Raw genomic sequence first — 113730 nt, forward strand, 5'->3', positions numbered from 1 at the left:
GGTCGTAGTTCTCGATCATGTACGGGCCCGACGAGATCGGGTGGTTGGTGTAGTCGAGCTTGGTGTCCTTCGCCTCGGGCACCGGCGCGGAGTTCGAGCGCGAGGCCAGAGCGGGGAAGTCGGGGTACGGCTGCTTGAGGTGGAAGATGACGGTCTTGTCATCCGGCGTCTCGACCGCGGTCAGCTCCCCACCGGAGTACGGGCCCTTGTATGTGTCCGCGTCGAGCACGGCGTTGAGCTCCTGAGGGGCCTGGGTGTACACGTCGCGTGCGAAGGTGCGCTCGATGCCGTACTTGACGTCTGCCGCCACGATAGGGCTGCCGTCCTCGTACTTCAGGCCGTCCTTGAGCGTGTAGGTCCAGGTAAGACCGTCCTCCGAAACCTTCCCGAGGTCGGTCGCGAGGTCGGGGACGATCTCGGGCGGCTGGCCGGCGGTCTCCTTCGCCATCGTGAGGGTGCGGTAGTACAGCTGACCCACGTTCGCCGTCTGCACGTAGTTGCTGTTGCCCGGGTCGAGGGTCTGGAAGTCGCTCGACATGAGGACGTTGACGTTGCCGCCTGGCTCGTCGAAGCCGGCCTCGACGATGCGAGCGGCGTAGGGGTCGTTCGACGCCTGGGGTGTCGCGCCGTCGGTGGCGGCGGTGCTCGTGCAGCCGGTGACGACCAGGGCGATCGCCATGGTCGCAGCGGCGAGCAGGGGACTGCGGTGTCTCATTACTCGATCTCTTTCGGTGAGGGTGGGTGATGCGCGGAGGGGAAGGTCAGTGGCGCGACGCCTTGGGGTCGAGCGCATCGCGGACGGCGTCGCCGAGCAGGTTGAACGCGAGCACAGTGATGATCAGTGCGGTACCCGGCACGATGAGGAACCACGGGTCGCTCAGATACCAGTTGCCGGCCTGGGCGGCGTTGAGCATCTGTCCCCACGAGGGGGTGGGATCCTTGACGCCGACGCCGAGGAAGGACAGAGCCGCCTCTGCCGAGATGTTGGCAGGGATCATCATGGTTCCGTACACGAGCACGACGCCCAGCACGTTGGGGATGACCTGGCGGAAGATGATGGTGCGATGCGATGCGCCGTACGACTTCGCAGCCTCGATGTACTCCTGCTCGCGGATGCTGAGCACCTGTCCGCGCACGACTCGGGCGAGGTACGCCCAGCCGAAGAACCCGAGGATGAGCACCAGTGAGGCGATGGGCACGAAGCTGCCCTGACCGAGCGGAGTGTCCCGAAGCCGCGACTGCAGGATGGGCGTGAGCGAGAGCACGAGCAGCAGGTGCGGGAACGCGAGGAACAGGTCGATGATCCGGCTGATCACCATGTCGACCTTGCCGCCGAAGTAACCGGCCGCTGCGCCCAGCACCGTGCCCAGCACGACCGAGACGACGGTCGAGAGGAGCGCGATGAGAAGCGAGACCTGAGCGCCGTACGCGATGCGCGCGAAGATGTCGCGTCCGAGGCCCGGTTCGACTCCGAGCCAGTGCTCCTGGGAGGGGAACATGTACGCGGGCTGCGGCAGCCCCGGTGTCATGAAGTTGTCCAGCACTTCCGGTCCGGTGTTGGTCGTGTACGGGTCCTGTCCCTCGATCGCGACGAGCACCGGAGCGAGCAGCGCGAACAGGATGATCGCGATCACGACTCCGAACGAAGCCAGCGCGACCGGGCTGCGCTTGATGCGCAGCCATGCCGTGCCGAGCAGGGAGCGCCCGGTCGCGATAGGGGGCGTGGCTGCGACCGCCTCTGTCTTGGGCGGCAGCGTCTGTATGTCCGTCACGATCTTCCTCGATGGTTCGGGTCGGCGAATTCTCAGAAGTGTATACCAACTCCGAGATTTGGTGTACCGAAATTACATCTGGTCTACCAATTTCCCCTTCGAATAGACCGCCTTCGGTGAGAATCCCGCGTCTGTCCGGGGGTCGATGCGACCACCGGCACGTGACAGTGGTTGCCTTTGGCATCCGTGCTGGATAGGTTTTGGATACCAAATGTCCCCATCGAGATCTCGAGGCCGCCTTGCGCACATTGCTGACCGCTGACCACGTACTCGCCCACGACGGCTCATCGCACGTCGAGCTTCGCCGAGCCGCGGTCGTCGTCGAAGACGACGTGATCGTGTACGTCGGACCCGCCGACGAGGCGCCGTCGGATGCCGACGAGCACCTCGATCTCGGTGGGAGCCTGCTGATGCCCGGCCTCATCGATCTCGACGCTCTGACGGACATCGACCATCTGATCCTCGACTCGTGGGCGAGCGGAGAGCAGGCCCGACGCCTGCAGTGGTCGACCGGGTGGTTCGATCGCCGTGAGCACGTCTTCACGGCAGACGAGCGCGTCCGCATCCGGGAGATAGCCCTGGTGCAGCTCGCTCTGCACGGGATCACGAGCTACATGCCCATCGCCTCGGAGGTCCACTCGGAGTGGGCGGAGACCGCCGATGACTTCCGGGCGATGGCGGCCTTCTCGAGCAGGCTCGGTCTTCGCGGCTTCCTGGGGCCGTCGTACCGCTCCGGAGTCAACGTCGTCACCCATGAAGGGGAGCGTGACGTCCGCTTCGATGAAGCTGAAGGCGAGGCTGGTCTCGCAGAGGCGATCGCGTTCCACGACGAGATCGCCGCGCTCGACGACCCGCTCCTCGCGCCGGTGTTCCTGCCGTGCCGCATCGAGACTCTCACCCCGGCGCTTCTGGCTGCGACGGCGCGCGCTGCGGCCGAGCGCGGTGCGCTGGTTCGCCTGCACGCGCTGCAGGGCGACTTCGAGCGCGACTACATCCTCGACCGATACGACCGCACGCCTCTTGAGCTCATCGAATCACAGGGGCTGCTCACCGACCGGCTCATCATCCCGCATGGGGTGTTCCTCGACGTCAATCCCCGCGTGCACGGTGAAGACCGCGGTGACCTGGCCCGCCTCGTCGCTGCAGGCGTGTCGATCGTGCACTGCCCGCTGACGAATGCCCGCTACGGGTCGGAGCTCGAGACCTTCAAGACGTACAAGCAGGCCGGACTCAACATCTCGCTCGGCACCGACTCGTTCCCGCCGGATCTGATCCGGGGGATCGACACCGGGGTGTCGGTCGCGAAGGTGCAGAACGGCGACCACTCCGCGGGCGACCTCGCAGGATACATCGACGCCGTCACCCTCGGCGGTGCGAAGGCTCTGCACCGGCCGGACCTCGGCCGCATCCAGGTCGGCGCCCAGGCCGACCTCACGGCGTTCCGACTGGACGACGTGCGCTCGGGCGCCGTCGACGACCCACTGCGGACCCTCGTGCTGAACGGCACGGCTCGGGATGCCTGCCTTACGATGGTCGCAGGGCGGGTGGTGATGCGCGACGGTCGGATCGACGGCGTCGACCTCGAGGCGGTACGTGCCGACACGCAGGTTCTGTTCGCGAAGATGCGGGCCGCCTACCCGCGCCGCTCATACCGGCGGAGCACCCTCGAGGAGCTGTTCCCGCCGGTGTTCCCCGTGCGCGAGCGGGTGTGACGCCTCCGGAGGGGGCGACGAGTCGGAGCGGGCGGGAAGAGGAGACACGGGATGAGTCTGATGGCGACGAGCGCTGACGGATCTGCCGTTGCGGATCGTGTGTACCGCGATCTGCTTCGCACGATCATCCAGGGCGAGCTCAAGCCGGGTGAGTGGCTCAAGGAGCGAGAGCTCTCGGAGCGGTTCAGCGTGTCCCGTGTGCCGGTCAGACAGGCCCTGCAGCGGCTGGAGGGAGAGGGCTTCGTGCTCATGTCCCGCCACCGCGGGGCGACTCTCACCCCGATCACCCGCGGCGACGTGGAGGAGATCTTCGACGCGCGGCTCTGCATAGAGCCGTATGCGGCGCGCCGAGCGGCGCAGCGCGTCGGCGGCGGCCTCGACAGCGCCGACCGCCTGCGCGAGATCTTCGATGCGGTTCACCCGAGCGCGGGAGGCGTCAGCGAATCGAGCCTCGCCTTCCACCTCGAGATCGTCCGCCTCTCGGGCAACCGCATCCTCGAGCGCAGTCTGCGGCCGATGCTGGGTCGCATGGACTGGATCTTCCACGTCGCTCAGACGACCATGGCCTCGGAGCACGCCGAGGATCACCGGCAGATCCTGGCATCCATAGTCGCCGGGAGGGGAGAAGTCGCGGCCGCCCAGTCGTACGCGCACCTCGATCAGGCCAAGGACCAGATCCTCGACGCGCTCGCCGTCGAGCTGGCCTGGGACTGAGCCGGCGTCAGGCGGATGACGCGGTCGCTCCGATCAGTTCGGCGTGATGGATGGCGGCCACGTCGGGGTGCGCACGCAGGCGAGACTTGAGGGCGTTCTCGCCGTAGAGGCTGTGGATCGGGTTACCGGGATCCTGCGTGACGCCGCGCGCGTGCACGGCGAGCTCGGGGGGAAGCTCGATCAGCGGCAGCTGGGTGTCGAGCGCCGGGTTGAAGAAGAACGGGATCGACAGCCGGTCGTGCGGCGCGCGCGGAGACACCACTCGGTGGTTGGTCGCCTTGAGGTACCCGTTCGTCGCATACTCCAGCAGCTCGCCGATGTTCACCACGAAGGCGCCATCCACGGGCGGGGCGTCGACCCACTCGCCGTCGCGCTCGACCTGGAGTCCGCCGCGGCCAGGCTCCACCCAGAGCAGGGTGAGCACACCGCTGTCCTTGTGGGCTCCGACGCCCTGCTGGGGGAGCGGATCGTTCGTTCCCGGGTAGCGCACGATCTTGATCAGAGTGGAAGGCTCTCCGAAGTGGTCGTCGAAGTACGACTCCTCGGCTCCCAGCGCGAGTGCCCAGGCGCGCAGCAGCCGGCGTGAGATCCCTGACAGGGCGGAGTGCCACTCCGCGACGATCTCACGCAGTTCCGGCTGGGCCTCGGGCCACAGGTTGGGCCCGATGAGCCGGTTGAACGCGGGGCCACCCTCCACGGCGTCGCGCTCCGGTCCGATGTCGATCTGCTCCCGCCAGTCGACGGCCCCTTTGGTGCGCTCGCCGCCGATGCGCGTGTACCCGCGGAAGTGCGGGCTCTTGACGTTCTCGATCGCGAGCTTGTCCTCCTCGGGCAGGGCGAAGAAGTCGCGCGCTGCTCGGTGCAGCCGGTGCTCGAGTTCGCTCGGGATGCCTGTTCCCGTGAGGTAGAAGAAGCCGACGTCGCGGGTGGCGGCACGCAGGTCGGCGCGGAAGCGCGCTGCGGCTTCGTCTCCGGCATCCAGCTGGGACAGGTCGAGGACGGGAAGGTTCAGCTCGGTCATGGGACGACGGTAGAGCCCGCGGCCATGGTGACGCAGGAATGTTGCCTTGTCTTACCGGGCGGCAGCGGTCAGCGGCTGCGCCTCGACCCGGTCGGGTCGTTGCGGTGGTCGCCGCCGGTCGCCAGCTCGGCGTCGCGGAACATCCAGCGGGGGCGCGGCTCGATCAGGGGGCGGAAGAGCCGGCGTACCGGCTTCGACGACAGTGCGAAGGCGATGCCGACCGAGATGACGATGATGAGCGGCAGCCAGATCCACGTCGGGTCGAGACCACGCAGCACGCCCGATTCCCGGAACGGGTACAGCACGAAGGAATGCAGCAGATAGACGTACATCGTGTACTGGCCGAGCGTCGTCCAGCGCTGCTGACGGCGGGGCAGCAGTGCGAAGAAGCTTGCGCTGAGCACGATCGCGAGCGCGATCAGGCCGAGCCGGATGCCGCCTGCCCACCACTGCTCGCCGGCGAGATCAGCGTAGGAGTCGTCGTAGAAGAGCCAGTGTCGCAGGTCGATCGCCACCCAGACGTCGAGCCAGCGCCAGCAGGCGAAGCCCCAGGCGGCGAGCAGGATCGCGGCGACGGCTCGCACCCACCAGGGCCGGTTCTCGATGAGGTTCAGGCGCCGCACGACATCTCGTTCTCTGAGCCACCAGCCGAGGGTGAAGAAGAACATCAGCCCGAGCGTGCGCGAGAGGGAGAACGTGCTGTCGATGTTGGTGAGGTAGCCGACGCCGATCGAGATGGCCAGCGCCCAGGCGAGCGGCCAGCGCAGCAGGGCCAGATAGGGGAGGACGAGGCGGAAGATACCGAGCGCGATGAGGAACCACAGCGTCCATGACGGCTGAGTGAGGTTCGGGTCCGCCCGACCCTCCACCAACCACTTCGTCAGCGTCCAGAGTCCTTCGAAGATCACGTACGGAACGAGGATGTCGGTGATCACACGGGCCATCTGCCGCCTGGTGGGGCTGCCGGCCTTCGAGAAGTACCCGGAGATGATGGCGAACGCCGGCATGTGGAAGGCGTACACCCAGAGGTAGAACGCGTACGACACGTCGGAGTCGTAGATGAGTCGCTGCGTGCCGTGGCCGATCACGACCAGCACGATGCACGCGAAGCGGGCGTTGTCCCAGAAGGGCACCCGACGGCGGGGGCGGCCGATCGCGCCGGTGGAGGTCGTCACGGGCGGATGCTGATCGGCACTGCTCATGGGTCGAGGCTAGCGGCTGCGGATATGCGGGAATACTGTTGCGGCTCCGGCGTTTCACCAAGTACATTCAAATGAATAGAACGGAAGCCCCAGGGCATCCGGAGCGGAGAGAGAACAGTGAACGAGCAGACCGCCGTGCAGTTCGGCATCATGTCCGTCAGCGACATCACGCAGGACCCGACCACCGGCGTCACGCCGAGCGAGGCCGAGCGCATCAAGGCGACCGCGACGATCGCCAAGCACGCCGAAGAGGTCGGACTCGACGTCTTCGCCATCGGCGAGCACCACAACCCGCCGTTCTGGTCGTCGAGCCCGACGACCTTCCTCGCGCACGTCGCCGCCCAGACCGAGCGTCTCATCGTCTCGACCTCGACGACGCTGATCACGACGAACGACCCTGTGCGCATCGCCGAGGAGTACGCGATGCTGCAGCACGTCTCGGACGGACGCATGGACCTCATGCTCGGCCGCGGCAACACCGGCCCCGTCTACCCGTGGTTCGGCAAGGACATCCGCCAGGGGCTGCCGCTCGCCATCGAGAACTACGCCCTGCTGCGCAAGCTCTGGGACGAGGACGTCGTCGACTGGGAGGGGAAGTTCCGCACCTCGCTGCAGGGCTTCACCGCGACCCCGCGCCCGCTCGACGGCGTGGCGCCGTTCGTCTGGCACGGCTCCATCCGCACCCCCGAGATCGCCGAGCAGGCCGCCTACTACGGCGACGGCTTCTTCGCGAACAACATCTTCTGGCCCAAGGAGCACTACCAGCGCCTGATCGAGCTGTACCGTCAGCGCTTCGCGCACTACGGCCACGGCACGCCGGAGCAGGCCATCGTCGGAATCGGCGGACAGGTGTTCATGGCCGCCAACTCGCAGGACGCCGTGACGCAGTTCCGCCCGTACTTCGACAACGCGCCGGTCTACGGTCACGGACCGAGCATGGAGGACTTCGCCGAGATGACCCCGCTGACCGTCGGCTCGCCGCAGCAGGTCATCGACCGCTACGCGTCGATGCGCGACACCTTCGGCGACTTCCAGCGCCAGCTGTTCCTGATCGATCACGCGGGTCTTCCGCTGAAGACCGTGCTCGAGCAGCTCGACATCCTCGGCGGCGAGGTCGTTCCGGTGCTGCGACGGGAGCTGGCAAAGAACCGCCCTGAGACGGTTCCTGATGCCCCGACGCACGCCGCACGGGTGAAGGCGGTCTACGGCGATGGTCCGGCCCGGCAGGCCCGTCCGTCGGCGAACCGCGGCGACAACCTCACGGCCGGTTCCCCGTATCAGGACGCACCGGCCCCTGCCGGCGCGGCGTTCGGCCTGAGCCGGAAGGGAGCCTGACATGAGCGAGCGTCGCATCGCCGTCATCTCCGCCGGACTGTCGAACCCCTCGTCGACGCGCATGCTGGCCGACCGCCTCGCGGCGGAGACCGCTAAGGCGCTGCGCGAGCGCGACATCGACGTGAAGGTCGACGTGATCGAGCTGCGCGACCTGGCGCACGACATCACGAACAACCTGCTCACCGGGTTCGCGCCGGCGCCGCTCGAAGAGGCGATCAACCGTGTCGTCTCGGCGGACGCGGTGATCGCCGTCACGCCGATCTTCTCGACGAGCTATTCGGGTCTGTTCAAGTCGTTCATCGATGTGCTCGACCCGGACGCGCTCACCGGCAAGCCGGTCCTGATCGGGGCGAATGCCGGAACCGCCCGGCACTCCCTCGCCGTCGACTACGCGATCCGGCCGCTGTTCACGTACCTGCACGCTGAGCCCGTCTCGACCGGTGTGTTCGCGGCTTCCAGCGACTGGGGCGCCAGCGCGGATGAGGTCGCGCCCCTGAGCTCCCGCGTCGAGCGCGGCGCGAAGGAGCTGGCCGAGGCGATCGCACGCCGTGAGCCGACAGGCAGCACCGATCCGTTCGACCCGGCGAACTACCTGGGTGAGGGCCGCTCGTTCGGACACCTGCTCGGAGGCCTCGCCGGGGAGTGAACCCGCGTGGGCTGCGACGACGAAGGGCTGCGACATGACCGTCGCAGCCCTTCGTCGTGGGTGGGGAAGCCCCGCTCAGCCGCTCTTGCGGCGGAACTCGCGCTTCATCTGCGGCGCGTGCGTGGCGTGCACGGCGGAATCGCCGTTTAGGTGCGCCTCGCCGCCCCTGCTCTGCGCGTTCTTCTTGTCGAGCGCTTCCTTGAACTTGCGCTTCATCTCCTCAGAAGAGACTGCCTTGTCTTCGCTCATGCTCGTCAGCCTAGCCGTTGCGGCGGACCGAGCGGGAGGGCCGGCTCCGCAGCCTCGAGAGCGCATCGACCAGCATCCCGAGCCCCACCGCCACGGCGACCGAGACGACGATCGCCGGCACGGGGCCGCCCGGCACGATGCTGGCGACGATCGCGCCGACGACAGCCTGATAGACGGCCCAGCCCGTCGCGGCGATGCCGGCGAGGCAGAGATACCGTCCGGGTCTCACTCCGGATGCCCCGGCCACGACGTTCACCGCCAGTCGCGCGAACGGCACGAAGCGCGCCGTGAACAGGACGGTTGCCGTACCTTCCCGCAGTCTCCGCCTCGCCCAGGCGAACGCGGCCTGCACTCTGGCCGTTCGCATCCATGCCCAGCGGTCGGTGCCCACGAGCCGTCCGAGCGCGTAGCAGCAGGCGTCGCCGCACCATGCCGCCGCGGCCGCCACGGCGATCACCGTGCAGAGGGGGCCAGCGCCCTGCGCGGCAGCCGCCGCACCCAGCGCGGTCACGGCGACCTCGCCGGGCACCACGACGAGAAAAGCGTCGCCGAGCACGAGCAGCGCCATGGCCGCGAGGCCCCATGGCCCGGTCGTCATCGCGAGCAGCGCGTCGGATGTCACAGCCGGAGTCTCGCCGCCGACGGTGAACGGAGACCATCCGGCGGATGGCCGGTGACGGGCATCCGTGCATCGGGTGAACTCTTCCCGCAGATCCTTCGACACGTCCTTCGCGACCCGATCTGCACGTCATCCTGGCCTGGTGAGAGTCGCGATCGTGACCGAGTCCTTCCTCCCGCACATCAACGGCGTCACCGGATCGGTGCTGCAGATCCTGCGACACCTCGACCGCTCAGGGCATCAGGTGCATGTGATCGCGCCTGCGGCGCCCGACGCGCCCAGGCGCACAGGAGCAGCACGCGTCGAGACGGTCGCATCGGTGCCACTGCCCGGCTATCGCAACGTGCGGGTCGGTGTGGCGTCGACGCGGCAGGTGCGCGAGGGGCTGCGACGGTTCCGGCCCGACGTCGTGCACCTCGCCTCGCCCTTCGCGCTCGGATGGCGCGGTGCGCTCGCGGCGCGCAGCCTCGACCTTCCGGTCGTCGCGGCTTACCAGACCGATGTCGCAGCCTATGCCGCCCGGTACGGCGTCAGGATGACCACGGCGATCGCCGAGCAGCACCTCACCCGACTGCATCGTCGCGCGACGCTCACCCTCGTGCCTTCGAGGGAGTCCGAGGATCAGCTCGCGCGCCTCGGAATCGATCGGCTGCGTCGCTGGGGCAGGGGAGTGGACGCCGAGCTCTTCCACCCCGCCGCCCGCGACGAGAGCTGGGAGCACCGCCGCACCGGCGACGTGACGGTGGGGTACGTCGGCCGGCTCGCGCCCGAGAAGCAGGTCGAGGACCTGCGAGCGCTGAGCGGGATGCCGGGTGTGCGTCTCGTCATCGTGGGCGACGGGCCGTCCCGTCCGCGGCTGGAGGCGCTGCTGCCCGACGCGGTGTTCCTCGGGCACCTGTCGGGGGGCCAGCTCTCGAGGGCCGTGGCGTCGTTCGACATCTTCGTGCATCCGGGAGAGAGCGAGACCTTCGGGCAGACCCTGCAGGAGGCGCACGCGTGCGGTGTCCCGGTGGTCGCCACGGGACGGGGTGGACCCCTCGATCTGGTCCGCCCGGGCGTCGACGGCTGGCTCTACCGTCCGGGCGACCACGACGACCTGCGCCTGCGGGTGCGCGATCTTGCGGACGATGACCGCAGGCGGCAGGCATTCGGGCGGGCGGGAAGAGAGGCCGTCCAGGGGCGGTCCTGGTCAGCCGTGTGCGAGCAGCTGCTCGGTCACTACGGGGAATCGACCGCTCTTCACGCCCTCGATCGATTCCTGCGCGCCCCGCGGGCGCGGCGACCTGAGCTCGCGGAGCCGGTACGAGGGCGGCGCTGGGAGCGTTACGTCGCGCTGGGCGACTCGCTGACCGAAGGACTGTGCGATCCGGCGCCCGACGGCGGCGACCGGGGATGGGCTGATCGGCTCGCGCTCCTGCTGGCCGCCCGTGGCGGCATCGGCTATGCGAACCTCGCCGTGCGCTCCCGCCGCGTCGCGGATGTCTGCGGACCGCAGCTGCGTCGTGCGCTCGAGCTGCGGCCGGACCTCGTCTCGGTGTTCATCGGCTCGAACGACCTCGTGCTCGTCCGCGCCGACGTCGACGCGCTCGTCGCACAGCTCGAGGAAGCCGTCGTCCGGCTGCGCGAGAGCGGCGCCGATGTCGTGCTGCTCACTCCGTTCCTGCCCCGCCGGGCGGCATCCGCGGTGTACGCCCGCCGCTTCGCCGCCTTCGCCGCAGCGCTCGCCGCGGTGGCCGAGCGCACCGGGGCGATCCTCACCGACGCCGACCGGCATCCGGGGCTCGGGGCGAGGGAGAACTGGGCCGACGATCTCGTGCACCTGTCGAGCCGCGGGCATCGTCTGCTCGCCTACGTGGTCGGCGAGCAGCTCGGCGTGCCCCACGCCGAGACACTCAGCGGGCTGGATGCGGCTCTTCACGAACACGAGCGGATCACTCGCGGCCTGTGGTGGCGTCGCCATGCGCTGCCGTGGATCTGGCGTCGTCTGCGCGGGCGCACAGCGGGAGACGGACGCATGGCCAAGCACGACGACTACGTGGTGCTCGACCGCAACGGCGTGCCGGCGAGCACCGGCCAGGCTGTCCCGCGACACGCCGGCTGATAGGATCGGCTGTGGTGCAGTCTGCGCCGCACAACTGAACACGGTACGGAGCGGTCGGCTGAGAAGCTGGTCCCCTGTCGTGGATTCCTCGTCGCACACCGCGCCGGGTGATCTTCTACTGGTGGCCAGCGCTTGCGAGATTCGCGGGGATGCCCGCGCGCTTATATCTGCCCGCATCCGCTCCTTCGCGAGAACTCGCGCGCCACACGGGCGTGCGAGCCTAAACAAAGAAGGAGAGACCTCTTGGAAGGTCCTGAAATCACTGCCACCGAGGCCGTTCTCGACAACGGCCGCTTCGGCACCCGCACCGTCCGCTTCGAGACCGGACGCCTCGCCCAGCAGGCGCAGGGCTCGGTCGCGGCCTACCTCGACGACGAGACCATGCTCCTGTCGGCCACCAGCGCGGGCAAGCACCCGCGCGAGGGCTTCGACTTCTTCCCGCTGACGGTCGACGTCGAGGAGCGCTCGTACGCCGCCGGAAAGATCCCCGGCTCGTTCTTCCGCCGCGAGGGTCGCCCCTCGACCGAGGCGATCCTCGTCTGCCGTCTGATCGACCGCCCGCTGCGCCCGTCGTTCGTCGACGGTCTGCGCAACGAGGTCCAGATCGTCATCACCGTGCTGTCGATCGCCCCTGGCGAGTACTACGACGCTCTGGCGATCAACGCGGCGTCCGCCTCGACCCAGATCTCGGGTCTGCCGTTCTCCGGCCCGATCGCCGGCGTCCGCCTGGCCTTCATCCCCGGCCACGGCGAGCACGCCGACCAGTGGGTCGCGTTCCCGACCGCGGAGCAGGTCTCCGAGGCCGTGTTCGACCTGATCGTCGCCGGTCGCGTCGTGACCAAGGCCGACGGCACCGAGGATGTGGCGATCATGATGGTCGAGGCCGAGGCGACCGAGGGCAGCTGGAACCTCATCAAGGCCGGTGCCACCAAGCCGAACGAGGACGTCGTGGCCGAGGGCCTCGAGGCCTCGAAGCCGTTCATCGCGCAGCTCGTGAAGGCTCAGGCCGAGCTGGCCGCGACCGCCTCGAAGGAGCCGGGCGTCTACCCGGTCTTCCCGGCGTACAGCAGCGAGGTCTACGACTTCGTCGCCGGCCGCGCGTACGACGAGCTCGTCGGGGTGTACCAGATCGCCGACAAGCAGGAGCGCCAGAGCGCCGACGACGCGATCAAGGACCGCGTCAAGGCGGAGCTCATCGAGGCCACCGAGGCGGGCGACCTGCCCGCGGCGGCCCCGCTGGAGTTCTCGGCCGCCTACAAGTCGGTCACCAAGAAGATCGTGCGCGGACGCATCCTCACCGACGGTGTGCGCATCGACGGCCGCGGCCTGGCGGACATCCGCCCGCTCGACGCGGAGGTGCAGGTCATCCCGCGCGTGCACGGCTCGGCGATCTTCCAGCGCGGCGAGACCCAGATCATGGGCGTCACCACGCTGAACATGCTCAAGATGGAGCAGCAGATCGACTCGCTGTCGCCCACGACGAGCAAGCGCTACATGCACCACTACAACTTCCCGCCCTACTCGACCGGTGAGACCGGCCGCGTGGGCTCGCCGAAGCGACGCGAGATCGGGCACGGCTTCCTCGCCGAGCGCGCCCTCGTGCCGGTGCTGCCCAGCCGCGAGGAGTTCCCCTACGCGATCCGCCAGGTCTCCGAGGCGCTGAGCTCGAACGGCTCCACCTCGATGGGCTCCGTCTGCGCGTCGACCCTGTCGCTGCTGAACGCCGGTGTGCCGCTGCGCGCACCTGTCGCGGGCATCGCGATGGGCCTCGTGTCCGACGAGGTCGACGGTGAGACCCGCTACGCGGCACTCACCGACATCCTCGGTGCCGAGGACGCCCTCGGCGACATGGACTTCAAGGTCGCCGGCACCAGCGAGTTCGTCACGGCGATCCAGCTCGACACCAAGCTCGACGGCATCCCGTCGTCGGTGCTGGCCGGTGCGCTGACGCAGGCGCGCGACGCTCGTCTGACGATCCTCAACGTGCTGAACGCCGCGATCGACGCCCCCGACGAGATGGCGCCCACCGCGCCGCGCGTCATCAGCGTCCAGATCCCAGTCGACAAGATCGGCGAGCTGATCGGGCCCAAGGGCAAGACGATCAACGCGATCCAGGACGAGACCGGCGCGCAGATCTCCATCGAGGAGGACGGCACCGTCTACATCGGCGCGACCGACGGCCCCTCGGCCGAGGCCGCCCGTGCCCAGGTGAACGCGATCGCCAACCCCACCAACCCGGAGGTCGGCGAGCAGTTCCTCGGCACCGTCGTGAAGATCGCCACCTTCGGCGCCTTTGTGTCGCTGCTGCCCGGCAAGGACGGTCTGCTGCACGTCACCGAGGTGCGCAAGCTCGCCGGCGGCAAGCGCGTCGAGAACGTCGACGATGTGCTCTCGGTCGGCCAGAAGCTGCTCGTGCGCATCACGAAGATCGACGACCGCGGCAAGCTGTCGCTCGAGCCGGTCATCGACGACGCACCCTCCGAGGGTGCGGCGGAGACCGCCTCGGCGGAGACCGCTGAGGCGTGAGCCGATCGGATGCCGGTGACCGGCGTCCGTGACTGAGAGACCCGGGATCGTTCGCCCACGGCGGTGATCCCGGGTCTTTTCGTATCCGATGTGATCGAACCGTTACGAGAACTTCGCGGTCAACCTCCTGTCGTGACCGGAACGGCCCGCGTCCTCACCTAACCTCGAAGTACGCACCGGGGGGTGCGCCAGCCACAGCAGTCGCGGGGGTGGGGATGTGAAGCTCTTCGGCACAGGCACAGCCGACACACCGACGAGCACCGCGCCCGGGCTCGACTCGCATCCGTCCGCGCCGATCCCGGTGATCGGCCCTGGCGTGGGCGAGGGCATACGCGTGCCGCTCGGTGAGACGGGGCACTCGATCTTCCCCCTCATGCTGGGGGCCGCCGAGTTCGGCTGGAGCACCGATCAGCTCACGAGCGGCAGCATCCTTGACCGCTATGTCGAGTTCGGCGGCAACGCGGTGCACACCGCCGACGGCTTCTCGGGCGGGCGCAGCGAGCACATCATCGGCCAGTGGCTGCGTGCGCGGGGGATCCGCGATCAGATCACGCTCAGTGTGCGCATCGGCTCGCACGCCGACAACCCCGGGCTCGGTTCGGTCAACCTCGTGCGCGCGGTCGAGGGATCGCTGACGCGGCTCGACGTCGACTGCATAGACGTTCTCTACCTCGACGCCTCCCTCGACGGCACCACCGTACTGGAAGACACTCTCGCGACGGTGGAGTGGCTGCGCGATGCCGGGAAGATCCGGTCGGTCGGCGCCTTCCGGTTCGCGCCGGAGCGACTCGTCGAGGCACGCATCCTCGCCTCCGCGGGCTACCCCCGCATCGAGGTGGTCGATGAGCCGTACAACCTCGTTCGCCGTTCGGGGCTCGAAGGCGACCTGCGCCTGGTCGCGGCAGCGCAGAACCTTGCCGTCACCCCTTCGCACGCGCTCGAGCACGGCTTCCTCTCGGGCCGGCACCGGCGCAAGTCATCGGTCAGCGGCGTGCGAGGCGAGCAGATGAAGGGAAACCTCAACCGCCGGGGCATCAGGGTGCTCCGCGTGCTCGACAGGATCGCCGAGGAGCTCTCGGTGCCCGTGGCGGCGGTGTCGATCGCCTGGCTGCTGGCGCAGCGCACGGTCGTGGCGCCCATCGTGAACGCCTTCGCGCCGCAGCACGTCGAGGAGCTCATGCAGGGCGCAGGGGTGTCGCTCCTGCGATCGCACGTCGCGGAGCTCACCCGCGCGGGCGATTGAGCGCACGTTCTTTTCGGCATGCGTCGCGCATCCGCGTCTCGTCGGTGGCGTGACCTAAGCTGGAGTCGCCCCTCTGACACGACGGGCTGAAGCGAGCGAGCAGTGACGCACTACATATATCTGGTCAGACACGGTGAACACCAGGATGCCGAGCACGGCGTCGATGACGGACCCCTCTCGCCTCGCGGTCAGCGTCAGGCGGAGCTGATCGCAGACCGCCTGTCGGGGTTGCCGCTCGACGCGGTCTGGCACTCCCCGCTTCTGCGTGCGGCGGAGACCGCACGGACGATCGCGGCGCGCCTTCCCTCTGTCGACCCGGTGCCGTCGGCTCTGCTCTTCGACTGCGTGCCCAGTGGCATGAGCGAGGATGTGCCGTCGGTCTACGAGCCCTTCTTCGGCTCGGTGAGCGACGCCGAGATCGAGGCCGGATCAGCTCAGATGGCAGACGCCGTGGGCGAGTTCCTGCGTCGCCGCAACGGCGACGTGCATGAGGTGCTGATCACCCACAACTTCGTCATCTCATGGTTCGTGCGCGAGGTGCTGGGCGCGCCGGACTGGCGCTGGATGACCCTCAACCAGGCGCACTGCGGGCTGACAGTCATCGCGCAGAAGCAGGGGCGCCCGTGGACGCTGCTGAGTCACAACGATCTCGGTCATCTGCCGATGGAGCTGCGCACCGGCCTGCCCGAGGGCGCTCTGGTCTGAACCGGTCACGTCGGCCGGCCCGCATCGAGCGCGAATCTAGACTGGAGTCATGACGACACAGGTCGCCCTCGTCGGCGGTACAGGCTCACTCGGTCGCATCATCCACGGGGTGATCGACCAGCTCGACGGCTTCGACGTGCGCTCGGTGCTCGGATCCGCGAGCGATCTCGATGAGATCGACGGTGCGGACCTCGTCGTCGACGCCTCGACCCCTGCGGTCAGCATCGATGTGGTCCGGGCGGCGATCGAGCGGGGGATCAACGTGCTGGTGGGCACCTCGGGGTGGTCGCAGGAGCGCATCGCGCTGGTTCGCCCGCTCGTCGAATCGGCCGGCACCGGGGCGGTCTTCATCCCCAACTTCTCACTCGGCTCGGCGCTGGGTTCAGCCCTCGCCGCGGCAGCCGCACCGTTCTTCCCGTCCGCAGAGATCATCGAGGCGCACCACGACCGCAAGATCGATTCGCCCAGCGGCACCGCGGTGCGCACCGCCGAGCTGATGGTGACGGCGCGGGAGGCGCAGGGGCCGTTCCAGGCTCCCCACGTCGATCAGCGCGCTCGAGGACAGCAGGTCGCCGGCGTGCCCGTGCATTCACTGCGTCGTCCCGGCGTGATCGCCAAGCAGGAGGCGATCCTCTCCGGGCCGGGGGAGTCGCTCACCATCGTGCACGACACCATCGACTCGGCCACGGCGTACGCGCCCGGCATCCGTCTCGCCGTGCCGTTCGCCCGGGACGCGCGCGGTGTCGTCGTCGGCCTCGAGAACCTCGTCGACATCGGCATCCGGACCCGTTGATGAGCTCGCGCATCGGCGTCGTCGTCATGGGGGCCGCCCTGCTGCTCTACGTGGTGATCGCGGGCTGGCTGGCCGTGATGTTCCTGAGGGTCGCGACCCCGGTGTCGATAGGCATGGCGATCGCGTTGATCGTCATCGCACCGATCGGGGCGTGGGCGCTCGTGCGTGAACTGTCCTTCGGCTTCGCGGCTGATCGGCTCGGGCGCGTCCTGGATGCCGAAGGAGGGATGCCGGAGGCGCCGGAGCGGGTCACGCCGAGCGGACGCCTCCTGCGCGACGACGTGGATCCGTTCATCGCACGCTACAGCGCGGCGGCTGACGCCGAGCCGGGCGACTGGCGGGCGCGCTACCGTCTGGGCGTCGTTCAGGATGCCGCAGGACGGCGAAAGGACGCCAGGGCCAGCATCCGCGAGGCGATCAGACTCTCACGCATCCGGCCCTGACGTCCGCCGTGGTCAGGCGAGGCTGGCCTCGAGGGTGATGTCGATCCCGGCGAGAGCCTGCGAGACCGGGCATCCGGTCTTGGCGCCCTCGGCGATCTCCTGGAACTTCTCGGGGGTGAGACCGGGAACGGTCGCATTGACGTTCAGGTGGCTGCCCGTGATGCCGACGCCCGGCTTGAAGGTGACGGAGGCGGAGGTGTTCACGCGCTCCGGCGGAGTGCCGTTCTCGGCCAGGGCGTGCGAGAGAGCCATGCTGAAGCAGGAGGCGTGAGCCGCGGCGATCAGCTCCTCGGGCGTGGTGGTCGAATCGGATCCCTCGCTGCGCGCCTTCCAGTCGATGGGGAAGGTGCCGAGGTTCGAGCTCGAGAAGGCGACCGTGCCCGAGCCCTCCATCAGGGATCCGGTCCAGGTGGTGGCGGCTTCACTGGTGACGGTCATGGTTCCTCCGAGAATCGCTCGTCGCATCGCGCCGCGGGTTCGCGCCGCCTGGCCAGCCTATCCAGAGCCGGGCCGCGTCGGAACAGCGATCAGGCGGCCGTTCCGCGGCGTCCGAGCACGCCTGCGCGCTGCAGCAGCAGATACATCTGGCAGCCGAGGCAGAAGCCGAAGGCGGCGTTGAGGAAGGCTGCCATGAACGCGGCCGCCGTGGCGATCGGAAGGGCCAGGGGAACACCGGCGAGGTGCAGCACCAGGCCCAGGCCGACCACGACCAGACCGACGCCCTGGGCGAAGCGCGGCGGGCGCGGGTCCTCGAGCTCAGCCGGCGGTGCGAGGCGAGGGCGCACGACCGTGCGGAAGAGCACCGCCCACGGCGACGTGGCGGGGGACACCACTCCCCAGACGAACAGCGCGGCGACGATCGACGCCACGATGAAGCCGGGGTCTGCCGCACGCTCGCCGATGGGCGCCGACATGATGGCCCAGCCGCCGGAGAACGAGGACGAGGCGAGAAGCTGGTATGCGAACCATCCGAAAGTGGCACTCGAGCTCGTCACGGCGATGCCGGTGAGTGCCAGGATCGTCGCGGCCAGCAGCAGCGCCGATGTGATCCACGCGGCGAACCGCGGGCCTCTGGGGTCGATTCCGTCCGGAGCGGTCATGGGGTCTCCTGCAATGCGGGCAGCTCGTCCAGAGCGGCGATGACGTCGTCGCGGCGGGGTACGCCGACGAAGCGGGCGACGACCCGCGCGTCGGGGCCGACGAGCAGAGTCGTGGGGGTGGTCAGCACGCGGTTGTCGGATGCCAGGTCTGGGCGATGGGTGAGATCGACCTCGTGCACGTCGACGGCCCCTCGCTCGGAGGCCAGTGCGTGCAGCATCCGGCGCACCTGCGGACAGCGCGCGCAGGTCTCGGTGCTGAAGAGCACGAGTGCGGCGCGCCCCCGGAGCAGACCCAGCCGATCGAGGTCGAGGACGCCCGTCGCGCGGCGGCGGCCGTCCCTGAGCCGCCATAGCATCCCGGCGGCCACCGTGACCGCCAGCAGGACGCCGACGGTGAGAAGGGCGGTCGAGAGGGGCATGCGTCGAGGCTACGCCGAACGACGTCGACTCCGCCGAGTGTGACATCGGGTGACGTATCGTTGCAGGCATGAGTGCAGTCGTGCCCACGCCCTATGAAGACCTGCTCCGCGACGTGCTGGAATCCGGCACTCATAAGGACGACCGCACCGGCACGGGCACCACGAGCGTCTTCGGGCGGCAGATCCGATTCGACCTCTCGAAGGGCTTCCCGCTCATCACGACCAAGCGGGTGCACTTCAAATCGATCGCGTACGAGCTGCTGTGGTTCCTGCGCGGTGACTCGAACGTGCGGTGGCTGCAGGAGAACGGCGTCACGATCTGGGACGAGTGGGCGGACGCCGAAGGCGACCTCGGGCCCGTCTACGGGGTGCAGTGGCGGTCGTGGCCCACGCCCGACGGCGGTCACATCGACCAGCTGTCGGAGGTCATCGAGCAGATCAAGGCGACCCCCGACTCGCGTCGGCTGATCGTGTCAGCCTGGAACCCCGCCGACATCCCCGACATGGCGCTCGCCCCCTGCCACGCGATGTTCCAGTTCTATGTAGCCGACGGCCGGCTCTCGTGCCAGCTGTATCAGCGCAGCGCCGATCTCTTCCTCGGCGTCCCCTTCAACATCGCCTCCTATGCACTGCTGACCCTGATGGTCGCGCAGCAGACGGGGCTCAAGCCCGGCGACTTCGTCTGGACAGGTGGCGACTGCCACATCTACGACAACCACGTCGAGCAGGTGCGAGAGCAGCTCACCCGCGAGCCGTACCCGTACCCCTCGCTGTCGATCGCCCGCACGCCCGCGTCGATCCTCGATTACCGCTACGACGACTTCGTCGTCGAGGGGTACCAGCACCACCCGGCCATCCGCGCGGCGGTGGCCGTATGACCTGGGCAGGCCTGATCTGGGCTCAATCGAAGAACGGCGTGATCGGCGCCGGAGGCGGGATGCCCTGGCACGTGCCGGAGGACCTCGCGCACTTCAAGGAGGTCACGCTCGGAGCCCCAGTGATCATGGGCCGGCGCACCTGGGACTCGCTGCCCGAGCGCTTCCGGCCGCTGCCCGATCGCGAGAACATCGTCATCACGCGCAGTCAGGGCTGGCACGCGGACGGTGCGCGACGCGCGTCGGGCGTCGAGGACGCGGTTCGCGGCCTGGAGCGAGTCTGGATCATCGGCGGAGCGGAGATCTTCCGCCAGGTGATCGGCGACGCCGACCGCCTCGAGATCACCGAACTGGACCTCGAGGTCGACGGTGATGCGTTCGCGCCGCCGATCGACGGCTGGCGTCTCGTCGACGAGGGGGAGTGGCAGACGTCCCGTACAGGCATCCGGTACCGCTTCCTCGGATACGAGCGCTGATGCCCACCGCACTCATCACGGGAGCCAGCGCCGGACTCGGCGCGGAGTTCGCACGTCAGCTCGCAGCCCGTCAGGCGGACCTGGTGCTCGTCGCCCGCAGCGCTGACGCTCTCGAGTCCCTTGCGCAGCGGCTGCGCGACGAGCATGGCGTTCACGTCGAGGTCATCACCGCCGATCTCGCCGTCGAGGCGGAGGTGCAGCGCATCGCCGATCGGCTCGCCGATCCCGCAGCTCCCGTCGATCTGCTGGTGAACAACGCGGGCTTCGGCCTGCCACTGCACTTCGCCGACAACGACGTCGATGACGAGGTGCGCCACCTGCGTGTGCACGTCGAGGCGTCGATGCGCCTCATGCACGCCGCGCTCCGCAGCATGCGCGGCCGGGGAGGGCGGATCATCAACGTCGCCTCGGTCGCCGGTTTCATCTCCCGGTCGACGTACTCCGCCTGCAAGTCCTGGCTCATCGGGTTCAGCCGCTGGGCCAACGCGGAGTACGGCAGGGACGGCGTCAGCGTCACGGCGCTCTGCCCCGGATTCACGCATACGAGCTTCCACGAGCGCATGGGCCTGGCGCCAGGCCAGGAGGGCGTGCCTGCGGCGCTGTGGCTCGACGCGTCCCGCGTCGTCCGCGTCGGGCTCCGAGACGCCTCGCTCGGCCGAGCCGTCTCGATTCCGTCGACCAGGTACAAGCTCATCGTCGCGCTCGCCCGCGTGCTGCCGAGCGGGCTCACGTCGGGTGTCGCCCGCCGCGGTCGCGTGTGACGCACCGTCCCGATCCGTGGCCCCGAAACGCTACGCTGAGAGGATGACGCACGCGGAAAATCCCTTCGGGCAGGTACTCGTCGCACTCGTGACGCCGATGACCGCCGACGGCGAGGTCGACTGGCCCGCAACCGAGCGGCACATGGACCGCGTCATCACCGATGGAGCAGACGGCATCGTCGTCACGGGCACCACGGGTGAGACCTCCACCCTCACCGACGACGAGAAGATCCGTCTGGTCGAGGTCGGCAAGGACGTCTCGGCCGGCCGCGCCAAGATCATCACCGGCGGCGGATCCAACGAGACCGCGCACGCCATCGAGCTGTACAAGGCGAGTGAGAAGGCCGGCGCAGACGGCATCATGATCGTCACGCCGTACTACAACAAGCCCACGCAGGCGGGCATCCTCACCCACTTCCGGCTCGTGGCGGATGCCACGGACCTGCCTGTCATCCTCTACGACATCCCCGGCCGCACCGGTGTGCCGATCAAGTACGAGACGATCCTGCGTCTCGCCAAGCATCCGAACATCCTCGCCGTCAAAGATGCCAAGGGCGACTTCAGCGAGGTCAGCCGCGTGCTGAACCAGACCGACCTGATGTACTTCTCGGGCGATGACTCGAACGTGCTCCCGCACCTGTCGATCGGCGCCACGGGGCTGATCGGCGTGACCGCGAACATCACCTCAGCCCCGTACCGCACGATCGTCGACGCGGTGAACCGCGGCGACCTCGCCACCGCCACGGCCGAGCACAAGCGTCTCGAGCCGCTCGTGCGCGCGGCGATGACGCACGTGCCTGGCACGGTCGCGGCCAAGTACATCCTGCACGGACTGGGCCGCATCACCAGCCCCCGCGTGCGCCTGCCGCTTGTCGGCCCCGAGGAGTGGGAGGCGGCCCTCATCGAGGACGAGCTCGCGCTCGTCAAGGACGTCGCGGGAGCAGACTTCTCGAACTTCCGCCCCGACCGCAATGCGGCCGCAGGCGGAGCACTGCCCAAGGTGCACGGCACCACACGATGAGCGCGTCTTCGCGCTGACAACGACATGACCGGGCACCGCGTGCCCGCCTGAGGAGACTGAATGTCCTTCCCCCTCGCCGAACCCGAGCCGCTCGCACCCGGAACGCTGCGGGTCACCCCGCTGGGCGGTCTGGGCGAGGTCGGTCGCAACATGACCGTCTTCGAGTACGAGGGCAAGATCCTCATCGTCGACTGCGGTGTGCTCTTCCCCGAAGAGCACCAGCCGGGCGTCGACCTGATCCTGCCCGACTTCGAGCCCATCAAGCATCGCCTCGACGACGTGGTCGGCGTCGTGCTCACCCACGGGCACGAAGACCACATCGGCGCCGTGCCGTACCTCCTGCGGTTGAAGCAGGACATCCCCCTGATCGGCTCGGGCCTCACGCTCGCGCTCGTGGAGGCGAAGCTCAAGGAACATCGCATCAAGCCCTTCACCCTGACGGTGAAGGAGGGTCAGGAGGAGAAGGTCGGACCGTTCGATCTCGAGTTCGTCGCGGTCAACCACTCGATCCCGGATGCCCTGGCCGTCGCCATCCGCACCCCTGCCGGGCTCGCGCTGGCCACCGGCGACTTCAAGATGGACCAGCTGCCGCTCGACGGCCGCATCACCGATCTGCGTGCCTTCGCCCGCCTGGGTGAGGAGGGCGTCGACCTGTTCCTCGTCGACTCCACCAATGCCGACGTCCCGGGCTTCACGCCCACCGAGCGCTCGATCGGACCGGTGCTCGAGCAGGTCATCGGCAAGGCGCGTCGCCGCGTGATCGTGGCCAGCTTCTCGAGCCACGTGCACCGCGTGCAGCAGGTCATCGACGCCGCGCATGCGCACGGTCGTCGTGTCGCCTTCCTCGGCCGCAGCATGGTGCGCAACATGACCATCGCCGAGCAGCTGGGCTACCTGAAGGTGCCGGCGAACGTGCTGATCGACTACAAGAAGGCCCGTGACCTGCCCGACGACAAGATCGTGTACATGTCGACGGGCTCGCAGGGCGAGCCGATGGCCGTGCTCAGCCGGATGGCGAACCTCGACCACGCGATCGAGCCGGGCGAGGGCGACACCGTCATCCTCGCCTCGAGCCTGATCCCCGGAAACGAGAACGCCGTCTACCGCGTGATCGACGGGCTCACCAAGCTCGGCGCCGACGTCGTGCACAAGGCCAACGCCCAGGTGCACGTCTCCGGACACGCAGCCGCCGGTGAGCTGATCTACTGCTACAACATCCTCAAGCCGAAGAACGTCCTTCCCGTGCACGGCGAGTACCGCCACCTCATCGCGAATGCGAAGCTGGCGCAGGCGACGGGCATCCCCGAGGAGCGCACGATCGTCGGCGGCAACGGCACCATCATCGACCTGCGCGACGGCGAGGCCCGCGTCGCGGGACAGCTCGACATCGGATTCGTGTACGTCGACGGCTCGACCGTCGGCGGCATCACCGACGCCGACCTCAAGGATCGGCGGATCCTCGGCGAAGAGGGCTTCGTGTCGATCATCGTCGTCGTCGACTCGTCGACCGGTCGCATCGTCTCGGGCCCCGAGATCCACGCGCGCGGCGTCGCAGAGGACGACAGGGTCTTCGACGACATCACGCCGAAGATCGTCGCGGCGCTGGAAGAGGCGGCCCGCAACGGCGTGCGCGACAACCACGCGCTGTCGCAGATCATCCGCCGCACGATCGGCCGCTGGGTCAACCAGAAGCTGCGTCGTCGCCCGATGATCGTGCCGCTCGTCATCGAGGCCTGATCCCCGGCAAACCCGCGTCATTGCGGGCCGATGTCGGTCATCGGACGTACCGTGTAAGACATGGCCAGGAGCACCACCAAGTCCGAGCGCGCGTCCGAGAGCGCGACCTCGTCGCGCCCGAAGCGGCAGACGACCGCTCGATCGAGCGCGAAAGCCGCTCCGGCACCGAAGAAGTACATCGATGAGGCCGAGCGCGAGCCGCTGGGCGTGCGCATCTGGCTGGGTCTGGCTCACGGTGTGGGCGGCCTGTTCCGCGCATTCGGACCGGAGAACCTCGAGAAAGACCAGCGTCGCGATGGGTTCCCGCTGCTGCTCGTGCTGTTCGCGATCATCGGCGGCGTCGTCGAGTGGTTCTTCATCGGCAACGAGGTCGCGCAGAACATCAGCGCGTTCACGTGGGGCCTGCTGGTCGGCCGCGTGGCGTTCGTCCTGCCCGTGCTCCTCCTGCTGCTGGCCGGCTGGCTCTTCCGGCATCCGTCATCGGTGCACGACAACGGTCGCATCGGCATCGGCTTCGGGCTCTTCGTGCTCTCGATCGCGGGCATCCTGCACGTGGCTTCGGGCAGTACGGGTGCGACGGGCGCGGTCATCCGCCCGCAGCCCCGCGACGGGATGCCCGAGCTCAGCGCCGCCGGCGGTCTCTTCGGCTGGATGCTCGGCGAGCCTCTCGCATTCCTCACCTCGGCGGTCGCGTTCGTCATCCTCGGGCTCCTGGCCGGGCTGAGCATCCTGATCCTCACCAAGACCCCGCCCAACCGGATCGGCGAGCGACTGGGTGACCTCTATGCCTGGATGTTCGGTGCCGAGCGCCCGATGCGCCAGGGCGATGCCGATGCCGCCGCCGAGACCGACGACGAAGACGGCGACGCGCTGCCCTGGTGGCGTCGCAACAAGAGCGGGCGCGAGGAGACTCCCGACGACGGGGTCGACTCGCAGGCGATCACCGCGCTGTTCGACGAGCCGGCCCAGAAGACCGCGTACGACCAGGCCGTCATCGTCGACGACGAGCCGGCCGCGCACGGCGGGGCCGACGCGGCGACCGAGGTGCTCTCGGACGTCAGCGCGCTCACCGACCTGCTCGGCGAGCAGAACACCACGGCTCTGCTCGACGACGCCGGTTCGACGGGTGAGCTGCCCGGCCTCGACGGCTTCGGCACCGAGGGTCCGGGGGAGAAGGGCATGCAGGCGCCGGCCGCGCCGTACGTCCTCCCCTCGACGGCCGTGCTCAAATCCGGACCGCCCCCGGTGGTGCGCTCGGATGCCACGGATCGCACGATCGAGCAGATCACCAGTGTGCTGGAGCAGTTCAAGGTCGACGCGAAGGTCACCGGCTTCTCGCGCGGACCGACGGTCACGCAGTACGAGGTCGAGGTCGGCCACGGCGTCAAGGTCGAGAAGATCCTGCAGCTGAGCAACAACTTCGCCTATGCAGTGGCGTCCAACGACGTGCGCATCCTCTCGCCCATTCCGGGCAAGAGCGCCATCGGGATCGAGATCCCCAACGTCGACAAGGAGACGGTGGCGCTCGGAGATGTGCTGCGCTCGACCGCGGCGCAGAAGAGCACGCACCCGCTCACCATCGGCGTCGGCAAGGACGTGGGCGGCAACATCGTCGTCGCCAACCTCGCGAAGATGCCGCACCTGCTGGTCGCCGGATCCACGGGCTCCGGTAAGTCCAGCTTCGTGAACTCGATGATCACGAGTCTGCTCATGCGTGCGCGCCCTGCCGATGTGCGCATGGTGCTGATCGACCCCAAGCGCGTGGAGCTCACCAGCTATGCCGGCGTGCCGCACCTGATCACTCCCATCATCACGAACCCGAAGAAGGCAGCCGAGGCGCTGCAGTGGGTCGTGAAGGAGATGGACATGCGGTACGACGATCTCGCGTCGTTCGGGTACCGCCACATCGACGACTTCAACAAGGCGGTCCGAGCCGGCGAGGTGCAGGTGCCGCCCGGCAGCGAACGCGTGCTCAAGCCGTACCCTTACCTGCTGGTCGTGGTCGACGAGCTCGCGGACCTGATGATGGTGGCCCCGCGAGACGTCGAGGACTCGATCGTCCGCATCACGCAGCTGGCCCGCGCCTCCGGCATCCACCTCGTCCTCGCCACCCAGCGTCCGAGCGTCGATGTCGTGACCGGCCTGATCAAGGCCAACGTGCCCTCGCGACTCGCGTTCGCCGTGACGAGTGTCACCGACAGCCGCGTGATCCTCGATGCCCCCGGTGCTGACAAGCTGATCGGCCAGGGTGACGCGCTCTTCTCTCCGATGGGCTCGTCGAAGCCGTTCCGCCTGCAGGGCGCCTGGGTCGACGAAGCCGAGATCTCCGCAGTCGTCAAGCACGTCACGCAGCAGGCGCGGCCCGAATACCGACCGGATGTGCAGGAGTCGGCGGAAGCGCGCAAGAAGGAGGTCGACGAGGACATCGGCGACGACCTCGAACTGCTGCTCGCGGCCGCAGAGCTGATCGTCTCGTCGCAGTTCGGGTCGACCTCGATGCTGCAGCGCAAGCTGCGCGTCGGCTTCGCCAAGGCCGGACGCCTCATGGACCTGCTCGAATCTCGCGAGATCGTCGGGCCCTCCGAGGGCTCGAAGGCCCGAGACGTGCTCGTGACCTCGGAGCAGCTGCCCGGAGTGCTCGCCAAACTGCGCGGAGAGGACGCACCCGCTCCCGCGTCCGCCTCGAGCGCGCCCGCGCCGGCACCCGCAGACCCGTACGGGGGAGACCCCGTTGCCCAGCAGTTCCAGGGGATGCCCGTCGTCGAGAGCGATGACGACGGCGACGAGGACGCCTGGGGCCTCACGGGGCGTGACTGATGGCCATCCCGCGGCAGCTGCCCAACGCGATCACCGTCGCCCGCATCCCGCTGGCGGTCGTCTTCTTCGTGCTCCTGCTCCTGGCAGGAACCTTCGGCGCCGACGACATCGTGATGCGCTGGGTGGCGGCCGGTCTGTTCGTGCTCGCGATCTCGACGGACTGGGTCGACGGGTACCTGGCGCGCCGGTACGACATCGTCAGCGACTTCGGCAAGCTGTGGGACCCGATCGCCGACAAGCTGCTCACCGGCGCGGGCTTCCTCGGGCTCGCGATCCTCGGCGAGGTGCCGTGGTGGATCATCATCGTGATCCTGGTCAGGGAGTGGGCGATCACCATCCACCGCTTCACGCTGGTCCACGAGCACGTGGTGGCCGCGGCCTGGATGGGCAAGGTGAAGACGCTGGTGCAGGGTGTGGCACTGAGCTGGGCCCTGATGCCGCTGCAGGGGCTCATCGGGCACACGTCATGGGTCGTCGTCACACAGGTGCTGATGATCCTGGCACTCGTGCTCACGGTCGCCAGTGGCATCGACTACGTCGTGGCCCAGGTCCGCGGCCGCCGGAACGCCACATGAGCCGCGCCGCGCAGTTGATCGATGCTCTGCGCGAGCGCGGCTGGACGCTGGGAGTGGCCGAGTCCCTCACCGGCGGTGCCATCGCATCTGAAGTGGTCTCCGTGCCCGGGGCCTCGGCGGCGCTGCTCGGTGGGGTGGTCGCCTACGCGACCCCCGTCAAGCACACGCTGCTCGGCGTCGACAGCCGCCTGCTCGCAGAGCACGGCCCGGTGCATCCCGACGTCGCGTCGCAGATGGCGGAAGGCGTGCGGCGGGCCGTGGCGGTCGACGGACGCGCGGCAGACGTCGGCATCTCGACCACAGGCATCGCTGGACCCGAATCGCCCGACGGTCAGCCGGTGGGCACCGTGCACGTCGGAATCGCCACTCCGTCCGGCGTGCAGAGCATTCCGCACCTGTTCGCGGGAACGCGCGCGGAGATCCGTCAGCAGGCGGTGGAGGCAGCCATCGCCGCGGCGCTCGATGCCGTCCGGGAATAGCTCCCTCGGGGGCGATGTTCTCTTGAATGTGACAAGTCGCTCACTCACAACTCAAGCACAGCGAAGAACAGTAGATTCAACGACACTCAATCGGGTTAGACTGGCGATCCCCTCGGAGCAGGCTCCGGGTGGCGCGAGGGAAAGGAGGTTCCGATGATCCTCGTCAGACAGGAGATCGGCGATGTGCTGCGGGACTTCCGCCTGCAGAAGGGGCGCACCCTGCGTCAGGTGGCGAGCAAGGCCTCTGTGGCTCTCGGCTACCTGAGCGAGGTCGAGCGCGGCCAGAAAGAGGCATCCAGTGAGATCCTCGCATCTGTCGCCGAGGCACTCGACGTGCCCATCTCGACGATCATGCGCGAGGTCGGCGACCGCATCTCGGTGCTCGAGGGTCTGAGCCCCTTCCCGGATGTCGTTCCCGACGACCTCGTCGCCGCGGTCGAGCCCGAGCTGTCGCTGCGCTGAGCGCGCAGCAGCGCTCTCCTCATGCGACGCAGTGAATTCCTCCGCGCGGTCGACGACGAGTTCGGCGGCCGCGCGGACTCTCTCACGCGCGACCTGATCCTCGGTCGACTCGGCCGAACGGCGCTCGAAGCCCTCGACGCGGGCGTGCCGCCCCGCGAGATCTGGCTCGCACTGTGCGACGAGACAGACGTGCCCGCCGCTCGTCGCTATGGAGTCGGCAGACTCGATCCGCGCGAACGCTGATCGAAAGTCGCGCAGTTCTCGTCGGCGTGTCGTCGAAAGTGTGTTCGATGTGCGCGTAGTGTTCTGCACAAGTGGTCTTGACGTCATCTTCTCCACATCTGACGCCGTCGCCGAGCTAATGTCGGTGGCTGCTTCTACCGTGAGGGATGTGGCACAGAGCCATACGCCTTGTCGCAGAGTCACTCCAGCCGGAACGGCCGCGACAGCCTACAGGCGGCAGAACTTCGATCACAGAGGAGCACGTCATGCCATCCACCGACGACCGCGAGAAGGCACTGGATTCCGCACTCGCGCACATCGAGCGTCAGTTCGGCAAGGGTTCGATCATGCGACTGGGCAGCGACGAGCGCGCTCCCGTCGAGGTCATCCAGACCGGATCGATCGCGCTCGACGTCGCCCTCGGCATCGGAGGACTGCCGCGCGGACGCATCATCGAGATCTATGGTCCCGAGTCGTCCGGTAAGACCACGCTGACCCTGCACGCCATCGCGAACGCGCAGCGCGCTGGCGGCATCGCCGCCTTCATCGATGCAGAGCACGCCCTCGACCCCGAGTACGCGCGCAAGCTCGGCGTCGACATCGACCAGCTGCTCGTGTCGCAGCCCGACACCGGCGAGCAGGCTCTCGAGATCGCCGACATGCTGATCCGCTCCGGTGCGATCGACCTGGTCGTGATCGACTCCGTCGCGGCTCTTGTGCCCGAGGCCGAGATCAAGGGCGAGATGGGCGACTCCCACGTCGGTCTGCAGGCGCGACTGATGTCGCAGGCGCTGCGAAAGCTGACCGGTGGTCTGAACCAGACCAAGACGACGGCCATCTTCATCAACCAGCTGCGCGAGAAGATCGGCGTGTTCTTCGGCTCGCCCGAGACCACGGCCGGCGGTAAGGCGCTGAAGTTCTACGCATCGGTGCGCCTCGACATCCGTCGCATCGAGACCCTGAAGGACGGTACCGAGGCTGTCGGAAACCGCACCCGCGTGAAGGTCGTCAAGAACAAGATGGCCCCGCCCTTCAAGCAGGCCGAGTTCGACATCCTGTATGGCGTCGGCATCTCGCGAGAGGGCAGCCTGATCGACTTCGGTGTCGAGCATGGCATCGTCAAGAAGTCCGGCTCCTGGTACACCTACGACGGTGACCAGCTCGGGCAGGGCAAGGAGAACGCCCGTAACTTCCTGATCAAGAACGACGACATCGCGATGGCGATCGAGACGCAGATCAAGCAGAAGCTGGGCGTCGGCGTCAAGGCGGACGCAACCGTCGACGAGCTCGCCGAGCGTCGCCCGGCCTGATGTCGTCCGACGTGTGCCGACGTCGCTCGACAACCGTGTTTCGACGTCGCTCAACAACCGTGTTTCGACGTCGCTCAACAACCGTGTTTCGACGTCGCTCAACAACCGGGGTGAGCTATGCGATCCGCTGACGATGACGAGCTCGCCCCGGTGATCCCGCTGTTCGGCGGAGGCCGCGTCGCCGACTCCACGGTTCCCGTGGGGTCGGCGCGGCCGGGCGCCGGAGCGCGGTTCAGGGATGCGAGCGACGACGATGACCTGGTTCAGGCTGAGCCTGATGCCGACGAGGTGCGTCGACAGGCCGAGGAAGCGCTGGTGCGCAAGCTGCGCGCCAAGCAGCTGTCGGTGTCGGAGGCCAGGTCTGTGCTGCGCGAGAACGATCTCGACCGCGACGCCATAGAAGACGTCATCGACGACTTCCAGCGTCGCAGCTACCTCGACGACCACACCCTCGCCTCGTTGCTGGTGACGTCCGGGTCCGAGCGCAAGGGGCAGGGGCGCATCGCGCTCGCGCGTTCGCTCGCGCAGCGGGGCATCCCGCGCGACATCATCGACGACGCGCTCGAAGAGCTGCCGGATGACGATGCCGAGCGGGCGCTGGAGTTCGCGCGAAGCAAGGCGGCGGGTATGAGTCGGCTCGACTTCGATACCGCACTGCGGCGGCTCCACGGTCAGCTCGCCCGGCGCGGCTACGGTGGCTCGGTCGCGATGAGCGCCGCCCGCACCGCACTGAGCGAAGTCGGGGTGCGTCGTGCGACCGCTCGTCCGAGTGGCGTTCGATTCGTCGAATCCGACTGAGCATCCGTTCTACGAGCCGCCTGCCACCGCGCTCGGCGGCTCGTAGAATGGACTCACCATGTCTTCTCTCTCCTCCGAACCGACGATCATCGCGCCCTCCGACGCGGCGATCACCGCTGACGGACGCCGCCGCTCCTATGAGGTGCGCACCTTCGGCTGCCAGATGAACGTGCACGACTCCGAGCGCCTGTCGGGTTCGCTCGAGAGCGCGGGCTACGTGCGAGCGGATGCCGGCGACGAAGCCGACATCGTGATCATCAACACGTGCGCCGTTCGCGACAACGCCGCGGGCAAGCTGTATGGAACGCTCGGTCACCTGAAGTCCCGCAAAGACAAGCACGAGGGCATGCAGATCGCGGTCGGCGGCTGCCTCGCACAGATGGATCAGCAGGCGGTGCTCGACAAGGCGCCCTGGGTCGATGTCGTCTTCGGCACGCACAACATGGGCTCCCTTCCCGGCCTGCTCGAGCGCGCCCGGCACAACGGAGAAGCCGAGCTCGAGATCCTCGAGTCGCTCGAGACCTTCCCCTCGACGCTGCCCACGAAGCGCGACTCCGCCCACAGCGGTTGGGTGTCGATCTCGGTCGGCTGCAACAACACGTGCACGTTCTGCATCGTCCCGAGCCTCCGCGGCAAAGAGAAGGATCGGCGTCCGGGCGACATCCTCAACGAGATCCGTCTGCTGGTGGAGGACGGAGCCATCGAGGTCACCCTGCTCGGCCAGAACGTCAACTCGTACGGGGTCGAGTTCGGAGACCGCCAGGCCTTCAGCAAGCTGCTGCGCGCTGCGGGTGAGATCGAGGGACTCGAGCGAATCCGCTTCACGAGCCCGCACCCGGCGGCGTTCACCGACGATGTGATCGATGCGATGGCGGAGACGCCGAACGTCATGCCGCAGCTGCACATGCCGCTCCAGTCGGGCAGCGACAGCATCCTCAGGGCGATGCGCCGCTCCTACCGCAGCTCGCGCTACCTCGGCATCATCGAGCGCGTGCGCGAGCGCATCCCGCACGCCGCGATCACCACCGACATCATCGTCGGTTTCCCGGGTGAGACGGATGAGGACTTCGAAGACACCATGCGCGTCGTCGAGCAGTCGCGGTTCTCCGGCGCCTTCACCTTCCAGTACTCCATCCGTGAGGGCACACCCGCCGCGATCATGGAGAACCAGGTGCCCAAGGATGTCGTCCAGCAGCGGTACGAGAGACTGATCGCCCTGCAGGAGCGCATCTCGCTCGAAGAGAACCAGAAGCAGGTCGGCCGTGAGGTCGAGGTGCTGGTCTCGGTCGGCGAGGGCAAGAAGGACACCGCCACGCATCGTCTCACCGGACGCGCGGAAGACAACCGTCTCGTGCACTTCGAGGTCACGCCCGGCTCCGAGCTCCCGCGTCCCGGCGATGTCGTCACGGTGAAGATCACGCACGGCGCGCCCTTCCACCTGCTCGCCGACGACCCCACCGGCGCTCCGCTCCGGATCCGTCGCACCCGCGGCGGGGATGCATGGGACCGTGCGCAGGCGGCGTCCTGCGGCGTCCCCGCACCTGCGTCGGACTCAGGGGCACCTCGAGCAGTCTCGCTGGGCCTTCCCACGCTGCGCCCCGTCGGCTCTTGACCGAGGCCTCGCCGCGCCTCTGGGCCGTCGTCGGTGCGACCGGCACGGGCAAGAGCGACCTGGCGCTCGACCTCGCAGACCGTCTGCGTGCGCAGGGCAACCCGGCCGAGATCGTCAACGCCGACGCGATGCAGCTGTATCGCGGCATGGACATCGGCACGGCGAAGCTGCCCGAGGACGAGCGGCGGGGCATCCCGCATCACCTGTTCGACGTCCGCGCGGTGACCGACGAAGCCGCGGTCGCCTGGTACCAGCCCATCGCCCGTGAGGCGATCGCCGCGATCCACGGACGCGGGGGCGACGCGATCCTCGTGGGCGGGTCCGGGCTGTACGTCTCCAGCGTCATCTTCGACTTCCGATTCCCGCCCAGGGATGCCGCGGTCAGGGCACGTCTGGAAGCCGAGCTCGACCAGAGGGGCGCCGCCGCGCTCTTCGAGCGGCTGCGCGAGCGCGACCCGGCGACCGCCGCACGGATCGACCCGAAGAACGGACGGCGCATCGTGCGCGCACTCGAGGTCGTAGAGCAGGGCGGCACGACGCACGGTGCGGCCCTGCCGGAGAGACCCGAGCTGTGGCACGCCGCGACCCGGATCATCGGCCTGCAGACGCCGCGTGAGCAGCTCGTGGAGCGCCTCGACCGGCGCGTGGAGCGGATGTGGCGCGACGGGATGCTCGGCGAGGTGGAGCGACTCCGCGATGAGGGCCTGGAGCAGGGCGTCACCGCCTCGCGTGCGATCGGCTATGCCCAGGCGCTCGCGCAGCTGCGCGGCGACCTCACTCAGGAAGAGGCGATCGCCGAGACGCAGGCTCTCACGCGGCGCTACGCTCGGCGTCAGGTGTCATGGTTCAAGCGCTATCCCGACATCGAATGGGCTGAGGGCCCCGTCGACGTCTCGAGGCTCACCGACTGAGGCATGGCGGATGTCGGTGGTTGGAGGCACGATGACCGCATGGCCACGCATTTCTACACGGCGTCATCACTCGACGGCTTCATCGCCACGGCCGAGCACTCGCTCGACTGGCTGCTGACGCAGGACTTCGATGAGAACGGACCGATGGCGTATCCCGGGTTCATCCGCGGGGTCGGTGCCCTCGCAATGGGCGCGTCGACCTTCGAATGGGTGATGAACCACGAGAAGGGCCGCTGGGATTACACCCAGCCGACCTGGGTCTTCACGCATCGCGACCTGTCGCCGCCTGAGCAGGGCGACGTGCGCTTCACACAGGCAGACGTCCGCCAGGTGCACACGGAGATGACGGCGGCCGCGGGAGGAAAGGACCTCTGGATCGTCGGCGGGGGAGACCTCGCAGGCCAGTTCGCCGACGCAGGACTTCTCGACGAGGTGTGGATTCAGTACGCGCCTGTCACACTCGGATCCGGAGCGCCGCTTCTGCCGCGACGGCTGGACCTCGAGCTCGTCGACGTGGCACGCAACCGCAGCTTCCTGTGCGGCAGGTACCGCGTGGTGGGCGGGCGCGATCTCTAGACTGTTCGCATGGTCGCATTCACCAAAGGACACGGCACGGGCAACGACTTCGTGATCATCGAAGACGTCGACGGAGCACTCGATCTCACCGTGGCTCAGGTGCAGGCGCTGTGCGATCGCAACTTCGGCGTCGGTGCCGACGGCGTGCTGCGCGTCGTTCGCTCGCGCGCGTTGCCTGAAGGCGCGGCGGCTCTCGCAGAAGAGCCCGACGCCGAGTGGTTCATGGACTACCGCAACGCCGACGGCTCGATCGCCGAGATGTGCGGCAACGGCATCCGGGTCTTCGCCCACTATCTGCTGCGCGCCGGCCTCGCGACGATCGAGAGCGGCTCGACCCTGCCCATCGGCACGCGAGCCGGCGTCCGCGACGTCATGCGGTCAGAGAACGGCTACCAGGTCGACCTGGGCCCGTGGAGACTCGCCGGCGGAGAACCGCTCGCGCGGGCCGCCGGACTGTCCGTACCCCGGCCGGGTCTCGGAATCGATGTCGGCAACCCTCATATCGTCGTGGCGCTGGCATCCGACGACGAGCTCGCCGGCCTCGATCTCAATCCGACCCCTGTGCTCGACCCCGCACCCGTCGACGGGGCGAACGTCGAGTTCGTCGTGCCTGCGGAGCCCCTGGTGCGAGACGGCATCGGGCACGTGCGCATGCGCGTGCACGAGCGGGGCGTCGGCGAGACGCTCAGCTGCGGCACCGGTGTCGCCGCGACCGCCCTCGCCGTCCGTCATTGGGCGGGTTCGCGCGCTCCTCACCAGTGGCGGGTCGAGGTGCCGGGCGGAGTGCTGGGCGTGCGGATGTTCCCTGCAGAAGACGGTGAGCACGTCGCCCTGTCGGGGCCCGCGCAGCTGGTCTTCCGCGGTGAGATCGACCTGGTCTGACGGCTCGGGTTGACGGCGCGCGACTACTCGGGCAGCACGATCGGTGCTGTCGGGGGATTGCCGTGTCGACGCACCCTGAGGATGCGGTAGCCCTTGCCCGTCGCCGCTCGGGTGACGCTGTACCCCGGGGTGAAGACCGACGTCATCCATCGCTGCAGCGAGTCCGAGCCGAGGTTGCGCTGCACGACCATCCACGCGTCACTGCGCTCATCGAGACGCGGGATCCAGCGCTCGAGCATGCTGTGCAGCTCGCTCTTGCCCACCCGGATAGGCGGGTTGGAGCGGATCGTCGTGAACACGACATCGTCGGGAACATCCTCCGGCTTCACCGCGTTGACATTGGTGAGGCCGAGGGACTCGGCATTGCGTCGGGTCAGATCCAGCGCCCGCTCGTTGACGTCGACCGCCCAGATGGTGGCGCGCGGCGCTGAGAGGGCCATGGTGAGGCTGATCGGACCCCATCCGCATCCGAGGTCGAGAAAGTTGCCGCTGGGCGGCAGAGGAGCCATGTTGGCGAAGAGCACCGCGGTGCCGGTGTCGAGACGGTCGGGACTGAACACGCCGCCGGCGGTGGTCACCTCGCGGTCGCGTCCCGCGAGCGGGACCGTTATGGTTCGAAGATTCTCGGCACTGGCCGGGGCCGCACTGAAGTAATGATCGGACGACGGCATGCAGTGAGCGTACCGGACACCGCGGGCTAAGGTTAAGGCGCTTCTCAGAGAGGACAGAGTTCACCACCGGATGACGAACACCAACGACGACAACACCACACAGGATGCGCTGGATCGCGTGCTGGCCAACTCCGAGCCACGCACCCAGCCGAGAGTGTTCGGCGGGGCTCAGGCGCTGCAGGACACGGCATCCGCCGCGCACACCGACGCGGACGGCGAGCAGTGGGATCTCGAGGACCGGCACGCGCTCCGTCGCGTCGCGGGACTCTCCACCGAACTCGAAGACGTCACCGAGGTGGAGTACCGCCAGCTGCGCCTTGAGAACGTGGTTCTGGTCGGCGTGTACCCGCAGGGTGCACAGGAAGATGCCGAGAACTCGCTTCGCGAGCTCGCGGCCCTCGCCGAGACCGCGGGCGCCGTCGTGCTCGACGGTCTGCTGCAGCGCAGGCCGCATCCCGATCCCGCGACCTACCTGGGCCGTGGCAAGGCGCAGGAGCTGAAGGAGATCGTCGCCGCCGTCGGCGCCGATACCGTGATCGCCGACACCGAACTCGCATCCAGCCAGCGTCGTGCCCTCGAAGACGTGGTGAAGGTGAAGGTCATCGACCGCACCACCGTCATCCTCGACATCTTCAGCCAGCACGCGAAGAGCCGCGAGGGCAAGGCTCAGGTCGAGCTCGCTCAGCTCGAGTATCTGCTGCCGCGCCTGCGCGGCTGGGGCGAGTCGATGAGCCGCCAGGCCGGTGGACAGGTCGGCGCCGGCGGCGCGGGCATGGGTTCGCGTGGACCGGGTGAGACGAAGATCGAGCTCGACCGCCGCCGCATCCGCACCCGCATGGCGCAGCTGCGCAAGCAGATCCGCGACTTCGCGCCCGCCCGCGATGCCAAGCGCGCCGAGCGCAAGCGCAACACGATCCCGTCGGTCGCCATCGCCGGATACACCAACGCCGGCAAGTCGAGCCTGCTGAATGCGCTGACCAGCGCGGGAGTCCTGGTCGAGAACGCCCTGTTCGCGACGCTGGACGCCACCGTGCGCCGCGCCGAGTCGGCAGACGGGCGTGTCTACACGCTCGCCGACACGGTCGGATTCGTGCGCAACCTGCCGCACCAGCTCGTCGAGGCGTTCCGGTCGACCCTCGAAGAGGTCGGTCAGGCGGACCTGCTGGTGCATGTGGTGGACGGCTCGCATCCTGATCCGTCGGCCCAGCTGCAGACCGTGCGCGACGTGATCGGAGACGTCGGCGGGCGTGACATCCCGGAGATCGTCGTCTTCAACAAGGCCGACCTGGTCGATGCCGACGAGCGGCTGGTGCTGCGCGGGCTCGCGCCAGACGCGCACTTCGTGTCATCGCGCACAGGGGAGGGCATCGCAGAGCTCCGTGCCGAGATCGAGCGTCGGCTGCCGATGCCGGCCGTCGAGGTTCGCGCGCTCGTGCCGTACGACCGCGGTGACCTCATCTCGGCCGTGCACGAGAGTGGTGTGCTCATCTCGGCTGCGCACGAAGAGAACGGCACCGCCGTGCATGCGCACGTCTCCGAGCGACTGGCCGCCGAGCTGGCCCCCTTCACGGTCGGCTGATCGATCCCGCTGCGGGCGGGTCGCCGCCCGCAGCGGATGCGCCCTCAGGAGGCCGAGAAGCGACCCTCGACGGTCGCGGAGACGGTGATCTCCTCGCCCTGGAAGTCCATGGCCGGAGCGGAATCCATCGCCATGCCGCGCATGGCCACGGGTTTGAACGAGGCGCTCTCGGTCGACATGAGCCCGCGATCCGAGATCTCCCTCGGCGTTACGCTCTGCAGCCCGAGCGCCTCGGCGTACGCCTGCGCGCGCGATACGGCGATGCCTACCGCCTGGGTCGCGACCTCGCGCTCGACCTCGCGTTCGGTCTCCGGTGTGAGGTGCCAGTCGACCGAGGCGACCGTCAGCCCATCGTCGGCGGAGATCTCTGTCACCCAGACCGACATCTCGGAGAAGTCCGAGAACGTGGCGGTGAAGTCGATGCTCGCACGGTAGACGGGGGCCAGCTTCTTGCCCTCGCTGTTCCACGGTCGGTCGGCGTACACGCTCATCCGCTGGCTCGTCCACGCGGCGATGCTGCCGGCCGCCTTGCGGGACTCGATGCCCTCCCGCACCGGAGTCGCGGCTGCGAGAGTCCGCTCGACGACCTCTGCACGGCTGGGGCCCTCGAGTGAGACCGAGAGATGGACGGTCGCGCGTTCGGGGGCGACGCGCAGCTCATGCTCGCCACGAACGGTGATGATGACTTCACTCATGCGAGCGACTGTACGGCACGGCGGAGACAGGCTGGTCGCGGAATAGCATCCGGGGTTGATCCGTTGTAGTCTGTGATGCTCGGGAGCACATGCTCCCGCTGGTAATTCCACAGTGTGACAGCGGCTCCTTCGCAAGAAGGTCCACGGGGCTGATCGGTTTCGACGGCGCCTGTGTATCGACGAGAAGCGGGCCGAGGATGCAGGGTTATCTCGTGAACGCTCCCTGCGAACCTATAGTTGCCGAATCCAAGCGCAACGACTTCGCCCTCGCTGCCTAAGCGAGCCCGATAGTCCGTCAGACCGTATGTGATCCCGATACGGACCCTGGCGTCATCTAGGGATCTTGCTGCGTGACGGCGTCTGGACGTCACGTGGGACTCTTCCCAGACTGGGCTCGTCGACTTAGGTGTCTGTGACAAAGGTCGGAGCCGAGCAGAACGCTTTCACAGACTGCGCCCGGAGAAGACGTGGATTAGCAGCGTCGGACGGGGGTTCGATTCCCCCCAGCTCCACGAAAGCCGTTGTCACTGTGGATGACCCCGCGGTCCCTCATGAGAGTGAGAGGCCGCGGGGTCTTCTCATGTCTGAGGGGCGTCGTGTCGCGGCCGCAGGCCGTCGAGCGCCACCGTGCGGATCTCGGCGCCCAGGAGCTCCGGATCGACAGGGCCGTCGGGGCGGTACCACTCGACGACCGAGTTGATCATCCCGAAGATCAGTCGCGTCGCGACGCCGGCATCCAGGTCGTCCCGCACCAGGCCCTCGGCCTGTGCCTCCCGTACCAGGCCCGTGACGGTGTGGTCGAAGCGGCGGCGACGTTCCAGTGCCGCGAGCTCGATGGGGCTGTTGCCGCGCAGACGAAGCAGCAGGGTCACCTGCGGCTGCCGTTCGGTCAGCACCCGCACGGCGCCGTCGACGATCGCGGTGAGCCGCTCGGCGGGAGTGGGATGCCGCAAGGCGTCCTGCAGGGCCGCCTCGAGCCCTCCGAGCGCATCATCGAGGGCGATCTCGAGGATCTGCGCCTTCGACTCCACGTGGTGGTACAGGGCGGACTTCGTCAGACCCAGGTGAGCGGTGAGATCCGAGACCGAGGTGGCGTCGTAGCCCTGCTGATTGAAGAGCTGGACACCGGCGCGGATGACGTCTTCGCGATCGTGTCCGGGTCGCCCTCTTCGCGACGGACGACCGGTCGTCGCGGTCACGGAAGGATCCTCGGCATGTGCCCACTCTAGCCGCGGGCAGGCGATGAGTCCGGGGCCGCGGCCTTCGCCGTCAGACCGCTAAGCTGGGAGGGTAATCCGACGATCGGAAAGGCTTCGACGTGGTCGACTTCATCGTGTTCATGGTCCTGTTCCTGGGCGGCTTCTGGCTGTTCGGCGCCGCATGGGAGATGCCGGAGTGGCAGGGTGTCGCGTTCAGCGGCGGCATCATCCTCGTCAGCCTCGCCATGGCCTACGTGATGCGCCAGCGCGGCTCGGCCACGCGGCGCACCGACAACTGGAACCAGCGCCAGAAGTGACAGAAGGCGCCGCCCGTGGGCGGCGCCTTCAGCCAGGGGCCTGTTCGCTCATCCCTTCCAGTCGATGAGCAGCAGGCCCTGTTTCGTGTCTGCGAACTTCACCCAGCCGTCGCCGAACTCGTAGGTCATGCCGAAGCCGTCCTCGTCGGTGGCGATCGCGTAGTCGGGGTCCTCGGTGAAGTAGACGAGGCCGCCCTCGGTCGAGCGCAGCCAGCCGTCACGCTGCAGGTTCGACTGAGCGGTCTCGGAGGTGCGCTCGTCCACTGTGCCCCAGCCGTACATCTGGCCGTGGTCGGACGGGGTGCTGAAGTCGGCCCACATGCACATCAGACCTTCTTCGACGAGCGTGTCGCCGATGCGCAGCTCCTGCTCTTTGGAGGTCCAGCCCTGCGAGGTGAGAGCCTCGACGGTGCCTTCGGTGATGATCGTGTCGCAGGTGGGGTCGGCGCCGGCGGCCGGGGTCTCGTCGTCGACCGGTGCGGTGGTCGCGGCGGGCGAGGGCTCGACGCTGGCCGAGGATGATGCAGGGGGCGGGGTCGTGGGGGCGGGGTCCGGTGAGGCGCAGGATGCCAGCAGCAGAGTCGCTGCAAGCACACTGAAGGCCAGAGGGGTGCGGGGGCTCATGAGATCCGTTGGAGTGAGGGGGGGGCGGTGACGCGCTCAGGGGAGTCGCGCGTCGCGGAACAGGGACAGGAAGGGGTCGTGCAGGATGCCGTTCGTGGCGAGCGTGGACAGCGCCGACAGGGTCTCGGTGCCGTCGAAGGCGGTCATTCGACCGCCGGCTTCTCGGACGATTGCCACAGCTGCGGCGATGTCGTACTCCTTGACGTCGAACTCCGCGACCATGTCGATGCGGCCTTCGGCGAGCAGCATGTAGCTGTAGACGTCGCCGTAGGCGCGGTCGCGCCAGACGCGCTCGGCGACCGCGTGGAGTTCGGGAAGCTTCCCGGCATCCGCCCACTGGCCGATGCTCTGGAAGCTGACGCTCGCGTCGTCGAGCGAATCGACCGCAGACACCGCAAGGCGGCGTGGCGAGTCGGAGGGGTCCGTCCAGGCGCCGAGGCCCTCGGCGGCCCACCAGCGACGCGACAGCGCCGGCATGCTCACGACGCCGACGCGCGGGACGCCGTCGATCGCGAGGGCGATCATCGTGCCCCACAGCGGCACGCCGCGAAGGAAGTTGGCGGTGCCGTCGATCGGGTCGATGATCCACTGGCGGTGGGTGTCGCCCTCAGCACCGTACTCCTCGCCGAAGATCCCGTCGGCAGGACGCTCGATCGACAGAATCTCGCGGATCGCGCGCTCGGTGGCGAGGTCGGCGTCGGTCACATGCGAGCGGTCGGCCTTGCGGGAGACCTGCAGGTCAGCTGCGTCGAAGCGGGGGAGCGACTGTGCGTCCGCGGCGTCGGCCAGGCGCAGTGCGAGGGTGAGATCGGCAGCGAGGTCGGCATCGGCGCGAGTGTCGGTCACCCATCCAGGATAAGCGGCGACCCTTCGCACCAGAGGCTCGCAGGATATCGGTCCAGACACGATACGCCGGTGTCCGGACCTCGGGGAGCGCGCGTCAGAGGAAAGGCGCGAAGGATGACGGGACAGCGACGTTGCCGGGGGCGCCGGCGAACAGAGGTGCGACCTGCTCGGGCGTGTATCCGGCAATTCCGCACCCCACCGGAGTCAGCAGGAATCTCAGCTCCGGATGCTCGGCGGCGAAGACCAGGAACGCGTGAGCCTCATCAGCGAGCACGTCCAGGCCGCTCATGGTGTCGATCGCGTAGCTCTGACCGTGATGACCGCGACCTTCTCCCCACACCGCGCCGAACCTCTCGTGTGCGACCCGGGCGGCGCCGCCGCCATGCTGGCCGCCCGCATTGCTGCCGAACACGAACACCTCGCCGGGGAGCAGCGTGTCGACCACGTCAGGGGTGATGTCCATGCCGGAACTCTACGGCGATCGCCGCGGGAGGTCACCGACGAATGTGACCGCGCGGCTGTGCTCGGGCTGGGGGCGCCGCTACGGTGGGCGGCATGGGCGTGCTCAAATATGGCGACTCGGACGTGCCGATAGACATCGATGACAGGACCCTTGCCCACCTTCAAGCGGTGGTCGTGGCCAAGCTGCGCCGCAACGAGAGCTTCACGCTCTCGTGGCGTCACTGCCCGGGCAGCGGCACGGGCAGATCGACGATCTGGCTGCATCCGGCGATCCCGCTGCTCTTCGAGTTCGACCAGGGCGCTCCTGACAAGCTGAACCTCGAATGGCTCGAGCGCCTCATGCATTCGGCCAACACCAGCGGCGGCATCCGCCTGATCGAGGAGAACGCCCCGGAGGGCTAGCCGAGGCGCTTCCCGCAGGCTCGGCGTCCCCAGGACGGACATGAAAAAGCCCCGATGACTGGCGAGAGTCATCGAGGCTTGTCCGTGCACCCCCAGGGACTTGAACCCTGAACCCACTGATTAAGAGTCAGTTGCTCTGCCGATTGAGCTAGAGGTGCGTGGCCCGGGAAGATTTCCCCGGCCGAGGAATTACATTACCAGCGGCCGGGGGTCGCGCCAAATCGCTCTCGTGCGCCGGGCGCGTTGCGTTCGTCAGGCCTGCCCGGATGCCAGCTCAGCGGCGTCCTGGACGGTGTCGACGAGATGCACGTGCTGCTCCATCGGCCGCCCTTTCGCGAGGGCCTGCAGCAGCGGCCACGCGGGGAAGTGCTCGCTCCAGTACTCGCGACCAACGAGGATCATGGGTGCCACGGAGGACTCGTCGGCGTAGTAGTTCTCGCAGGCGTCCTGGAAGATCTCCTGGACGGTGCCGCCGGCGCCGGGCAGGAACACGATGCCCGCCTGGCACACCTCGAGCAGGATCGCCTCGCGCTGCGCGTTGCGGAAGTACTTCGCGATCGCACTCGCGAAAGGGTTGGGCGGCTCATGACCGTAGTGCCAGGTCGGGATGCCGAGCGAGTCGCCGCCGTCGGGGAACTTCGCACGCACCGCGAACGCCGCCTCGGCCCATCTCGCGATGCTCGGCGTGAAACCGGGCACCGCGGCGAGCATCGTGAGCGCATGCTCACGGGCATCCGTTCCTCGGCCCGCGAGATAGCCGCCGAGGTTGACGGCCTCCATCGCCCCGGGTCCGCCGCCCGTTGCGACGGTGAGCGTCTGCGACAGATGCTGACCGAGTTCGACGCCGTCGGCGTACTCTCGACTCCCGCGGACGATGTCGTGCCCGCCCATCACGCCGATGAGGCGGCGGTGCGACACCCAGTCGGCGAGCGCGAGATCGATGCTGTGATCATGCAGGGACTGCGCGAGTGCGGCATCCCGCGACGTCTCCCGCTGCGACCAGGCGTAGGTGCGCGCGTCGGGACTGTCGGCGTAGCCGTCGGTGCCGAACAGCTCCGCGGGCGAGTACAGGGAGGCGCGGTACGTGTCTATCGGGATGCCGGGCAGTGCGGGGAACACGACGGCTCCGCGTGCGCGGACGGACTCCTCGTCGCGGAGCGTCAGGCGACAGCCGAGGAACAGCGATCCGGCGACCTCGACCGAGCGCAGAGCGGCGCCGCGCTCGGTGAGGTCGAGAGAGCGCATCCGCCATCCCGAGAGCGAGCGGGCTCCGCGCGCCAGGCGTTGATCGAAGTCCTCGATCGTGTCGACATCGACGACCCGCCCGCGCGTTCTTCTCATGCAGACGACCCTAGATCAGCGACTGCGGCAGCCGGTCGAGGCGATCGCGATCCTGCTCTTCCCTCTCGAGCGCACCGGTGAGAACATGGCGGTCAGGAGGTAGCTCTCATGATCGATCTCGATGACATCGACACCGATGAAGACGGCGCGCTCACCGCGACCGTCGAACTTCCGGGTGGCCGTCGCGTCACCGTCGAGTACGAATTCGACGAGGAGTTCGACCACTCCGACGAAGAGGATGACGACGGCGACGACGAGGATGACGAGCCGGTCGAGCGCGAGGATCTGCCTGACCTCGGAACCATGCAGGAGACGGTGAAGCACGCCCTCGCCCGCCTGACCGAGGAGATCCTCGATGCACGGGAGCGTGAGGTGGTCGAAGAGCTCACCGAGGCCGCCTACGAGGATGACGACGACGAGGTCGACCTGGCGGAGGCGCTGGCTGCGCTCAAGGATGACATCGCCCTCGACGGCGTCGTCGTCTTCGGCGACGGAGGCATCACCCTGCTGTACATCGCGCCCGAGGAGTACCCCGACCTGATCATCTACTGCCTGCTCGACGAGGACCTCGAGATCGACGACCTGATGGTCGAGTGATCAGGCGACGCGCACCAGCCTGCCGCCGGTGACCTCCACCAGCTGCGCGAAGGTCAGTGGCATCACGGTCTCGGGCGTGCCCCCGGCGGTCCACACCTCATCGAAGGCGCGCAGATCGTCGTCGATGTACGTCGGCAGCGGAGCGGGATGCCCGACAGGAGCCACTCCGCCGATCACCTGACCCGTCGCCTCGCGCACGACGGCCGGCGGGGCCATGGCGACGGCATCCGCGCCCAGCTGCTGCGCGAGCACATCGAAGTCGACGCGGTGGGCGCCGCTTGTCATCACGAGGATCGGCTCCCCGTCGGCGACGAGGACCAGGCTGTTCGCTATCGCCCCGACCGGGCATCCGATCGCCTCCGCGGCGAGTGCGGCGGTGCGGGCGGAGGCCGGCAGCACGACGATGCGCGCATCGATCCCGGCATCGGCGAGGCGGTCGCGCACGATGCGGCTGCGGGGCGGAAGGGAGTCGGTCATGACAACGGGTCTCTCGGCGAGGGGGTGCCCTCAGGCGGCGTCTCCGACGAGGATAGCCGCTGCGTCCTCGGCGTCGTCAGCGGGATCGTCGATGTGCGCGAGCACCCGGCGCCCGAGCAGCACGGTCAGCGCGGCGAGCAGCACGGCCGCGGCAGCGAACAGATAGGGCACCGTGTCGCCGTAGGCGTGGGCGAGAGCCGCGGCGGCCGGCGGTGCCATCGCGCCGCCGAGGAAGCGCACTGCCGAATACGCGGATGACGCGACGGAACGCGGCAGGTCAGTGGCCTCCATCACGGCCTCTGTGAGCACGGTGTTCATGATGCCGAGCAGCAGGCCGCCGATCACGATGCACACCACCAGGGCTGCAGAACTCTCGACCATGACTCCGGCGGCGATCAGGTCGACGGCGAGAAGCGGCAGCGTCACGAGGATGATCGACGTCCGCGACGCACGGCGCATCAGCGCCGGTGCCACCCATACGCTCGTCACCGCGAGACCGACCCCCCAGCCGAAGAACGTCAGGCCGATGCCCATCGCCGTGAATCCGAGCGGGAAGGGTGAGAACGCCAGCAGCACGAAGAAGCCGATGTTGTAGAACAGCGCGGTCACGGCGAGCACGGCGAGCGCCGGCCGGCGCAGGGCGCGGAAGGGAGCCGAGAACGGCATCGGCTCACGGCGGTCGTCGTCGCTGCGCACGAGGGTGAGCACGGCGATGAAGCCGATGGCCATGAGGGCGACGACGCCGAAGAAGGGACCGCGCCAGCTGATCCCGCCCAGCAGCCCGCCGAGCAGCGGCCCGACGGCGATGCCGAGTCCGAGTGCCGCTTCGTAGAGCACGATCGCCGCACCGCTCCCTCCGGCGGCGGCGCCGACGATGGTCGCGAGGGCGGTGGAGATGAAGAGCGCATTGCCCAGACCCCAGCCGGCGCGGAACCCGATCACCCAGTCGACGCTGCCGCTCACCGCACAGAGCAGGGCGAAGACGACGATGAGCGCCAGGCCCGCGAGCAGTGTCGCCTTCGCGCCGATGCGGCTCGAGATCCAGCTCGTGATCAGCATTGCGAGTCCGGTGACCAGGAGATAGCTCGTGAACAGCAGCTCGGTCTCGACCGGCGACGCCTCCAGCGACTCGGCGATGGCGGGCAGGATCGGGTCGACAAGGCCGATTCCCATGAACGCCACGACGCACGCGAACGCGACCGCCCAGACCTGCGCGGGCTGCCGCCAGACCGATCCCTGTGGTGTTCCGCTCATTCGTCTTCTCCTGTTTGGTGGTCTGCGGTGTCCTGCGCGCGCTCGCCGAGGATGGCTGCCGTGCGCTCGATCGCGCGCCAGTCGTCATCGCTCAGGTGATCGAACCGCGGGGCGAGGGTGCTGCCGAGCTCAGTGCGCCACTCGTCGAGGGCGCGGATGCCCGCGGTCGTGGCGTTCACGACGGTCGCGCGGGAGTCGGCCGGATCGGCTGTGCGCTCGACGAGGCCGGCATGCTCCAGCACGCCGATGAGCCGCGTCATGCCGGGCTGCGTGGTGCGTGCCGCGGATGCCAGCGCGCCGAGACGCATCCCGCCGCGCTGATTCAGGATGCTGAGGGCGCGCCACTGTGCAGAGGGCGCGTCGTTCCCCGCATCCTGAGCCGCGATGCGGGCCAGCGCGTGCGCGGCGAGAACGATCGCGGTGATCGCTTCGGACTTTTGCATACCGACAAGTATATACCTCACGGTATCTATCTCGTCAGCGTCGGCCGCCCGCAATGCGCGATGAGAGCTGATGCGCATGCGCGAGCAGCGTGCGACCGAGCTGCGGCAGCCGGTCGGCGCCGAAGCGGAATTCCACGCCGGTGATGCTCAGCGCCCACTCCGCGCGCCCCTGCCGGTCGAACACCGCGGCGGCCATGCCCCACGATCCCTCGACGATCAGCCCCGGGTTCACCGCGTAGCCCTGGGCCTTCGTCTCACGGAGCCGCCGCCGCAGCGGTCCCTCGCCGTGGGCAGATCCCCAGCGCTCATTCAGCTCGGGGTGGCGCTCCAGGTATGCATCCACATCGTGGTCGGGGAGGAAGGCGAGGATGGCCAGTCCCGCGCTCGCGACTCCCAGGGGGAAGCGCACGCCCTCGCTGAGCACGAACGAGCGGATCGGAAAGGATCCCTCTTCGCGCACGAGGCACACGGTCTCGTCGGCGCGGCGGGTGGAGAGGAATGCGCTCTCCTCGGTCTTCACCGCGAGCGAGCGCACGATGTCGCGCGACAGCTCGGTGATGTCGTAGCGGGCGGCGGCGACGGTTCCCATGAGATAGAGCTCAGGGCCCGGCATCCACCGTGCCGTGGCCTCGTCCTGGTCCACCAGCCCCTCGACCCGCAGAGCCGTGAGCAGACGGTGGGCGGTGGAGCGGCTCAGGTCGGCATCGCGCGCCAGCGACTGCAGAGTGGCGCCGTCGGCCGAGGCCGATACAAGACGCAGCAGCGCTGCCGCCCTGGCCACGGCCTGGGCGCCCGGCACGGAGCGACGAAGAGCGGGCTGCTGTTCCACAATGTGGACGGTAGTCGGGTTCGCGACCACATCGCAAGCGGAGCCTTGCTCGGCATGCGGCAGCGGGCGGATGCTGGAAGCACCGCACACGAAGGAGTGGTCTTGATCGACAAACAGTTCGCATCCGCGGCGGAGGCCGTCGCCGACATCCCGGACGGCGCATCGCTCGCCGTCGGCGGTTTCGGCCTCTCAGGCAACCCCATGAAGCTCATCGAGGCTCTGCACGCCCAGGGGACGGGCGGCCTCAGCGTCGTCAGCAACAACTGCGGCGTGGATGACTGGGGCCTGGGCATCCTGCTCGGCTCGCAGCGCATCCGCAAGATGACCTCGTCGTACGTCGGCGAGAACAAGGAGTTCGAGCGGCAGTTCCTCGAGGGCGACCTCGAGCTCGAACTCACCCCGCAGGGCACGCTCGCCGAGAAGCTGCGCGCCGGCGGCTCGGGCATCGCCGCATTCTTCACCCAGACCGGTGTCGGCACCCAGGTCGCCGAGGGCGGCCTTCCCCGCCGCTACAACTCCGACGGCACGATCGCCGTCGCGTCGCCCGTGAAGGAGGTGCGCCGCTTCGACTTCCACGGCGAGCAGCGCGAGTTCGTGCTCGAGGAGTCCATCACCACCGACTTCGCCCTCGTGCATGCGCTCAAGGGAGACCGTCACGGCAACCTGATCTTCAACAAGGCGGCTCGCAACTTCAACCCCCTGGCCGCCATGGCCGGTCGCATCTGCATCGCCCAGGTGGAAGAGCTCGTCGAGCCGGGCGAACTCGATCCCGACTGCATCCACCTTCCCGGGGTGTACGTGCACCGCGTCGTGGAGGTCGGCAGCGACATCGAGAAGCGCATCGAGCGCCGGACCGTCCGCACCCAGGAAGGAGCCTGACCATGGCGCTCACCCGCAACGAGATGGCGGCGCGAGCCGCGCTGGAGCTCACAGACGGCTCGTACGTGAACCTCGGCATCGGCCTGCCGACGCTGGTGCCGAACTATGTCCCCGATGACGTCACAGTCGTGCTGCAGTCCGAGAACGGGATCCTCGGCGTCGGACCCTACCCGACGGAGAGCGACGTCGACCCCGATCTGATCAACGCGGGCAAGGAGACGGTCACGCTGCTGCCCGGGGCTGCGTTCTTCGACTCCGCGCTCAGCTTCGGCATGATCCGCGGCGGCAAGATCGATGCAGCGATCCTCGGCGCCATGCAGGTCTCGGTGAACGGAGACCTCGCCAACTGGATGATCCCCGGCAAGATGGTCAAGGGCCCCGGCGGCGCCATGGACCTCGTGCACGGCGCAGGTCGGGTCATCGTCCTCATGGAGCACGTCGCCAAGGACGGCTCGGCGAAGATCGTGAACGACTGCTCGCTTCCGCTGACCGGCAGGGGAGTGGTCGACCGGATCATCACCGACCTCGCGGTGATCGACGTCACAGACGATGGACTCGTGCTCGTCGAGACCGCACCCGGCGTGAGCGTGCAGGACGTCGTAGACGCCACCGAGCCCTCGCTGACCATCTCAGAGACCCTCAAGGAGAACTCATGAGCGACATCGTCATCGTCGCCGCAGCTCGCACCCCGCAGGGGCGACTCAAGGGGCAGCTCGCCTCGTTCACGGCGCCGCAGCTCGGCGCCCTCGCCATCCGCGGCGCTCTCGAGCAGGCGTCGATCGCTCCGGATGCCGTCGACGCGGTCATCATGGGTCAGGTCCTGGCCGCCGGTTCCGGCCAGAACGCCGCCCGCCAGGCCGCCATCGGCGCGGGCATCGGCTGGGACGTGCCGGCGAGCTCGGTCAACAAGGTGTGCCTCTCCGGCCTCACCGCCATCATCGACGCCGCGCGGATGATCCGCACCGGCGACGCCACCACGGTCGTGGCCGGTGGCATGGAGTCGATGACGCGCGCACCGCACCTGCTGATGGGCTCTCGCGATGGCTGGACCTACGGCAGCGTCGAGGTGCTCGACCACATGGCCCACGACGGACTCACCGACGCGTACGACCGCGAGAGCATGGGCGCCTCGACCGAGCGTCACAACCCGCGCTTCGAGCTGACCCGCGAGATGCAGGACACCGTTGCCGCGCTGTCGCATCAGCGGGCGGCGGCAGCGGCATCCGAGGGCGTGTTCGACGCCGAGATCGTGCCGGTGACCGTCCCGCAGCGCAAGGGTGACCCGATCGTGCTCACCAAGGACGAGGGAGTGCGCCCCGAGACCACCGTGGAGTCGCTCGCGGGGCTTCGCCCTGCGTTCGCCGAGGGCGGCACGATCACCGCGGGCAACGCATCGCAGATCTCCGACGGCGCTGCCGCCGTGGTCGTCACATCTCGTGAGAACGCGGAGGCCCACGGCTGGCCCGTTCTCGCGGTGATCGGGGCGAACGGGCAGACGGCCGGACCCGACAACTCGCTGCAGGCGCAGCCGGCGCGTGCCATCGAGCGCGCCCTCGAGAAGCAGGGCATGTCCGCTGAGCAGCTCGACATCGTCGAGATCAACGAGGCGTTCGGCGCCGTCGTGGCCCGCTCCCAGCAGGAGCTCGGGCTGCCGAGCGAGGTCGTCAACGTGCACGGCGGCGGGATCGCCATCGGGCATCCCATCGGTGCGAGCGGGGCCCGGCTGGTGGTGCACCTCGCCCACGAACTGGCCAGGCGAGGTTCGGGTACCGCGGTCGCCGCGCTGTGCGGCGGCGGCGGCCAGGGCGAGGCGCTCATCCTCACCCGCTGAGGACCCTGCCCGGATGACAGAGGCCCCGGCCATCGCGTTGCGACGGCCGGGGCCTCTGTGCGGGAACGTCAGCGCTTCTTCGAGATGCGCTTGACCTCATCGCGTCGCTTCTCGCGCCGCTCCTTCTTGTCCGGCTTAGGCGCATACGGCGAATCGGCAGCCACCGGCAGCCCCTTCTCCATCCGGCGCATGTCCTTCACCGCTCCGATCGCGAGCGAGAGGGTGATGATCCAGCTCACCCAGGCGAGCACAGCCCGCCAGGTGAACTGCTGGCCGCGTGAGCCGCGCAGCAGGGTGACGCCCGTGGAGATGGCGCTGAAGAGTCCGGTGCGAAGGAGATAGCGCATGCGTCCACGCTAGCCGACGCGGACAACACGGCGCGGAGGGTTGACAGCGTCGGGCGCAGGCGTCGGAGGTTCGGCAGTCGTCCAGTAAGATAGGTGAGCCTAACCTGCCCGAAGGGAACCACATGCCTGCCCCCCGCATGCGTCCGCTCGCACTCATCGCAGGAGCCGCCGCCGCGGCGCTGCTCGCCGGCTGCGCACCCGCCGCTGACGGCCCGGCTGCGGACGGCGACGACGCGCTGGTCATCTACAACGCGCAGCATGAGCAGCTGACCGAGGAGTGGACCGCAGCGTTCACGAAGGAGACCGGCATCGAGGTCAAGCTCCGCCACGGTGACGACAGCGAGCTCGCCAATCAGATCGTCCAGGAAGGCGAAGCCTCGCCGGCCGACCTCTTCCTCACCGAGAACTCGCCGGCCATGTCGCTCGTCGAGCGGGCCGGGCTGTTCGCGCCCGTCGACGACGCCACCCTGCAGCAGGTGCCAGAGCAGTTCCGCCCGGGCACCGGAGCCTGGACGGGCATCGCCGCGCGCGACACGGTGCTCGTGTACAACCCCGAGCTGATCGCGGAGGACGAGCTTCCCGCCTCGATCCTCGAGCTGCAGGACGACAAGTGGAAGGGCAAGTGGGGTGCCGCTCCCGGCGGTGCGGACTTCCAGGCGATCGTCTCGGCGATCCTCGCCTCCGAGGGTGAAGAGGCGACGGGCGAGTGGCTCGCAGGCATGCAGAGCAACGCGAAGATCTACCGGAACAACATCGTCACGATGAAGGCCGTCAACGCCGGCGAGGTGCCGATGGGCATCATCTACCACTACTACTGGTACCGCGATCAGGCAGACACCAAGGAGAACAGCGGCAACACGGCGCTCCACCTGTTCGAGCCGGGCGATCCGGGAGCGTTCGTGAGCATCTCGGGCGGCGGCGTCCTCGCATCCGGCGACCACGCCGAGAACGCGCAGAAGTTCCTGGCCTGGCTGGTCGGAGAGAAGGGGCAGAGGATCCTCGGCGAGGGGTACAGCTACGAGTACCCCGTGGCGACGGGCGTTCCGGCCCGGTCCCCGCTTCCGGCACTCGATTCGCTCGGCGCGCCCGACATCGACCCGTCGACCCTCAACGGACCCTCGGTGGTCGAGCTGATGACCGAGGCAGGACTCCTCTGACAATCGCAGCCGAGCGCGCGACGGGTGCCGTCCGCCCGCGAGGCGCGCGCACCTATCCCTGGACGCTGGCGCTCTGCGTCGCGGCAGCCGCCGCGTTCGCGCTGATCCCCGTCGGCTACGTCTTCGTCTCCTCGGTGCAGACCGGGGGACCGCGGCTGCTCGAGCTGCTCGTGCGGCCCCGGGTCGCGGAGCTGACCGTCAACACCGTGCTGCTCGTCGCATTGGGCGTGACGGCGACCCTGGTGATCGGCATCGGCGGTGCCTGGCTCGTGGAGCGGACGACTCTGCCGCTGCGCCGCGTGTTCGCCGTCGCGCTCGCCGCACCGCTCGCCATCCCCGCCTTCGTCACGAGCTACGGGTGGGCGAGCGCGACGCCATCGTTGAACGGCATAGGCGGGGCTGTGCTCATCGCGGCGTGCGCGTACTCGCCCCTGGTCTACCTGCCCGCTGTGGCTGCACTGCGCGGGCTGGATCCCGCGCTGGAAGAAGCGGCGCGCTCACTCGGGCTCGGCCCGTGGACGGTCTTCGTGCGGGTGGTCCTGCCGCAGTTGCGCATCGCCGCTGTCGGCGGCGGGCTCGTCGTCGGGCTGCACCTCCTCGCAGAGTACGGCGCATTCGCATTCCTCCAGTTCGACACCTTCACCACCGCGATCATGGATGCCTACCGTGCGAACTTCGGCGGGGCGAACGCGGCGGCGCTCGGTGTGGTCCTCGCCGGTCTCTGCCTGCTGATGGTGGCCGGCGAGGGCCGGATGCGGGGCACGACCCGGCTGTCGCGCAGCGCCGCATCCCGCCCCGGGGGTCGCGCTGCGCTCGGCCGCTGGACCGCCCCCGCGATCATCTCCCTCGTGGCGGTCGTGGGCGCCTCGGTCATCGTTCCGATGGCGTCCGTGCTGCGCTGGACACTGCGCAGCGACGCGGCCGATTGGGCGCCGGTCGTACCCGCGGCGTGGCAGACCGTGCTGCTCTCGGTGGGCGGGGCTGCGGTGTGCGCGATCGTGGCGCTGCCCGTGGCCTGGCTGGCAGTGCGCCACCGCGGGCGCCTGAGCGGAGCGCTCGAGGGAGCGTTCTACCTCGCAGGCAGCTTCCCCGCGATCATCGTGGCGCTCGCCCTGGTCGGCGTCACCTTGAAGGCCGCACCCGCCCTGTACCAGACGGCTGCGACTGTGATCGTGGCGTACGCGATCCTCTTCCTGCCTCGCATCCTGGTGCCGCTGCGCGCCGGTCTCGCTCAGATCTCTCCGGCGTGGGAAGAGGCTGCGCGCTCGCTCGGGGCGCCGCCCTGGCGTGCGCGTCTGCGCATCACCGCGCCGCTGTTGGCGCCCGCGGTCGCGAGCGGTGCCGCGCTCGTCGCACTCGGGGCCTCGAATGAGCTCACCGCGACCCTGCTGCTCGCCCCGATCGGCACCGAGACCGTCGCGACGGGCTTCTGGTCGGCGGCATCGGCGATCGATTACGTCGCCGCTGCCCCGTTCGCGCTGACCCTCATCGCGCTCTCGATCCCCGCGGTCTACCTGATGTTCTCGGAAGCGACCTCGAGAGGCGGCGCATGACCCTCCAGCTCACCGGAATCGGAAAGTCGTTCGGCGCCGTCCCGGTGCTCGCGGACGTCGACCTCGCCGTGCCCTCCGGATCCCGCATGGCGCTCGTCGGCTCGTCGGGCAGCGGCAAGAGCACGCTGCTGCGCCTGATCGCCGGGTTCGAGCGGCCTGACGCAGGTCGCATCGCTCTCGACGGTGCGGCGCTCGCCGATCCGCGCACGAGTGTTCCCGCCCACCGTCGCGGTATCGGCTTCGTGCCGCAGGACGGAGCGCTCTTCCCGCACATCACCGTCGCGGGCAACATCGGCTTCGGCCTGCCGAGAGGGCCGCGCCGAGCAGCTCGCGTGCGCGAGATGATGGAGCTCACCTCGCTTGCTCCCGAGCTCGCCGACCGACGACCTCATGAGCTGTCGGGCGGACAGCAGCAGCGCGTGGCATTGGCTCGCGCGCTCGCGCCGGCACCGCAGGTGATCCTGCTGGACGAGCCCTTCAGCGCGCTGGACGCGGGTCTGCGCGCACAGACGCGCGAAGCCACCGTCGACATCCTCGAGCGGGCTGTGGTCACGACACTGCTGGTGACTCACGACCAGGACGAGGCGCTCTCGTTCGGCGACCTCATCGGCGTGGTGGCCGGAGGACGCTTGGCGCAGCACGGCGAGCCGAGTGCCGTCTTCGACGCACCGGTCGACCTCGCCACCGCCGAGTTCCTCGGTGACGCTCTCACGCTGCGGGCCCGGCGACAGGACGCAGCCGAGATCGTCTGCGCCCTCGGAAGCGTCGCCGTGCGCCACGATCGCTCCGACGGCGCGAGTGAGATCGTCGCCATGGTTCGCCCCAACCAGCTGGAGCTCGTCACGCCCGTATCCGGTGAGCCCGCAGACGAGACGGGCGCGGGTGGTGCGACGATCACCGCTCGGCGTGCGATCGGCTCGCGCACTGAGCTGCGCGTCGACATCCACGGCGACGACGGCGCCCGCGTCTGGCTGCAGGTGCCCACCCATCGGGCGGCCGAGACCAGAGACGGCGACGTCGTCGCCGTGCGCGTCGGTGGCGGCGCGGTGCTCTATCCGGCGCCCTGAGCATCCGAGCGCGGTCGGATGAGCGCCATGGTCAGGCGCAGGGCGGGGCGGTAGACCGCCCAGGCGCCGATGCCGGTGGCGAGCGACAGCAGTGTGCCCGCGAGCGGAGCCGACTGCTCGAACGGCGGATACACGACCCAATGCGTCAGGTAGATGAAGAGCGATGCCGACGCGATGGTGGTCAACCAGGGGCGCAGCAGCGAGGGGATGCGGATCGAAGGCAGCCAGATGAGGGCGAGCACGCCGATCGCGACGATGGCCTCGCGCAGCGGCTCCCCGAAGAATCCGGGGACGAGGGCGAGAGCCAGCAGCGTGGCGACGATGCGGCGCCGTGGGTCGTCGGCGCGCGCGACGACGGCGCCCAACGCGATGCACCACAGCACCGTCGCGACCGCATAGCGCTCGAGGTGCTGTGCGGGCTCGGCGCCCAGCACGGCGAATCGCACGACGACGGCGATTCCGAGGGCGGCCATCGCGAAGCCCCACGGGGCGCGGCGTTCGAGCCGATCGACAGCGGGGATCGCGAACAGCGCAGACAGGGGCAGCATGGTCCACACCATCGCCTCGAGGAACCAGAACTGCCACTGCTCGCTCCACAGTCCGTCGCCCGGCATCGCGTTGTTCACGAGCAGCGCGGTAGCCGGATCGTACTTTCCGCTCAGCAGGCCGACGGCTCCGATCCACAGCACGGCGGGGACCACCACGTGTGCGAGTGCCGCGAGCAGCCGACGCGGACGATCCGGTGCCGAGGGCGAGATCGCGAATCGCGCGAGGTTGTATCCCGCCACCACCAGCAGCAGGTGCGCGCCGCCCTTGAGCGAGAAGCCGTCGCCGAGGAACAGATCGGCATGCGTGCCCACGATCAGCACGATCGCGATCGCCCTGATCAGCACGGGCGTCTCGATCGAGGTGAGCGATGCCCTTGTCGCGCGCCGTCGACGGGCGGTGTCGGTCGGGCTCCCCGTGTCGTCCGCAGGTGTCGGCCCCGGGGCGAGCTCGGACAGCTCGACAGCCGAGAGAGCCGGCCAGTCGCGGGGGAGCGGACCGAGCAGCTGCTCGAGACGCACCGACGCCTCGACGTAGCTCAGCGAGTCGCCGCCGAGTCCGGCGAAACTGTCGTGCACGGTGGCATCCGGTCGTCCGGTGCACACCGCGAGCACATCGCGCAGCCCCGACGGCGTGGTCTGAGCGGGGGCGATGCCGGGCATCGCCGCCGCGCGCTCGGCGCGATGGTGAGCGACGAGCGCCGCGTTGTCGGGCTTGCCCGACGAGGTGATGGGGAAGGAGTCGATCGTGTGCACAGTGACCGCCGAAGACGGGATGCCGATGCGGCGCGACACCTCCGACCGAGCCTTGCTCGCATCACGGCCGTCACGCACGAAGACCAGCAGCTCTTCGCCGTCCGCTGCGGTGCGCGAGGAGATGCCTGCTTCGGCGAGCTGGTTCTGCACCGCGTCGAGGTCGATGCGCAGTCCGAACACCTTGACGAAGCGGTTCATGCGTCCGACGATCTCGATGTAGCCGTCCGTCCGCCAGCGGGCCAGGTCGCCGGTGCGCAGCTCGTGCACCGTGCGACCGAGAGCGAGATCCGCGGGTTCCTCTGCGTAGCCGAGCATGACGTTGGGGCCGGAGTAGACGAGCTCGCCCGACGTCCCGTCGGTCGCGTCGATTCGGAACGTGCCGCCCGGGATGGCCCGGCCGATCGAGCCCGCGGCGCGTACGGCATCCTCCGGCGGAAGGTACGACATCCGCGCGGTCGCCTCGGTCTGCCCGTACATCGTGAAGAACTCGAAGCCGCGGTCGCGGCCGGCGAGGGCCAGCGCGCGAACGCGCTCGGCAGGCAGGCGTCCGCCGGCCTGCGTCAGGTACCGGATGCTGTCCGGCAGCCTCTCGATTCCGCCGACGGCGTCGATCAGCTCGAAGGTGTAGGGAACGCCCGCCAGTCCGGTGATGCGCGTCTCGGAGGCCCGGAGCCAGAACGACTCGTCCGAGACCGACGCGTCGCTGAGCACGACGCTCCCACCGACGAGCAGGTGGCTGTTGATCACCGACAGCCCGTAGCAGTAGTGCATGGGCAGGGTGGTGATCGCCCGATCGGCCGGCTCCAGGCTGAGATACTCGGCGATGGCGGCGGCATTCGACAGCAGGGCCTCGCGCGATATGCGGACGAGCTTCGGGGAGCCCGTCGATCCGGACGTGCTGGCCAGCAGTGCGAGGTCGTCGTGCAGCGTATGGGCGGTGGTGTCCCGACGCTCGGTGAGCGGGCCGCAGCCGGCGATGACGTCAGGATCGAATCGCTCGATGAGCGTTCGGCGCGTGCGCACGGCCGACTCGTCATCGCCCCCGGGGGCGAGCAGCACCGGGTGCCCGCCGGCAAGCGCTCCGAGGTACGCGGTGAGTGCATGGATCGTGTTGTCGGCCTCGAGGAGCACGAGACGCCGGGTGGTGCCGAGCCGGTGGCGGATGTCGTCCGCGCGAGCGGTCAGCTCTGCGTATGTGACGTCCCCGTCGTCGGTGCAGAGCGCCACCGCAGTCGGTTCGCCGCGGAGCAGATCGACTGATGCGGCGGGGGAGACGGTGATCACGGGCTGCTTGCTTCTTCTCGCTCTGTGAAATGGGCAAGGTGAGCCTAACCTATCTTCCCGCTGCCGCTGAATCGGCTGCTGGTTTAGACTGCTCTCGGGGCCTGTGCCCTTTCCACTGTGTATCCACCGGACGTCGGCGCCCCGACGGACAACGGCGGCACCCGATCCGCGTCGAGCACGCGCGAGAGCCATGACACAGACATCACCTTCCTCGCCGAGTCTGCTGAGACTGACCGGCATCCCGTATTTCGTGATCGCGTTCGTCGCGCGACTGCCCTTCGCGATGATGGTGGTCGGCGTGCTGACCATGGTGGTCTCGATCCGCGGATCACTGTCGCTGGGGGGACTCACCTCGGCAGCCGTGGGTCTCGGCACCGCCCTGTTCGGGCCACTCCTCGGTGCAGCGGCCGACCGCTGGGGTCAGCGGCCGGTGCTTCTGATGTGCGCGGCGCTCAACGCGGCGATGCTCGCCGTCTTCGCACTCGTCGTCTACACGCCGCTCACCGAGGCCGTCGTCCTCGCATCCGCTTTCATGATCGGCGCCACCGCCCCGCAGGTCTCGCCGATGTCGAGATCGCGGCTGGTCACGATCATCGCCGAGCGGATGCCGCAGGCGCAGCGCGCTCGCACCACCTCGGCCACCATGTCGTACGAGTCCGCCGCCGATGAGACCGTGTTCGTCTTCGGACCGTTCCTGGTCGGCATCCTCGCCTCGTTCATCGCCCCCTGGGCGCCGATCGCGATCGCCTCGGCGCTCACCCTGCTGTTCGTCGGGGCGTTCGCGCTGCATCCGACAGGGCGCCATGTCTCGGTGGAGCGCGACAGCGACGGGCGTGCGCCGTCGGGCGTGTCGGAGCTCTTCCGGCCGGCTCTGCTCGTGGTCGTGGTCGGCATCTTCGGCATCGGGCTGTTCTTCGGCGCCAGCCTCACCGCGCTGACCTCGTTCATGGCCGACCGCGATGCCGCCGAGCAGGCGGGCCTGCTGTACGGAGTGATGGGCGTCGGCTCGGCCGTGCTCGCGCTCGGGGTCGCCTGGCTGCCGCCGCGCTTCACGCTGCACGCGCGGTGGATCGTCTTCGCCGTGGTGCTCGTCGCCGGCTCCCTGCTGTTCGCGACGGCCACGAGCGTGACCACGATGATCGTCGCGCTCGCGCTGGTGGGCATCGGGGTCGGGCCGACCATCGTCACGCAGTACAGCCTCGGCGCCGCGCGCAGTCCGCTCGGCCGCTCGGCCACCGTGATGACCATGCTCGGATCAGGTGTCGTCGTCGGACAGGCCCTCGCCGCCGCGGTCACCGGCGCCATCGCGGACGGACCAGGCACGTCGGTCGCGCTGCTGCTGCCCCTCGTCGCGGCATCGATCGTTCTGATCGCGGGCATCGTCAACCGCACCATCAGCCCCCGACAGCACTGAGGCCGTCCCCGAGCGCCACGATCGCCGCCGGATCGACGACCCGCCTTGGCATCCGGTACGCCGACCGTCAACCCCCGCAGCCGCTGCTGCGGTCGTGGGTAGCCTGGAGACACCGAACAGAGGAGTCATATGGTCGCCGCAGAGTTCGTGGTCGTCGCCAACCGCCTTCCGGTCGACCGGATCATCACCCCTGACGGTGAGGAGATCTGGCGCACGTCTCCCGGAGGGCTGGTCGCGGCGCTCGAACCCATGATGCGCAGCGTCGATGGCGCCTGGGTCGGCTGGGCGGGGCAGGCGGACGTCACGATCGAGCCGTTCGAGGGCGACGGCATCCGGCTGCTGCCGGTGACCCTCAGCGAGCAGGAGGTCCAGGACTACTACGAGGGCTTCTCGAACGACACCATCTGGCCGCTCTATCACGATGTGATCGCCCCGCCGCAGTACCACCGCGAGTGGTGGGAGGCGTACGTCGCGGTGAACCTGCGCTTCGCCGAGGCTGCGGCCGACGCGGTCGCCGAAGGCGGAACGGTCTGGGTGCACGACTACCAGCTGCAGCTCGTGCCCGAGATGGTGCGCGGGCTCCGCCCCGACGTGACCATCGGCTACTTCCACCACATCCCGTTCCCCGCCCACAGCCTGTACGCCCAGCTGCCCTGGCGCGATCAGGTGCTGCGCGGACTGCTCGGTGCGGACGTGATCGGCTTCCAGCGCGCGCAGGATGCGGCGAACTTCCTCGCGGCGGCCAAGCGTCGTCTGGGCTACGAGACCAAGGCGTCCAGCATCTCGCTGCCCGATGGGCGCACCCCGCTCGTCAAGGCATTCCCCATCTCGATCGACACCACCCCGTACCGCGAGCTGGCGCAGAGGCCCGACATCCGCGCGCGAGCGCTCGAGATCCGCGAAGGGCTGGGCAATCCGAAGCACATTCTGCTCGGTGTCGACCGGCTCGACTACACCAAGGGCATCCGTCACCGCATCAAGGCATACGGCGAGCTGCTCGACCAGGGTCGCATCGCGGTCGAAGACGTCGCATTCATCCAGGTCGCGAGTCCCAGCCGTGAGCGGGTCGACGCCTACATGCACCTGCGCGACGAGGTGGAGCTCGCGATCGGCCGCATCAACGGCGATCACGACACCCTCGGGCACACCGCGATCCGCTACCTGCACCAGGGCTTCCCGCGGGAGGAGATGGTCGCCATGTACCTCGCCGCCGACGTGATGCTGGTGACAGCGCTGCGCGACGGGATGAACCTCGTCGCGAAGGAGTACGTGGCCACCAGGGCGGACAACCGCGGCGTCCTCGTTCTCAGTGAGTTCACCGGCGCGGCAGACGAGCTGCGTCAGGCTCTGCGGGTGAACCCCCACGACATCGAGGGACTCAAGGACGCGATCGTCGACGCGATCGAGATGCCCCGCGACCAGCAGGGCAAGCGCATGCGGTCGCTGAGGAAGCGGGTGCTGGAGAACGACGTGACGGCGTGGTCGCAGTCCTTCCTCAGGGCGCTGGAGCAGGCCGGACGCAACCGTCACCGACGTCACGAGGGAGCGCACGGATGACCCGCGACTGGATACCAGGGGAAAGCGACCCTGCGGTCTCCGCGATCGCGCGCACCGACCGCCTGCTCGTCGCCCTCGACTTCGACGGCACCGCGTCTGAGCTGGTCGCCGAGCCGATGTCGGCTCGTGCGGTTCCGGCCGTGAAACGCGCCATAGCCGATCTGTCGGCCCTTCCGCAGACGACCGTCGCCTTCATCTCCGGCCGCAGCCTCGTGCACCTGCGCGAGATCGCCGAGCACGACGACGACTCGACCGTCGTTCTCGCCGGATCTCACGGAGCGCAGTACTGGTACCCGGGGGAGGGCGAGGCTGACCCCGACGCGGCCGACCCCGAACGGATGCTGCGGGACACGCTCCTCGACGAGCTCGCGCCGCTGCTCGCCGACTACCCGGGCATCGAGCTGGAGAGCAAGACGTTCGGCATCGGCATCCATGGCCGGCCCGCGCGACCCGAGGTCGAGCGGGCGGCGTTCGCCGCCGTCGACGAGGTGTTCGCGCGTCGCGCACGGCATTGGCGGCGCCGCACCGGCGACCGCATCCTCGAGTACTCCTCGCGCGACGAGGGGAAGGACACCGCGATCAGCGTGCTCCGTGAGCGCACGGGTGCCACGGGCATCCTGTTCGCCGGCGACGACGTGACCGACGAGGACGCCCTGCGCGTGCTCGGCGACGACGACCTGGGCGTGCGCGTGGGCGAAGGCGAGACGGCGGCCGCTCTGCGTGTGGAATCTCCACAGCAGATCGCCGAACTTCTGGAAGTCATCGCGTCGGAACGGGCCTCGCGACCGCAATAGACTTCCGTCATGTCCACCCGCGAATCTCAGCCAGGTATGCCCGCAGCGCACCCCGACATCGACATCAAGCCCCGCAGCCGCGTCGTCACCGACGGCATCGAGGCGACCACCTCGCGAGGCATGCTTCGCGCCGTCGGGATGGGCGACGCCGACTGGGACAAGCCGCAGGTGGGGATCGCGTCGAGCTGGAACGAGATCACGCCGTGCAACCTCAGCCTCGACAGGCTCGCGCAGGGCGCCAAGGAGGGCGTGCACTCCGGCGGCGGCTACCCGCTGCAGTTCGGCACCATCTCGGTCTCTGACGGCATCTCGATGGGGCACGAGGGCATGCACTTCTCGCTCGTGTCTCGCGAGGTCATCGCAGACTCGGTCGAGACCGTGATCATGGCCGAACGCCTCGACGGCACCGTGCTGCTCGCAGGCTGCGACAAGTCGATCCCCGGCATGCTGATGGCCAGCGCCCGCCTCGGGCTCTCGAGCGTCTTCCTGTACGCGGGCTCGATCGCGCCGGGCTGGGTGAAGCTCTCGGACGGCACCGAGAAGGACATCACGATCATCGACTCGTTCGAGGGCGTCGGCGCGTGCCGCGCGGGCCGCATGACCGAAGAGGACCTCAAGCGCATCGAGTGCGCCTTCGCGCCGGGCGAGGGCGCCTGCGGCGGCATGTACACCGCCAACACCATGGCATCCGTGGCCGAGGCGCTCGGCCTCAGCCTTCCCGGTTCGGCCGCCCCGCCCGCGGCCGACCGCCGCCGCGACTACTTCGCGCACCGCTCGGGCGAGGCCGTCGTGAACCTGCTCCGTCAGGGGATCACCACCAAGGACATCCTCACCAAGGAGTCGTTCGAGAACGCGATCGCTCTGGCGATGGCCCTGGGCGGCTCGACCAACGTCGTGCTGCACCTGCTCGCCATCGCGAACGAGGCGGGCATCGAGCTCACGCTGCACGACTTCAACCGCATCGGCAGCCGCACGCCCCATGTCGCAGACATGAAGCCGTTCGGCAAGTACGTCATGAACGACGTCGACCGTCACGGCGGCATCCCGGTCATCATGAAGGCCATGCTCGACGAGGGTCTCATCCACGGCGACGCGCTCACCGTCACCGGCAAGACCGTCGCCGAGAACCTGCGCGACCTGAACCCCGACCCAGTCGACGGCGACGTCATCCACACCTTCGCCGACCCGATCCACGCATCCGGCGGCATCACGATCCTGCACGGGTCGCTCGCCCCCGAGGGCGCCGTGGTCAAGTCCGCCGGCTTCGACGCCGACGTGTTCGAGGGTCCGGCTCGCGTCTTCGAGCGCGAGCGCGGCGCGATGGACGCGCTGGCCGCCGGCGAGATCAACCCGGGCGACGTCATCGTCATCCGCTACGAAGGGCCCAAGGGCGGTCCCGGAATGCGCGAGATGCTGGCGATCACCGCGGCCATCAAGGGCGCGGGTCTCGGAAAAGATGTACTACTCTTGACGGACGGACGATTCTCAGGCGGCACAACCGGCCTGTGCATCGGCCACATAGCACCCGAAGCGGTGGACGCAGGTCCTATCGCCTTCGTGCGCGATGGTGATCTGATACGGGTCGATATCGCGGCTCGCTCCCTCGAGCTACTCGTCGAGGAGGCTGAGCTGGACTCCCGCCGGGACGGCTGGGAGCCTCTTCCCCCGCGCTATACCCGTGGCGTCCTCGCCAAGTACTCCCGTCTCGTGCGCTCTGCCGCACAGGGCGCGGTGACCGGCTGACCTCCTGACGACACAGATCACCAAGGAAGCGACATGACTCCTGAATCCGCGCCCGCCGTGCCGCGGCCGCCCGCACGCACATCCTCAGCCCCGGAGATCTCCGGCGCCGAGGCCGTCGTCCGCTCGCTCGAGAACCTCGGCGTCACCGACATCTTCGGCATCCCGGGCGGGGCGATCATGCCCGTCTACGACCCGCTCATGGACGCCTCCGGCCTGCGCCACGTTCTCGTTCGTCACGAGCAGGGTGCCGGTCACGCCGCCGAGGGCTACGCCGCGGCGACCGGCAAGGTCGGCGTCTGCATCGCCACCTCCGGCCCCGGCGCGACGAACCTCGTCACGGCGATCGCCGACGCGTACATGGACTCGGTGCCGATGGTCGCCATCACCGGGCAGGTGTTCTCGACACTGATGGGCACCGACGCCTTCCAGGAGGCCGACATCGTCGGCATCACCATGCCGGTGACCAAGCACTCGTTCCTGGTCAAGTCGGCCGAGGAGATCCCCGGTGCGATCGCCGCGGCGTTCGAGGTCGCCTCGACAGGCCGCCCCGGCCCCGTCCTCGTCGACATCACGAAGGACGCACAGCAGGAGACCGCGCCGTTCATCTGGCCGCCGAAGGTCGACCTGCCCGGTTACCGCCCTGTCACCAAGGCGCACGGCAAGCAGATCCAGGCCGCGGCGACTCTGCTCGCCGAGGCCAGGAAGCCGGTGCTGTACGTCGGCGGCGGTGTGATCCGCGCTCACGCCTCGGCTGAGCTGCTGACCCTCGCGGAATCGACCGGCGCGCCGGTCGTCACCACGCTGATGGCGCGCGGGGCCTTCCCCGACTCCCACCCGCAGCACCTCGGGATGCCCGGCATGCACGGCACCGTGCCCGCCGTGCTCGCCCTGCAGGAGTCCGACCTGATCGTGTCGCTCGGCGCGCGGTTCGATGACCGCGTCACCGGCAAGGCGGCGCTCTTCGCCCCCGACGCCAAGGTCGTGCACGTCGACATCGACCCGGCCGAGATCTCGAAGATCCGCACGGCGACCGTGCCGATCGTCGGCGACGTGCGCGATGTGCTCGTCGACCTCGACACCGCCTTCCGCAGCACGATCGCGGGCGGCAAGCCCGACACCGACGAGTGGTGGTCGTACCTCGACGGGCTGAAGGCCGAGTTCCCCCTCGGATACGCACAGCCCGAAGACGGCCTGATGTCGCCGCAGTACGTCATCCAGCGCATCGGCGAGCTGACCGGACCCGAGGCGATCTATGCGGCCGGCGTCGGTCAGCACCAGATGTGGGCGGCGCAGTTCATCAAGTACGAGCGTCCCAACTCGTGGCTGAACTCGGGCGGTGCCGGAACGATGGGGTACTCGGTTCCGGCCGCCATGGGCGCCAAGGTCGCCGAGCCGGACCGCGTCGTATGGTCGATCGACGGCGACGGATGCTTCCAGATGACAAACCAGGAGCTCGCCACCTGCGTCATCAACAACATCCCGATCAAGGTCGCGATCATCAACAACTCGTCCCTGGGCATGGTGCGCCAGTGGCAGACGCTGTTCTACGACGGACGCCACTCGCACACCGATCTGAACACGGGCCACGGCACGATCCGCATCCCCGACTTCGTCAAGCTCGCCGAGGCGTACGGCTGCCTCGCCCTGCGGGTCGAGAAGGAGGAGGACGTCGACGCCGCCATCCAGACGGCGCTCGAGACCAACGACCGGCCCGTCGTGATCGACTTCGTCGTGAGCGCCGACGCCATGGTCTGGCCCATGGTGCCCCAGGGCGTCAGCAACAGCTACATCCAGTACGCGCGCGAGCACGCCCCGGCATTCGATGAGGAGATCTGAGCCATGTCCACACACGTGCTGAGCCTTCTCGTCGAGGACACCCCGGGCATCCTGACCCGCGTCGCCGGTCTCTTCGCCCGCCGCGGCTTCAACATCCACTCCCTCGCGGTCGGCGTGACGGAGGTGGCGGGCATCTCCCGCATCACCGTCGTCGTCGACGTCGAGGCCCTGCCGCTCGAGCAGGTCACGAAGCAGCTGAACAAGCTGATCAACGTGATCAAGATCGTCGAGCTCGAGCCGTCGAACTCGGTGCAGCGCGAGCACATGCTCATCAAGGTGCGCACCGACAACAACACCCGCTCGAACGTGCTCGAGATCGTGAACCTGTTCCGCGCCTCGATCGTCGACTACGCCCCGGATGCCGTGGTGATCGAGGTCACCGGCGACCAGGGCAAGGTGCAGGCGCTGCTGCGGGCGCTCGAGCCGTTCGGCATCAAGGAGCTCGCCCAGTCGGGCCTGCTCGCCATCGGCCGCGGCGGCAAGAGCATCACCGAGCGCGTCCTGCGCGGCTGACAAGAACTTACGAACCACAAGCAAGGAGAAACAACACCGTGAGCACCGAGATCTTCTACGACGCGGACGCCGACCTCTCGATCATCCAGGGCAAGAAGGTCGCGATCGTCGGCTACGGCTCGCAGGGCCACGCCCACGCGATGAACCTTCGCGACTCGGGCGTCGAGGTCACCATCGCCCTCAAGGAGGGCTCCAAGTCGATCGCCAAGGCCGAGGAGGCGGGCTTCCCCGTCAAGAACGTCGCCGACGCGGCGGAGTGGGCCGACGTCATCATGATCCTCGCGCCGGACCAGCACCAGCGGACGATCTACAACGAGTCGATCAAGGACAAGCTGACCGCGGGCAAGGCCCTCGCCTTCGCGCACGGCTTCAACATCCGCTTCGGCTACATCGACGCTCCCGAAGGCGTCGACGTCATCCTCATCGCTCCCAAGGCACCCGGTCACACCGTGCGCCGCGAGTTCGTCGCAGGTCGTGGCATCCCCGACATCATCGCCGTCGAGCGCGATGCGTCGGGCAAGGCCTGGGACCTCGCGCTCTCCTACGCGAAGGCCATCGGCGGCACCCGCGCGGGTGTCATCAAGACGACCTTCACCGAAGAGACCGAGACCGACCTGTTCGGCGAGCAGGCTGTGCTCTGCGGTGGCATGAGCCACCTCGTGCAGGCAGGCTTCGAGACCCTGGTCGAGGCGGGCTACCAGCCCCAGATCGCGTACTTCGAGGTTCTGCACGAGCTCAAGCTGATCGTCGACCTGATGTGGGAGGGCGGCATCGCCAAGCAGCGCTGGTCGATCTCCGACACCGCCGAGTTCGGCGACTACGTCTCGGGTCCCCGCGTCATCGACGCGGGCGTCAAGGAGCGCATGCAGGGCGTGCTCGCCGACATCCAGTCGGGCGCGTTCGCCAAGCGCTTCATCGAGGACCAGGACAACGGCGCCGAGGAGTTCCTGTCGCTCCGCGAGAAGGAGCAGGGCCACCCGATCGAGGCGACCGGCAAGGAGCTGCGCTCGCTGTTCGCGTGGAAGTCGCAGGACGAGGACTACGTCGAGGGCAGCGCCGCGCGCTGATCGGCTGTCGTGAGAACGGGCGTCCTTCGGGGCGCCCGTTCTTCGTTTTGTGATCCGCATACATCCGATGTCTGTGTCATGCTTGAGGCATGCGACAGGAATGGTTCGATGAGGCGCGCTTCGGGATGTTCGTCCACTTCGGCGCGTACAGCGTGGCTGCGCGGCACGAATGGGTGCAGAACTACGAGCGACTGACCGACGAGCAGTACCGGCCCTATATAGACCACTTCGATCCCGACCGCTTCGACGCGAGGGCCATCGCGCGCAAGGCGAAGGAGACCGGCATGGGCTACGTGGTGCTGACGGCGAAGCACCACGACGGATTCTGCCTGTTCGATTCGGCGCTCACCGATTTCACCTCCGCGGCGGTGTGCGATCGCGACCTGGTGCGCGAGTACGTCGAGGCGCTGCGAGAGGAGGGGCTCAAGGTCGGTCTGTACTACTCGCTCCTCGACTGGCATCACCCCGACTTCACCGTCGACTGGAACCATCCGCGCTGCGACGACGAGAACGCTGCGGCTCTGAACGAACGCCGCGACATGGCGCGGTACCGCGAGTACCTGCACGGCCAGGTGCGAGAGCTGCTCATCGGCTACGGAGAACTCGACTATCTGTTCTTCGACTTCAGCTACCCCGAGACCAGGGATGGCTGGGCGGGCAAGGGCCCGGAGGACTGGCACGCCGAAGCGCTTCTGGCGATGTGCCGCGAGCTGCAGCCCGGAATGCTGGTGAACGATCGGCTGGGGATCCCTGCCGACTTCGTCACCCCGGAGCAGTACCAGCCGACCTCACCGCTCGTGGACGGGGAGGGCGAGCCGCAGGTCTGGGAGGCGTGCCAGACGCTGAACGGCTCCTGGGGCTACCACAGGGACAACACCGATCAGAAGTCCGCTGATCTTCTCGTGCGGATGCTCGCCGACTCGGTGTCGATGGACGGCAACATGCTGCTGAACATCGGCCCGGACGGGCGAGGTGCGGTCGCGCCTCGCGACGCCAGGACACTGGGGGAGATCGGCGAATGGATGCTGCTGCACCGCGATGCGATCGTCGGAGCCGGCCATGCCGACTTCGTCCCCCCGAGGGAGGGCGTCTACACGCGTCGCGGCGACAAGCTGTACCTGCACCTGTTCACCTGGCCGCTCGGCTTCGTGCATCTGCCCGACCTCGCAGGCAGGGTCTCGTTCGCGCGGCTGCTGAACGACGGATCATGGCTGAAGACCTCGGTCGTCGACCCCGATCAGCGCCCTGAGAACATGACCCCTGCGGGCCAGGCGGAGGGCACGCTCACCGTGCACCTGCCCGTCCGGCGCCCCGACGTGCTGCTCCCGGTGATCGAGCTCACCCTGACCCGCTGACCTCCGTCAGGGCGTCGGCACCTCGAGCTCTCCGAGAGCAAGGCGGGCCGCACCGAGGATGATGGCGTCGGGGCCGGTTCCGGCGGCCTCGATGCGAAGCCGCTGCGTCGCGAGTGGGTGACAGGCCTCGTAGACGCGGCTTCGGACCGCCGCGAGGAACGGCTCGGACGCGCTCATGCTCCCTGTGAGGAAGACGGCGTGCGGGTTGAAGAAGTTGACGACGCCCGAGAGTGCCTGCCCCAGGTGGGTGCCCGCCGTGCGCACGAGTGTCGTCGCCACGGGGTCCGCATCGCGCGCCAGTGCGAGCACCTGATCGACGCCGGTGATGCCCTCGACACCGCGCTCGCGCATCTGGCGGACGAGGCTGGCGCCGCTCGCGACGGTCTCCAGGCAGCCGGTGTTGCCACAGGAGCAGGGGACGTCGCCGCTGCCGTCGATCCTCGTGTGGGTGATGTCGCCTGCCGCTCCGCTGGCTCCCCGATGCACGACGCCGTCGACGACGATCCCGCTGCCGATGGCGGTTCCCGCCTTGACGGTGATGCTGTGCCCGGTGGTGCCGAACTGCGCGCCGTGCTCGCCCAGGGCGGCGAGGTTCGCGTCGTTGTCGACGGCGACCTTCGTCCCGCCGAAGCGGCTGCTCAGGTGCTCGCCGACTCGGAACCCCGACCAGCCTGGCATTCGGGAGGGCTGATCCACGCTGCCGGTCTCGACGTGGACGGGGCCGGGAAGGCCGATGCCGATCGCGCGGACCGCGGACCCCGTCACCATGCGCTCCATGGCGTCGGCGACGGCCGCAAGGGTGGCCTCGGGGCCCTCCGTCAGATCGATGGGAATGGTCTCGACACGCTGGATCGCACCCGACAGCCCGTGTCGTCCGATGCGCGCGTGCCCTCCGCCGAGGTCAGCCGTCAGCACGATGCCGCCGTCGTCCGCGACGCGGAGGATCCGTGGGCGGCGTCCGCCCCGGGAGGTTCCCTCGCCCGCTTCCGTCAGCATCCCGGAATCGAGCAGTGCCTGGACGCGCAGGCCCACGGTGGAGGCTGCGACGCCCAGCTGATCGGCCAGCTGGGAGCGCGAGCGCGCGCGACCACTCGCGACCAGGTCGAGGATCCGTCTGGTGTCATCGGGGGCGGTGGAGGGCATGCAGCTCGTCTCTGTTCGGTCTCGGTCTGGCAACGCTTGCGAGACATCGGATGTTCGGCTTGCGCTAGAGATCGAATCATGACACGGTAACTTCCTGCAACACAATCAAATGTTGTTTCGATTGTCGAAATAACGCCCTGGAACTCTGTGCAAGGAGGCATTCAATGAAGAAGATGCGGGTAGGAGCTGTCGTCGCCATCGCAGGCGTCGCGGTCGCGATGACGGGCTGCTCGACCAGCGCGGGAGGCTCGAACGGGTCGGGAGACGGTGACACCATCGTCGTCGACATGTGGTCGGGCAGCGAGGACGACACGGCAGCGCTGGAGGCGCAGCTGGATGTCGCCAAGAAGCAGAACCCCGACCTCAAGATCGAGCTGCGCACCGCACCGTGGGGCGACTTCTTCACGAAGCTCACGACCAACATGGCCTCCGGCAACATGGCGTGCGTCACGGGCATGAACTCGGGCATGCTCGCCAGCTACACCGACGGCTTCGTTCCGCTCACGGCCGACGACCTCAAGACCGCGGGCCTCTCGGAGGACGACTTCGCACCGGGCGCCACCGAGATCCTCAAGAACAAGGGCGAGATGTACGGTCTGCCGTTCGACGTCTCGACGATGCTCGCGTACTACAACGAGGACATGCTGACGGCCGCAGGCACCGAGCTCCCGAAGGTCGGCTGGAGCTTCGACGACTTCGAGACGATCGCCGCGAAGGCGACGACCGGCGGCAAGTACGGCTTCGGCATCGGCATGGGCGACTTCCAGTGGCAGGCGCTCCCCATCGCGAAGTCCGGCGTGCAGCCGGTCTCAGAGGACGGGTCGCTCCAGCTCACGGACAAGGACTTCGCCTCGGCCGCCGAGTGGTATGCGGGACTGGTCACTGATCAGAAGGTCGCCGCACCCGTGGCCTCGGCATCCGACACCGGATGGGGTGAGAACCAGTTCACGGGTCAGAACGCCGCCATCGCCGTTGACGGCACCTGGAACGCCGTGGGCTACCTCACCAACGACGCCGGGTTCAAGGCCGGAATGGCTCCGCTGCCGACCGGCGACAACGGCAACCTCAGCCTGATCCTCGGCTCGGGCTTCGGCATCGCCAAGTCGTGCGAGAACAAGGAGGCCGCGCTCAAGGTGCTCGGCTCGCTGCTCAGCAAGGACGCGCAGGACTACATCGCCTCGTCGGGTCGGAGCTACCCCGCTCGCGCTGAGAGCCAGCCGCTGTACTTCGAGTCGCTCGACGAGTCGTACCGCGACCAGGTCGAGCAGGTCTTCACCGCCGCCTTCGAGAACGTCGAAGGCCAGTACGTGTCGGACAACTGGGCGAAGGTCGGCACATTCGTGCAGCCGCAGCTGGTGAGCGTCTACAACGGCCAGGCGTCGATGAAGGACGTGCTCGAGTCCGCGCAGCAGCAGTTCGGCAACTGACAATCGACCCGGGACCTCGTCCCGACTAAGGAAATGCAGAGATGACCACCACGACCGCTCCCCGGCGTCGTCGAGGGTCGTTCGCCAAGGTCGAGGCGCGCCAGGCGCTGGGCTTCGCAAGCCCAGCCCTGGTGGGCCTCGCCCTGTTCACGATCGTGCCCGTCGTCTTGTCCGTCGTGATGAGCTTCTTCGACTGGCCGACGTTCGGCGATCGCTCCTTCAACGGCGGGGCGAACTACGTCCGCCTCTTCGAGGATCCGAACTTCCTTCCCGCACTGCGCAACACGATGGTGTTCACGGTGCTCTACGTGCCGGTGAGCATCGCGCTGTCGCTCGCGCTGGCGCTGGGACTCGGCCCGCGCATCCGTGGACGAGGCGTCCTGCGCGTCCTCTTCTTCATCCCGGTCGTGACGCCGATGGTGGCGAACGTGCTGGTGTGGAAGATGCTCCTGCAGCCGCAGGGTCTGTTCAACGGACTCTCGCAGACGTGGTTCGGGGTCGAGCTGCCCAACTTCCTGGCGGACCGGCAGTGGGCGATGATCATGGTCGTCGTCATGAGCGTCTGGCAGGGGCTGGGCTACAACATGCTCATCTTCTCGGCGGCTCTCGAGCAGCTGCCGGAGAGCGTCGTCGAGGCGGCGCGCATCGACGGCGCGCGCGGGCTGCGGATGATCTGGAGTGTCATGATCCCGATGATCTCGCCGGCGATCTTCTTCGCGACGATCATGACCATGATCACCTCGCTGCAGGTGTTCGTCCAACCGCAGATGCTCACCGGCGGCGGGCCGGGCAACGCGACGATGCCACTGGTCATGTGGATCTACAACCAGGGATTCAAGTTCCAGGACCTCGGGCTGGCCGCGGCTGGGGCGTGGATCCTGTTCGCCCTCATCATCATCATCACTGCGCTGCAGTTCGGTGCGCAGAAGAAGTGGGTGCACTATGAGCACTGACGTGATCATCCAGCCGGTCCTCACGGCCGGAAGCGACGACGGGCATGTCGAATCCGATGCTCGCCGAGGGCGCGCGCCCATGACGCGCGGGGAGCGAGCCCGGCTCGTCTTCGGCCATGTCCTGGTCTACCTCGCCGCGGCGCTGTTCATGCTGCCGCTGATCTACGCCTTCTTCTCGGCGCTGAAGCCGAACGCCGACATCTTCTCGATGCCGCCCAGCCTCTTCGGCTCGGAGGTGCGCTGGTCGAACTTCGCCGAGGTGTTCTCCTTCGGGCCGTTCTGGACGTATATCGGCAACTCGCTGTTCACCTCAGTGGCGGGGACGCTGGTCGTGCTCGTGGTCTCGACGACTGCCGGGTACGCGTTCGGCCGGCTGAGGTGGAAGGGTCGCGACGCGGTCTTCGTGCTGTTCCTCGCGACTCTCATGGTGCCGGCGGAGGTGCTCGTCATCCCGATGTTCCAGGTCATGCAGTGGTTCGGATGGGTCGACACCTATCAGGCGCTCATCTTCCCGTTCGCGTTCACCGCCTTCGGCACGTTCCTGATGCGGCAGTTCTTCCGCGGCATCCCGTACGAGCTCGAGGAGGCTGCTCGCGTCGACGGCGCAGGGCCGCTGAGATGCTTCCTGCAGATCATCCTTCCCCTGTCGACGTCGGCGGTCGCTGTGCTCGCCGTGTTCACCTTCCTGTCGTTCTGGAACAGCTACCTCTGGCCGCTCATCGTGACGGTCGACTACAACGCGCACGGCACCCTGCCGGTCGGGCTCGCGAGCTTCTCCGGTCTGACGGGGACTCGATGGGACCTGCAGATGGCCGCGTCGATCATCTCGATGATCCCCACCACCATCCTGGTCATCGCCTTGCAGAAGCATCTGGTCAAGGGCATCGCCATGGCCGGCCTCGGTGGACGCTGACCGCGGCATGGCGCAGCAGTATCAGACACAGGTGATCTCCGGCTACGCCGGGATCGACATCGGCGGCACGAAGATCGCCGCTCTCATCGTCGACGACGCAGGTGGTGTGCTCGCTCGCGGCGCCGTACCCGCTCCGGCACGTGAGGGCGGAGCGGCCATGGCCGATGCCGCGGCTCGGCTCGTCACCGACCTCGCGCACCGGTCCGGAGCCCGCCTTCGCAGCGCCGGCGCGGGCGCGGCGGGCGTCGTCGATCACGAGACCGGCACGATCCGTGCCGCCTCGGCGACGTTCTCGGACTGGGTCGGCTTCCCCCTCGCGACGGAGCTCAGCATCCGCCTCGGAGTCCCTGTAGGAGTGGAGAACGACGTCAACGCGTTCCTGCTCGGCGAGGCGGCTGCGGCGTCGGTGCGCGATGACGTCCTGGGCGTCATGCTCGGCACCGGCGTCGGCGGCGCGCTCATCATCGACGGAGCCCTTCGTCGCGGTCCTCACGGCGCGGCCGGCGAGATCGGCCACACGCCCGGATACAGCGACCTCGTGTGCACATGCGGTCAGATCGGACACCTCGAGACACTCGCCTCGGGAACATCGATCGCGCTGCGCTTCGCCGAGCGGACGGGAGAGCACCTCGGCGGTGCTCGCGACGTGGCCGCTCGCGCGCGCCGCGGTGACGCCGATGCGGTCGCGGTCTTCCGCGCGGCGGGGCGGGCTCTCGGTCTCGCGTGTGCGAGTGCGGCGACGCTGCTCGATCTGCCCCGTGCGATCGTCGGCGGGGGAGTGGCCCACGCCTGGGACCTCCTGCAGCCGGGAATCGACGAGGCCCTTCGCACGGACGCGCCGGTGTCCGGCATCCCGCTCACCATCCTGCCCGCCCGTCTGGGGGAGGATGCGGTGGCGCTCGGCGCCATCGAGACCGCACGCAGCCTCGACATGGCTGCGATCTCCTGACCCCTCTCGCCTGAAGGAGCGAACGTGACCGAAAGACTGGAAGCCAGTGAGATCTGGATGGGCCCGCTGCCCGAGCTCGCCGAAGGCGGACTCGAGGCGCCGCGCATCGGCATCGCAGGGATCTCCATCGAATCCAGCACCTTCTCACCCCATGTGTCCGGAGACGAGGTATTCACGATCCGGACGGGCGCCGACCTCCTCGGCTACTACCCCTTCCTCGACGAGGGCCGGGAACTTCGCGAGGCCGCGACCTGGGTGCCCCTCTACCACGGTCGTTCCCTGCCCGGCGGGGCGGTCGATCCTGCCACCTATCGGCGGATGAAGGATGCCATCGTCGAGGCGATTCGTCGTGAGGGACCGTTCGACGGCTTCTTCTTCGACATCCACGGAGCCATGAGCGTGCGCGGGATGCAGGATGCAGAGGGCGATCTCGCGGACGCGGTGCGCGAAGCGCTCGGGTCCGACACGCTCATCTCCACGTCGATGGACCTGCACGGGAATGTGTCCGAAGTGCTGCGCGACCAGGTCGATCTGCTCACCTGCTACCGCATGGCGCCCCATGAGGACTGGCTGAACACCAAGGAGCGCGCCGTGTGGAATCTGCTGGCGCGGCTGCGCGGCGAGCACGGCGCCGACCCCGTGCGCCGCCGCCCGCTCAAGGCCTGGGTGCCCGTTCCCGTGCTGCTCCCGGGAGAGAAGACGTCGACGCGGCTGGAGCCGGCTCAGAGCATCTATGCCGAGCTGCCCCTGATCGAGGCGATGGAAGGCGTGGTCGACGCCTCCGTGTGGATCGGCTACGCGTGGGCGGATGAACCCCGCTGCCAGGCGTACGTGGTCGTGATGGGAGACGACGGCCCGCTGATCACGCGCGAGGCGGAGCGCATCGCGCGGATGTTCTGGGACGCACGGGAGGAGTTCGTCTTCGTGGCGCCGACCGCATCACTCGACGGGGCGCTGACGAAGGCGCTCGCGCCCGACGCCGACCGCCCGTACCTCATCTCGGACTCCGGTGACAATCCGACCGCGGGTGGTGCCGGAGACGTCACGTGGACGCTGGGCGAGCTGCTGGCTCGTCCGGAGCTCACCGATCGATCGCGCACCACACTGGTCGCCTCGATCTTCGACGCGGACGCCGTCGCAGCCGCCGTCGCTTCCGGGGTGGGCTCGACCGTCACCCTGACCGCGGGCGCACGCGTCGATGCCGGGCCTCGCGGTCCGCTGACCATCACGGGCGAGGTCTTCTCGATCACGCATGGCGATCCCGACGCGGGCACGCAGGTCGTCATCGCGGTCGGTGGCGTGCACGCGATCATCACAGAGCGCCGCAAGCCGTTCCATCATCTTGACGATTTCCGGATGCTCGGGCTGGATCCCGAGGCCGCGGACCTCGTCGTGGTGAAGATCGGCTATCTCGAGCCGGAGCTCTATGAGCTCGCCGCCGACTGGACGCTCGCCCTGACCCCCGGTGGCGTCGATCAGGATCTCCTGCGGCTCGGCCACCATCACCTGCAGCCGGGAGTGTTCCCCTTCGACACCGACGGCGATCCAGCGCTCACCGCCCACGTGAGCCGACGAGAGGAGAGCCCCGCATGCTGAACTTCGAGACGCGCATCGGCCCCGACCTCGGCGCCCATGCTCCCCGCTACCCGCAGAACGGCGTGCCCGACTGGTATCGCGATGCCAAGCTCGGCTTCTTCGTGCATTGGGGTCTCTACTCCGTGCCCGCATGGGCGGTGCAGCATGGCGAAGGCGTCAACATCCCGGCCGAGGACGCGTACGCCTGGCATCAGTACGCCGAGTGGTACGGGAACACCGTGAGGATCGCGGGGAGCCCCACCTGGGAGCGGCACCAGCGCGTCTATGGCGCAGGCACCTCCTATGAGGACCTCGCCGACCTCTGGGACGCCTCGGCCTTCGACGCCGACGCCTTCGTCGGCGAGCTCGTCGGGGCCGGCGCCCGCTACATCATCCCCACCACGAAGCATCACGAGGGCTTCTGCCTCTGGGACACCAGGACGACCGGATTCAACGCGGTCGCGCGTGGACCTCGTCGCGATCTCATCCGCGAGTTCCACGACGCCACGCGCAGAGCGGGAGCGCGGTTCGGCGTCTACTACTCGGGGGCTCTGGACTGGCACGTCAGCGACTTCCCGCCGATCGAGTCCGACACCGACCTGTTCCGCTTCCGGCGCAACGACGAGCACTTCTCGCGCTACTCGGCGTCGCAGCTCGACGAACTCATCGAGCGCTTCTCGCCGGACGTGCTCTGGAATGACATCGAATGGCCGGACGGCGGCAAGGGCGACGACCCGTTCGCCGTGGCCGCCCTGCTGAAGCGCTACTTCGAGTCCGTGCCCGATGGTGTCGTCAACGACCGCTGGGGTGTGCCGTATCACGGCTTCCTCACGCGCGAGTACCGGGACATCCCCGACATCCTCGATCAGCCGTGGGAGTCGACGCGGGGCCTCGGCTACTCATTCGGATTCAACCAGGCCGAGGACGCCCGTCATTCGCTCTCGGGCGATGAGCTGATCCGCATGCTGGTCGACGTGGTCTCGAAGAACGGCAACCTCCTCATCAACGTGGGTCCGGCAGCCGACGGCTCGATCCCCGAACTGCAGCTCGCGGCGATGCGCACGATGGGCGCCTGGCTCGGGCAGAACGGCAGCGCGATCTACGGCACACGGCCGTGGATCCGATTCGGTGAGCCCCTCGCGCCGGTTCGTTACACGTCATCGGCAGCCGGCGTGCACGTGCACGTCATGGATCCCGCGTGCGGCGAGGTGGCGCTGCCACCCGAGCTCGTCGGGAGAGATGTGCGCTGGGCTGACGGATCTCGCGCCCAGATCAAGACCGGCAGGGACGGCGTCTCGACTATCGAGATCCCGGACGCGCTTCGCGGCGCTGCGGTCGCGGTGGCGACGGCGTCATGAGCGTGACGAACGCCCTCGAGATCGCCGTGCAGGATGCCGCCGGCGCGCGCACGGCGTTCGACGCCGGCGCTGACCGGGTCGAGCTGTGCCAGGCGCTGGCGGGTACGGGCGGGTTGACGCCGTCGGCGGGAACGATCGAAGCGGTGCTGCGGATCGCAGGCGCCCCCGAGCGGGTCGCCGTGCTCGTCAGGCCGCGACCGGGAGGATTCGTCTACGACGCGGAGGAGGTCGCGCTGGTCGCGGCCGATGTCCGTGACGCGGTCCGACGCGGCGCCGGCGGCGTGGTCGTCGGCGCGCTCACGCACAGGGGAGCCGTGGACGAGGAGGCGATGCAGCGCTGGACGGATGCTGCAGAGGGGGCGGACGTGGTGTTCCATCGGGCCATCGACGTGCTTCCCTCGCCCGTGGACGCCATCGACCGTCTGATCGGGCTCGGCGTGCGCCGGGTGCTGACCAGCGGCGGCGCCGCGCACAGCATCGACGGTGTCGCGACCATCGCCGGGATCGCTCGGCGGTCCGCAGGGCGCATGGAGGTCATGGCCGGAGGGGGAGTGCGTCCTCGAGACATCCCCGACCTCGTGCGCGGAGGAGCGGACGCCGTTCATCTGTCAGCGCGCACGTCGTCATCCGACGCGATGCCCGCAGGACCCGGCGGTGGTGCTGCCGGGTACGACGTCACCGACGTCGCGATCGTCCGCGCCGCGCGCGCCGCGCTCGACGGCGTCCTCGCGCTCCGCTAGCGGAAGCGCTGGCCCGCCCGGTCTACTCGTCGGCGGGGGCATCCTCGATCTCGATCGGCGCCTCGCCGGCAGCCCACTGGGGAGCCGGCAGCGTCACCGTCTGGCCTCCCTGGATCTGACGCAGGGCATCCGCGATCTCGTCGGAGTTGGAGGGAACGGGCAGCCCGCACTTCTCGAGCTCGGACGCGAATTTCAGCGTGAGGCGCTCCTTGCCCGCCTCGACGGCCTCGGCGGTCGTGCCGTACTTGATCTCGCTGCCGGTCTGGATGTCGGAGACCGAATCGCACACGTGATAGACCTTGCCGCCGTCGACCCAGGTCACGGCGTCCTCGCCGAGCAGCTGGATGACCGTCGACTGGTCGGCGGTGTACTTCTCGACGGACGGCGGATTGAGGTCGACGCCCACGATCGTCGCGATCACGGCGAGCACGATGCCGAGGGCGCCGGCGATCGTCTTCTGGCCCTTGTCCATGTCCTTGTTCAGGAAGATCAGAATGATCAGCGGCAGGAACGCCAGGATCGCGATGATCGCGCCGAGCTGGTTCTGCACGAAGAAGCGCACGGTGTCGGACTTTTTCGCGGGGTCGAGGCGGTTCGCCTTCTTCCACAGAATGGATCCGGTGATCGCCAGCGCGGCGATGACCACGAGCAGCACGAGCAGCGTGATGAACGCCCACTGCGGGAACGTCGCCTCAGCTCCGCCCTCGACGAGCAGGCCCGTCTCGGGGTCGCGCATCAGCTCGCCGTCGCCGCCGGTGACCTCCCGCTGACGCAGCAGCCAGAAGATCGCGACGGCCTCTGCCGCGATGGCCAGCGCCCACAGCGCCGCAGCGATCCATCGCAGCGTCGTCGACTTCCTCTTCGCCTCGGCGGTCGGCACCCACGTGCGCTCGCTCGTGCCGCGCTCGTCACCCGGCTCCGCGACCGGCCTGATGTTCTCTGCCACTTTTCCTCCCCAGGAGCTGTCGAGCATGAGCCTAGTGGGAGGTCGCCTGCAGCGTAGGTACGCTGGAGAGATGAATTCCGACCCCGAGGACGACGCTCTCAGCTGGGACGGTGACGACGCGCTCGAGGCCCGCTGGCCCGACCCCGCCCGTCGAACCTCCGCACCGGGACGCGACAGAGCTCCGGCAGCCCCGCATGTCGCTGGCAATGCAGCGCGCCAACGGGCGACGGGTGCCGGGGACCCCCTGCCGGATGCTGAAGACGAGCCTCAGGGAATCGGAACGGCCACGCTCGTGATGCTCGGCATCCTCGGAGGCGTGTACCTGCTGTACACGATCGGCTGGGTGATCGGCGGGGTCGGGATGCAGGCCAAGGCGATGTTCATGCTGCCCGCACCTCACTACCTCGCGAGCATGTGGATTGCGGTGCTCGCCCCGGCTCTCTGGTTCGTGTCGACGCTCATGCTGACCCGCGGCAGCAGGGACTGGGTGCGCATCAGCGCCCTTGTCGTCGGAGCCGCGCTGCTCGTGCCGTGGCCCTTCGTGGTCGCCGGGGGAGGGGGAGCGCTGTGAGCGAGAGCACATCATCCGCCGAGGTCGATCCCACGGCGTCCCGCGTGGTCAGCATGCTTCGCGGCTTCGTCACCGGCATCCTCGGACTCGCCTACGCGTTCCTCATCTGGAACGCGACCTTCTATCTGATCGAGATGGCGCAGGCGGGCATCAGCGGATACGGCTGGACTGTTCTTCTCATGCCGGTGATCGTGCCGATGATCGTGTTCGTCGTGGCGCTGCTGATGACACGCAGGCGCCCCCTCGGGGTCTTCATCGTCGCGATGCTCGCCGGTCTCGGGCTGAGCGCGGTGTTCTGGCTCGACACGCTGAGCTTTGCGCTGCGCAACGGAGCATCGCTGCTCGGCTGAGTTCTCCCACCGCCCGCTGCAACGGCCCGTCACACGGTCGGGGCGGTCGATGGCGCTGAGGTAAAGTGTGTCCCGATCGCGCCCCGACGGCGTGCGGCGCATCGGCTTACTCCCGCTCGTCCTGCCCCGAAGGATCTCTGTGCCGAACAACACCGCCACCAAGCCCGTCGTCCTGCTCGCCGAGGTGCTCTCGCCCGCGACGATCGAGGCACTCGGCCCCGACTTCGACGTGCGCGAGGTCGATGGAACCGATCGTGAGGCGCTGTTCGCGGCCCTCGCCGACGCCGACGCCGTGCTCGTCCGCTCGGCCACGCGCATCGACGCCGAGGCGCTGACCCACGCCCCCAAGCTGAAGGTCGTCGCCCGCGCCGGTGTCGGACTCGACAACGTCGACATCAAGGCCGCGACCGCAGCCGGCGTCATGGTCGTCAACGCGCCCACGTCGAACATCGTCTCTGCGGCCGAACTCACCGTGGGTCACATCCTCAGCCTCGCCCGTCGCATCCCCGCCGCCCACGCCTCGCTCTCGAGCGGAGCCTGGAAACGCAGCTCGTTCACCGGTGTCGAGCTGTTCGAGAAGACGGTCGGCATCATCGGTCTCGGCCGGATCGGCGCGCTCGTCGCCGCGCGCCTCAACGCGTTCGACATGCGGGTCATCGCGTACGACCCCTACGTCACGAGCGCTCGTGCGCAGCAGCTCGGCGTGCAGCTCGTCACTCTCGACGAGCTCGTCGCCGAGTCCGACTTCATCACAATCCACATGCCGAAGACGCCCGAGACGACGGGCATGATCGCGGCCGAGCAGTTCGCCGCGATGAAGCCCACGGCCTTCGTCGTGAACGTCGCGCGCGGCGGCCTGATCGACGAGGCCGACCTGCATGAGGCACTCGTCGCTGGTGAGATCGCCGGCGCAGGACTCGACGTGTTCACCTCCGAGCCCCCGGCTGAGGGCAGCACCGCTCAGGCGCTGCTCGGTCTGCCGAACGTCGTCGTCACTCCGCACCTCGGCGCCAGCACCGACGAGGCTCAGGAGAAGGCGGGCGTGTCTGTCGCGCGCTCGGTGCGCCTCGCGCTCGGCGGCGACCTCGTTCCCGACGCGGTCAACGTCGCGGGCGGGGTCATCGACCCGTATGTGCGTCCCGGCATCCCGCTGGTCGAGAAGCTGGGCCAGATCTTCTCGGCTCTCGCTCAGTCGCCGATCACCAGCCTCGACGTCGAGGTGCACGGCGAGCTCAACAACTACGACGTCAGCGTGCTGCGGCTCGCCGCGCTCAAGGGCGTCTTCACCAACATCGTGAGCGAGACCGTCTCGTACGTCAACGCGCCGCTGCTGGCCGAGCAGCGCGGTATCGCGGTGCGGCTCGTGCAGGACGACATCAGCGAGGAGTACCGCAACGTCATCACGCTGCGCGGGGCTCTCTCCGATGGCTCTCAGCTGGCGATCTCGGGCACCCTCACCGGCCCCAAGCAGATCGAGAAGCTCGTGGCGATCAATGAGCACGCCATCGAGCTGCCGATCGAGAAGCACCACGTCGTGATGCTCTACACCGACCGCCCCGGCATCGTGGCCGTGTACGGCCAGAAGTTCGGCGACGCCGGGATCAACATCGCGGGCATGCAGATCGCCCGTCAGGCCGCCGGCGCGCAGGCGCTCAGCGTGCTCACCCTCGACTCGCCGGTCTCGGACGAGCTGCTCGAAGACGTCAGCGTCGCGATCGACGCCGACCTGTTCCGTCAGATCGAGATCGCCGAGGTCTGATCGCTCACACGCGCTGACGCGGGTTCCGGTTCATTCCGGGGCCCGCGTGGTCGCATCCACCACCAGTGCGACGAGCTGGTCGAGCGCAGCGCCGGTCGGCACGAACTCGCTCATCGCGCCCTGATCCTCGCCGGGCTCCGCGAGGGAGTTGTTGAAGTACAGGCCGTCGCTGAGCAGCATGACGAGGTCCAGCGCGGTCTCGTCTCGCACGTGCGGTCGGATCGCGTCGGCCCAGCGGGTGCGGACGTCGCGCAGTGCGTCGGATGCCGCGGCCGAGCCTCCCTGTGCGAGGCGGGTCGTCGCGATCAGGGCTCGGTCGAGGGCATCGTCCTCCATGACCGAGGTGCGCACGTAATAGGCGATCGGCCCGTCTTCCGCAGCGGACATCCGATCGAGGTCCTCGTCTGTCAGTGCGCTCAGCCGTGCGGCGAGGCCGGTCGTGAGGTCGTCCTTCGAGCCGAAGTGGTAGAGCAGTCCGCCTTTCGACACCCCGGCCTCCCTCGCGACAGCCTCGAGTGTGGCCGCTCGCTCGCCGTCGGCGATGAGGATGCTCTGGTAGGCATCGAGCACGCGTTCGCGTGCCAGGGGTGGACGAGGCATCGGCTTCTCCTGATCGTCGGCGTCTGTGTTACTGTACCAGCCGGACGGTTTATAAACGTCGACGTCCCCTGAACTCGAAAGGTGCGGTCATGTCCGTCACAGCCCCCATCAGGCTCTCCCATGAAGACGGTGCGCGCGTCGGCGCCCGCGGGTGGGCCGCACTGGCTGTGCTCATGCTGCCTGTGCTGCTGGTCTCGGTCGACAACACCGTGCTGAGCTTCGCGCTGCCGGAGATCTCGCTCGCTCTGCGCCCGAGCGGCGCAGAGCAGCTGTGGGTGATCGACGTGTACTCGCTCGTGCTCGCCGGCCTTCTGGTCACGATGGGCGTGATGGGCGACAGGTTCGGCCGTCGGCGGATGCTGTTCATCGGCGCCACGGGCTTCGCGCTGGTGTCAGCGCTGGCTGCCTTCGCGCCGACCGCCGGCCTGCTCATCGCCGCCCGTGCGGCGCTCGGCTTCTTCGGCGCGATGCTGATGCCGTCCACGCTGTCGCTGCTGCGGTCGATCTTCCCGAACCGCGACCAGCGTCGACTCGCCATCGCGATCTGGGCATCCGGCTTCTCCGCCGGGTCGGCGCTCGGTCCGGTCGTCGGCGGATTCCTGCTCGAGCACTTCGCGTGGGGTTCGGTCTTCCTCATCGCCGTGCCCATGCTCGTCCCGCTGCTCATCGGCGGGTACTGGCTGCTGCCCGAGAGTCGCGACCCGAACCCCGGCCGCATCGACCCGATCGGCATCGTGCTCTCGATGGCGGCCATGCTGCCGATCGTCTACGCGATCAAGTCGTTCGCCGTGGACGGCCCCACGTTCGTGGCCGCGGGACTCGTGGTCCTCGGCCTCGCCATGGGCTGGCTGTTCGTGCGCCGCCAGCTGCGCGCCGAGACCCCCATGCTCGACATGAGCCTGTTCCGCCGCGGCGGGTTCAGCGGGGCCATCCTCGTGAACCTGCTCAGCGTGATCGCGCTTGTCGGGTTCCTCTACTTCGTGCCGCAGCAGCTGCAGCTGGTGCTCGGACTCTCGCCCATGGTCGCGGGCTTCGCCCTCGTCCCCGGCATGGCGGCGATGATCATCGCCGGCCTCAGCGTCGTGCCGATCTCGCGCCGCGTGCCGCCCCACATCGTCGTGCCTGCAGGGCTCCTGCTGTCGGTCGGCGGGTACCTGGTGGTCGCCATGACCGCGCAGTCGAACAGCGTCGCGTGGCTGGTCCTGGCCTTCGTCATCCTCGGCATCGGGATCGGCGCGGCAGAGACCATCTCCAACGAGCTGATCCTCGCGCACGCTCCGGCCGAGAAGGCCGGAGCGGCGAGTGCGGTGTCGGAGACCGCCTACGAGCTCGGCGCGGTGCTCGGCACCGCCGTGCTCGGGGGCATCATCACGGCGTTCTACCGCGGTGCTCTGACCATCCCGGACGGCGTGCCGGCCGCACCCGCGGCTCAGGCGCGCGAGACGCTCGCCGGCGCGTACGCCGCCGCCCAGGAGCTTCCGGCCGCGCAGTCGGATGCACTGTGGCAGGCGGCGACCCACGCGTTCGATTCAGGCATCGTGACGACCTCGCTGATCGGGGCTCTGCTCGTGGCATCCGCGATCGTCGTCGCGGCGACGACCCTGCGCCCCAGCCGCTGACATCCGGCGTGCCGTGCGCCGGTGCGCCGCTACGCTGGAGGCAGTGTCCGCGGCGACCCGCGTGGCGGACGAGCAGGGCTGCAAGGAGACTCATGTCGCGCGTCGTGAAGCTGGCCGTCATCCCCGGTGACGGAATCGGACGAGAGGTCATCGCCGAGGCGGAGCGCGTGCTCGACGCGGTCACCGCGGGCGGCGACGTGACGTTCGAGAAGACGCCGTTCTCGCTGGGCGCCGGCCGCTACCTCGAGACCGGCGACACGCTCACGGATGACGACCTCGCGGCCATCCGCTCGCACGATGCGATCCTGCTCGGTGCGGTCGGCGGAACCCCGGGTGACGAGCGGCTGAAGGATGCGAACATCGAACGCGGCCTGCTGCTGAAGCTGCGCTTCGAGCTCGACCATTACGTGAACCTCCGTCCCTCGAAGCTGTTCCCCGGCGCCTCCAGCCCCCTGGCGAACCCCGGTGAGATCGACTTCGTCGTCGTCCGCGAAGGGACTGAGGGGCCGTACGTCGGAAACGGCGGCGCGATCCGCAAGGGCACCCCGCACGAGGTCGCCAACGAGACCAGCGTCAACACCGCATTCGGCGTGGAGCGCGTCGTCCGCTATGCGTTCGATCTCGCCGAACGCCGACGCAAGAAGCTCACGCTGGTGCACAAGACCAACGTGCTCGTGCACGCCGGTGCGATCTGGAAGCGCATCGTCGACGAGGTCGCATCCGAGCATCCCGATGTCGCCGTCGACTACCTGCACGTCGACGCGGCCACCATCTTCCTCGTGACCGACCCGGCACGATTCGACGTGATCGTCACCGACAACCTCTTCGGCGACATCCTCACCGACCTCGCCGGCGCCGTCACCGGCGGCATCGGCCTGGCCGCCTCGGGCAACATCAACCCCGACGGCGCCTTCCCCTCGATGTTCGAGCCCGTGCACGGCTCGGCTCCCGACATCGCGGGTCAGCAGAAGGCCGACCCGACCGCAGCGATCCTGTCCGTCGCCCTGCTCCTCGACCACCTCGGCCTGCGCGATGAATCCGCTCGGGTGCAGCAGGCGGTCGAAGCCGACATCGCGAGCCGCGACGGCGCCCGCACCACCGCCGAGACGGGCGACGCGATCATCGCCCGACTGCAGGCGTAATCTGAGAACACGCGCATCGACGCCGCATCCGACAGAGGACAGACATGACCGACACCGCCACCACAGCCAGCTCCGACACCGCTGAGCTCACGTTCGCCGTGACGAAGAACCTCGCAGCCAAGAGCCCCGCCCAGCGCGAGGAGATCCTGCAGAACCCCGGCTTCGGCACGAACTTCACCGACCACATGGTCGACATCTGCTGGTCTGAGAAGGGCGGCTGGCATCGCCCGCGCGTCCAGCCGTACGGGCCCATCGCGCTCGACCCGGCCGCAGCCGTGCTGCACTACGGGCAGGAGATCTTCGAGGGCATCAAGGCGTACCGGCACGCCGACGGCGGGGTGTACACGTTCCGGCCCGACCGCAACGCCGAGCGTCTGCGTCGCAGCGCCCGTCGCATGGCGCTCCCCGAACTGCCGACCGAGTACTTCATCCAGTCGATCCGCGAGCTGATCGCGGTCGACGGCGCCTGGGTGCCCTCGGGTGCCGACCAGAGCCTGTACCTGCGTCCCTTCATGTTCGCCAAGGAGGCGTTCCTCGGTGTGCGTGCGGCGAAGAAGGTCGCCTACTATCTCATCGCCTCGCCGGCCGGCGCGTACTTCACGGGCGGCGTCAAGCCCGTGCGCATCCGGCTGTCGAAGACCTACGCCCGAGCAGGGAGAGGCGGCACGGGAGCGGCGAAGACGGGCGGCAACTACGCCTCCAGCCTGCTGCCGCAGGCCGAGGCTGCCGCTCAGGGCTGCGACCAGGTGGTCTTCCTCGACCAGGACGGCAACGTCGAAGAGCTCGGCGGAATGAACATCGTGTTCGTCTACAAGGACGGCCGCGTCGTGACCCCGCAGTCCGACAGCATCCTCGAGGGCATCACGCGCGACTCGCTGCTGCAGCTCGCCGAAGACCGCGGTCTCACGGTCGAGCGTCGTGCCGTCTCGCTCGACGAGTGGCGCGAGGGTGTGGCATCCGGCGACATCGTCGAGGTCTTCGCCTGCGGCACCGCGGCCGTCGTCACCCCGATCGGGGCCCTGGTCTCGGACGACTTCGAAGACGAGCAGCCGCTGGGGGAGCTCGCCCTCTCGCTGCGCGAAGAGCTGACCGACATCCAGTACGGCCGCCGCGACGACAGGCACGGCTGGCTGGTGCGCCTCGACTGACGTCCCGCTTCGAGGCCCCGCCCTTCCTCCTGCAGGACGGGCGGGGCCTCTGCTGTCGGGGATAGGCTGGCGGGGTGAAGATCGCGCGTTTCAGCCACAACGACGGCATCCGGTACGGCATCCTCGACGACACCGACATCGTCGTGCTCGACGGAGATCCGATGTTCGCCGGCTACGAGCCGACGGGGGAGCGCGTGCCGGTCGCCGACGTCGCGCTGCTCGCGCCGGTGATCCCTCGTTCGAAGGTGGTCTGCGTCGGCCGCAACTACCACGATCACGCCGCGGAGTTCGGCAATGTAGCCCCCGAGGAGCCGCTGCTCTTCCTGAAGCCGAACACCTCGGTCATCGGCCCCGGCGACAGCATCGTCCGCCCGACGATCTCCGAGCGCACCGAGTTCGAGGGCGAGCTGGTCGCGGTCATCGGCCGCATCGCCAAGAACGTGAGCGCAGAGAACGCCCTCGACTACGTCTTCGGCTACACGATCGGCAACGACGTGACCGCGCGCGACCTGCAGCGCAAGGACGGGCAGTGGACCCGCGGCAAGGGCTTCGACACCTTCTGCCCGCTCGGCCCGACCATCGAGACCGAGTTCGTCGCCGCGACCGCGCGCCTCGAGACGCGCGTGAACGGCGAGGTGCGTCAGCAGGCACCGCTGACCGACATGATCCACTCTGTCGCCGACATCATCGCCTACGCATCGGCGGCCTTCACCCTGCTGCCGGGTGACGTCATCATGACCGGCACCCCTGCCGGCGTGGGGAAGATCGTCGCGGGCGACACCGTGGAGATCGAGATCAGCGGCATCGGCGTGCTCCGAAACACCGTGCGCGACGCGGCACCCGCCGCGTGAGCACCGCGCTCGGCGACCTGCGCGCCGTCCAGCGGCGCACCGTCGGCGTGCTGGCGGCAGGTCAGGTGCTCGGCGGCATCGCGTTCGGGGCGACCGTGTCGCTCGGAGCCCTGCTCGCCGCGGATCTCTCCGGCGACGACGCCCTGTCGGGTCTGGCGACCGCGTCGGTCACGCTGGGAGCGGCGGCCTTCGCGATCCCTCTGGCGCGCTTCGCCGCGCGCCGCGGTCGCCGCATGTCGCTCACCGCGGGCAATCTGCTCGCGCTGATCGGCATCGGCGTCGTGATCACCTCGGCCGCGGTGCGATTCTTCCCGCTGCTGCTGGTCGGCATCATCATGATCGGCATGGGCAATGCGGGCAACCTGCAGTCCCGGTTCGCCGCGACCGACCTCGCCGCCCCCGAGCATCGAGGCCGGGATCTGTCGATCGTCGTCTGGTCGACGACCGTCGGCGGTGTGACCGGTCCGCTGCTGCTGCCGCTCGGCGAAGAGGTCGGTGCCGTGATCGGGATGCCTCCGCTCACCGGCTCATACCTGTTCTCGCTCATCGCGCAGGCGGCGGCGCTCGCGCTGTACCTGATCGCGCTGCGCCCCGATCCGCTGCTGACCGCGATCAGCCTGGCCGGATCCTCGGCGAAGAGCGCTGTTCTCGGTGCCGACATCGACCGGCCCGTCGTCGCGAGATACGCGATCTTCGCCGTCTCGGGGTCGCACGCCGTGATGGCCTCGGTGATGGCGATGACGCCGATCCATCTCAAGCACATGGCTCACAGCGGTGGTCACGGGTCGACGCACGAGGTCACGGTGCTGGTCGGGGTCACGATCGCGCTGCACGTGGCGGGCATGTACGGCCTGTCTCCGCTCTTCGGAGTGCTGGCAGACCGATGGGGCCGCATCCGGGTCGTGCTGCTCGGCCAGGCTGTGCTGACCGCATCGCTGCTGACGGCGATCATCGCAGGCGACCACCCCGCCGGGGTCATGGTCGCCCTGATCCTGCTCGGTCTCGGCTGGAGCGCCGCTACCGTCGCGGGGGCGGCCCTGCTGACCGAGTCGTCGACCGTGCTGATGCGCCCGCGTCGGCAGGGTGTCAGCGACTCGCTGATGAGCCTGACCGCAGCGGTCGGCGCGGCGGGCGCCGGGCTCGTGCTCACCGAGTTCGGCTATGGCGGTCTCGCGACCGTTGCACTCGTGCTCGTGGTCGCGATCACGGCGCTGTCGCCGCTCGGCCGCATCCGCGCGGCCGCATGAGCTGGGTGGGCACCGGCGAGGCTTTCGCCGCGTCGTACGCCGCGCTGTGCGCGGGCACTGGCGAGACGATGCGCGAGATCGCCGGCCCAGCCCGAGGGCGCACGCTGCTCGACGTCGGTGCCGGCGACGGGACGCTCGCCGCAGCATGGGCGGATGCCGGGTGGCGCGTCGTCGCGACCGAGCCGGAGCCCAGCATGCGCGAGGTGGCCGGTGTCGGGCATCCGCAGCTGACGATGCTGGGCGACGGACTGCCGCATCTCTCGTTCGACGACCGGGCATTCGACGTCGTGACGGCGAACTTCGTGCTGAACCACGTGTCCGACCCTCGGGTCGCCTCTGCCGAGCTGCGACGGGTCGCCCGCGAACTCGTCATCGCCACCACCTGGACGGCATCGCCCACCGCGTTGTGGGCCGACGTCATCGCGCGAGCGGGCCTGACGCCGGCACCCGGCCGCCACCTGCCGGCGGACAAGGATTTCGAGCGCACAGCCGAGGGGGTCGCCGGCATGCTGGCCGACGCCGGCTGGCATGCCGAGGTCACCGAGCTGACCTGGACGTGGCACGCCGATCCCGAGGCGCTGTGGCGCTCGGTCGCCGGGGGAGTAGCGGGAGCGGGCGCGTTCTATCTGACCCTTCCGGATGCCGACCGCGAGCGCTTCCGTTCTGCCTTCGACGCTCTCGTCGGCGAGCGCTCAGACGACGGCCGGATGCCGATGACGCAGACCGCCGCGATCGCGGTGGACCGGCTCGGCTGAGCCGGAACGGAGAGGCCGGAGCGCGGCATCCGCCCCCGGTAGAATCGAGGGGATATGGCTACTGTGCACCCCCTCACCACCACCGCCACCGGATCCGACGTCCGCGTGCGCTTCTGCCCCTCGCCGACAGGCCTGCCCCATGTCGGCATGGTGCGCACGGCGCTGTACAACTGGGCGTACGCCCGGCACAACGGCGGCAAGCTCGTGTTCCGCATCGAAGACACCGATGCGGCACGAGACAGCGAAGAGAGCTTCCGCCAGCTCGTCGACGCGCTCACCTGGATGAAGATCGACTGGGACGAGGGCGTCGAGGTGGGCGGCCCGCACGCGCCGTACCGGCAGTCCGAGCGCCACGACATCTACCGCGGCGTGATCGACAAGCTCATGGCGACGGGTGCGCTGTACGAGAGCTACTCGACCGCCGAAGAGATCGACGCTCGCAACGAGGCAGCCGGTCGTGCCAAGCAGCTCGGCTACGACAACTTCGACCGCGACCTCACCGACGAGCAGAAGGCCGCCTTCCGCGCCGAGGGCCGTCAGCCCGCACTGCGTCTGCGCGTGCCCGACGAGGACCTCACCTACGTCGATCTGATCCGCGGCGAGGTGACGTTCCCGGCCGGTTCGTTCCCCGACTTCGTCGTCGTGCGACCCAACGGCGTGCCGCTGTACACCTTCGTGAACCCGGTCGACGACGCTCTGATGGGCATCACCCACGTGCTGCGCGGTGAGGACCTCATGCCGTCGACCGCCCGCCAGCTCGCGCTGTACGATGCGCTCATCGACGCGGGCGTGACCACGTTCGTGCCGCGCTTCGCGCACATGCCACTGGTGCTGGGCGAGACCGGCAACAAGAAGCTGTCGAAGCGCGACCCGCAGGCAGACCTGTTCCTGCATCGCGAGCGCGGCTTCATCCACGAGGGCCTGCTCAACTACCTCGCGCTGCTCGGCTGGTCGATCGCCGCCGACCGCGACGTGTTCTCGCTCGACGAGTTCATCGCCGCCTTCGACATCGCGGACGTCAACCCGAACCCGGCCCGCTTCGACCAGAAGAAGGCCGAGTCGATCAACGGCGACCACATCCGGATGCTGGATGAGAAGGACTTCGCCGAGCGGATGCTGCCGTATCTCGCCGCCGCCGACGTGTTCGGCGGCGAGCCGACGCATGAGCAGATCGTGCTCGCCTTCCGCGCGGCCCCGCTGGTGCAGGAGCGCATGCAGCTGCTGGGCGAGTCCGCAGGCATGCTCGGATTCCTGTTCACGGACAACATCTCGTACGAGGCCGACGCGCTCAAGGGCCTGCCGGCGAACGCCGCCGAGGTGCTCGGCGCGTGCGTCGCGGCTCTCGAGCCCGTGGAGCAGTTCACTCCGGATGCCATCCAGGAGGCGCTGTCCGCGAAGCTCGTCGACGAGCTGGGCCTCAAGCCGCGCATCGCATACGGTCCGCCGCGCGTCGCGCTGACCGGTCGCCGCGTATCGCCGCCGCTGTTCGAGTCGATGGAGCTGCTGGGCAAGGACGAGTCGCTGCGGCGACTGCGCGCGCTGGCTGAACTCGTGGCGTGAGCCGGCAGGCGCCGGATGCCGTGATTCCGGCCGCCGAGACGGACGTGATCCTCGGCGAGCTCGGAGTCCTGCTGCTCGAATGCGGCACCTCGGTGACCGACGTGCGCGGCTCACTCGAGCAGGTGAGCCGTCGAGCAGCACCGGAGACCAGGCTCGAGTTCGCGATCCTTCCCGAGATGGTGATGGTGAGCCGACCCGGATCGGCGTCGGCGACCACCACGGTGATCGGCAAGGGCGAGGCGCTGACCTTCCGCCAGTCGGCGCGTGCCAGTCGTCTGGTGCGTGATCTCGAGACCGGCGCTCTTCCGCTTGCCGCGGCACCGGTGCGCATGCGGGCGATCCGGGCGACCCCGCGCCGGATCCCCGGTGCGCAGAGTGTGATCGGCTGCGGGCTGCTCTCTGCGGCGCTCGCGGTGCTGTTCCGCTGCCCGTGGTGGGCGGCGGTGCTCGCGCTGATCGTCGGTCTGCTGGTGGGCGGTCTCACGATCCTCATGATGCGTGTTCGCGCCGCCGCTGCGGTGGCTCCCTTCGTGTCGTCCTTCGCATCGACTCTGCTCGTCGGCGTCGTGGCGAACGCGCTGGATCTCGGGCCCGTGCCGCTGTTCGCGGTGTGCGCGCCCGTGGCGATACTGGTCCCGGGTGCGCTGATCACGAACGCCCTGCTCGAGCTGACCTCGACCGACATCGTGACGGGTGCGTCGCGGCTGATGTACGGACTGATCATGCTCGCGTTCATGGCTGCAGGCCTCTACTCGGGTGCCGCGCTCACCGGTCTGCGCGTCGACTCGTCGTCCGCCGCGCTCGTCGGCGAGACCGTGCACCTCTCGAACGACAGCGGCGGCTGGGGTGCGCTTCCGCCGCAGTGGACGGCCTGGCTCGCGGTCGTCGTGCTCGCGATCGGCATCGGCCTGGCATTCGGATCGGGCTTCAGGCTGACCGTCGTCTGCATCGTGGTGATGACCGGGACGTACGCGGTGCTGGCCTTCTTCAGCCCGCAGGTCGGCAGCGTGGTCGCGACCGGAGTCGCCGCAGCCGTGCTGTTCGTCGCCGCCCGCGTGCTCGAGCGCGTGACGCTCGCGGTGCCCGCCACCGTGTCGTTCCAGCCGGCGTTCCTGCTGCTGGTTCCGGGCACGATCGGGCTCGTCGCGCTGGCGAGCTTCGACGCGCAGGCGCTGGTGTCGGCGCCGATGATGTTCCTCAGCCTGTGCATCGGCACCAAGGTCGGCTCGCTGCTGGCCGACCTCGCCCGCATCACGCGCTCGACGGTCTTCCTGCGGTGGACGAAGCCCGCGCGCATGGGCGAGCTGTGAGGGGCGCGAACGCGCCACGCCCGGGCAGCCCGCGCCGATTCGCCATCTGCGCGCCGCTCGGGTAAGCTTGACTCTCGGTGCGAGGCTCCGGTTTCGCCCTTGGGGTATGGTGTAATTGGCAACACGGCTGATTCTGGTTCAGTTGTTCTTGGTTCGAGTCCAGGTACCCCAGCAGTGAAAAACCCCCGCTCAGGCGGGGGTTTTCTGTTCTGCAGACACATCACTCCACAGCGATCAAAGACCGTTGCCAGCCGGTTGAGCCATCGGGCGCGATCGGTGCGGCCTCTTCGACCTGCATGTCGCCGTTCTTGTTGATCGCCCGCACGGAGACGTAGTGGTTGCCGGGTTCTGCATCCCATTCCAGGACCCACTGCACCCAGGTGTCGGCGTTGATCGGTGTCGACAGGTTCGCGCGCTGCCAGTCGCCGTCATCGATGCGCACCTCGACGGCTTCGATGCCCACCGTCTGCGCCCACGCCACGCCCGCGATCGGGATCCGGCCGGCCCCGACGGTCTTCCCGATCTTCGGCGTGTCGATGCGGGACGAGAACTTGATGGGCGCCTCCGCGCTGTAGCCGCGCGGCGTCCAGTACGCCTCGTCCTTCTCGAACGTGGTGACGGTGAGCTCTGTCACCCATTTCGTGGCCGACACGTATCCGTACAGGCCAGGTACGACCATGCGGACGGGGAACCCGTGATCGAGTGGGAGCGGCTCGCCGTTCATCCCGACAGCGAGGATCGCATCGAGCCCGTCGTCGGTGAGGGCCGACAGCGGAGTGCTCGCGGTGTACCCGTCGACGCTGCGCGACAGCACCATGTCGGCGTCGGCGTGCGGGCCGGCCAGCCGGAGCACGTCCCGGATCGGCACTCCGAGCCACATCGCGTTTCCGACCAGGTCGCCGCCGACGAAGTTGGAGACACAGGTCAGGGTGATCGCGTACTCGTCCAGCCCCATCGCCACCAGCTCGTCGAAGGTGAGCTCGATCCGCTGATCGACCATTCCGTCGATCACCAGCCGCCAGGTCGCGGGGTCGACCGTCGGTACGGTGAGCGCGGTGTCCACCCGGTAGAAGTCGGCATTGGGGGTGAACAGCGGCGAGATGCCCGGGATGTCGAGTTCGGCTCCCTCGGGGATCGTCACCGACGTGCGGGCTGCCGGCAGGCGCAGCCCCTTGCGGATCGCAGCAACGGATGACGTGGCAGCGTTCACCGCCCGTGCGGTGATGCCGGCGATCAGAGCTGATGCGCCCGCAATGCCGGCGAGGGCGAAGAACCGGCGTCGGTCGATGGCCACGGGGTCACCGGGCCTGTCGGCAGCGGGTTCAACGACGTCCGACGGCACGGAGGCCGCGCGCCGCCAGGCCACGAGCCGGCGGCAGAGCAGGACGAGCACCACGGCCCCGGCGACTGCGCCGATCACCGAGGGAAGGAAGGCGAGGGGTGTGGCGCCGGCACGAGTGGTGGTCGCCGCTACGCACGCCGCTCCGGCGATGCCGAGCATGAGCACGCCGATCGGCGGCCGCAAGAGCTGCAGCATGCCCGCCGCTGCTGACGCGATCACCACCGCCAGCCCGAGCCCGAGCAGCAGCGCGATCTTGTCGAACTCCCCGAACGTCGAGATCGCGAACTCCTTGAGCGGCTGCGGGACGACGTCGATGACGAACGAGCCCACCGCCAGGAGCGGACTCGAGTCCCGCGCCAGCAGCAGCGCCGACAACTCGGCAGCCGCAAGGAACACCAGCGCACTGATCACTCCCGCGACAGCCGCGAAGAAGATGAATGCGCCTCGTCGATTCCGCTCCGTCATCGTTCTCTGCTCCTCAGCCCAGCCGTGGCGGCCGGTTCGCTGAGTTGTTCGGAGGCGCTTGCGGAACGGATCGGATCTCTAGCATCGACGCCTGAGGCATCCGCCCACCGCCTTCGCATGGTTGCGCGAACACAACCATGCGCGCCAGGATGAGAGGCAGTGCGTGCGCGCAAGGGGGAGCGCACCGGATGGGAAGCGATGACGTCTGCAATCCGGCGGGCCGGCGAGCAGATCGGCCGGCTGTCGCTTCTCGCTTTCGTCGTCGCTGTCGTTGTCGCCGGTGTGGGCGGCATCGCGATCACCGCCGACCGGCTGCTGACACGTGGCACCGCGGAGATCCTCCGCGACGCCGAACCCGGCGCCCGGAGTGTGCGCGTCGTCGCGACCGAGGCCGACGACCCTGCCGCGCAGGACGACAGGGTGCGGGATGCCATCGGCGCGGCCTTCGAGGACGCCCCGGTCACCATCGCCCGGCAGATCTCGCTCGAGCTCGCAATCGCCGCACCGGGCGGTGATGCGTCGACGCTCCGCCTTCTGTCGGATGACCGCATCCCCGAGCTCGCCGAGATCACCTCGGGGGAGTGGCCGCAGCGCCCCGGCCAGATCGCGCTTCCCGATGCCGCGGCGCGACTCCTCGGCGTCGACGCCGGTGACACGCTGACCGTCGCGTCACCCGCCGGCGAGTCCGTGCCACCGGCCCGGGATCGCCCCGCGCTCGAGATCGTCGGAACCTGGCGCGCTCACGACCCCGCCGGCACCGCCTGGCACGGCGACCCGTCCGTGGCGTCAGGACAGAGCGACGGCGTGATCGGACCGGCGGTCGCCGTCGCCGACACGCTCGCCGCGCAGGCCGACTCGCCCGCCGTCAGCTGGGAGATCACACCGGCTCGCGTCGGTCTCGCATCCCTCTCCGACCTGCAGCGCGGGGTCGCCCGGCTCGACACGCTGCCCGAGAAGGTCGACCCGGGCAGGACGCAGAACACACAGGTGTCGGGCACGCTCGCCCAGACCCTCGAGCGGCAGTCCGCCGCCGTCGCAGGCACTCGTGGCCTGCTGATCGCACCGCAGCTGATCATCGCGCTGCTCGGGGCGCTCGTGCTCGGCGTCGTGCTGTCGTCGCTCTCGACCGCTCGCGTCGATGAACTCGGACTGCTTCGCGCTCGCGGCGCATCCGCTCGTCGGCTGGCACTCTCAGCGGCGGGGGAGACCGCGGTCTTCGCACTCGCCGGGGCGACGATCGCGATCGTCGCGCTGGCGGTGCTCTTCGGAGTGTCTCCGGAGGTGGTGCTCCTGTCGGGCGGAGCCGTCATGGTCGCTGCGCTGATGGCCGCTCTGCTCGCGGTGCGCAGCGCCTTGCGCGCCGACGCGCTGCGGCCGGACGCACAGCGCAGTGACGCCGGTCTTCGCTCGCTGACAGCATTGCTGCTGCCGGCGGGTGTCGCGATATCCCTCGGCGCCCTGGCCGGCTGGCAGCTGTTCACGACTCGCGCCGTGGTGCGCTCGGACGGCACGACCGAGCCCCTGGCCGCCGCCGCGCCGACTCTGCTGCTCATCGCCGCGTGCGTGCTCGCCCCGCTCGCGGCCGGCCCATTGGCCGCTCTCAGCGAGAGACTGCTTCGCGGCTCGAGGGGAATCACGCCGACCCTGCCTCTGCGTCAAGTGGCCAGACGGATGAACACCGTCGCCGTCGCTATCCTCTGCCTCTCGCTGGCGGCGGCCACCGCGGCCCTCGCTGTCACGGCTCCCTTCGCCTCCGACGCCGCCGAGCAGCGCACGACTCGTGCGATGCTCGGCGCAGACGTCCGTCTCATCTCGGCTGACGAGCTCGCGACGACGGCCTCGGATGTCGAGAAGTGGAACGGCGTGAGCTCGGCGTCAGACATCCTCTACACACCGCTCACCGTCGGTTCCGATACCGCGACCCTCGTCGCTGGGCCCGAAGCGGCCGTCGGCCTCACCGCGTCGTTGCCAGTCTCCTCCGGCGAGACCCTTCCCGCGCAGATCACCGCGAGCCTCGCCGACCTGCTCGGCGCCGAGCTGGGTACGACCTTCACCGCCCGCATCCGCTCGATCAATCGACCGGTCTCGATCGTGGTGACCGGCATCGCCGACTCGCTGCCGGGCGTCGGCTCCGGCCTCGGCGTCGCCACCGAGCCGGCCGCGCTCGAGCGACTGGGGCTCGAGCGGCCGGCGAACGAGCTCTGGCTGAGCACCGACGACCCGCCGCGCATCGCAGAGCTGCTCCGCGCGCGGGCCATCCAACCGGTGCGCATCCTCACCGCAGCGCAGGTCAGTGCCGCCCCTGTCACCTCGGTTGCGCCGAGGATGCTCACCGCCGGTGCTCTCGCCGCGGCTCTGCTCGGCGCGATCGGCTTCATCGCCGCGACCTCTGCCTCCGCCCGCACCCGACGTGACGAGGCGCTGGTGCTGCGTGCGCTCGGACTCGAGCCCTCCGCGCAGCGTGCGATGCGGATGGGAGAGAGCGTCGGCATCGCGCTGTACGCGGTGGTCGCGGGCACGATCTGCGGAGCCGCGGTCGCAGGTGCCGTGCTGCCCATCGTGCTGGGGGTCGGCTCATGATCTCGGCGATTCGACTCGCACTGCGCGGTGCCGCGACGACGCCGGCGCTGTCGATGTTCCTCGTGATCGTCATCGCGGGGCTCTCGTACCTCGGGGTCGCCGCGCCCATGATGCTCGAGCAGGGCCGCACCGCGACCATCCAGAACGCGACCGCCGCGCTTCCGCAGATCAGCCGATGGCTGACCGCCACCGCACCCGGCCTTCCCTCGTTCGATTCGAGCGCCGACCCCGAGGCAGGCGTGTGGGGGTCGGCCCTCTCGACCATCGACGCGTCGCGCCGGCAGCAACCGCCAGCGCTGCGCGCTCTGCTCGGCGAGCCGCGGCTGATGATGGCGATCGATCCGCAGTTCTCGATCGATCCCGACCCCGCGCGCACCGACCCTGTGCCGATCAACAAGATCGCGCTCGTGTCCGAAGTGGGGTTCGAGAGCCGCATCGCCGTGGTCGAGGGACGCCTGCCGGAGCTCACCGATCCGGCGGTGACCGTAGAGGTCGCCCTCACGACGGAGGTCGCCGAGCAGCTGGCATGGCCGGTGGGCACCGAGCGGCTGTGGGACGGCCGTACGCTGCTGCTCACCGGCACCGTTGCCGCCATCGATCCGGATACACCGGACTGGGCGTTCATCCCCGGTTCGCTGCGCCCTGTGCTCGAGGTGAGCTCCACCGGAGATCAGATCCTGGTGGGTGCGGCGTTCATGCACGTCGATGAGGTCGCAGCACTCGAGGATCGCGTGCGCGACGTCAAGGTCACCTCGTGGATCCCGCTCGACACCGACCAGATCACCGCAGCCAGTGCCGCGGCGGTGGCGGCTCAGCTGAGATTGCTCACCGCCGACCCGATCGAGCTGCCGATGGCCACCGACAGCTTCTACAACCGTGGGCTCTCGTTCTCGTCCGGGCTGCCGCGCGTGATCGGCGACGGCGTGACGCGAGGGCAGGCGATGACGGCGGTGGTCGCCGTCGCGGCCGTCGGTCCGGTCGCCGTGGCGATTGTCGTGCTCGCACTCGTCACTCGGCTCATCGGGGTCCGACGCGTCGGCCCAGTGCGCGTGCTGCGCGCTCGAGGCGCGTCGACGGTCCGGCTCATCGTTCTTCTCGGGGGCGAAGGCGCCGCACTCGGAGTTCTCGGCGCCGTGATCGGCTCGTCGACGGCAGCTGTCGAGTCCGGCCTGCTGGCCGGCTGGGTGCTGCTGATCCCGGCGCTGCTCGCAGCTGTGCCGGCGCTGGTGCTGCCATGGGGCGTGCTGACCGATGCCGAGCGCCACCAGCGCCAGGACCTCGGCGTCACCGCGCGCCGCGGGTCACCGCGCCTGATCGCAGAGCTGCTCTTCCTCGCCCTGACGGTCGTGCTCGTCGCGCTCATCGCCGCGCGGCCGGGCGGGGCCGATGCCGACCCGCTGCTGCTCGCTCTGCCGGTGCTGCTCGGTGCGTCCGCCAGCATCCTGTGCCTGCGCATGCTGCCGCCCCTGCTCCTGCTCGCCGAGCGACGAGGTCGTGGGCGCGCATCTCTCACCGCGCTGCTCGGCCCGGCACGGGCGCGACGCGACCCGCTCGTGAGAGCCGCACCCGTGCTCGCCGTCGTCATCGGCCTCGGCGTGGCGGTCTTCTCGGTGGCGTTCGCCTCGACGGTGACGAGCGGCATCCAGCGCTCGGCCGTCATGGACGTCGGGGCTGATGTTCGCGTCGATGCCTCGTACATCACGGAGGATGCTGCTGAGCGCGTGGCCCAGCTCGAGGGGGTCGCTCAGATGGCCGCGCTGCAGGGCGACTCGGCCGTGGAGGCCGAGACGGCGTCGGAGAATCAGCGAGCCCACGTGTACACGATCGACACGGCGGAGTTCGCGAGGATGCAGCAGGGTCTTCCCGCCGCGCTTCCGCTGCCGGCATCGCTCGCGGAGCCCGCCGACGGCGATCGAGTGCCGGTCGTCGCGTCCCAGACGCTGCTGGAGCGTCTGGGAGTGGATGCCTCCGGCGACCTCGACGAGATCGGGCTCGAGGTCGGGGGCAGAGAGGTGCACGTCATCGCGGTCGCTCCCGCGCAGGTGCCCTTCGGGACGGCGGAGCAGTGGGTGATCGTCGATACCGAGAACGCGCGCGCACTCGGACAGCGCAACATCGGCCTGTCTCAGCTCTACCTGTCTGTCGGGCCGAACGTCGACGCCGACGAGGTCGGTGCGGCCGCCGTCCGCGAGGTGGCGGGCGACGCCGTCTTCACGACGCCCGCTCGCACCGCCGCGGTGCACGAGCAGGACCCGGCGTTCTCCGTCGTGCAAGGCGCTCTGCTGGCCGCGAGCGGCATCGTCGCCGTGCTGCTGGCCGTCGCGGTGGTCGCCATGCTCGTGCTCGGCGCCGTGCCGCGGGCAAGGATGCTGGCGATACTGCGCGCCCTCGGCCATCCGTCGCGAGGGGAGGGGCGGCTGGTGACCTGGGAGGTCGCCCCCGCGCTGCTGCTCGCTCTGCCGTTCGGAGCGGGCGTCGGCATCTCGATGGCATGGCTCGTGATCCCGCAGCTCGACCTGCGCGGCTTCGTCGGCGGGCCGACGCAGCCGCCCGTCGAACTCGGCGGCATGTGGCCCGTCATCGTCGTGGTCGGGTTCGCGCTGGTATCGGCCATCGCGGTGATCGCGGCCACGGCGCTCGCATCGCGCCTCGGCACGGCGACGGCGGTGAGAGACGGCGATGAGCGGGAACAGTGATGATGATCGTGGCGAGAGGATGGATGACATGACCGACGGCGCGATCGTGTGCGAGGGACTCGTGCGCATCTTCACGGCGCAGGGCGTGGAGGTGCAGGCTCTGCAGGGGCTCGACCTGCGCATGGCCGCGGGCGACATGGTCGCCCTGGTCGGAGCATCCGGGTCGGGCAAGAGCACACTGCTCGGCATCCTCGCCGGGCTCGACCAGCCGACCGCGGGCGCGGCTCGCGTGGCCGGACACGATCTGGTCACGATGAAGGGCACCGAGCGCCTGGCCTACCGGCGCAGCAGCGTGGGCTTCGTCTGGCAGCAGTCGGCCCGCAACCTTCTGCCGTATCTCACGGCGCGCGAGAACATCGCAATGGTGCACGACGTCGCCGGCGTCGTGCCCCGCCCCGAGCGCGCGGCGGTGGGCGATGAGCTGCTCGACCTGCTCGACGCCGCCGATGTGGCCGGCAAGCGCCCCGCTCAGATGTCGGGCGGTCAGCGGCAGCGCGTCGCGATCGCCGTCGCCCTTGCCAACAGGCCGCGCGTGCTGCTCGCCGACGAGCCGACGGGAGAGCTCGACGAGCAGACCAGCGCCGAAGTGCTGGCCGCGATGGAGACCGTCAACCGTGAGCGGGGCGTGACGACGCTGATCGTCACGCACGACGCCGGTGTCACCGAGCACGTCGAGCGCACGGTGCGCATCCGCGATGGCCGCACCTCGACCGAGACGCTGCGCAGCGACGCAACGGATCACGAGGGTCGAGCGGTGCGCACCGCTCGGGAGTACGCGCTGCTCGACAGGGCAGGGCGCATGCAGCTGCCCGCCGACTTCGTCGCCGCCCTCGACCTGCGGGAGCGCGTGCAGCTCAGCCTCGAACCCGACCACGTGCGCGTCGCGCCGGCACAGTCCGCCGCACGACACGGCGACCCTGCGGAGGATGCCTGATGGATGCTGTGCTGAGGGCCGAGTCGCTGACGCGCGTGTTCCCGAGCTCAGGGGGCGAGGTCGTCGCGGTGCGGGACGCCGAGCTCGCGGTGCAGGCCGGTGAACTCGTCGTGATCGCGGGCCGCTCGGGAGCAGGCAAGACGACGCTGCTCACCATGCTGGGGGGCCTCGACCGGCCGACGTCGGGTCGGGTACTGGTCGACGGTGCCGATCTCGCGGATCCGAAGACCGATGTCGCGGCTCTGCGTGGTGCGCGTATCGCGTCGATCTTCCAGACGGCGGGGCTCATCCCGGTGCTCTCCGCAGCTGAGAACGTCGAGGTGCCTCTGCGGATCCGCCGGGTCGATCCAGCCGAGCGCGACCGCCGCGTGGCCGAGGCTCTCCGCGACGTCGGTCTCGACGAGCACGCGCGGCAGCGACCGGGCGAGCTGTCGGGCGGGCAGCAGCAGCGTGTGGGCATCGCGCGCGCCCTCGTCATGCAGCCTGGCATCCTGCTCGCCGACGAGCCGACCGCTCAGCTCGACAGCGAGACGGGTGCCCAGATCATGGACCTCATAGCCCGGCTCGTGCACGAAAGAGGCACCGCGGCCGTGGTCGCCACGCACGATCCGGCGATGCTCGCGCGCGCCGACCGCGTGCTGGAACTGCACGACGGCGAGCTCCGCCGCCGGTCGCCCAGGAGGGACGCCAGGCGGGCGGCGCTGCAGAGCGCGTCCGTCCTCATGAACGGGCCGTCGCGCTCATTCCCGGCGACGTCGTAGCTCACGGTCTCCGGGATCCGCTGGCTGGTCGCGGGCCGCGCTGTCTCGCGATTCGTCGAACCGCCCTGCGTGCGATTCCTCAACGGTCTCGTAGCGGGTCTGCTCGACGGCCGGACCGCGCTCGAGCGCGCCGTCGTCTCGTGATGAGGCAGGAGCGGTGCCCGTCCGCTCATCCGTGACGACGTACCTGTGCACACGGATCCGCTTGCGTGGAGGACGCTCATCGCCCAGAGCAGCGGACTCGCCGGCGCGGGTACCGTCTGGAGTCGCGCCGTACTCGTGCGCAGGGCGCCGTGTGGGGTCGTCGTCACGGCTCGAGTGCTCGTCACCGGCTTCTTCGGTGGTTCCATCGTCGTAGTGATCCTGGATGCGGTCGATGTCGTCGTCGGTCAGAGTGCCGTCAGCATCGATGCGAGGGGCGTGCTTGACCGTGTCCTTGTCGTATTCCACATGCAGTACCTCGCCGTCGAAGTCGGCGCCGCGCAACGGCACGAACGACTCCGACCTGCCGAACCAGCCGGTCGTGACACCGACGAACAGCGGCTGACCGCCGTCCGGGTCCACGTACACGTGCTTCACCGTGCCGATCCTCGACCCTTCGTCATCGACGACATCCGCGTCGAAAAGGCTGTTGATCTTGTACGAATCGATCATGGGGTGCCTTCCTGTCGGGCGGCGGAAGAGGGCGCCGCCGCTCCTGTCCGTCGGTGGTTCACCGGCCGAGTCCTACGCGGTCGACCCTGCGGTGGTAGCGCATGCCGCCGATCCCGCCGAGAACCGCGCCGCCCAGGCTGACGAGGGCCACGACGATCGCGGTGACGATGCCGGTGGCCGTCAGGGCGCCCTCGTCCACGGGGATGCGCGGGAAGCTGTTCAGCTGACCGAGCACGTTGAACTGCGAACCGGCCACGGCGGCGATGACGGCCACCACGATCGCGATGACGATCGCCCAGATCCAGACGGCGAGACCCTGCTTCGCTCCGGAGAATCGCGCCATCCGCCCTGCGACATAGCCGCCGCAGTAGTAGGCGACGAACAGAATGACGGCTAGGGCGATGGCGCCGATGATGGTGACGGTCTGCGCGTTCGCTCCCATCTCCTGGGCAGCGTCTTCGACGTCGCCTTCCGTGACACCGAGGCCCAGCCCCGCCCCGACCGCGCTCAGGAGAGCCGTCAGCAGAACGGCCGTGCCGGTGGCAGTGAGCCAGCCGAAGAAGGCCGAGCCCCACTTGAACCCGCCGAACCGTTCCTGCTCGCGTTCCAGTGCCTCTTCGCGATGGGTGGGTCCTCGCTCGACGGAAACGGCTGCGGGTTCGCGGTTGCGCGGATCCGGATCTGGTGTGCTCATCTCGACTCCTGACGTCTGGTGGACGAGACGGAGCACGTCCACGTGATCTCCTCAGAGTCCGCCCTGCGACCGGCGACAAGGAGGGGGTTGACCTCGCGCCACTGGAAGTGCCATCTTCGCCATCCGGCATTACGCTGGCTGCATCCCGACCGCAGCCGAGCCCGCCCGAGGAGCCGCGATGACCAATCTCGAGAAGGATCCGCCGCTCAGCGTGCTGGAGCCGGGTCAGCCGTGCACATCCGTCGAGGTGCTCAGTCCTCGCGAGGTGCCCCTCGGTGGCATCCGGGCCATGACGGTCTACCGGACTCTGCCGCAGAGGCGTCGCTCGCTCGTCGGGGCGTGGTGCTTCCTCGATCACTATGGCCCCGATGATGTCGCCGTGACGGGCGGCATGGAGGTTCCTCGGCATCCGCACACCGGTCTCGCCACCGTCTCATGGCTGTTCACCGGGCGCATCGAGCACCTCGACTCGAACGACGTGTCGGCGGCCGTGCTGCCCGGCGAGCTGAACCTGATGATCGCAGGTCAGGGCATCACGCATCAGGAGATCAGCACACCCGACACGACCGTGCTGCACGGCGTGCAGCTCTGGTACGCCCTGCCCGATGCCACGCGCTTCTCGGCTCACGGCTTCGCGCATTACGCTCCCGAACCCGTCGAGCTCGCCGGCGCGAGCGTGCGGGTGTTCATCGGCTCGCTGCTCGGATCCACGTCACCCGTCGACACGCGGACTCCCGACATGCTCGGCGCCGAGCTGATCCTGCCACCCGACGCACGGGTCACTCTGCCCGTGCGTCGCGACTTCGAGCATGCGGCCCTCGCCGAGACCGGGTCGATCGCGGTGAACGACGCAGCGGTGCAGCATCGCGAGCTCGGCTACGTGCCCACCGGTGCGGACACGATGGTGATCTCGGCGGGTCCTGAGGGTGCCAGGGTGATCCTGCTCGGCGGCGTGCCGCTGGGCGAGCAGATCGTCATGTGGTGGAACTTCATCGGGCGCAGCCACGACGAGATCGAGGAGTTCCGGCGTCGCTACCAGGCCGAGCTCGGGTTCGACGACCTCGACCCGCGAGACGAGGGCAAACCGGCGCTGTTCGGGCCGTATCCCGACGGCCAGCTCGCGCCTCTGCCCGCGCCCCCGCTGCCGACGGTCAGGCTGCGGCCCCGCGAGTAGCTCAGCCCCGTAGAGCGAGCCCGATCGCCAGGCAGATCACCGCGAGCAGCGGCAGCACCCCCTGCTTCAGAGCGGCGCCGCGCTTGTCGGGGCTCGAGACGAAGAGCACCGTCGCGGCCGCCGCCATGGATCCGGCGCCGGCGAAGACGAGCGCCGCTCCGGCCTCGCCGGCGCCGCTCGCGATGAGGACGATGCCGATCGCCGTCGTCAATGCCAGGAACAGGTTGTAGAACCCCTGGTTGTACGCCATCTCCTTGGTCGCCCGCGCCTCCTCGGGGGAGGTGCCGAACGTCGCCCGCACGCGCGGACTGGTCCATGCGAGCGACTCCATGTAGAAGATGTAGACGTGGATGAGCGCCGCGAGGCCGGCGAGAACGAGCGCAGTGATGATCATGGGCGTGTCCTTCAGCGGGTCTGGGCCTTGATCGCGGCGACGTGCTCGCTGCGTCGTTCGACCACGTGGGCCTGGTACTCGGGATGCTTGGGCAGCCAGGCCACGACATACGGGCAGACCGGCACTATGCGCCTGCCCGCGGCGATCACGTCATCGACGACCGCGCGTACCAGCTTCGAGGCCAGGCCCTGCCCGGCGTACTCGTCGGAGACCCCGGTGTGGAAGAGCACCCGTTCCTCGCCGACGTCGACGTACGACTCCTCACCGATCTCCTTCGACGAGGTGCCGTCGTCGCCATGATCGAGGAGGACGTATCGCGACTCTCCGGGCACATCGCGCACCTCGAAGCGCTCGGCGGTCATGACAGCACCTTCCCGTCGTCGCCTCGCGGGCGCACCGGGTGCTCGCTGAGGATCGAGATCCGGTTGAACATGTTGATGGTCAGGGCGACCCATTCGGCTGCGGCGAAGGTCTCGTCTCCCAGCACCGCACGCGCACCGGAGAGATCTGCCTTCGATTCCTCCGTGAGCGGCATTCGGGTGGCGGCCTCGGCAATCGCCAGCACGGCCGCCTCGCGCTCTGAGTACAGCGAGGTCTCGCGCCACGCGGGCAGCAGATCGATCCTCTGCTGGCTGATGCCGGCGCCGCGGGCCTCACGAGTGTGCAGGTCGAGGCAGAACGCGCATGCATTGATCTGCGACGCGCGCACCTTGATGTACTCGCTCTCCTGCAGGGTCAGACCACTGCGCTGGGCCTCGCTCGCCACAGCGCGCGAGTACTCGCCGGCGGCCTTCCAGACGTCGGGAGCGGACTTGTCGAGATAGGGGCGCATTTCTCTCCTCGGATGCCGAGACGTGCCCGGACAGGGGCACTCAGCACCAACCTAGACGCTGTGCTCCGCATTCCCGGGCAGGGATGCCGAGACGGCCCTTGACCGCCCTGGCGGATGCAGAATGGAAGACCCGGGCATCCGGACTCGAGTCAAGAGGAGACGAACATGACCAGCGGAACCAGCGACACCGGAGAGATCACCCGCCGCGACGGTGCGGAGACGGCTGTGCTCGCGGGCGGCTGCTTCTGGGGCATGGAGGATCTCGTCCGTCGTCAGCCCGGAGTCCTGGCCACGCGTGTCGGCTACACCGGCGGCGAGAACGACCACGCGACCTACCGCAACCACCCCGGGCACGCAGAGGCGCTCGAGATCGTCTTCGATCCCGCGCAGACGACCTACCGCGACATCCTCGCCTTCTTCTTCCAGATCCACGATCCGTCGACCCTCAATCGCCAGGGGAACGACATCGGCAGCAGCTACCGCTCGGCGATCTTCCCTCTCGACTCCGAGCAGGAGCGCATCGCCCGCGAGACCATCGCCGACGTCGACGCCTCGGGCCTGTGGCCCGCCCCGGCCGTGACGACGATCGAGGCCGCGGGCCCGTTCTGGGAGGCGGAGCCGGAGCATCAGGACTATCTTGTGCGCTATCCCAACGGCTACACCTGCCACTTCCCGCGCGCCGGATGGGTTCTGCCTCGTCGCGAGGCCGACGCGACGGCCTGACCCCCAATCCCGGCTCCGCCTATCGGTCGGCGCGCGCGGGTGTCAAGCCGGGTGCGCCCTGTCTTGCCCGGCCCCTACGGTCGGGTCCATGGACACTGCCGAGAACCCTCCCCGTCTGCGCCGAGCGATCAGCGGGCCCATGCTCTTCGCGTTCATCCTCGGCGACGTTCTCGGAGCAGGCATCTACGCACTCATGGGCGTGCTCTCCGAGAGCGCGGGCGGCATGCTCTGGGCTCCGCTCGTCGTGGCTCTGCTGCTCGCGCTGCTGACGGCGGGGTCGTATGCAGAGCTGGTGACCAAATATCCGCGGGCGGGAGGAGCGGCGGTGTTCGCCGAACGCGCGTTCCGCAGCCCGCTGCTGTCGTTCCTGGTCGGGTTCAGCATGCTGGCGGCGGGCGTCGTCAGCGCGGCGGGGCTCGCGATCGCGTTCTCGGGGGACTACCTGGCGACCTTCATCGACGTGCCCGTGATCCCGGCCGCCATGGTGTTCCTCGTGCTCATCGGGCTGCTCAACGCCCGCGGCATCCGCGAGTCGATGGGCACCAACCTCGTGATGACGGCGATCGAGCTCTCGGGCTTGGTGATCGTCATCGTCGTCGTCGCACTGTTCGTCGGCGGCGGTGGGGGAGACCTCGGCCGCGCCACGGAGCTGCCGGACGGCGTCGGACTGGCGGGCGCCGTGCTCGGCGGTGCGATCGTCGCGTACTACTCGTTCGTCGGATTCGAGACCTCGGCGAACGTGATCGAAGAGGTCAGGCGACCCAGCCGGGTGTACCCGCGGGCGCTGTTCGGCGCGCTGATCACGGCGGGCATCGTGTACATGCTGGTCGGTGTCACGAGCGCAGCGGCGCTGCCGAGCGACGAGCTGCAGGCATCCTCCGGACCCCTGCTCGCTGTCGTGGAGGCGACGGGTATGAGCGTGCCGTCGTGGCTGTTCAGCCTCATCGCGCTGATCGCCGTCGCCAACGGCGCGCTGCTCACCATGATCATGGCCAGCCGGCTCGCGTTCGGTATGGCCGAGCAGGGACTGCTCCCGGCGCCCCTGGGTCGAGTGCTGCCGAACCGGCGCACGCCATGGGTGGCGATCGTGTCGACCACCGTGGTGGCGATGCTACTCACGCTCATCGGCGATCTCGCCACCCTGGCCGAAACCGTCGTGCTGCTGCTGCTGCTCGTCTTCATCAGCGCGAACGTGTCGGTGCTGGTGCTGCGACGCCAGCGCGTGGAGCACGAGCACTTCCGGGTATGGACCTTCGTTCCCGTGCTCGGAGTGATCTCGTGCGTCGTGCTGCTCACCCAGCAGCGGCCGATCGTGTGGCTGTTCGCCGCGATCCTGCTGGCGGTCGGAGTGGTCCTGTGGCTCACGACACGGCGATTCGCCGGGCAGCCGGTGGCCGATCGTCTCGACGAGAGCCCCGCCGAGGTCTGATCCTCAGCGGCGGGGGATGACGCCCGCACCCTCGCGCAGCTCGAACACCAGCTGGGTCTCGGTGGCACGGACGATGTCGTGCACGGTGATGCGCTCGAGCACGATGTCGCGCAGGGCCGCGGCATCGGCGACGGCGACGTGCACGAGGAAGTCGTCTGCGCCGGCGATGTGGAAGACCTGAAGCACTCCGGGCGTCGCCGCGAGGGCGTCGAACAGCGTCTCGACGCCCTCCTTGCTGTGGTTCCCGAGTCGCACCCGGATCACGGCCTGCACCGCGGCGCCCACGGCGGCCGGATCGATCTCGACGCGCGGCCCGGTGACGACACCCCTGCTGCGCAGGGTGCGCAGCCGGAAGGCGCAGGTGGAGGCCGGGATGCCCAGCCTGTGCGCGAGATCCTTGATGGGCGCCTGGGGATCGTCGACCAGAGCTCCGAGGATGCGCAGATCGAGCTCATCGATGGCTCCTTGCTGTGCTGCAGCCAATTTGCGCTCCTCAGCTCGATGTCTCATTGTTCTCAGAACAAACTACGCCCGCGCTTCGGCTTCTCGCGACAATCATGCTGGACCTGGATGGTCGGGGGGAGCAGGATCGACACATGTCCGACATGCCGCTGCACCCCGACACCGTCGCCGTTCACGCCGGTCGCGCCGACTTCGGCGCGCTGGGCGTACACGCCGCCCCCATCGACCTCTCCTCGACCAACCCGCTGCCGGACATCCTGCACGGCGGCGACTCCTACGAGTCGATGGCGACCGGCGGGCATCCGCTCCCCGGCGGAGGCAACGTCTACGCTCGGCTGTGGAACCCGACGGTCGCCCGCTTCGAGGAGGCGCTGTCCGAGCTCGAGCACTCCGAGGCATCGGTCGCCTTCGGTTCGGGCATGGCCGCGATGACGGCCGCGATCCTCGCGCACACTACGGCGGCGGGCAAGAAGCACATCGTCGCCGTGCGCCCGCTGTACGGTGGCACCGACCACCTGCTCGACTCAGGCCTTCTCGGGGCCGAGGTCACCTTCTGCCACGAGCACGAGGTCGGCGGCAGCATCCGCGCCGACACCGGCATGATCGTGCTCGAGACGCCGGCGAATCCCACGCTCGACCTCGTCGACATCGCTGCGGTCGTGGCGCAGTCCGACGGCATCCCGGTGCTCGTCGACAACACGTTCGCCACGCCCCTGCTGCAGAACCCGCTCGACCTCGGTGCGGCGATGTCGCTGCACAGTGCGACCAAATACATCGGCGGCCACGGCGACGTGATCGCCGGCGTGATCTCGTGCAGCGAGCAGACGGCCGAGGCACTGCGCCGCGTGCGCGCCATCACCGGCGCGCTGCTGCATCCCCTGGGGGCGTACCTTCTGCACCGTGGTCTCGCGACACTGCCCATGCGCATCCACGCGCAGCAGTCGTCGGCCCGTACCCTCGCGCACGCTCTTCGGCGCAACCCGGCTGTCAGCGAGGTGCTGTATCCCGAATTCGCGGACGAACGCGGGCTGATCGGCCGGCAGATGAGAGGCGGGGGAGCGATGATCGCCATCAGACTCGCCGGCGGATACTCGGCGGCTGAGGCGCTCACGGGTGCTGTGCGCCTCTTCACCCACGCGGTCTCGCTCGGTGGCGTCGACTCGCTGATCCAGCATCCCGCCGCCCTGACCCACCGACCGGTCGCGCCGGACGCGCGACCTGGTGCCGACATCGTGCGCCTGTCGATCGGTCTCGAGAACGTCGATGATCTGCATGCAGACCTCGAGCAGGCTCTCGCCAAGGTGCCGGTGTCGGCCTCGGCATGATCCCGCGCGACATGACACGATGGTGTGATGAGCTCCGCCAACCTCACCAAGGATGAGACCGCCCGTCGCGCCGCGTCGATCACGCTGCACGAGGTGCGCGTCGAACTCGACCTCGCCGGTGCACCCGAGCGTGCTCGGACGGGTTTCCCCACCGCGACGACGCTGACGTTCGACGCGACGGAGTCGACGACCTGGCTGGACTTCATCGGCGAGTCGGTCGATTCGGTCACCGTCGACGGCGAAGCCCGCGACGTGCAGTGGGATGGCGCGCGCATCCTGATCGACGGACTGGGCGGCTCGCACGTGGTCCGGGTGGAGGGCATCGCCGCCTACAGCCGGTCGGGCGAGGGCATGCACCGGTTCCACGACCCGGTCGACGGAGAGACCTATCTGTACACGCAGTACGAGCCGGCGGACTCGCGCCGGGTCATGGCCTGCTTCGAGCAGCCCGACCTGAAGGCCGCCTACACGTTCGAGGTCACCGCGCCCGCGGGCTGGCACGTGCTGTCGAACCAGTCGCCCGCGCACGTGACACCCGGCATCGGCGTGCAGACGATCGAGTTCGCCCCGACGCTGCCCATCTCCAGCTTCATCACCTCGGTCGCAGCCGGTCCCTACGCCCGCATCGACGGGGAGTGGACGCGCGACGACCAGCGGATCGAGCTCGGCGTGCTGTGTCGCGCATCGCTCGCGGAGCACCTCGAGGCCGATGAGATCCTCGAGGTCACCCGCCAGGGACTCGACTTCTTCACCGACGCGTTCGCCTACCCGTACCCCTGGGGCAAGTACGACCAGATCTTCGTTCCCGAGTACAATCTCGGCGCGATGGAGAATCCCGGACTCGTCACCTTCACCGAGGCGTACATCAACCGCGGTGCCGCGACCGATGCTCAGCGTGGCGGCCGGGCGAACACGATCCTGCACGAGATGGCGCACATGTGGTTCGGCGACCTCGTCACGATGCGGTGGTGGGACGACCTGTGGCTCAAGGAGTCGTTCGCCGACTACATGGGCACCCATGCCTCGGCGGCCGCGACCCGCTTCACCGATGCCTGGGCGCGTTTCGCGAACAGCCGCAAGACCTGGGCGTACCGGCAGGACCAGCTGCCCACCACTCACCCGATCGTCGCCGACATCCCCGATCTCGAGGCCGCCAAGCTGAACTTCGACGGCATCACCTACGCCAAGGGCGCTTCGGTACTCAAGCAGCTGGTCGCCTTCGTCGGCGAAGACGCCTTCTTCGAAGGCGCCCGCCGGTACTTCGTCGCGCACGCGTTCGGGAACACGACCCTGGGCGACCTGCTCGACCAGCTCGAAGCCGCCTCGGAGCAGCCGCTGCGCGACTGGTCCCGTTCGTGGCTCGAGACCAGTGGGGTATCCGCGCTCTGGCTCGAGACGGATGCCGATGGTCGTCGCGTCATCGTGCAGGACAGTGGTGAGGTCGCACCCCGCCCGCATCGTCTGCGCGTCGGGCTCTACGACTCGGTCGACGGAGCGCTCGCCCTGCGCGAGCGGATCGAGCTGACCGTCGACCAGGAGCGCACCGAGGTGGAGATCCCGGATGCAGATCTGACCCTCCTCAACGACGAGGACCTCACCTACGCGAAGGTGCGACTCGACGAGCGCTCGCTGAACACGGTCGCCGCGTCGCTGTCCACCCTGTCGGACGACCTCGCGCGCGGGCTCATCTGGTCGTCGCTGTGGAACGCGACCCGTGACGGCGAGCTCGCCGCCACCCGCTACCTCGACATCGTCCGCTCGCACGCTCCGGCGGAGTCGAACGTCGGTCTGCTGAGCGCGACCCTGCTCAACGCGGCGTTCGCGATCGGCCACTACGTGTCGGACGATGACCGCTCCGACCAGCGCCGCGCCTGGGTCGACTCCACCTGTTCTGCACTGCAGGAGGCCGATCCGGGCAGCGACGCGCAGCTGTCGTGGGCACGCGCGTTCGCCGCTGCGTCGTCGTTCGACGACTCCCGTGCCGCCGACGTCCGCGCCATCCTCGACGGCGACGCGCCGCAGGGGCTGCCGATGGACGCCGACCTCCGCTGGCTGCTGCTGACCGCTCTCGCCTCGACCGGGCATGCCGACGCCGAGGCCATCGCCGCCGAGCGCGCCGCCGACGACACGGCTGCCGGCCGTACGGCCGAGATCCGGGCTCTGGCGTCCCGGCCCGTCGCGTCGACGCGCGCGGGGGCGTGGGAGTCGGCGTGGAACGATTCCAGCCTGAGCAATGATCACCTCGATGCGACGATCGGCGGCTTCCGCGCCGGTGGACGCCGTGATCTCATCGACGGCTTCGATGCCGAGTACTTCACGCGCATCCGCGACGCCTGGTCGGAGCGCAGCATCGAACTCGCGCAGCGGCTCGTGCTGGGGCTGTTCCCCGCCACGGACAGCACTGAGGCGGTGGATGCCTGGCTCGAGCAGAACGCCGATGCGCCGGGCGCTCTGCGCAGGCTCGTGATCGAGTCGCGGGACGACCTGGCTCGAGACCTGCGAGTGCGGGCGGCACAGCCCGGCCTCTGACACTGCAGATGCTGCGAGCGTCGCCCCGAGGGTCAGACGTCGAGGCTCTGCGCCGGTTCGAGTTCGAAGAACGTACCCCCACCCTGTTCGGTGGCCCACTGCAGGCGCTGACGGTGCATCGTCCGGCCGATGGTCGACAGCGTCATGTCGTGGGTGCCGAAGCAGCGCCGGGGGGCGACCGCGAGCACGAAGTCCATCGCCTCGCCGATCTTGAGCCACGGAGCCCCCAGCGGCGCGGCGAGGGTGCTGACCTCGACTCCTTCCGGCACCGCGTAGGAGTCCCCGGGGTAGTAGAGCTCGTCGTTGACGAGGACGCCGAGATTCTGGATCTCGGGGAGGCTCTCGTGGATGATGGCGTGCCGGCCGCCGAAGAAGCGCAGAGCGAACCCTCCGATCACCAGCTCGTCACCCGGCGCGACGACGGTGATCTCGTGGTCTGCCGCCGCCGCCGCCACTCCGGCGGTGCTGAAGATCGGCGTGCCAGGCGACGCGCGCAGGATGCGATCGAGATGCGACGTCGTCCAGTGATCCGGATGCTCATGAGTGATGACCACCGCGACGACGTCGCCGAGCTCGTCGAGGGGGGTGGTGAACGAACCAGGATCGATGATCAGGCTCCTGCCAGCCTCATCGACTCGCAGCGCGGCGTGCTCGTACTTGGTGATTCGCATGACGGAAGTCAACTGGCCTGGCATCGATCGGGCAAACCGGTTGACGCGACACGCCCGCGATGCATAGTCGACCGGCGTCGATTTGGCCTCACGCCGAGCGGCATGACAGACTTCTACGGTTGCCAGAACGGCCCTCACCGGGCCCGAACGGCCCCATCGTATAGCGGCCTAGTACGCCGCCCTCTCACGGCGGTAACGCGGGTTCGAATCCCGCTGGGGTCACAGCGACACAGAAGGCCCTTCGAATGATCGGAGGGCCTTCTGCCTTTCGTGACCGATGTGCATTCACGGGAATGAATCTCGGGATGCCGTGGTTCCCGACAGCATGACTGACATCGAGTTCGGCCTCGACACCTTCGGTGGCGTGACGTCCGACGCACAGGGCAACCCCGTTCCGCACCCGCAGGTGATCCGGGACATCGTCGATCAGGCGGTGCTGGCCGACCGCATCGGCCTGGACTTCTTCGGTGTCGGCGAGCACCATCGTCCGGATTTCGCCGTGTCGAGTCCCGAGATGGTGCTCGCCGCCATCGCCTCGCGTACCGAGCGCATCCGTCTCGGCTCGGCCGTCACCGTGCTCAGCTCCGACGACCCCGTGCGGGTCTTCGAGCGCTTCTCGACGCTGGACGCGGTCTCGAACGGGCGCGCTGAGATCGTCGCAGGACGCGGATCCTTCATCGAGTCGTTCCCGCTCTTCGGATTCGATCTGCGTCGCTACGAGGAGCTGTTCGAAGAGCGGCTCGACCTGCTCTCGCAGCTGCTGACCGAACAGCCTGTCACCTGGCAGGGCAGCACGCGGTCGGCGCTGCAGGACCAGCGCGTCTTCCCCTCAACCGAGAACGGCATCCGCACCTGGGTCGGCGTCGGCGGCAGCCCCGACTCCGTGGTGCGCACGGCGCGCTATAACTTCGGGCTCTTCCTCGCGATCATCGGGGGCCCTGCCGCTCGCTTCGCGCCGTACGTCGACCTGTTCGAGCGTGCCCAGGATCAGTTCGGCGTGGAGCACAAGCCGGTCGCCGTGCACTCTCCTGGTCTCGTCGCCGAGACCGATGAGCAGGCACGTGCCATGACGCATGACGGCTGGCTCGCGATGCGGACGCGGATGGGAGAGGAGCGCGGCTGGGGTCCGCCGGCGGTCGGCGACTTCGAACGCGAGATCGACGGCGGCGCACTGTACATCGGCTCGCCGGAGACCGTCGCCCGCAAGATCGCCAGCACCCTGAAGACGCTCCGGCTCGACCGCTTCGATCTGAAGTACGACCAGTCGAAGATCGGCCATGGGGCGATGATGGACTCGATCGCACTGTACGGCGAGAAGGTCGTGCCGATGGTCAAGGACATGATCGCCTGACGACGGCCACGCGGTGGGCGCCTCGATTTGGCGGGGCACGAATCGTCATGGCATACTTGAACGGTTGCAGTGACGGCCCCATCGTATAGCGGCCTAGTACGCCGCCCTCTCACGGCGGTAACGCGGGTTCGAATCCCGCTGGGGTCACTGACAAGAAGAAGGCCCTCCGGAATCCGGAGGGCCTTCTTCTTTCGGTTCGGGGATGCTCAGCCCTCGCGCCAGGCATCGTCTAGCAGGTGCGACCCGGCCTGCGGACCCATCTGCAGCATCCCGCCGTCGACACTCCAGTCGGATCCCGTGACGTAGCTCGCCTGCGGAGATGCGAGGAAAGCGATCACCGCGGCGACCTCTTCTGCCTTGCCCGGTCGCCCGAGCGGCACTCCAGGTCGGTGCGTCCGGTCGGCGTCCGCAGACGTCCGGCCGCTCGCAGCCGTGGCGATCTCACCGGGCGCCACCGCATTCGCGGTGATCCCGTGGGCGCCGAGTTCTTGAGCCATGGTCTTGATCAGGCCCGAGAGTCCGTGTTTGGCCGCGATGTAAGCGGCGAGGCCGACGCGCGGCTGATGGGCGTGCACGCTGGTCACCGCGATGAGGCGGCCGCCGGCTCCTGCGGCGACCATACGGCGCGCTGCGGTCTGCATCCCGGCGAACGCCCCGTCGAGGTTCAGCGCGACGGTCTCACGCCATTCGCTCAGTGGCACCTCGAGGAACGGGCGCGGAACGCTCGCCCCGGCGTTGTTCACGAAGACGTCGACGCCGCCGAGCCGTTCCGCGAGCTCGTCCACCACCTCGGCCACGCTGTCGAGCGCAGTCGCGTCGAAACGGGTGACGACCGCTCTGCGGCCGCGTTCGCGCACTCCGGCGGCGGTCTGCTCAGCACCCTCCTCGTCGCTGTGCCAGGTGATGCCGACATCCATTCCGGCGTCGGCGAGTGCGAGTGCTGTCGCGGCGCCGATGCCGGAGTCGGACGCTGTGACGATCGCGCGTCGTGGGGTGAAGGTCTGAGCTGTCATGACCGAACCGTATCCGAGCGGCGATCTCGTCTCGAAGGGGCTTTCCCGCTTGGCGCGTATGCCCTAGGCCCGATCGTCGTCTCCGCGCAGGCTGATCGCGCGCAGGCTGCGGTTGCGCAGCGGTGGCACCATCAGCACCATGAGGGCGCTGCCGTACAGCACGAACGGCACCCACAGCGGCAGGAGGGTCGCGAGCGCTCCGAAGGCCGCCATCGCCAGCGGCATCAGGCAGTCGTCGCCGAGTCTGGTGATCGACGACATCCGCCCCAGGTAGTCGGGCGCGACGGTGGCGGCGAAGGTCGCACCGAGCAGCACCGAGGCGAACCCGGCCGTCATGCCGATGACCAGGCAGGCCGCACCCACCACCCACGGCGATCCGACTCCGAGCAATGCGATGCCGGCGCCCTGCACCACGAGCGCCCAGAATGCCCCGAAGGCCTCATGTCGCGGGCGGCGGCGCACGACCACGACCGCGCCGAGCATCGCCCCGCCGCCCACCAGGGCCTCGAACAGGCCGACCGCCGAAGCACCCCAGCCGTGCTGGGTGGCCTGCAGGGCGAGTCCGATCGCGAGAGCCGGACTGACGGCGAGGTTGAGGCCCGAGAGGGCGAGCACCAGGGTTCTGGTCGCGGGCTCCGCGGCGAGATGCCGGAACCCGGATGCCACTCCGCGCAGCAGGCCGTCACCGTGGGCGCTCCGCGGAAGCGCGAAGCGTGGCCGCAGCCAGATCGCGATGAACGCGATGACGACGGTGAATGTGATGGCATCGGCGGCCGCGCTGCCGGGCATGCCGGCCCAGGCGACGAGGAATCCGCCGGTCGCCGCGCCAGCCATCGTGCCCAGGCGGCTCAGGGTCTGGCTGAGGGCGGAGTAGGTCGGAAGATCGGCCGGTCTCACCAGCTGGCGGGGGATCGTGCCGGCGGCCGGTTCGTAGAAGGCGTCGCAGACCCCGAATGCGATCGTCGCGGCCAGCAGGACGGCGACGGTCGGCTCAGAAGTGAGGATCCACAGCGCGGCGATGGCGAGGACGACGACGCGGATGCCGTTGAACAGCAGCATCATCCGACGCGGATCGACGCGATCGGCGACCGCGCCGCCGATCAGCAGGATCACTGCCCGGGGAACCGTGCCTGCTGCGACGACCAGCCCTGCGACCGCCGGAGAAGCGATCTGCACCGCTGTCCATGCGACCGCGATGGTCCAGACCGCGTCGCCGGCGTCGGACAGCGCCTTCACGGCCAGCCAGCAGTGCACCATGACGTCACGCCTGAGGGGCGGGGGAGTCCGCACCCTCAGGGAGTCGGCCGCCGTCACCTCACACCTCCGTGGGGAAGCCGTGGGCGAAGAAGAAGACGGGCATCCGCTCCTGGCCGTCGTCTCGAGCGATGCTCGCTCGCCATGCATCGATCGCCTCGGTGATCCGGTGCTGCAGCTCGGCCAGTTCAGCCGCGGTGGCCCAGGCCAAGGCATCGGTGCTGAACGCTTCGACATCGCTGTCGGCGCTCACCCGATTCCACTGCTGCAGTCGCTCGAGCTGGTGGCGCAGGTTGAGTCGCTGCGCCTCACGCGCGAGGTACGCTGCGGCAGGCGCGTCAGCGTAATCCCGGCTCGACCAGCTGAGCGAGTGCCTCACCAGGCGCCACCAGCTCGTGCGTCGGTCGCCGGTCGGATCTTCGACCTGTTCGACCATGCCGGCGCGCTGCAGCATGCGCAGATGGTGGCTGATGCTGCCTACCTGCACGTTCAGCGCTCGCGCCAGGGTGCCCACCTGCGCGGTCTCGTGCAGATGCAGGTGGTCGACGATGCGCCGACGCAGGGGGTGATGCACGGCTGTGATGACGGAGATCTCTTCCACGTCGGCAACGCTATGGGCGCCACAGCAACACCACAAGACTTCTTGTATACCGCGTGAATTCAGGGAAGTACGCGGTCAGCTGGTGCTCGTGTCCGCCGACGCCTCGCGGCGATCGCACGGACGGCCACGAGTGCCGAGAACGGCGGGAGCAGCAGGCCCGCAGTCGTCAGGGCGAACCACAGCGGGAAGAGCGAGGCCGCGCTCACTGCCATGGCGAGCACCAGGCGCGGCCCGCGCGAGACGGGGGCGAGCGCCCAGGTGAGCAGCCCGAGCCCTGCGGCGGCCGGCGCGACCGTGGCCTAAGGAGCATCGCCGCTTCTGCCGGCGCCACTCAGCGCGGTGGCCGCCTCGACGGCCACAGCGGCGATGATCAGCGCTGTCGCGCACCAGATCGGCATCCGGCCGGCTGGGTGCCGTGCGGCAAGGCGGGTCGCGCCGATCCAGAGCAGAGGGATGCCCGAGAGCGCACCTGACGCGAGCCCTATCTGCATCGCACGGGTCGAGTCGATGGCCGGCATGAGTCCTCCACCGTTCAGCGCGAACGCGACGGATGCCAGGCCGACGGCGGCAGAGCCGAGCAGCACGGCTCCGCTGCTCGTGGTCAGAGGCCGTGCAGTGTGCGTGATGGGCATGGCAGGCGCAGCTGTGGCGAGCGCGGCGGGGATGGCCATCTTCCGGACGCAGAAGATGATGAGGACGAGGCTCGGCAGCGCGCCGGCGGAGGGGAGCGTCATCGCCGGCCCGAGCACGGCAGGTGCGGCGATGCCGGCGACGGCGGCCGCAGCCGTCCGCGCCGTCCTCGGAAGCGTGGAACCGAGTTCCGACACGACCGCGGCAGCGGCGACGCCCCCGAGAGCCCAGCCGCAGAGCAGGAGCAGTCCGAGGCCCTCGCTGAACGGCGTGCGGGGGAGTCCGGCGTCGGCCCTGTCGAAACCTATCGACCACGACCACGCGGCGAGGAAGGCGAACGACCATGCGGACGCGGCGACGAGAAGCACCGGCACGAACCGGCCGGGATGCACGCGGCCCGAGTGTCGCAGCAGCGCGAGCAGGGCGACGGTCTGAAGCAGCGCTGACAGGGTGGCGAGAGCGGGAGGAATCCACCCGCAGCCCCACTGGCCGACCGTCTCGACCGAGGTGATCACGACCGCCTGGCTCGCCGCCGCGCAGAGCAGTGCCACGACAGCAGCGCTGAGCGCGACGCGCACGCTATGCCTCGGTCGGTCCCGCTGTGCGGCGCCTCCTGCGCACCAGCCACACCACGAGCAGCACGATCGCCGCGATGCCGAGCCACGGAAGCAGGAACCCGACGGCGACCACGATTCCGTTCAGGCTGGCGACGAGCCCGTTCCACCCTGCGAGAAGACCGTCGCCGAACCCTG

General features: G+C 68.9%; 110 protein-coding genes, 4 tRNA genes and 1 other RNA gene (2 of these 115 running past the window's edge). 76 read left to right on the forward strand and 39 right to left on the reverse strand.

Annotated elements, in window-relative coordinates:
- Both AB0N59_RS10145 and AB0N59_RS10150 read right to left on the reverse strand, forming a co-directional pair.
- Positions 1-715, reverse strand: the beginning of a protein-coding gene (locus tag AB0N59_RS10145; protein WP_363482390.1) for an ABC transporter substrate-binding protein. 1004 nt of this gene lie to the left of the window's left edge; 715 of the gene's 1719 nt are visible here — the first part of the coding sequence; its start codon is at positions 713-715; the stop codon falls past the left edge of the window.
- A 46-nt stretch (positions 716-761) separates the two neighbouring features.
- Positions 762-1772, reverse strand: a complete 1011-nt coding sequence (locus AB0N59_RS10150) for an ABC transporter permease (protein WP_363482393.1) — start codon at positions 1770-1772, stop codon at positions 762-764.
- A gap of 239 nt (positions 1773-2011) precedes the next feature.
- Here AB0N59_RS10150 and AB0N59_RS10155 point away from each other — a divergent pair, with 239 nt between their 5' ends.
- Both AB0N59_RS10155 and AB0N59_RS10160 read left to right on the forward strand, forming a co-directional pair.
- A complete protein-coding gene (locus tag AB0N59_RS10155) occupies positions 2012-3484 on the forward strand; it encodes a chlorohydrolase family protein (RefSeq protein ID WP_363482396.1) in 1473 nt (490 codons plus the stop codon).
- A 51-nt stretch (positions 3485-3535) separates the two neighbouring features.
- Positions 3536-4198, forward strand: coding sequence for a GntR family transcriptional regulator (locus AB0N59_RS10160; protein ID WP_363482399.1), 663 nt, complete (start codon positions 3536-3538; stop codon positions 4196-4198).
- A gap of 7 nt (positions 4199-4205) precedes the next feature.
- Here the strand turns inward: AB0N59_RS10160 and AB0N59_RS10165 are convergent, their stop codons facing one another.
- Both AB0N59_RS10165 and AB0N59_RS10170 read right to left on the reverse strand, forming a co-directional pair.
- Entirely contained in the window at positions 4206-5219 is a 1014-nt protein-coding gene (locus AB0N59_RS10165; RefSeq protein ID WP_363482402.1) for a 2-oxoglutarate and iron-dependent oxygenase domain-containing protein, read from the reverse strand.
- Positions 5220-5287: 68 nt separating this feature from the next.
- Positions 5288-6421, reverse strand: coding sequence for an acyltransferase family protein (locus tag AB0N59_RS10170; protein WP_363482405.1), 1134 nt, complete (start codon positions 6419-6421; stop codon positions 5288-5290).
- A 117-nt stretch (positions 6422-6538) separates the two neighbouring features.
- Between AB0N59_RS10170 and AB0N59_RS10175 the strand changes: the two genes are divergently transcribed.
- Both AB0N59_RS10175 and AB0N59_RS10180 read left to right on the forward strand, forming a co-directional pair.
- On the forward strand, positions 6539-7756 hold the full coding sequence (locus AB0N59_RS10175; protein ID WP_363482408.1) for an LLM class flavin-dependent oxidoreductase: 1218 nt from the start codon (positions 6539-6541) through the stop codon (positions 7754-7756).
- A 1-nt stretch (position 7757) separates the two neighbouring features.
- The gene (locus AB0N59_RS10180; protein ID WP_363482411.1) at positions 7758-8402 is read left to right on the forward strand and encodes an FMN reductase; all 645 of its coding nucleotides are present in this window, start codon (positions 7758-7760) and stop codon (positions 8400-8402) included.
- A gap of 75 nt (positions 8403-8477) precedes the next feature.
- Here AB0N59_RS10180 and AB0N59_RS10185 read toward each other — a convergent pair whose 3' ends face one another.
- The gene (locus AB0N59_RS10185; RefSeq protein ID WP_363482414.1) at positions 8478-8651 is read right to left on the reverse strand and encodes a DUF5302 domain-containing protein; all 174 of its coding nucleotides are present in this window, start codon (positions 8649-8651) and stop codon (positions 8478-8480) included.
- A gap of 10 nt (positions 8652-8661) precedes the next feature.
- Positions 8662-9273: a VTT domain-containing protein gene (locus tag AB0N59_RS10190; RefSeq protein ID WP_363482417.1), complete on the reverse strand. Its 612-nt coding sequence runs from the start codon at positions 9271-9273 to the stop codon at positions 8662-8664.
- A 154-nt stretch (positions 9274-9427) separates the two neighbouring features.
- On the opposite strand from AB0N59_RS10190, the gene AB0N59_RS10195 reads away from it, so the two are divergent.
- From AB0N59_RS10195 to AB0N59_RS10220, 6 genes are all read left to right on the forward strand, one after another.
- A complete protein-coding gene (locus AB0N59_RS10195; protein WP_363482420.1) occupies positions 9428-11371 on the forward strand; it encodes a glycosyltransferase in 1944 nt (647 codons plus the stop codon).
- Positions 11372-11614: 243 nt separating this feature from the next.
- A complete protein-coding gene (locus AB0N59_RS10200; protein WP_363482423.1) occupies positions 11615-13897 on the forward strand; it encodes a polyribonucleotide nucleotidyltransferase in 2283 nt (760 codons plus the stop codon).
- 217 nt (positions 13898-14114) lie between these two features.
- A complete protein-coding gene (locus tag AB0N59_RS10205) occupies positions 14115-15140 on the forward strand; it encodes an aldo/keto reductase (RefSeq protein ID WP_363482426.1) in 1026 nt (341 codons plus the stop codon).
- A gap of 102 nt (positions 15141-15242) precedes the next feature.
- Entirely contained in the window at positions 15243-15845 is a 603-nt protein-coding gene (locus AB0N59_RS10210; RefSeq protein WP_204976246.1) for a histidine phosphatase family protein, read from the forward strand.
- 49 nt (positions 15846-15894) lie between these two features.
- Positions 15895-16638 (forward strand): 4-hydroxy-tetrahydrodipicolinate reductase, encoded by a 744-nt coding sequence (gene dapB / locus AB0N59_RS10215; RefSeq protein WP_363482431.1) that lies wholly within the window; start codon positions 15895-15897, stop codon positions 16636-16638.
- A complete protein-coding gene (locus AB0N59_RS10220) occupies positions 16638-17081 on the forward strand; it encodes a hypothetical protein (protein ID WP_363482434.1) in 444 nt (147 codons plus the stop codon). The genes dapB and AB0N59_RS10220 overlap by 1 nt, the downstream gene beginning before the upstream one ends.
- Before the next feature lie 12 nt (positions 17082-17093).
- Here AB0N59_RS10220 and AB0N59_RS10225 read toward each other — a convergent pair whose 3' ends face one another.
- The 3 genes from AB0N59_RS10225 to AB0N59_RS10235 all read right to left on the reverse strand — a co-directional run bounded on the left by AB0N59_RS10225 (position 17094) and on the right by AB0N59_RS10235 (position 18600).
- Complete coding sequence (locus AB0N59_RS10225) at positions 17094-17519, reverse strand: OsmC family peroxiredoxin (RefSeq protein WP_363482437.1); 426 nt, start codon at positions 17517-17519, stop codon at positions 17094-17096.
- 89 nt (positions 17520-17608) lie between these two features.
- On the reverse strand, positions 17609-18181 hold the full coding sequence (locus AB0N59_RS10230) for a DUF4395 domain-containing protein (RefSeq protein WP_363482440.1): 573 nt from the start codon (positions 18179-18181) through the stop codon (positions 17609-17611).
- On the reverse strand, positions 18178-18600 hold the full coding sequence (locus tag AB0N59_RS10235) for a thioredoxin family protein (protein WP_363482442.1): 423 nt from the start codon (positions 18598-18600) through the stop codon (positions 18178-18180). The genes AB0N59_RS10230 and AB0N59_RS10235 overlap by 4 nt, the downstream gene beginning before the upstream one ends.
- Positions 18601-18668: 68 nt before the next feature.
- On the opposite strand from AB0N59_RS10235, the gene AB0N59_RS10240 reads away from it, so the two are divergent.
- The 16 genes from AB0N59_RS10240 to dapF all read left to right on the forward strand — a co-directional run bounded on the left by AB0N59_RS10240 (position 18669) and on the right by dapF (position 34114).
- Positions 18669-19478, forward strand: a complete 810-nt coding sequence (locus AB0N59_RS10240) for a thymidylate synthase (protein ID WP_363482445.1) — start codon at positions 18669-18671, stop codon at positions 19476-19478.
- Positions 19475-19951 carry a dihydrofolate reductase gene (locus AB0N59_RS10245; protein WP_363482448.1) on the forward strand — a complete coding sequence of 159 codons (477 nt, stop codon included), beginning with the start codon at positions 19475-19477 and terminating at the stop codon, positions 19949-19951. Before AB0N59_RS10240 ends, AB0N59_RS10245 begins: the two co-directional genes overlap by 4 nt.
- Positions 19951-20712: an SDR family NAD(P)-dependent oxidoreductase gene (locus AB0N59_RS10250; protein WP_363482450.1), complete on the forward strand. Its 762-nt coding sequence runs from the start codon at positions 19951-19953 to the stop codon at positions 20710-20712. Before AB0N59_RS10245 ends, AB0N59_RS10250 begins: the two co-directional genes overlap by 1 nt.
- A gap of 43 nt (positions 20713-20755) precedes the next feature.
- The gene (dapA, locus tag AB0N59_RS10255) at positions 20756-21733 is read left to right on the forward strand and encodes a 4-hydroxy-tetrahydrodipicolinate synthase (protein ID WP_363482453.1); all 978 of its coding nucleotides are present in this window, start codon (positions 20756-20758) and stop codon (positions 21731-21733) included.
- A gap of 60 nt (positions 21734-21793) precedes the next feature.
- The gene (locus tag AB0N59_RS10260; RefSeq protein ID WP_363482456.1) at positions 21794-23470 is read left to right on the forward strand and encodes a ribonuclease J; all 1677 of its coding nucleotides are present in this window, start codon (positions 21794-21796) and stop codon (positions 23468-23470) included.
- 60 nt (positions 23471-23530) lie between these two features.
- Positions 23531-26287 (forward strand): DNA translocase FtsK, encoded by a 2757-nt coding sequence (locus AB0N59_RS10265; RefSeq protein ID WP_363482458.1) that lies wholly within the window; start codon positions 23531-23533, stop codon positions 26285-26287.
- Positions 26287-26862: a CDP-diacylglycerol--glycerol-3-phosphate 3-phosphatidyltransferase gene (gene pgsA / locus AB0N59_RS10270; RefSeq protein WP_363482461.1), complete on the forward strand. Its 576-nt coding sequence runs from the start codon at positions 26287-26289 to the stop codon at positions 26860-26862. Before AB0N59_RS10265 ends, pgsA begins: the two co-directional genes overlap by 1 nt.
- Positions 26859-27341 (forward strand): CinA family protein, encoded by a 483-nt coding sequence (locus AB0N59_RS10275; protein WP_363482463.1) that lies wholly within the window; start codon positions 26859-26861, stop codon positions 27339-27341. The genes pgsA and AB0N59_RS10275 overlap by 4 nt, the downstream gene beginning before the upstream one ends.
- A gap of 153 nt (positions 27342-27494) precedes the next feature.
- Entirely contained in the window at positions 27495-27803 is a 309-nt protein-coding gene (locus tag AB0N59_RS10280; protein WP_182252962.1) for a helix-turn-helix transcriptional regulator, read from the forward strand.
- A gap of 21 nt (positions 27804-27824) precedes the next feature.
- Entirely contained in the window at positions 27825-28046 is a 222-nt protein-coding gene (locus AB0N59_RS10285) for a DUF3046 domain-containing protein (protein WP_204976261.1), read from the forward strand.
- A 245-nt stretch (positions 28047-28291) separates the two neighbouring features.
- Positions 28292-29335 carry a recombinase RecA gene (recA, locus tag AB0N59_RS10290; protein ID WP_099195709.1) on the forward strand — a complete coding sequence of 348 codons (1044 nt, stop codon included), beginning with the start codon at positions 28292-28294 and terminating at the stop codon, positions 29333-29335.
- A 117-nt stretch (positions 29336-29452) separates the two neighbouring features.
- A complete protein-coding gene (locus AB0N59_RS10295; protein WP_363482468.1) occupies positions 29453-30133 on the forward strand; it encodes a regulatory protein RecX in 681 nt (226 codons plus the stop codon).
- 58 nt (positions 30134-30191) lie between these two features.
- The gene (gene miaB / locus AB0N59_RS10300; RefSeq protein WP_363482471.1) at positions 30192-31745 is read left to right on the forward strand and encodes a tRNA (N6-isopentenyl adenosine(37)-C2)-methylthiotransferase MiaB; all 1554 of its coding nucleotides are present in this window, start codon (positions 30192-30194) and stop codon (positions 31743-31745) included.
- A complete protein-coding gene (gene miaA / locus AB0N59_RS10305; RefSeq protein ID WP_363482474.1) occupies positions 31742-32656 on the forward strand; it encodes a tRNA (adenosine(37)-N6)-dimethylallyltransferase MiaA in 915 nt (304 codons plus the stop codon). The genes miaB and miaA overlap by 4 nt, the downstream gene beginning before the upstream one ends.
- A gap of 39 nt (positions 32657-32695) precedes the next feature.
- Entirely contained in the window at positions 32696-33232 is a 537-nt protein-coding gene (locus AB0N59_RS10310; RefSeq protein ID WP_363482477.1) for a dihydrofolate reductase family protein, read from the forward strand.
- A gap of 9 nt (positions 33233-33241) precedes the next feature.
- A complete protein-coding gene (gene dapF / locus AB0N59_RS10315; RefSeq protein WP_363482480.1) occupies positions 33242-34114 on the forward strand; it encodes a diaminopimelate epimerase in 873 nt (290 codons plus the stop codon).
- A gap of 23 nt (positions 34115-34137) precedes the next feature.
- Here the strand turns inward: dapF and AB0N59_RS10320 are convergent, their stop codons facing one another.
- Positions 34138-34785, reverse strand: coding sequence for a methyltransferase (locus AB0N59_RS10320; protein ID WP_363482482.1), 648 nt, complete (start codon positions 34783-34785; stop codon positions 34138-34140).
- 70 nt (positions 34786-34855) lie between these two features.
- Here AB0N59_RS10320 and hflX point away from each other — a divergent pair, with 70 nt between their 5' ends.
- A complete protein-coding gene (hflX, locus tag AB0N59_RS10325; protein WP_363482485.1) occupies positions 34856-36364 on the forward strand; it encodes a GTPase HflX in 1509 nt (502 codons plus the stop codon).
- A gap of 44 nt (positions 36365-36408) precedes the next feature.
- On the opposite strand, the gene AB0N59_RS10330 is transcribed toward hflX, so the two are convergent.
- Entirely contained in the window at positions 36409-37059 is a 651-nt protein-coding gene (locus AB0N59_RS10330; RefSeq protein WP_363482486.1) for an SIMPL domain-containing protein, read from the reverse strand.
- Between the two features lie 145 nt (positions 37060-37204).
- Here AB0N59_RS10330 and ssrA point away from each other — a divergent pair.
- Positions 37205-37574, forward strand: a transfer-messenger RNA (tmRNA) gene (gene ssrA / locus AB0N59_RS10335).
- Between the two features lie 63 nt (positions 37575-37637).
- On the opposite strand, the gene AB0N59_RS10340 is transcribed toward ssrA, so the two are convergent.
- Positions 37638-38258: a TetR/AcrR family transcriptional regulator gene (locus AB0N59_RS10340; protein ID WP_363482489.1), complete on the reverse strand. Its 621-nt coding sequence runs from the start codon at positions 38256-38258 to the stop codon at positions 37638-37640.
- Positions 38259-38377: 119 nt separating this feature from the next.
- Here AB0N59_RS10340 and AB0N59_RS10345 point away from each other — a divergent pair, with 119 nt between their 5' ends.
- Positions 38378-38575, forward strand: a complete 198-nt coding sequence (locus AB0N59_RS10345; protein ID WP_204977177.1) for a hypothetical protein — start codon at positions 38378-38380, stop codon at positions 38573-38575.
- A gap of 48 nt (positions 38576-38623) precedes the next feature.
- Here the strand turns inward: AB0N59_RS10345 and AB0N59_RS10350 are convergent, their stop codons facing one another.
- From AB0N59_RS10350 to AB0N59_RS10360, 3 genes are all read right to left on the reverse strand, one after another.
- Positions 38624-39199: a hypothetical protein gene (locus AB0N59_RS10350; RefSeq protein WP_363482492.1), complete on the reverse strand. Its 576-nt coding sequence runs from the start codon at positions 39197-39199 to the stop codon at positions 38624-38626.
- A 36-nt stretch (positions 39200-39235) separates the two neighbouring features.
- Complete coding sequence (locus AB0N59_RS10355) at positions 39236-40045, reverse strand: inositol monophosphatase family protein (RefSeq protein ID WP_363482495.1); 810 nt, start codon at positions 40043-40045, stop codon at positions 39236-39238.
- A 94-nt stretch (positions 40046-40139) separates the two neighbouring features.
- Entirely contained in the window at positions 40140-40508 is a 369-nt protein-coding gene (locus AB0N59_RS10360; protein WP_363482498.1) for a hypothetical protein, read from the reverse strand.
- Positions 40509-40600: 92 nt separating this feature from the next.
- Here AB0N59_RS10360 and AB0N59_RS10365 point away from each other — a divergent pair, with 92 nt between their 5' ends.
- Positions 40601-40909, forward strand: coding sequence for a hypothetical protein (locus tag AB0N59_RS10365; RefSeq protein ID WP_363482501.1), 309 nt, complete (start codon positions 40601-40603; stop codon positions 40907-40909).
- An 85-nt stretch (positions 40910-40994) separates the two neighbouring features.
- On the opposite strand, the gene AB0N59_RS10370 is transcribed toward AB0N59_RS10365, so the two are convergent.
- Both AB0N59_RS10370 and AB0N59_RS10375 read right to left on the reverse strand, forming a co-directional pair.
- Positions 40995-41067 (reverse strand) — tRNA-Lys (locus AB0N59_RS10370).
- A 94-nt stretch (positions 41068-41161) separates the two neighbouring features.
- A complete protein-coding gene (locus tag AB0N59_RS10375; protein WP_363482503.1) occupies positions 41162-42250 on the reverse strand; it encodes an LOG family protein in 1089 nt (362 codons plus the stop codon).
- Positions 42251-42358: 108 nt separating this feature from the next.
- Here AB0N59_RS10375 and AB0N59_RS10380 point away from each other — a divergent pair, with 108 nt between their 5' ends.
- On the forward strand, positions 42359-42847 hold the full coding sequence (locus AB0N59_RS10380) for a hypothetical protein (RefSeq protein ID WP_363482506.1): 489 nt from the start codon (positions 42359-42361) through the stop codon (positions 42845-42847).
- On the opposite strand, the gene AB0N59_RS10385 is transcribed toward AB0N59_RS10380, so the two are convergent.
- From AB0N59_RS10385 to AB0N59_RS10400, 4 genes are read right to left on the reverse strand one after another with little or no spacing between them, the layout of a single operon-like run.
- Positions 42848-43324 (reverse strand): YbaK/EbsC family protein, encoded by a 477-nt coding sequence (locus AB0N59_RS10385; protein WP_363482509.1) that lies wholly within the window; start codon positions 43322-43324, stop codon positions 42848-42850. It lies immediately after the preceding gene.
- A 30-nt stretch (positions 43325-43354) separates the two neighbouring features.
- Positions 43355-44578 carry an MFS transporter gene (locus AB0N59_RS10390; protein ID WP_363482512.1) on the reverse strand — a complete coding sequence of 408 codons (1224 nt, stop codon included), beginning with the start codon at positions 44576-44578 and terminating at the stop codon, positions 43355-43357.
- Entirely contained in the window at positions 44575-45021 is a 447-nt protein-coding gene (locus AB0N59_RS10395; RefSeq protein WP_363482515.1) for a MarR family transcriptional regulator, read from the reverse strand. The genes AB0N59_RS10390 and AB0N59_RS10395 overlap by 4 nt, the downstream gene beginning before the upstream one ends.
- A 34-nt stretch (positions 45022-45055) precedes the next feature.
- Entirely contained in the window at positions 45056-45850 is a 795-nt protein-coding gene (locus AB0N59_RS10400) for an IclR family transcriptional regulator (RefSeq protein ID WP_363482518.1), read from the reverse strand.
- A gap of 102 nt (positions 45851-45952) precedes the next feature.
- Here AB0N59_RS10400 and AB0N59_RS10405 point away from each other — a divergent pair, with 102 nt between their 5' ends.
- From AB0N59_RS10405 to AB0N59_RS10415, 3 genes are read left to right on the forward strand one after another with little or no spacing between them, the layout of a single operon-like run.
- Positions 45953-46729 carry a CoA transferase subunit A gene (locus tag AB0N59_RS10405; RefSeq protein WP_363482521.1) on the forward strand — a complete coding sequence of 259 codons (777 nt, stop codon included), beginning with the start codon at positions 45953-45955 and terminating at the stop codon, positions 46727-46729.
- 2 nt (positions 46730-46731) lie between these two features.
- Positions 46732-47385, forward strand: coding sequence for a CoA transferase subunit B (locus AB0N59_RS10410; RefSeq protein WP_363482524.1), 654 nt, complete (start codon positions 46732-46734; stop codon positions 47383-47385).
- Positions 47382-48560 carry an acetyl-CoA C-acetyltransferase gene (locus tag AB0N59_RS10415; protein ID WP_363482527.1) on the forward strand — a complete coding sequence of 393 codons (1179 nt, stop codon included), beginning with the start codon at positions 47382-47384 and terminating at the stop codon, positions 48558-48560. Before AB0N59_RS10410 ends, AB0N59_RS10415 begins: the two co-directional genes overlap by 4 nt.
- Positions 48561-48628: 68 nt before the next feature.
- Here AB0N59_RS10415 and AB0N59_RS10420 read toward each other — a convergent pair whose 3' ends face one another.
- Entirely contained in the window at positions 48629-48907 is a 279-nt protein-coding gene (locus AB0N59_RS10420; RefSeq protein WP_363482530.1) for a hypothetical protein, read from the reverse strand.
- Between the two features lie 122 nt (positions 48908-49029).
- Between AB0N59_RS10420 and AB0N59_RS10425 the strand changes: the two genes are divergently transcribed.
- From AB0N59_RS10425 to AB0N59_RS10435, 3 genes are all read left to right on the forward strand, one after another.
- Positions 49030-50064 (forward strand): iron ABC transporter substrate-binding protein, encoded by a 1035-nt coding sequence (locus AB0N59_RS10425; RefSeq protein WP_363482533.1) that lies wholly within the window; start codon positions 49030-49032, stop codon positions 50062-50064.
- 134 nt (positions 50065-50198) lie between these two features.
- Positions 50199-51617 (forward strand): iron ABC transporter permease, encoded by a 1419-nt coding sequence (locus AB0N59_RS10430; RefSeq protein ID WP_363482536.1) that lies wholly within the window; start codon positions 50199-50201, stop codon positions 51615-51617.
- Complete coding sequence (locus AB0N59_RS10435; RefSeq protein ID WP_363482539.1) at positions 51614-52684, forward strand: ABC transporter ATP-binding protein; 1071 nt, start codon at positions 51614-51616, stop codon at positions 52682-52684. The genes AB0N59_RS10430 and AB0N59_RS10435 overlap by 4 nt, the downstream gene beginning before the upstream one ends.
- Here AB0N59_RS10435 and AB0N59_RS10440 read toward each other — a convergent pair.
- Entirely contained in the window at positions 52669-55269 is a 2601-nt protein-coding gene (locus tag AB0N59_RS10440; RefSeq protein WP_363482542.1) for an AMP-binding protein, read from the reverse strand. The genes AB0N59_RS10435 and AB0N59_RS10440 overlap by 16 nt on opposite strands.
- A 190-nt stretch (positions 55270-55459) precedes the next feature.
- Between AB0N59_RS10440 and AB0N59_RS10445 the strand changes: the two genes are divergently transcribed.
- The 8 genes from AB0N59_RS10445 (at position 55460) to AB0N59_RS10480 (ending at position 65548) form a co-directional block, all read left to right on the forward strand.
- Positions 55460-56683 (forward strand): MFS transporter, encoded by a 1224-nt coding sequence (locus AB0N59_RS10445; RefSeq protein WP_363482545.1) that lies wholly within the window; start codon positions 55460-55462, stop codon positions 56681-56683.
- 129 nt (positions 56684-56812) lie between these two features.
- Positions 56813-58240, forward strand: coding sequence for a trehalose-6-phosphate synthase (locus AB0N59_RS10450; protein ID WP_363482548.1), 1428 nt, complete (start codon positions 56813-56815; stop codon positions 58238-58240).
- Entirely contained in the window at positions 58237-59034 is a 798-nt protein-coding gene (gene otsB / locus AB0N59_RS10455; RefSeq protein WP_363482551.1) for a trehalose-phosphatase, read from the forward strand. Before AB0N59_RS10450 ends, otsB begins: the two co-directional genes overlap by 4 nt.
- 36 nt (positions 59035-59070) lie before the next feature.
- Positions 59071-60777: a dihydroxy-acid dehydratase gene (ilvD, locus tag AB0N59_RS10460; RefSeq protein ID WP_363484196.1), complete on the forward strand. Its 1707-nt coding sequence runs from the start codon at positions 59071-59073 to the stop codon at positions 60775-60777.
- A 33-nt stretch (positions 60778-60810) separates the two neighbouring features.
- Positions 60811-62613, forward strand: coding sequence for an acetolactate synthase large subunit (locus tag AB0N59_RS10465; RefSeq protein ID WP_363482554.1), 1803 nt, complete (start codon positions 60811-60813; stop codon positions 62611-62613).
- 3 nt (positions 62614-62616) lie between these two features.
- Positions 62617-63126, forward strand: coding sequence for an acetolactate synthase small subunit (gene ilvN / locus AB0N59_RS10470; protein WP_204976306.1), 510 nt, complete (start codon positions 62617-62619; stop codon positions 63124-63126).
- Between the two features lie 38 nt (positions 63127-63164).
- Positions 63165-64193 carry a ketol-acid reductoisomerase gene (gene ilvC, locus AB0N59_RS10475; RefSeq protein WP_204976308.1) on the forward strand — a complete coding sequence of 343 codons (1029 nt, stop codon included), beginning with the start codon at positions 63165-63167 and terminating at the stop codon, positions 64191-64193.
- A gap of 89 nt (positions 64194-64282) precedes the next feature.
- Complete coding sequence (locus AB0N59_RS10480; RefSeq protein ID WP_363482558.1) at positions 64283-65548, forward strand: alpha-L-fucosidase; 1266 nt, start codon at positions 64283-64285, stop codon at positions 65546-65548.
- A gap of 6 nt (positions 65549-65554) precedes the next feature.
- Here AB0N59_RS10480 and AB0N59_RS10485 read toward each other — a convergent pair whose 3' ends face one another.
- Positions 65555-66691 carry an ROK family transcriptional regulator gene (locus AB0N59_RS10485; RefSeq protein ID WP_363482562.1) on the reverse strand — a complete coding sequence of 379 codons (1137 nt, stop codon included), beginning with the start codon at positions 66689-66691 and terminating at the stop codon, positions 65555-65557.
- A 164-nt stretch (positions 66692-66855) separates the two neighbouring features.
- On the opposite strand from AB0N59_RS10485, the gene AB0N59_RS10490 reads away from it, so the two are divergent.
- Genes AB0N59_RS10490 through AB0N59_RS10520 form a run of 7 tightly spaced genes read left to right on the forward strand, consistent with a single transcriptional unit; the run spans position 66856 to position 74606 of the window.
- Positions 66856-68118 (forward strand): sugar ABC transporter substrate-binding protein, encoded by a 1263-nt coding sequence (locus AB0N59_RS10490; protein WP_363482565.1) that lies wholly within the window; start codon positions 66856-66858, stop codon positions 68116-68118.
- A gap of 41 nt (positions 68119-68159) precedes the next feature.
- Positions 68160-69071, forward strand: a complete 912-nt coding sequence (locus AB0N59_RS10495; protein WP_204976315.1) for a sugar ABC transporter permease — start codon at positions 68160-68162, stop codon at positions 69069-69071.
- Entirely contained in the window at positions 69061-69984 is a 924-nt protein-coding gene (locus tag AB0N59_RS10500; protein WP_363482569.1) for a carbohydrate ABC transporter permease, read from the forward strand. Before AB0N59_RS10495 ends, AB0N59_RS10500 begins: the two co-directional genes overlap by 11 nt.
- Positions 69974-70933, forward strand: a complete 960-nt coding sequence (locus AB0N59_RS10505; RefSeq protein WP_363482572.1) for an ROK family protein — start codon at positions 69974-69976, stop codon at positions 70931-70933. Before AB0N59_RS10500 ends, AB0N59_RS10505 begins: the two co-directional genes overlap by 11 nt.
- 57 nt (positions 70934-70990) lie before the next feature.
- Positions 70991-72529, forward strand: a complete 1539-nt coding sequence (locus AB0N59_RS10510) for a M81 family metallopeptidase (protein WP_363484199.1) — start codon at positions 70991-70993, stop codon at positions 72527-72529.
- Positions 72523-73866 carry an alpha-L-fucosidase gene (locus AB0N59_RS10515; RefSeq protein WP_363482575.1) on the forward strand — a complete coding sequence of 448 codons (1344 nt, stop codon included), beginning with the start codon at positions 72523-72525 and terminating at the stop codon, positions 73864-73866. Before AB0N59_RS10510 ends, AB0N59_RS10515 begins: the two co-directional genes overlap by 7 nt.
- A complete protein-coding gene (locus tag AB0N59_RS10520; protein WP_363482578.1) occupies positions 73863-74606 on the forward strand; it encodes a copper homeostasis protein CutC in 744 nt (247 codons plus the stop codon). Before AB0N59_RS10515 ends, AB0N59_RS10520 begins: the two co-directional genes overlap by 4 nt.
- Positions 74607-74628: 22 nt before the next feature.
- On the opposite strand, the gene AB0N59_RS10525 is transcribed toward AB0N59_RS10520, so the two are convergent.
- Positions 74629-75552: a hypothetical protein gene (locus AB0N59_RS10525; protein WP_363482581.1), complete on the reverse strand. Its 924-nt coding sequence runs from the start codon at positions 75550-75552 to the stop codon at positions 74629-74631.
- A 70-nt stretch (positions 75553-75622) separates the two neighbouring features.
- On the opposite strand from AB0N59_RS10525, the gene AB0N59_RS10530 reads away from it, so the two are divergent.
- The 3 genes from AB0N59_RS10530 to serA all read left to right on the forward strand — a co-directional run bounded on the left by AB0N59_RS10530 (position 75623) and on the right by serA (position 78232).
- Complete coding sequence (locus AB0N59_RS10530) at positions 75623-76123, forward strand: hypothetical protein (protein WP_363482584.1); 501 nt, start codon at positions 75623-75625, stop codon at positions 76121-76123.
- The gene (locus AB0N59_RS10535) at positions 76120-76473 is read left to right on the forward strand and encodes a hypothetical protein (RefSeq protein ID WP_363482587.1); all 354 of its coding nucleotides are present in this window, start codon (positions 76120-76122) and stop codon (positions 76471-76473) included. Before AB0N59_RS10530 ends, AB0N59_RS10535 begins: the two co-directional genes overlap by 4 nt.
- Before the next feature lie 139 nt (positions 76474-76612).
- On the forward strand, positions 76613-78232 hold the full coding sequence (serA, locus tag AB0N59_RS10540; protein ID WP_363482590.1) for a phosphoglycerate dehydrogenase: 1620 nt from the start codon (positions 76613-76615) through the stop codon (positions 78230-78232).
- Positions 78233-78262: 30 nt separating this feature from the next.
- Here serA and AB0N59_RS10545 read toward each other — a convergent pair whose 3' ends face one another.
- The gene (locus AB0N59_RS10545) at positions 78263-78832 is read right to left on the reverse strand and encodes a helix-turn-helix domain-containing protein (RefSeq protein WP_363482593.1); all 570 of its coding nucleotides are present in this window, start codon (positions 78830-78832) and stop codon (positions 78263-78265) included.
- Positions 78833-78921: 89 nt separating this feature from the next.
- On the opposite strand from AB0N59_RS10545, the gene AB0N59_RS10550 reads away from it, so the two are divergent.
- The 9 genes from AB0N59_RS10550 (at position 78922) to AB0N59_RS10590 (ending at position 88636) form a co-directional block, all read left to right on the forward strand.
- Positions 78922-80451 (forward strand): MFS transporter, encoded by a 1530-nt coding sequence (locus tag AB0N59_RS10550; protein WP_363482596.1) that lies wholly within the window; start codon positions 78922-78924, stop codon positions 80449-80451.
- Between the two features lie 92 nt (positions 80452-80543).
- Positions 80544-81593, forward strand: a complete 1050-nt coding sequence (locus AB0N59_RS10555; RefSeq protein WP_363482599.1) for a 3-isopropylmalate dehydrogenase — start codon at positions 80544-80546, stop codon at positions 81591-81593.
- 44 nt (positions 81594-81637) lie between these two features.
- Positions 81638-82741: a branched-chain amino acid aminotransferase gene (locus AB0N59_RS10560; protein WP_363482601.1), complete on the forward strand. Its 1104-nt coding sequence runs from the start codon at positions 81638-81640 to the stop codon at positions 82739-82741.
- Positions 82742-82815: 74 nt separating this feature from the next.
- A complete protein-coding gene (locus AB0N59_RS10565; RefSeq protein ID WP_363482603.1) occupies positions 82816-83592 on the forward strand; it encodes a fumarylacetoacetate hydrolase family protein in 777 nt (258 codons plus the stop codon).
- A complete protein-coding gene (locus AB0N59_RS10570; protein WP_363482606.1) occupies positions 83589-84839 on the forward strand; it encodes an MFS transporter in 1251 nt (416 codons plus the stop codon). Before AB0N59_RS10565 ends, AB0N59_RS10570 begins: the two co-directional genes overlap by 4 nt.
- Positions 84836-85594 carry a class I SAM-dependent methyltransferase gene (locus AB0N59_RS10575; protein ID WP_363482609.1) on the forward strand — a complete coding sequence of 253 codons (759 nt, stop codon included), beginning with the start codon at positions 84836-84838 and terminating at the stop codon, positions 85592-85594. The genes AB0N59_RS10570 and AB0N59_RS10575 overlap by 4 nt, the downstream gene beginning before the upstream one ends.
- Before the next feature lie 54 nt (positions 85595-85648).
- Positions 85649-87154 carry a glutamate--tRNA ligase gene (gene gltX, locus AB0N59_RS10580; protein WP_363482612.1) on the forward strand — a complete coding sequence of 502 codons (1506 nt, stop codon included), beginning with the start codon at positions 85649-85651 and terminating at the stop codon, positions 87152-87154.
- Positions 87151-88464: a threonine/serine exporter family protein gene (locus AB0N59_RS10585; protein WP_363482615.1), complete on the forward strand. Its 1314-nt coding sequence runs from the start codon at positions 87151-87153 to the stop codon at positions 88462-88464. Before gltX ends, AB0N59_RS10585 begins: the two co-directional genes overlap by 4 nt.
- Before the next feature lie 100 nt (positions 88465-88564).
- A tRNA-Gln gene (locus tag AB0N59_RS10590) sits at positions 88565-88636 on the forward strand.
- 48 nt (positions 88637-88684) lie between these two features.
- Here AB0N59_RS10590 and AB0N59_RS10595 read toward each other — a convergent pair.
- A complete protein-coding gene (locus AB0N59_RS10595) occupies positions 88685-90271 on the reverse strand; it encodes a molybdopterin-dependent oxidoreductase (protein ID WP_363482618.1) in 1587 nt (528 codons plus the stop codon).
- A gap of 198 nt (positions 90272-90469) precedes the next feature.
- Between AB0N59_RS10595 and AB0N59_RS10600 the strand changes: the two genes are divergently transcribed.
- Genes AB0N59_RS10600 through AB0N59_RS10615 form a run of 4 tightly spaced genes read left to right on the forward strand, consistent with a single transcriptional unit; the run spans position 90470 to position 97242 of the window.
- Positions 90470-92851 (forward strand): FtsX-like permease family protein, encoded by a 2382-nt coding sequence (locus tag AB0N59_RS10600; protein WP_363482621.1) that lies wholly within the window; start codon positions 90470-90472, stop codon positions 92849-92851.
- The gene (locus AB0N59_RS10605) at positions 92848-95547 is read left to right on the forward strand and encodes an ABC transporter permease (RefSeq protein WP_363482628.1); all 2700 of its coding nucleotides are present in this window, start codon (positions 92848-92850) and stop codon (positions 95545-95547) included. The genes AB0N59_RS10600 and AB0N59_RS10605 overlap by 4 nt, the downstream gene beginning before the upstream one ends.
- A 19-nt stretch (positions 95548-95566) precedes the next feature.
- Positions 95567-96481 carry an ABC transporter ATP-binding protein gene (locus AB0N59_RS10610; RefSeq protein ID WP_363482635.1) on the forward strand — a complete coding sequence of 305 codons (915 nt, stop codon included), beginning with the start codon at positions 95567-95569 and terminating at the stop codon, positions 96479-96481.
- Positions 96481-97242, forward strand: a complete 762-nt coding sequence (locus AB0N59_RS10615) for an ABC transporter ATP-binding protein (protein ID WP_363482638.1) — start codon at positions 96481-96483, stop codon at positions 97240-97242. Before AB0N59_RS10610 ends, AB0N59_RS10615 begins: the two co-directional genes overlap by 1 nt.
- Here AB0N59_RS10615 and AB0N59_RS10620 read toward each other — a convergent pair.
- Entirely contained in the window at positions 97222-97896 is a 675-nt protein-coding gene (locus tag AB0N59_RS10620; RefSeq protein WP_363482641.1) for a PRC-barrel domain-containing protein, read from the reverse strand. The two genes, AB0N59_RS10615 and AB0N59_RS10620, sit on opposite strands and share 21 nt — an antisense overlap.
- A gap of 58 nt (positions 97897-97954) precedes the next feature.
- Complete coding sequence (locus AB0N59_RS10625) at positions 97955-98590, reverse strand: hypothetical protein (RefSeq protein ID WP_363482644.1); 636 nt, start codon at positions 98588-98590, stop codon at positions 97955-97957.
- A 178-nt stretch (positions 98591-98768) separates the two neighbouring features.
- Here AB0N59_RS10625 and AB0N59_RS10630 point away from each other — a divergent pair, with 178 nt between their 5' ends.
- Positions 98769-99764, forward strand: coding sequence for a pirin family protein (locus AB0N59_RS10630; RefSeq protein WP_363482647.1), 996 nt, complete (start codon positions 98769-98771; stop codon positions 99762-99764).
- A 1-nt stretch (position 99765) separates the two neighbouring features.
- Here AB0N59_RS10630 and AB0N59_RS10635 read toward each other — a convergent pair whose 3' ends face one another.
- From AB0N59_RS10635 to AB0N59_RS10645, 3 genes are read right to left on the reverse strand one after another with little or no spacing between them, the layout of a single operon-like run.
- Positions 99766-100158: a DUF1304 domain-containing protein gene (locus AB0N59_RS10635; RefSeq protein WP_363482650.1), complete on the reverse strand. Its 393-nt coding sequence runs from the start codon at positions 100156-100158 to the stop codon at positions 99766-99768.
- A gap of 11 nt (positions 100159-100169) precedes the next feature.
- Positions 100170-100520, reverse strand: coding sequence for a GNAT family N-acetyltransferase (locus tag AB0N59_RS10640; protein WP_363482652.1), 351 nt, complete (start codon positions 100518-100520; stop codon positions 100170-100172).
- Positions 100517-100990: a carboxymuconolactone decarboxylase family protein gene (locus AB0N59_RS10645; protein ID WP_363482655.1), complete on the reverse strand. Its 474-nt coding sequence runs from the start codon at positions 100988-100990 to the stop codon at positions 100517-100519. Before AB0N59_RS10645 ends, AB0N59_RS10640 begins: the two co-directional genes overlap by 4 nt.
- Positions 100991-101155: 165 nt before the next feature.
- Between AB0N59_RS10645 and msrA the strand changes: the two genes are divergently transcribed.
- Both msrA and AB0N59_RS10655 read left to right on the forward strand, forming a co-directional pair.
- Positions 101156-101713 carry a peptide-methionine (S)-S-oxide reductase MsrA gene (gene msrA / locus AB0N59_RS10650; protein WP_363482658.1) on the forward strand — a complete coding sequence of 186 codons (558 nt, stop codon included), beginning with the start codon at positions 101156-101158 and terminating at the stop codon, positions 101711-101713.
- Positions 101714-101801: 88 nt separating this feature from the next.
- Complete coding sequence (locus tag AB0N59_RS10655) at positions 101802-103142, forward strand: APC family permease (protein WP_363482661.1); 1341 nt, start codon at positions 101802-101804, stop codon at positions 103140-103142.
- A gap of 3 nt (positions 103143-103145) precedes the next feature.
- Here the strand turns inward: AB0N59_RS10655 and AB0N59_RS10660 are convergent, their stop codons facing one another.
- On the reverse strand, positions 103146-103625 hold the full coding sequence (locus tag AB0N59_RS10660; protein ID WP_363482664.1) for an Lrp/AsnC family transcriptional regulator: 480 nt from the start codon (positions 103623-103625) through the stop codon (positions 103146-103148).
- 113 nt (positions 103626-103738) lie between these two features.
- Between AB0N59_RS10660 and AB0N59_RS10665 the strand changes: the two genes are divergently transcribed.
- Both AB0N59_RS10665 and pepN read left to right on the forward strand, forming a co-directional pair.
- The gene (locus tag AB0N59_RS10665; RefSeq protein WP_363482667.1) at positions 103739-104929 is read left to right on the forward strand and encodes a PLP-dependent aspartate aminotransferase family protein; all 1191 of its coding nucleotides are present in this window, start codon (positions 103739-103741) and stop codon (positions 104927-104929) included.
- A 27-nt stretch (positions 104930-104956) separates the two neighbouring features.
- A complete protein-coding gene (gene pepN, locus AB0N59_RS10670; protein ID WP_363482670.1) occupies positions 104957-107458 on the forward strand; it encodes an aminopeptidase N in 2502 nt (833 codons plus the stop codon).
- A gap of 32 nt (positions 107459-107490) precedes the next feature.
- On the opposite strand, the gene AB0N59_RS10675 is transcribed toward pepN, so the two are convergent.
- The gene (locus tag AB0N59_RS10675; RefSeq protein ID WP_363482673.1) at positions 107491-108129 is read right to left on the reverse strand and encodes an MBL fold metallo-hydrolase; all 639 of its coding nucleotides are present in this window, start codon (positions 108127-108129) and stop codon (positions 107491-107493) included.
- Positions 108130-108278: 149 nt separating this feature from the next.
- Between AB0N59_RS10675 and AB0N59_RS10680 the strand changes: the two genes are divergently transcribed.
- From AB0N59_RS10680 to AB0N59_RS10690, 3 genes are all read left to right on the forward strand, one after another.
- A tRNA-Glu gene (locus tag AB0N59_RS10680) sits at positions 108279-108351 on the forward strand.
- A 103-nt stretch (positions 108352-108454) separates the two neighbouring features.
- Positions 108455-109480 (forward strand): LLM class flavin-dependent oxidoreductase, encoded by a 1026-nt coding sequence (locus AB0N59_RS10685; protein WP_363482676.1) that lies wholly within the window; start codon positions 108455-108457, stop codon positions 109478-109480.
- A 74-nt stretch (positions 109481-109554) separates the two neighbouring features.
- Positions 109555-109627 (forward strand) — tRNA-Glu (locus AB0N59_RS10690).
- A 59-nt stretch (positions 109628-109686) separates the two neighbouring features.
- Here the strand turns inward: AB0N59_RS10690 and AB0N59_RS10695 are convergent.
- From AB0N59_RS10695 to AB0N59_RS10715, 5 genes are all read right to left on the reverse strand, one after another.
- Entirely contained in the window at positions 109687-110493 is an 807-nt protein-coding gene (locus AB0N59_RS10695) for an SDR family oxidoreductase (RefSeq protein ID WP_363482679.1), read from the reverse strand.
- Positions 110494-110556: 63 nt separating this feature from the next.
- Positions 110557-111807 carry an MFS transporter gene (locus AB0N59_RS10700; RefSeq protein ID WP_363482682.1) on the reverse strand — a complete coding sequence of 417 codons (1251 nt, stop codon included), beginning with the start codon at positions 111805-111807 and terminating at the stop codon, positions 110557-110559.
- Position 111808: 1 nt separating this feature from the next.
- Positions 111809-112348, reverse strand: coding sequence for a helix-turn-helix domain-containing protein (locus tag AB0N59_RS10705; RefSeq protein ID WP_363482685.1), 540 nt, complete (start codon positions 112346-112348; stop codon positions 111809-111811).
- Between the two features lie 299 nt (positions 112349-112647).
- A complete protein-coding gene (locus AB0N59_RS10710; protein WP_363482688.1) occupies positions 112648-113556 on the reverse strand; it encodes a hypothetical protein in 909 nt (302 codons plus the stop codon).
- 1 nt (position 113557) lies between these two features.
- Positions 113558-113730, reverse strand: partial view of a DUF4349 domain-containing protein gene (locus tag AB0N59_RS10715; RefSeq protein ID WP_363482691.1) — the end only. It continues 943 nt past the right edge of the window; 173 of the gene's 1116 nt are visible here — the last part of the coding sequence; its start codon lies beyond the right edge, outside the window; it ends in the stop codon at positions 113558-113560.

The organism is Microbacterium sp. NPDC089321 (assembly GCF_040684935.1).
In the GTDB taxonomy this organism is placed as follows: domain Bacteria; phylum Actinomycetota; class Actinomycetes; order Actinomycetales; family Microbacteriaceae; genus Microbacterium.

Bases quoted from the DNA above. Each gene is read 5' to 3' on its own strand.
- AB0N59_RS10160 (WP_363482399.1), top strand. From the start codon at position 3,536: ATGAGTCTGATGGCGACGAGCGCTGACGGATCTGCCGTTGCGGATCGT.
- AB0N59_RS10165 (WP_363482402.1), bottom strand. From the start codon at position 5,219: ATGACCGAGCTGAACCTTCCCGTCCTCGACCTGTCCCAGCTGGATGCC.
- AB0N59_RS10170 (WP_363482405.1), bottom strand. From the start codon at position 6,421: ATGAGCAGTGCCGATCAGCATCCGCCCGTGACGACCTCCACCGGCGCG.
- AB0N59_RS10180 (WP_363482411.1), top strand. From the start codon at position 7,758: ATGAGCGAGCGTCGCATCGCCGTCATCTCCGCCGGACTGTCGAACCCC.
- AB0N59_RS10185 (WP_363482414.1), bottom strand. From the start codon at position 8,651: ATGAGCGAAGACAAGGCAGTCTCTTCTGAGGAGATGAAGCGCAAGTTC.
- dapB (WP_363482431.1), top strand. From the start codon at position 15,895: ATGACGACACAGGTCGCCCTCGTCGGCGGTACAGGCTCACTCGGTCGC.
- AB0N59_RS10220 (WP_363482434.1), top strand. From the start codon at position 16,638: ATGAGCTCGCGCATCGGCGTCGTCGTCATGGGGGCCGCCCTGCTGCTC.
- AB0N59_RS10225 (WP_363482437.1), bottom strand. From the start codon at position 17,519: ATGACCGTCACCAGTGAAGCCGCCACCACCTGGACCGGATCCCTGATG.
- AB0N59_RS10230 (WP_363482440.1), bottom strand. From the start codon at position 18,181: ATGACCGCTCCGGACGGAATCGACCCCAGAGGCCCGCGGTTCGCCGCG.
- AB0N59_RS10235 (WP_363482442.1), bottom strand. From the start codon at position 18,600: ATGCCCCTCTCGACCGCCCTTCTCACCGTCGGCGTCCTGCTGGCGGTC.
- AB0N59_RS10240 (WP_363482445.1), top strand. From the start codon at position 18,669: ATGAGTGCAGTCGTGCCCACGCCCTATGAAGACCTGCTCCGCGACGTG.
- AB0N59_RS10245 (WP_363482448.1), top strand. From the start codon at position 19,475: ATGACCTGGGCAGGCCTGATCTGGGCTCAATCGAAGAACGGCGTGATC.
- AB0N59_RS10250 (WP_363482450.1), top strand. From the start codon at position 19,951: ATGCCCACCGCACTCATCACGGGAGCCAGCGCCGGACTCGGCGCGGAG.
- dapA (WP_363482453.1), top strand. From the start codon at position 20,756: ATGACGCACGCGGAAAATCCCTTCGGGCAGGTACTCGTCGCACTCGTG.
- AB0N59_RS10260 (WP_363482456.1), top strand. From the start codon at position 21,794: ATGTCCTTCCCCCTCGCCGAACCCGAGCCGCTCGCACCCGGAACGCTG.
- AB0N59_RS10265 (WP_363482458.1), top strand. From the start codon at position 23,531: ATGGCCAGGAGCACCACCAAGTCCGAGCGCGCGTCCGAGAGCGCGACC.
- pgsA (WP_363482461.1), top strand. From the start codon at position 26,287: ATGGCCATCCCGCGGCAGCTGCCCAACGCGATCACCGTCGCCCGCATC.
- AB0N59_RS10275 (WP_363482463.1), top strand. From the start codon at position 26,859: ATGAGCCGCGCCGCGCAGTTGATCGATGCTCTGCGCGAGCGCGGCTGG.
- AB0N59_RS10280 (WP_182252962.1), top strand. From the start codon at position 27,495: ATGATCCTCGTCAGACAGGAGATCGGCGATGTGCTGCGGGACTTCCGC.
- AB0N59_RS10285 (WP_204976261.1), top strand. From the start codon at position 27,825: ATGCGACGCAGTGAATTCCTCCGCGCGGTCGACGACGAGTTCGGCGGC.
- recA (WP_099195709.1), top strand. From the start codon at position 28,292: ATGCCATCCACCGACGACCGCGAGAAGGCACTGGATTCCGCACTCGCG.
- AB0N59_RS10295 (WP_363482468.1), top strand. From the start codon at position 29,453: ATGCGATCCGCTGACGATGACGAGCTCGCCCCGGTGATCCCGCTGTTC.
- miaB (WP_363482471.1), top strand. From the start codon at position 30,192: ATGTCTTCTCTCTCCTCCGAACCGACGATCATCGCGCCCTCCGACGCG.
- AB0N59_RS10310 (WP_363482477.1), top strand. From the start codon at position 32,696: ATGGCCACGCATTTCTACACGGCGTCATCACTCGACGGCTTCATCGCC.
- dapF (WP_363482480.1), top strand. From the start codon at position 33,242: ATGGTCGCATTCACCAAAGGACACGGCACGGGCAACGACTTCGTGATC.
- AB0N59_RS10320 (WP_363482482.1), bottom strand. From the start codon at position 34,785: ATGCCGTCGTCCGATCATTACTTCAGTGCGGCCCCGGCCAGTGCCGAG.
- hflX (WP_363482485.1), top strand. From the start codon at position 34,856: ATGACGAACACCAACGACGACAACACCACACAGGATGCGCTGGATCGC.
- AB0N59_RS10330 (WP_363482486.1), bottom strand. From the start codon at position 37,059: ATGAGTGAAGTCATCATCACCGTTCGTGGCGAGCATGAGCTGCGCGTC.
- AB0N59_RS10350 (WP_363482492.1), bottom strand. From the start codon at position 39,199: ATGAGCCCCCGCACCCCTCTGGCCTTCAGTGTGCTTGCAGCGACTCTG.
- AB0N59_RS10360 (WP_363482498.1), bottom strand. From the start codon at position 40,508: ATGGACATCACCCCTGACGTGGTCGACACGCTGCTCCCCGGCGAGGTG.
- AB0N59_RS10365 (WP_363482501.1), top strand. From the start codon at position 40,601: ATGGGCGTGCTCAAATATGGCGACTCGGACGTGCCGATAGACATCGAT.
- AB0N59_RS10375 (WP_363482503.1), bottom strand. From the start codon at position 42,250: ATGAGAAGAACGCGCGGGCGGGTCGTCGATGTCGACACGATCGAGGAC.
- AB0N59_RS10380 (WP_363482506.1), top strand. From the start codon at position 42,359: ATGATCGATCTCGATGACATCGACACCGATGAAGACGGCGCGCTCACC.
- AB0N59_RS10385 (WP_363482509.1), bottom strand. From the start codon at position 43,324: ATGACCGACTCCCTTCCGCCCCGCAGCCGCATCGTGCGCGACCGCCTC.
- AB0N59_RS10390 (WP_363482512.1), bottom strand. From the start codon at position 44,578: ATGAGCGGAACACCACAGGGATCGGTCTGGCGGCAGCCCGCGCAGGTC.
- AB0N59_RS10395 (WP_363482515.1), bottom strand. From the start codon at position 45,021: ATGCAAAAGTCCGAAGCGATCACCGCGATCGTTCTCGCCGCGCACGCG.
- AB0N59_RS10410 (WP_363482524.1), top strand. From the start codon at position 46,732: ATGGCGCTCACCCGCAACGAGATGGCGGCGCGAGCCGCGCTGGAGCTC.
- AB0N59_RS10415 (WP_363482527.1), top strand. From the start codon at position 47,382: ATGAGCGACATCGTCATCGTCGCCGCAGCTCGCACCCCGCAGGGGCGA.
- AB0N59_RS10420 (WP_363482530.1), bottom strand. From the start codon at position 48,907: ATGCGCTATCTCCTTCGCACCGGACTCTTCAGCGCCATCTCCACGGGC.
- AB0N59_RS10425 (WP_363482533.1), top strand. From the start codon at position 49,030: ATGCCTGCCCCCCGCATGCGTCCGCTCGCACTCATCGCAGGAGCCGCC.
- AB0N59_RS10435 (WP_363482539.1), top strand. From the start codon at position 51,614: ATGACCCTCCAGCTCACCGGAATCGGAAAGTCGTTCGGCGCCGTCCCG.
- AB0N59_RS10445 (WP_363482545.1), top strand. From the start codon at position 55,460: ATGACACAGACATCACCTTCCTCGCCGAGTCTGCTGAGACTGACCGGC.
- AB0N59_RS10450 (WP_363482548.1), top strand. From the start codon at position 56,813: ATGGTCGCCGCAGAGTTCGTGGTCGTCGCCAACCGCCTTCCGGTCGAC.
- otsB (WP_363482551.1), top strand. From the start codon at position 58,237: ATGACCCGCGACTGGATACCAGGGGAAAGCGACCCTGCGGTCTCCGCG.
- ilvD (WP_363484196.1), top strand. From the start codon at position 59,071: ATGCCCGCAGCGCACCCCGACATCGACATCAAGCCCCGCAGCCGCGTC.
- AB0N59_RS10465 (WP_363482554.1), top strand. From the start codon at position 60,811: ATGACTCCTGAATCCGCGCCCGCCGTGCCGCGGCCGCCCGCACGCACA.
- ilvN (WP_204976306.1), top strand. From the start codon at position 62,617: ATGTCCACACACGTGCTGAGCCTTCTCGTCGAGGACACCCCGGGCATC.
- AB0N59_RS10480 (WP_363482558.1), top strand. From the start codon at position 64,283: ATGCGACAGGAATGGTTCGATGAGGCGCGCTTCGGGATGTTCGTCCAC.
- AB0N59_RS10485 (WP_363482562.1), bottom strand. From the start codon at position 66,691: ATGCCCTCCACCGCCCCCGATGACACCAGACGGATCCTCGACCTGGTC.
- AB0N59_RS10490 (WP_363482565.1), top strand. From the start codon at position 66,856: ATGAAGAAGATGCGGGTAGGAGCTGTCGTCGCCATCGCAGGCGTCGCG.
- AB0N59_RS10495 (WP_204976315.1), top strand. From the start codon at position 68,160: ATGACCACCACGACCGCTCCCCGGCGTCGTCGAGGGTCGTTCGCCAAG.
- AB0N59_RS10500 (WP_363482569.1), top strand. From the start codon at position 69,061: ATGAGCACTGACGTGATCATCCAGCCGGTCCTCACGGCCGGAAGCGAC.
- AB0N59_RS10510 (WP_363484199.1), top strand. From the start codon at position 70,991: ATGGGCCCGCTGCCCGAGCTCGCCGAAGGCGGACTCGAGGCGCCGCGC.
- AB0N59_RS10515 (WP_363482575.1), top strand. From the start codon at position 72,523: ATGCTGAACTTCGAGACGCGCATCGGCCCCGACCTCGGCGCCCATGCT.
- AB0N59_RS10520 (WP_363482578.1), top strand. From the start codon at position 73,863: ATGAGCGTGACGAACGCCCTCGAGATCGCCGTGCAGGATGCCGCCGGC.
- AB0N59_RS10530 (WP_363482584.1), top strand. From the start codon at position 75,623: ATGAATTCCGACCCCGAGGACGACGCTCTCAGCTGGGACGGTGACGAC.
- AB0N59_RS10545 (WP_363482593.1), bottom strand. From the start codon at position 78,832: ATGCCTCGTCCACCCCTGGCACGCGAACGCGTGCTCGATGCCTACCAG.
- AB0N59_RS10550 (WP_363482596.1), top strand. From the start codon at position 78,922: ATGTCCGTCACAGCCCCCATCAGGCTCTCCCATGAAGACGGTGCGCGC.
- AB0N59_RS10555 (WP_363482599.1), top strand. From the start codon at position 80,544: ATGTCGCGCGTCGTGAAGCTGGCCGTCATCCCCGGTGACGGAATCGGA.
- AB0N59_RS10560 (WP_363482601.1), top strand. From the start codon at position 81,638: ATGACCGACACCGCCACCACAGCCAGCTCCGACACCGCTGAGCTCACG.
- AB0N59_RS10575 (WP_363482609.1), top strand. From the start codon at position 84,836: ATGAGCTGGGTGGGCACCGGCGAGGCTTTCGCCGCGTCGTACGCCGCG.
- gltX (WP_363482612.1), top strand. From the start codon at position 85,649: ATGGCTACTGTGCACCCCCTCACCACCACCGCCACCGGATCCGACGTC.
- AB0N59_RS10595 (WP_363482618.1), bottom strand. From the start codon at position 90,271: ATGACGGAGCGGAATCGACGAGGCGCATTCATCTTCTTCGCGGCTGTC.
- AB0N59_RS10600 (WP_363482621.1), top strand. From the start codon at position 90,470: ATGACGTCTGCAATCCGGCGGGCCGGCGAGCAGATCGGCCGGCTGTCG.
- AB0N59_RS10605 (WP_363482628.1), top strand. From the start codon at position 92,848: ATGATCTCGGCGATTCGACTCGCACTGCGCGGTGCCGCGACGACGCCG.
- AB0N59_RS10610 (WP_363482635.1), top strand. From the start codon at position 95,567: ATGGATGACATGACCGACGGCGCGATCGTGTGCGAGGGACTCGTGCGC.
- AB0N59_RS10615 (WP_363482638.1), top strand. From the start codon at position 96,481: ATGGATGCTGTGCTGAGGGCCGAGTCGCTGACGCGCGTGTTCCCGAGC.
- AB0N59_RS10620 (WP_363482641.1), bottom strand. From the start codon at position 97,896: ATGATCGATTCGTACAAGATCAACAGCCTTTTCGACGCGGATGTCGTC.
- AB0N59_RS10625 (WP_363482644.1), bottom strand. From the start codon at position 98,590: ATGAGCACACCAGATCCGGATCCGCGCAACCGCGAACCCGCAGCCGTT.
- AB0N59_RS10630 (WP_363482647.1), top strand. From the start codon at position 98,769: ATGACCAATCTCGAGAAGGATCCGCCGCTCAGCGTGCTGGAGCCGGGT.
- AB0N59_RS10635 (WP_363482650.1), bottom strand. From the start codon at position 100,158: ATGATCATCACTGCGCTCGTTCTCGCCGGCCTCGCGGCGCTCATCCAC.
- AB0N59_RS10640 (WP_363482652.1), bottom strand. From the start codon at position 100,520: ATGACCGCCGAGCGCTTCGAGGTGCGCGATGTGCCCGGAGAGTCGCGA.
- AB0N59_RS10645 (WP_363482655.1), bottom strand. From the start codon at position 100,990: ATGCGCCCCTATCTCGACAAGTCCGCTCCCGACGTCTGGAAGGCCGCC.
- msrA (WP_363482658.1), top strand. From the start codon at position 101,156: ATGACCAGCGGAACCAGCGACACCGGAGAGATCACCCGCCGCGACGGT.
- AB0N59_RS10655 (WP_363482661.1), top strand. From the start codon at position 101,802: ATGGACACTGCCGAGAACCCTCCCCGTCTGCGCCGAGCGATCAGCGGG.
- AB0N59_RS10665 (WP_363482667.1), top strand. From the start codon at position 103,739: ATGTCCGACATGCCGCTGCACCCCGACACCGTCGCCGTTCACGCCGGT.
- pepN (WP_363482670.1), top strand. From the start codon at position 104,957: ATGAGCTCCGCCAACCTCACCAAGGATGAGACCGCCCGTCGCGCCGCG.
- AB0N59_RS10675 (WP_363482673.1), bottom strand. From the start codon at position 108,129: ATGCGAATCACCAAGTACGAGCACGCCGCGCTGCGAGTCGATGAGGCT.
- AB0N59_RS10685 (WP_363482676.1), top strand. From the start codon at position 108,455: ATGACTGACATCGAGTTCGGCCTCGACACCTTCGGTGGCGTGACGTCC.
- AB0N59_RS10695 (WP_363482679.1), bottom strand. From the start codon at position 110,493: ATGACAGCTCAGACCTTCACCCCACGACGCGCGATCGTCACAGCGTCC.